General features: G+C 67.5%; 103 protein-coding genes, 5 tRNA genes and 1 pseudogene (1 of these 109 only partly in view). 58 read left to right on the top strand and 51 right to left on the bottom strand.

Annotated elements, in window-relative coordinates; genetic code table 11:
• On the top strand, positions 1-1,702 hold the 3' portion of the coding sequence (secA, locus tag QE385_RS04820) for a preprotein translocase subunit SecA (RefSeq protein WP_307099603.1). 1,043 nt of this gene lie to the left of the window's left edge; the window shows 1,702 of its 2,745 coding nt (coding positions 1,044-2,745); the start codon falls outside the window, past its left edge; its stop codon occupies positions 1,700-1,702.
• A 440-nt stretch (positions 1,703-2,142) separates the two neighbouring features.
• On the opposite strand, the gene QE385_RS04815 is transcribed toward secA, so the two are convergent.
• Complete coding sequence (locus QE385_RS04815; protein WP_307099601.1) at positions 2,143-2,724, bottom strand: hypothetical protein; 582 nt, start codon at positions 2,722-2,724, stop codon at positions 2,143-2,145.
• A gap of 125 nt (positions 2,725-2,849) precedes the next feature.
• The gene (locus QE385_RS04810; protein ID WP_307099599.1) at positions 2,850-3,269 is read right to left on the bottom strand and encodes a secondary thiamine-phosphate synthase enzyme YjbQ; all 420 of its coding nucleotides are present in this window, start codon (positions 3,267-3,269) and stop codon (positions 2,850-2,852) included.
• Positions 3,270-3,391: 122 nt separating this feature from the next.
• Here QE385_RS04810 and QE385_RS04805 point away from each other — a divergent pair, with 122 nt between their 5' ends.
• The 3 genes from QE385_RS04805 to QE385_RS04795 all read left to right on the top strand — a co-directional run bounded on the left by QE385_RS04805 (position 3,392) and on the right by QE385_RS04795 (position 5,391).
• Positions 3,392-3,751 (top strand): glycine zipper 2TM domain-containing protein, encoded by a 360-nt coding sequence (locus QE385_RS04805; protein WP_373424708.1) that lies wholly within the window; start codon positions 3,392-3,394, stop codon positions 3,749-3,751.
• A gap of 117 nt (positions 3,752-3,868) precedes the next feature.
• Positions 3,869-4,246 (top strand): hypothetical protein, encoded by a 378-nt coding sequence (locus QE385_RS04800; RefSeq protein WP_307099595.1) that lies wholly within the window; start codon positions 3,869-3,871, stop codon positions 4,244-4,246.
• Complete coding sequence (locus QE385_RS04795; protein ID WP_307099593.1) at positions 4,243-5,391, top strand: glutathionylspermidine synthase family protein; 1,149 nt, start codon at positions 4,243-4,245, stop codon at positions 5,389-5,391. Before QE385_RS04800 ends, QE385_RS04795 begins: the two co-directional genes overlap by 4 nt.
• Before the next feature lie 39 nt (positions 5,392-5,430).
• Here the strand turns inward: QE385_RS04795 and QE385_RS04790 are convergent.
• The 3 genes from QE385_RS04790 to moaA form a co-directional block, all read right to left on the bottom strand.
• Positions 5,431-5,505: transfer RNA gene (locus QE385_RS04790), tRNA-Asn, on the bottom strand.
• 140 nt (positions 5,506-5,645) lie between these two features.
• On the bottom strand, positions 5,646-6,425 hold the full coding sequence (locus QE385_RS04785; RefSeq protein ID WP_307099591.1) for an NAD kinase: 780 nt from the start codon (positions 6,423-6,425) through the stop codon (positions 5,646-5,648).
• Positions 6,422-7,453, bottom strand: a complete 1,032-nt coding sequence (gene moaA, locus QE385_RS04780) for a GTP 3',8-cyclase MoaA (protein WP_373424629.1) — start codon at positions 7,451-7,453, stop codon at positions 6,422-6,424. Before moaA ends, QE385_RS04785 begins: the two co-directional genes overlap by 4 nt.
• 77 nt (positions 7,454-7,530) lie before the next feature.
• On the opposite strand from moaA, the gene QE385_RS04775 reads away from it, so the two are divergent.
• The gene (locus QE385_RS04775) at positions 7,531-9,264 is read left to right on the top strand and encodes a bifunctional diguanylate cyclase/phosphodiesterase (RefSeq protein ID WP_307099590.1); all 1,734 of its coding nucleotides are present in this window, start codon (positions 7,531-7,533) and stop codon (positions 9,262-9,264) included.
• On the top strand, positions 9,252-9,683 hold the full coding sequence (locus QE385_RS04770; protein ID WP_307099588.1) for an SgcJ/EcaC family oxidoreductase: 432 nt from the start codon (positions 9,252-9,254) through the stop codon (positions 9,681-9,683). The genes QE385_RS04775 and QE385_RS04770 overlap by 13 nt, the downstream gene beginning before the upstream one ends.
• A 40-nt stretch (positions 9,684-9,723) precedes the next feature.
• On the opposite strand, the gene mfd is transcribed toward QE385_RS04770, so the two are convergent.
• Together mfd and QE385_RS04760 are read right to left on the bottom strand one after the other, a co-directional pair.
• Entirely contained in the window at positions 9,724-13,191 is a 3,468-nt protein-coding gene (mfd, locus tag QE385_RS04765; RefSeq protein ID WP_307099586.1) for a transcription-repair coupling factor, read from the bottom strand.
• A gap of 146 nt (positions 13,192-13,337) precedes the next feature.
• Positions 13,338-13,604: a succinate dehydrogenase assembly factor 2 gene (locus QE385_RS04760; RefSeq protein WP_058716446.1), complete on the bottom strand. Its 267-nt coding sequence runs from the start codon at positions 13,602-13,604 to the stop codon at positions 13,338-13,340.
• A gap of 75 nt (positions 13,605-13,679) precedes the next feature.
• Here QE385_RS04760 and recG point away from each other — a divergent pair, with 75 nt between their 5' ends.
• Together recG and QE385_RS04750 are read left to right on the top strand one after the other, a co-directional pair.
• Positions 13,680-15,734 carry an ATP-dependent DNA helicase RecG gene (gene recG / locus QE385_RS04755; RefSeq protein WP_307099583.1) on the top strand — a complete coding sequence of 685 codons (2,055 nt, stop codon included), beginning with the start codon at positions 13,680-13,682 and terminating at the stop codon, positions 15,732-15,734.
• A 30-nt stretch (positions 15,735-15,764) separates the two neighbouring features.
• Positions 15,765-16,205 carry a DMT family transporter gene (locus QE385_RS04750; RefSeq protein ID WP_307099582.1) on the top strand — a complete coding sequence of 147 codons (441 nt, stop codon included), beginning with the start codon at positions 15,765-15,767 and terminating at the stop codon, positions 16,203-16,205.
• A 267-nt stretch (positions 16,206-16,472) separates the two neighbouring features.
• Here QE385_RS04750 and tyrS read toward each other — a convergent pair whose 3' ends face one another.
• The 5 genes from tyrS to serS form a co-directional block, all read right to left on the bottom strand.
• Complete coding sequence (tyrS, locus tag QE385_RS04745) at positions 16,473-17,699, bottom strand: tyrosine--tRNA ligase (RefSeq protein WP_307099579.1); 1,227 nt, start codon at positions 17,697-17,699, stop codon at positions 16,473-16,475.
• 53 nt (positions 17,700-17,752) lie between these two features.
• Positions 17,753-18,154 carry a hypothetical protein gene (locus QE385_RS04740; RefSeq protein WP_307099577.1) on the bottom strand — a complete coding sequence of 134 codons (402 nt, stop codon included), beginning with the start codon at positions 18,152-18,154 and terminating at the stop codon, positions 17,753-17,755.
• Between the two features lie 112 nt (positions 18,155-18,266).
• Positions 18,267-19,508, bottom strand: a complete 1,242-nt coding sequence (locus QE385_RS04735) for a M23 family metallopeptidase (protein WP_307099575.1) — start codon at positions 19,506-19,508, stop codon at positions 18,267-18,269.
• 37 nt (positions 19,509-19,545) lie between these two features.
• Positions 19,546-20,310, bottom strand: coding sequence for a 5'/3'-nucleotidase SurE (gene surE / locus QE385_RS04730; RefSeq protein WP_307099573.1), 765 nt, complete (start codon positions 20,308-20,310; stop codon positions 19,546-19,548).
• Positions 20,310-21,587 (bottom strand): serine--tRNA ligase, encoded by a 1,278-nt coding sequence (gene serS, locus QE385_RS04725; RefSeq protein ID WP_307099571.1) that lies wholly within the window; start codon positions 21,585-21,587, stop codon positions 20,310-20,312. The genes surE and serS overlap by 1 nt, the downstream gene beginning before the upstream one ends.
• Positions 21,588-21,677: 90 nt before the next feature.
• Here serS and QE385_RS04720 point away from each other — a divergent pair, with 90 nt between their 5' ends.
• Entirely contained in the window at positions 21,678-22,193 is a 516-nt protein-coding gene (locus QE385_RS04720; protein ID WP_307099570.1) for a host attachment family protein, read from the top strand.
• A 26-nt stretch (positions 22,194-22,219) separates the two neighbouring features.
• On the opposite strand, the gene QE385_RS04715 is transcribed toward QE385_RS04720, so the two are convergent.
• Complete coding sequence (locus QE385_RS04715) at positions 22,220-23,161, bottom strand: PEP-CTERM sorting domain-containing protein (protein ID WP_307099568.1); 942 nt, start codon at positions 23,159-23,161, stop codon at positions 22,220-22,222.
• Between the two features lie 456 nt (positions 23,162-23,617).
• Here QE385_RS04715 and dksA point away from each other — a divergent pair, with 456 nt between their 5' ends.
• Positions 23,618-24,079 carry an RNA polymerase-binding protein DksA gene (gene dksA, locus QE385_RS04710; protein WP_307099566.1) on the top strand — a complete coding sequence of 154 codons (462 nt, stop codon included), beginning with the start codon at positions 23,618-23,620 and terminating at the stop codon, positions 24,077-24,079.
• Between the two features lie 197 nt (positions 24,080-24,276).
• On the top strand, positions 24,277-24,642 hold the full coding sequence (locus tag QE385_RS04705; RefSeq protein ID WP_307099564.1) for a PilZ domain-containing protein: 366 nt from the start codon (positions 24,277-24,279) through the stop codon (positions 24,640-24,642).
• Between the two features lie 136 nt (positions 24,643-24,778).
• Here QE385_RS04705 and QE385_RS04700 read toward each other — a convergent pair whose 3' ends face one another.
• Positions 24,779-24,934, bottom strand: a complete 156-nt coding sequence (locus QE385_RS04700) for a YdcH family protein (RefSeq protein ID WP_307099562.1) — start codon at positions 24,932-24,934, stop codon at positions 24,779-24,781.
• A gap of 207 nt (positions 24,935-25,141) precedes the next feature.
• Here QE385_RS04700 and QE385_RS04695 point away from each other — a divergent pair, with 207 nt between their 5' ends.
• Positions 25,142-25,339, top strand: a complete 198-nt coding sequence (locus QE385_RS04695) for a YdcH family protein (RefSeq protein ID WP_307099560.1) — start codon at positions 25,142-25,144, stop codon at positions 25,337-25,339.
• Between the two features lie 75 nt (positions 25,340-25,414).
• Complete coding sequence (locus QE385_RS04690; RefSeq protein ID WP_307099557.1) at positions 25,415-25,876, top strand: DUF1465 family protein; 462 nt, start codon at positions 25,415-25,417, stop codon at positions 25,874-25,876.
• A gap of 259 nt (positions 25,877-26,135) precedes the next feature.
• Here QE385_RS04690 and QE385_RS04685 read toward each other — a convergent pair whose 3' ends face one another.
• Positions 26,136-27,113: a nitronate monooxygenase family protein gene (locus tag QE385_RS04685; protein ID WP_307099555.1), complete on the bottom strand. Its 978-nt coding sequence runs from the start codon at positions 27,111-27,113 to the stop codon at positions 26,136-26,138.
• A gap of 141 nt (positions 27,114-27,254) precedes the next feature.
• Here QE385_RS04685 and QE385_RS04680 point away from each other — a divergent pair, with 141 nt between their 5' ends.
• From QE385_RS04680 to QE385_RS04670, 3 genes are all read left to right on the top strand, one after another.
• Complete coding sequence (locus tag QE385_RS04680) at positions 27,255-29,840, top strand: M1 family metallopeptidase (RefSeq protein WP_307099553.1); 2,586 nt, start codon at positions 27,255-27,257, stop codon at positions 29,838-29,840.
• 100 nt (positions 29,841-29,940) lie between these two features.
• Positions 29,941-31,578 carry a S10 family peptidase gene (locus tag QE385_RS04675; protein WP_307099551.1) on the top strand — a complete coding sequence of 546 codons (1,638 nt, stop codon included), beginning with the start codon at positions 29,941-29,943 and terminating at the stop codon, positions 31,576-31,578.
• Between the two features lie 103 nt (positions 31,579-31,681).
• Positions 31,682-32,719, top strand: coding sequence for a ParA family protein (locus QE385_RS04670; RefSeq protein ID WP_307099549.1), 1,038 nt, complete (start codon positions 31,682-31,684; stop codon positions 32,717-32,719).
• 90 nt (positions 32,720-32,809) lie between these two features.
• Here QE385_RS04670 and QE385_RS04665 read toward each other — a convergent pair.
• Positions 32,810-32,885 (bottom strand) — tRNA-Lys (locus tag QE385_RS04665).
• A gap of 161 nt (positions 32,886-33,046) precedes the next feature.
• Positions 33,047-34,486 (bottom strand): NAD-dependent succinate-semialdehyde dehydrogenase, encoded by a 1,440-nt coding sequence (locus QE385_RS04660; RefSeq protein WP_307099547.1) that lies wholly within the window; start codon positions 34,484-34,486, stop codon positions 33,047-33,049.
• A 205-nt stretch (positions 34,487-34,691) separates the two neighbouring features.
• Here QE385_RS04660 and QE385_RS04655 point away from each other — a divergent pair, with 205 nt between their 5' ends.
• The 6 genes from QE385_RS04655 (at position 34,692) to QE385_RS04630 (ending at position 40,175) form a co-directional block, all read left to right on the top strand.
• Positions 34,692-35,738, top strand: a complete 1,047-nt coding sequence (locus tag QE385_RS04655) for a sulfate ABC transporter substrate-binding protein (protein ID WP_307099545.1) — start codon at positions 34,692-34,694, stop codon at positions 35,736-35,738.
• 5 nt (positions 35,739-35,743) lie between these two features.
• Positions 35,744-36,574, top strand: coding sequence for a sulfate ABC transporter permease subunit CysT (cysT, locus tag QE385_RS04650; protein WP_307099543.1), 831 nt, complete (start codon positions 35,744-35,746; stop codon positions 36,572-36,574).
• Positions 36,571-37,416, top strand: coding sequence for a sulfate ABC transporter permease subunit CysW (cysW, locus tag QE385_RS04645; protein WP_307099541.1), 846 nt, complete (start codon positions 36,571-36,573; stop codon positions 37,414-37,416). The genes cysT and cysW overlap by 4 nt, the downstream gene beginning before the upstream one ends.
• A complete protein-coding gene (locus QE385_RS04640; protein WP_307099539.1) occupies positions 37,413-38,456 on the top strand; it encodes a sulfate/molybdate ABC transporter ATP-binding protein in 1,044 nt (347 codons plus the stop codon). Before cysW ends, QE385_RS04640 begins: the two co-directional genes overlap by 4 nt.
• Before the next feature lie 154 nt (positions 38,457-38,610).
• Positions 38,611-39,990: a phospholipase D-like domain-containing protein gene (locus QE385_RS04635; RefSeq protein ID WP_307104552.1), complete on the top strand. Its 1,380-nt coding sequence runs from the start codon at positions 38,611-38,613 to the stop codon at positions 39,988-39,990.
• On the top strand, positions 39,990-40,175 hold the full coding sequence (locus QE385_RS04630; protein WP_307104549.1) for a DUF4169 family protein: 186 nt from the start codon (positions 39,990-39,992) through the stop codon (positions 40,173-40,175). The genes QE385_RS04635 and QE385_RS04630 overlap by 1 nt, the downstream gene beginning before the upstream one ends.
• 49 nt (positions 40,176-40,224) lie before the next feature.
• On the opposite strand, the gene QE385_RS04625 is transcribed toward QE385_RS04630, so the two are convergent.
• From QE385_RS04625 to QE385_RS04590, 8 genes are all read right to left on the bottom strand, one after another.
• On the bottom strand, positions 40,225-40,896 hold the full coding sequence (locus QE385_RS04625; RefSeq protein WP_307099538.1) for a spermidine synthase: 672 nt from the start codon (positions 40,894-40,896) through the stop codon (positions 40,225-40,227).
• Complete coding sequence (locus QE385_RS04620) at positions 40,893-41,255, bottom strand: DUF6481 family protein (protein ID WP_307099536.1); 363 nt, start codon at positions 41,253-41,255, stop codon at positions 40,893-40,895. Before QE385_RS04620 ends, QE385_RS04625 begins: the two co-directional genes overlap by 4 nt.
• A gap of 77 nt (positions 41,256-41,332) precedes the next feature.
• A tRNA-Lys gene (locus QE385_RS04615) sits at positions 41,333-41,408 on the bottom strand.
• Between the two features lie 116 nt (positions 41,409-41,524).
• Positions 41,525-42,637 (bottom strand): rod shape-determining protein RodA, encoded by a 1,113-nt coding sequence (gene rodA / locus QE385_RS04610; protein ID WP_307099534.1) that lies wholly within the window; start codon positions 42,635-42,637, stop codon positions 41,525-41,527.
• On the bottom strand, positions 42,634-44,706 hold the full coding sequence (gene mrdA / locus QE385_RS04605) for a penicillin-binding protein 2 (protein ID WP_307099532.1): 2,073 nt from the start codon (positions 44,704-44,706) through the stop codon (positions 42,634-42,636). Before mrdA ends, rodA begins: the two co-directional genes overlap by 4 nt.
• Before the next feature lie 2 nt (positions 44,707-44,708).
• Positions 44,709-45,233 (bottom strand): rod shape-determining protein MreD, encoded by a 525-nt coding sequence (locus tag QE385_RS04600; protein ID WP_307099530.1) that lies wholly within the window; start codon positions 45,231-45,233, stop codon positions 44,709-44,711.
• Positions 45,230-46,099, bottom strand: coding sequence for a rod shape-determining protein MreC (mreC, locus tag QE385_RS04595; protein WP_307099528.1), 870 nt, complete (start codon positions 46,097-46,099; stop codon positions 45,230-45,232). Before mreC ends, QE385_RS04600 begins: the two co-directional genes overlap by 4 nt.
• 24 nt (positions 46,100-46,123) lie before the next feature.
• The gene (locus QE385_RS04590) at positions 46,124-47,164 is read right to left on the bottom strand and encodes a rod shape-determining protein (protein WP_261267979.1); all 1,041 of its coding nucleotides are present in this window, start codon (positions 47,162-47,164) and stop codon (positions 46,124-46,126) included.
• A gap of 133 nt (positions 47,165-47,297) precedes the next feature.
• Here QE385_RS04590 and mutL point away from each other — a divergent pair, with 133 nt between their 5' ends.
• Both mutL and QE385_RS04580 read left to right on the top strand, forming a co-directional pair.
• The gene (gene mutL, locus QE385_RS04585; RefSeq protein WP_307099525.1) at positions 47,298-49,085 is read left to right on the top strand and encodes a DNA mismatch repair endonuclease MutL; all 1,788 of its coding nucleotides are present in this window, start codon (positions 47,298-47,300) and stop codon (positions 49,083-49,085) included.
• 50 nt (positions 49,086-49,135) lie between these two features.
• A complete protein-coding gene (locus tag QE385_RS04580) occupies positions 49,136-49,561 on the top strand; it encodes a hypothetical protein (protein ID WP_307099523.1) in 426 nt (141 codons plus the stop codon).
• A gap of 334 nt (positions 49,562-49,895) precedes the next feature.
• On the opposite strand, the gene rplI is transcribed toward QE385_RS04580, so the two are convergent.
• Genes rplI through rpsF form a run of 3 tightly spaced genes read right to left on the bottom strand, consistent with a single transcriptional unit; the run spans position 49,896 to position 51,137 of the window.
• Positions 49,896-50,489: a 50S ribosomal protein L9 gene (rplI, locus tag QE385_RS04575; RefSeq protein WP_307099521.1), complete on the bottom strand. Its 594-nt coding sequence runs from the start codon at positions 50,487-50,489 to the stop codon at positions 49,896-49,898.
• Positions 50,490-50,502: 13 nt separating this feature from the next.
• The gene (gene rpsR, locus QE385_RS04570) at positions 50,503-50,727 is read right to left on the bottom strand and encodes a 30S ribosomal protein S18 (protein ID WP_007403456.1); all 225 of its coding nucleotides are present in this window, start codon (positions 50,725-50,727) and stop codon (positions 50,503-50,505) included.
• A complete protein-coding gene (rpsF, locus tag QE385_RS04565) occupies positions 50,727-51,137 on the bottom strand; it encodes a 30S ribosomal protein S6 (RefSeq protein ID WP_037567458.1) in 411 nt (136 codons plus the stop codon). Before rpsF ends, rpsR begins: the two co-directional genes overlap by 1 nt.
• Positions 51,138-51,394: 257 nt before the next feature.
• On the opposite strand from rpsF, the gene fabD reads away from it, so the two are divergent.
• The 6 genes from fabD (at position 51,395) to mltG (ending at position 56,532) form a co-directional block, all read left to right on the top strand.
• Positions 51,395-52,354 (top strand): ACP S-malonyltransferase, encoded by a 960-nt coding sequence (gene fabD / locus QE385_RS04560; protein WP_307099519.1) that lies wholly within the window; start codon positions 51,395-51,397, stop codon positions 52,352-52,354.
• Between the two features lie 32 nt (positions 52,355-52,386).
• Positions 52,387-52,815 (top strand): GxxExxY protein, encoded by a 429-nt coding sequence (locus QE385_RS04555; protein WP_307099517.1) that lies wholly within the window; start codon positions 52,387-52,389, stop codon positions 52,813-52,815.
• A gap of 2 nt (positions 52,816-52,817) precedes the next feature.
• A complete protein-coding gene (gene fabG, locus QE385_RS04550) occupies positions 52,818-53,558 on the top strand; it encodes a 3-oxoacyl-[acyl-carrier-protein] reductase (protein ID WP_307099515.1) in 741 nt (246 codons plus the stop codon).
• Between the two features lie 132 nt (positions 53,559-53,690).
• Complete coding sequence (locus tag QE385_RS04545) at positions 53,691-53,927, top strand: acyl carrier protein (protein ID WP_007403554.1); 237 nt, start codon at positions 53,691-53,693, stop codon at positions 53,925-53,927.
• A 121-nt stretch (positions 53,928-54,048) separates the two neighbouring features.
• A complete protein-coding gene (gene fabF, locus QE385_RS04540) occupies positions 54,049-55,305 on the top strand; it encodes a beta-ketoacyl-ACP synthase II (RefSeq protein WP_307099513.1) in 1,257 nt (418 codons plus the stop codon).
• 258 nt (positions 55,306-55,563) lie between these two features.
• Positions 55,564-56,532, top strand: a complete 969-nt coding sequence (mltG, locus tag QE385_RS04535; protein WP_307099511.1) for an endolytic transglycosylase MltG — start codon at positions 55,564-55,566, stop codon at positions 56,530-56,532.
• Between the two features lie 50 nt (positions 56,533-56,582).
• Here the strand turns inward: mltG and bla are convergent, their stop codons facing one another.
• Positions 56,583-57,455, bottom strand: coding sequence for a subclass B3 metallo-beta-lactamase (bla, locus tag QE385_RS04530; protein ID WP_307099509.1), 873 nt, complete (start codon positions 57,453-57,455; stop codon positions 56,583-56,585).
• A gap of 93 nt (positions 57,456-57,548) precedes the next feature.
• Here bla and QE385_RS04525 point away from each other — a divergent pair, with 93 nt between their 5' ends.
• The gene (locus QE385_RS04525) at positions 57,549-58,418 is read left to right on the top strand and encodes a LysR family transcriptional regulator (RefSeq protein ID WP_307099507.1); all 870 of its coding nucleotides are present in this window, start codon (positions 57,549-57,551) and stop codon (positions 58,416-58,418) included.
• 396 nt (positions 58,419-58,814) lie between these two features.
• On the opposite strand, the gene eda is transcribed toward QE385_RS04525, so the two are convergent.
• The 8 genes from eda to QE385_RS04485 form a co-directional block, all read right to left on the bottom strand.
• Positions 58,815-59,420 (bottom strand): bifunctional 4-hydroxy-2-oxoglutarate aldolase/2-dehydro-3-deoxy-phosphogluconate aldolase, encoded by a 606-nt coding sequence (gene eda / locus QE385_RS04520; RefSeq protein ID WP_307099505.1) that lies wholly within the window; start codon positions 59,418-59,420, stop codon positions 58,815-58,817.
• On the bottom strand, positions 59,417-60,382 hold the full coding sequence (gene glk, locus QE385_RS04515) for a glucokinase (protein ID WP_307099503.1): 966 nt from the start codon (positions 60,380-60,382) through the stop codon (positions 59,417-59,419). The genes eda and glk overlap by 4 nt, the downstream gene beginning before the upstream one ends.
• A 20-nt stretch (positions 60,383-60,402) precedes the next feature.
• On the bottom strand, positions 60,403-62,220 hold the full coding sequence (gene edd / locus QE385_RS04510) for a phosphogluconate dehydratase (RefSeq protein ID WP_307099500.1): 1,818 nt from the start codon (positions 62,218-62,220) through the stop codon (positions 60,403-60,405).
• A complete protein-coding gene (gene pgl, locus QE385_RS04505) occupies positions 62,217-62,927 on the bottom strand; it encodes a 6-phosphogluconolactonase (RefSeq protein ID WP_307099498.1) in 711 nt (236 codons plus the stop codon). Before pgl ends, edd begins: the two co-directional genes overlap by 4 nt.
• 103 nt (positions 62,928-63,030) lie before the next feature.
• Positions 63,031-64,494: a glucose-6-phosphate dehydrogenase gene (gene zwf, locus QE385_RS04500; protein WP_307099496.1), complete on the bottom strand. Its 1,464-nt coding sequence runs from the start codon at positions 64,492-64,494 to the stop codon at positions 63,031-63,033.
• Between the two features lie 9 nt (positions 64,495-64,503).
• Complete coding sequence (gene argC, locus QE385_RS04495; protein ID WP_307099494.1) at positions 64,504-65,430, bottom strand: N-acetyl-gamma-glutamyl-phosphate reductase; 927 nt, start codon at positions 65,428-65,430, stop codon at positions 64,504-64,506.
• Entirely contained in the window at positions 65,427-65,801 is a 375-nt protein-coding gene (locus QE385_RS04490; RefSeq protein ID WP_307099491.1) for an SH3 domain-containing protein, read from the bottom strand. The genes argC and QE385_RS04490 overlap by 4 nt, the downstream gene beginning before the upstream one ends.
• Positions 65,737-66,057, bottom strand: coding sequence for a MarR family transcriptional regulator (locus QE385_RS04485; RefSeq protein WP_058732142.1), 321 nt, complete (start codon positions 66,055-66,057; stop codon positions 65,737-65,739). Before QE385_RS04485 ends, QE385_RS04490 begins: the two co-directional genes overlap by 65 nt.
• A gap of 265 nt (positions 66,058-66,322) precedes the next feature.
• Here QE385_RS04485 and secG point away from each other — a divergent pair, with 265 nt between their 5' ends.
• The gene (gene secG, locus QE385_RS04480; RefSeq protein WP_307099489.1) at positions 66,323-66,688 is read left to right on the top strand and encodes a preprotein translocase subunit SecG; all 366 of its coding nucleotides are present in this window, start codon (positions 66,323-66,325) and stop codon (positions 66,686-66,688) included.
• 106 nt (positions 66,689-66,794) lie between these two features.
• On the top strand, positions 66,795-68,444 hold the full coding sequence (locus tag QE385_RS04475) for a CTP synthase (RefSeq protein WP_307099486.1): 1,650 nt from the start codon (positions 66,795-66,797) through the stop codon (positions 68,442-68,444).
• 283 nt (positions 68,445-68,727) lie between these two features.
• Here QE385_RS04475 and QE385_RS04470 read toward each other — a convergent pair.
• Positions 68,728-69,935, bottom strand: a protein-coding gene (locus QE385_RS04470) for an IS3-like element ISGbe2 family transposase (protein ID WP_307098189.1) whose coding sequence is annotated in 2 segments (ribosomal slippage) — positions 68,728-69,611 and positions 69,611-69,935 — 1,209 coding nt in all. Because the reading frame shifts where the segments join, the coding sequence is not laid out codon by codon here.
• A gap of 507 nt (positions 69,936-70,442) precedes the next feature.
• Positions 70,443-70,919 (bottom strand): Hsp20 family protein, encoded by a 477-nt coding sequence (locus QE385_RS04465; RefSeq protein WP_307099484.1) that lies wholly within the window; start codon positions 70,917-70,919, stop codon positions 70,443-70,445.
• A 241-nt stretch (positions 70,920-71,160) separates the two neighbouring features.
• Between QE385_RS04465 and QE385_RS04460 the strand changes: the two genes are divergently transcribed.
• From QE385_RS04460 to QE385_RS04440, 5 genes are all read left to right on the top strand, one after another.
• Positions 71,161-73,602: a TonB-dependent receptor gene (locus QE385_RS04460; protein ID WP_307099482.1), complete on the top strand. Its 2,442-nt coding sequence runs from the start codon at positions 71,161-71,163 to the stop codon at positions 73,600-73,602.
• 548 nt (positions 73,603-74,150) lie between these two features.
• Positions 74,151-75,401 carry a lipoprotein-releasing ABC transporter permease subunit gene (locus QE385_RS04455; RefSeq protein WP_307099480.1) on the top strand — a complete coding sequence of 417 codons (1,251 nt, stop codon included), beginning with the start codon at positions 74,151-74,153 and terminating at the stop codon, positions 75,399-75,401.
• 13 nt (positions 75,402-75,414) lie between these two features.
• Positions 75,415-76,113, top strand: a complete 699-nt coding sequence (locus QE385_RS04450) for an ABC transporter ATP-binding protein (RefSeq protein ID WP_307104547.1) — start codon at positions 75,415-75,417, stop codon at positions 76,111-76,113.
• A complete protein-coding gene (locus QE385_RS04445) occupies positions 76,110-76,703 on the top strand; it encodes a GNAT family N-acetyltransferase (protein WP_307099478.1) in 594 nt (197 codons plus the stop codon). Before QE385_RS04450 ends, QE385_RS04445 begins: the two co-directional genes overlap by 4 nt.
• A complete protein-coding gene (locus QE385_RS04440; protein ID WP_307099476.1) occupies positions 76,700-77,179 on the top strand; it encodes a glutathione peroxidase in 480 nt (159 codons plus the stop codon). Before QE385_RS04445 ends, QE385_RS04440 begins: the two co-directional genes overlap by 4 nt.
• Before the next feature lie 281 nt (positions 77,180-77,460).
• Here QE385_RS04440 and QE385_RS04435 read toward each other — a convergent pair whose 3' ends face one another.
• Complete coding sequence (locus QE385_RS04435; protein WP_307099473.1) at positions 77,461-78,027, bottom strand: HdeD family acid-resistance protein; 567 nt, start codon at positions 78,025-78,027, stop codon at positions 77,461-77,463.
• 101 nt (positions 78,028-78,128) lie between these two features.
• Here QE385_RS04435 and dnaE point away from each other — a divergent pair, with 101 nt between their 5' ends.
• The gene (dnaE, locus tag QE385_RS04430) at positions 78,129-81,620 is read left to right on the top strand and encodes a DNA polymerase III subunit alpha (protein ID WP_307099471.1); all 3,492 of its coding nucleotides are present in this window, start codon (positions 78,129-78,131) and stop codon (positions 81,618-81,620) included.
• Positions 81,621-81,897: 277 nt separating this feature from the next.
• On the opposite strand, the gene QE385_RS04425 is transcribed toward dnaE, so the two are convergent.
• Both QE385_RS04425 and QE385_RS04420 read right to left on the bottom strand, forming a co-directional pair.
• Entirely contained in the window at positions 81,898-82,032 is a 135-nt protein-coding gene (locus QE385_RS04425) for a hypothetical protein (protein WP_307099469.1), read from the bottom strand.
• A 48-nt stretch (positions 82,033-82,080) separates the two neighbouring features.
• Entirely contained in the window at positions 82,081-83,148 is a 1,068-nt protein-coding gene (locus QE385_RS04420; RefSeq protein WP_307099467.1) for a PA0069 family radical SAM protein, read from the bottom strand.
• A 68-nt stretch (positions 83,149-83,216) separates the two neighbouring features.
• Between QE385_RS04420 and QE385_RS04415 the strand changes: the two genes are divergently transcribed.
• Positions 83,217-83,549 carry a VOC family protein gene (locus tag QE385_RS04415; RefSeq protein ID WP_307099465.1) on the top strand — a complete coding sequence of 111 codons (333 nt, stop codon included), beginning with the start codon at positions 83,217-83,219 and terminating at the stop codon, positions 83,547-83,549.
• Between the two features lie 6 nt (positions 83,550-83,555).
• Here the strand turns inward: QE385_RS04415 and moaB are convergent, their stop codons facing one another.
• From moaB to QE385_RS04400, 3 genes and pseudogenes are all read right to left on the bottom strand, one after another.
• On the bottom strand, positions 83,556-84,083 hold the full coding sequence (moaB, locus tag QE385_RS04410) for a molybdenum cofactor biosynthesis protein B (protein WP_307099463.1): 528 nt from the start codon (positions 84,081-84,083) through the stop codon (positions 83,556-83,558).
• Positions 84,084-84,472: 389 nt separating this feature from the next.
• Positions 84,473-86,333, bottom strand: a pseudogene (locus tag QE385_RS04405) (lytic transglycosylase domain-containing protein).
• A complete protein-coding gene (locus QE385_RS04400; protein ID WP_307099461.1) occupies positions 86,330-87,103 on the bottom strand; it encodes a uracil-DNA glycosylase in 774 nt (257 codons plus the stop codon). The pseudogene QE385_RS04405 and the gene QE385_RS04400 overlap by 4 nt, the downstream one beginning before the upstream one ends.
• Positions 87,104-87,246: 143 nt before the next feature.
• On the opposite strand from QE385_RS04400, the gene QE385_RS04395 reads away from it, so the two are divergent.
• The 6 genes from QE385_RS04395 to QE385_RS04370 all read left to right on the top strand — a co-directional run bounded on the left by QE385_RS04395 (position 87,247) and on the right by QE385_RS04370 (position 94,151).
• Positions 87,247-88,902, top strand: a complete 1,656-nt coding sequence (locus QE385_RS04395; RefSeq protein ID WP_307099459.1) for an electron transfer flavoprotein-ubiquinone oxidoreductase — start codon at positions 87,247-87,249, stop codon at positions 88,900-88,902.
• 61 nt (positions 88,903-88,963) lie between these two features.
• Entirely contained in the window at positions 88,964-90,484 is a 1,521-nt protein-coding gene (locus tag QE385_RS04390) for a tetratricopeptide repeat protein (RefSeq protein WP_307099457.1), read from the top strand.
• A gap of 41 nt (positions 90,485-90,525) precedes the next feature.
• Positions 90,526-91,362 (top strand): 4-(cytidine 5'-diphospho)-2-C-methyl-D-erythritol kinase, encoded by an 837-nt coding sequence (locus QE385_RS04385; protein WP_307099455.1) that lies wholly within the window; start codon positions 90,526-90,528, stop codon positions 91,360-91,362.
• Positions 91,363-91,455: 93 nt separating this feature from the next.
• Complete coding sequence (gene recA / locus QE385_RS04380) at positions 91,456-92,529, top strand: recombinase RecA (protein ID WP_307099453.1); 1,074 nt, start codon at positions 91,456-91,458, stop codon at positions 92,527-92,529.
• A 62-nt stretch (positions 92,530-92,591) separates the two neighbouring features.
• On the top strand, positions 92,592-93,437 hold the full coding sequence (locus QE385_RS04375; protein ID WP_307099451.1) for a bifunctional 2-polyprenyl-6-hydroxyphenol methylase/3-demethylubiquinol 3-O-methyltransferase UbiG: 846 nt from the start codon (positions 92,592-92,594) through the stop codon (positions 93,435-93,437).
• An 87-nt stretch (positions 93,438-93,524) separates the two neighbouring features.
• Positions 93,525-94,151, top strand: a complete 627-nt coding sequence (locus QE385_RS04370; RefSeq protein ID WP_307099449.1) for a glutathione S-transferase family protein — start codon at positions 93,525-93,527, stop codon at positions 94,149-94,151.
• A 61-nt stretch (positions 94,152-94,212) separates the two neighbouring features.
• On the opposite strand, the gene QE385_RS04365 is transcribed toward QE385_RS04370, so the two are convergent.
• On the bottom strand, positions 94,213-95,544 hold the full coding sequence (locus QE385_RS04365) for a dicarboxylate/amino acid:cation symporter (protein ID WP_307099447.1): 1,332 nt from the start codon (positions 95,542-95,544) through the stop codon (positions 94,213-94,215).
• An 88-nt stretch (positions 95,545-95,632) separates the two neighbouring features.
• Here QE385_RS04365 and QE385_RS04360 point away from each other — a divergent pair, with 88 nt between their 5' ends.
• Genes QE385_RS04360 through QE385_RS04335 form a run of 6 tightly spaced genes read left to right on the top strand, consistent with a single transcriptional unit; the run spans position 95,633 to position 102,894 of the window.
• A complete protein-coding gene (locus QE385_RS04360) occupies positions 95,633-96,877 on the top strand; it encodes a Xaa-Pro peptidase family protein (RefSeq protein WP_307099445.1) in 1,245 nt (414 codons plus the stop codon).
• A complete protein-coding gene (locus QE385_RS04355; protein ID WP_307099443.1) occupies positions 96,874-97,551 on the top strand; it encodes a phytanoyl-CoA dioxygenase family protein in 678 nt (225 codons plus the stop codon). The genes QE385_RS04360 and QE385_RS04355 overlap by 4 nt, the downstream gene beginning before the upstream one ends.
• Entirely contained in the window at positions 97,551-97,847 is a 297-nt protein-coding gene (locus tag QE385_RS04350) for a hypothetical protein (RefSeq protein ID WP_307099441.1), read from the top strand. Before QE385_RS04355 ends, QE385_RS04350 begins: the two co-directional genes overlap by 1 nt.
• A 46-nt stretch (positions 97,848-97,893) precedes the next feature.
• Complete coding sequence (gene alaS / locus QE385_RS04345) at positions 97,894-100,542, top strand: alanine--tRNA ligase (RefSeq protein ID WP_307099439.1); 2,649 nt, start codon at positions 97,894-97,896, stop codon at positions 100,540-100,542.
• A gap of 49 nt (positions 100,543-100,591) precedes the next feature.
• A complete protein-coding gene (locus QE385_RS04340) occupies positions 100,592-101,449 on the top strand; it encodes a hypothetical protein (RefSeq protein WP_307099437.1) in 858 nt (285 codons plus the stop codon).
• Positions 101,446-102,894 carry an MATE family efflux transporter gene (locus QE385_RS04335; protein ID WP_307099435.1) on the top strand — a complete coding sequence of 483 codons (1,449 nt, stop codon included), beginning with the start codon at positions 101,446-101,448 and terminating at the stop codon, positions 102,892-102,894. Before QE385_RS04340 ends, QE385_RS04335 begins: the two co-directional genes overlap by 4 nt.
• 3 nt (positions 102,895-102,897) lie before the next feature.
• On the opposite strand, the gene QE385_RS04330 is transcribed toward QE385_RS04335, so the two are convergent.
• Entirely contained in the window at positions 102,898-103,752 is an 855-nt protein-coding gene (locus QE385_RS04330; RefSeq protein ID WP_307104544.1) for a diacylglycerol kinase family protein, read from the bottom strand.
• Between the two features lie 103 nt (positions 103,753-103,855).
• Between QE385_RS04330 and hemB the strand changes: the two genes are divergently transcribed.
• Positions 103,856-104,848, top strand: coding sequence for a porphobilinogen synthase (gene hemB / locus QE385_RS04325; protein ID WP_307099433.1), 993 nt, complete (start codon positions 103,856-103,858; stop codon positions 104,846-104,848).
• 32 nt (positions 104,849-104,880) lie between these two features.
• Positions 104,881-107,073, top strand: coding sequence for a hypothetical protein (locus QE385_RS04320; RefSeq protein WP_307099430.1), 2,193 nt, complete (start codon positions 104,881-104,883; stop codon positions 107,071-107,073).
• A gap of 7 nt (positions 107,074-107,080) precedes the next feature.
• Here QE385_RS04320 and QE385_RS04315 read toward each other — a convergent pair whose 3' ends face one another.
• On the bottom strand, positions 107,081-107,608 hold the full coding sequence (locus QE385_RS04315) for a hypothetical protein (protein WP_307099428.1): 528 nt from the start codon (positions 107,606-107,608) through the stop codon (positions 107,081-107,083).
• Between the two features lie 141 nt (positions 107,609-107,749).
• Here QE385_RS04315 and QE385_RS04310 point away from each other — a divergent pair.
• Together QE385_RS04310 and QE385_RS04305 are read left to right on the top strand one after the other, a co-directional pair.
• Positions 107,750-107,826 (top strand) — tRNA-Arg (locus QE385_RS04310).
• A 34-nt stretch (positions 107,827-107,860) separates the two neighbouring features.
• Positions 107,861-107,937, top strand: a tRNA-Arg gene (locus QE385_RS04305).
• Positions 107,938-108,032: 95 nt separating this feature from the next.
• Here the strand turns inward: QE385_RS04305 and QE385_RS04300 are convergent.
• From QE385_RS04300 to QE385_RS04290, 3 genes are all read right to left on the bottom strand, one after another.
• Positions 108,033-109,049 (bottom strand): LLM class flavin-dependent oxidoreductase, encoded by a 1,017-nt coding sequence (locus tag QE385_RS04300; RefSeq protein WP_307099425.1) that lies wholly within the window; start codon positions 109,047-109,049, stop codon positions 108,033-108,035.
• Between the two features lie 92 nt (positions 109,050-109,141).
• Positions 109,142-109,840, bottom strand: a complete 699-nt coding sequence (locus QE385_RS04295; protein ID WP_307099423.1) for an anti-sigma factor — start codon at positions 109,838-109,840, stop codon at positions 109,142-109,144.
• Complete coding sequence (locus tag QE385_RS04290) at positions 109,837-110,322, bottom strand: sigma-70 family RNA polymerase sigma factor (RefSeq protein ID WP_307099421.1); 486 nt, start codon at positions 110,320-110,322, stop codon at positions 109,837-109,839. Before QE385_RS04290 ends, QE385_RS04295 begins: the two co-directional genes overlap by 4 nt.
• Positions 110,323-110,427: 105 nt before the next feature.
• Between QE385_RS04290 and QE385_RS04285 the strand changes: the two genes are divergently transcribed.
• Both QE385_RS04285 and QE385_RS04280 read left to right on the top strand, forming a co-directional pair.
• On the top strand, positions 110,428-111,690 hold the full coding sequence (locus QE385_RS04285) for a S8 family serine peptidase (RefSeq protein ID WP_307104542.1): 1,263 nt from the start codon (positions 110,428-110,430) through the stop codon (positions 111,688-111,690).
• A 69-nt stretch (positions 111,691-111,759) separates the two neighbouring features.
• Positions 111,760-112,617: a hypothetical protein gene (locus QE385_RS04280; RefSeq protein ID WP_307099419.1), complete on the top strand. Its 858-nt coding sequence runs from the start codon at positions 111,760-111,762 to the stop codon at positions 112,615-112,617.
• Positions 112,618-112,639 lie beyond the last annotated feature (22 nt).

The following is a 112,639-nucleotide window of genomic DNA, read 5'->3' as shown; positions in this document are numbered from 1 at the left end:
GGGCGTCAATATCGAGCCCGAGAACCAGACCATGGCCTCGATCACCTTCCAGAATTATTTCCGCATGTACCCGAAGATTTCGGGCATGACCGGCACCGCCGCGACCGAAGCGGGCGAATTCTACGACATCTACAAGATCAACGTCGTCACCATCCCGACGAACCTGCCAATCGCGCGCGTGGACGAGGAGGACGAGTTCTACAAGAACACCCAGGACAAGTTCCTGGCGATCGCCAAGAAGATCCGCGACCACGCCGCCAAGGGCCAGCCGGTGCTGGTCGGCACCGTCTCGATCGAGAAGTCCGAACTGCTCAGCGAGTTTCTGGTGCAGGAGGGCGTGCCCCACAAGGTGCTGAACGCCCGCTATCACGAGATGGAGGCGCATATCGTCGCGCAGGCCGGTCGCCTGGGCGCGGTGACGATCGCGACCAATATGGCGGGTCGCGGCACCGACATCCAGCTGGGCGGCAACCTCGAATTCCGGATGCTCGACGAGCATCCCGATCTGGTCGAGGGCACGCCGGACTATGACGCCGCCGCGACCCGCATCCGCGCCGAGATCGCCGAGGAGAAGCAGAAGGTGCTGGAGGCGGGCGGCCTGTTCGTGCTCGGCACCGAGCGGCATGAGAGCCGCCGCATCGACAACCAGCTGCGCGGCCGTTCGGGTCGCCAGGGCGATCCGGGCCTGTCGCGCTTCTACCTCAGCCTGGACGACGATCTGCTCCGCATCTTCGGCCCCGACACGCTGTTCGCCAAGATGATGCGCAGCAATATCGAGGATGGCGAGGCGATCGGCAGCAAGTGGCTGTCCAAGGCGATCGAGACCGCGCAGAAGAAGGTCGAGGCGCGCAACTACGACATCCGCAAGCAGGTCGTCGAATATGACGACGTGATGAACGACCAGCGCAAGGTCATCTATGAGCAGCGCGCCGACATCATGGATGCCGAGACGGTGGGTGAGGTCGTCGCCGACATGCGCGCCGAGACGGTGAACGCGATCGTCGGCACCGCCTGCCCGCCCAACAGCTATCCCGAGCAGTGGGACGTCGCGGGCATGAAGCAGCAGCTCAAGGACCTGCTCAACATGGAGCCGCCGATCGACGCCTGGCTGGCCGAGGAAGCGATCGATCCCGAGATCGTGCTGGAGCGCGTGACCGCCGAGGCGGACGCGATGGTCGAGGCCAAGGCGAAGGAGCTGGAGCCCGAGACCTGGACGAGCGTCGAGAAGTCGATCCTGCTCCAGAATCTCGACCATCACTGGAAGGAGCATCTGGCGACGCTCGACGCGCTGCGCCAGGTCGTCCACCTGCGCGCCTATGCGCAGAAGACGCCGATCAACGAATATAAGCACGAGGCGTTTTCGCTGTTCCAGCGGATGCTCGACAATATCCGCGAGGATGTGACGCGCACCATCGCCTATGCCCAGTTCCAGATCCAGGCCCCGCCCGAACTCCCCGAGCTGCCCGACTTCATCACCTCGCACTTCGATCCGTTCACCGGCGAGGACAATAGCAACGACTGGGACGCCGCCGCGCGTGGCCTGATCCAGCCGCAAATGCCGCCGATGCAGATCCCGCAGCCCGAGGGCATGGACCTGGGCACCGACCCGGCCCAGTGGGAAGGCCGCGTGAACCGCAACGCGCCTTGCCCCTGCGGTTCGGGGCTGAAGTACAAGCATTGCCATGGCGCTGTGACGGTCTGATCCGTCCTCTCGTAGAATGAAAAGAGGGGCGGCGGGCTTCGGTCCGCCGCCTTTTTCATGCCTCGTCACCTCAGGGCCGATCGACATTCAGCGACGCCTGTCCTTCCCTCGCCCCTCGCAGAGGGGAGAGGGTTGCGCAGACTTGGTCTTTGCGAGAGCAAAGGCCTAGTCGGAGCTGGGTGAGGGGTGGGCGCTCGCGAAGCGAGCGCGCGAGCCTTTGTGCTCGCTCAACTGCGCTAGCCAGCTTCGCTAACCCTCTCCCCTGTCCAGGGGAGAGGGGAAGAAGAAGCAATACTGAATGTCGATCCGCCCCCGCGCAGGCCGGGGCCTGCTTCGATCGAAACCCGCATTCGCCGGGCTGGCGGGCGGGTGTCCCCGAGGCACAAAAAAGGGCGGCTGCCCGGCAGGCAGCCGCCCCATTCGGTCGCGATCGGCCAGTCTTACTTGGGCATCACCACCGTCGGCCCGATCGTGTTGACGATCGCACGCGCATCGAAGGCGCGCAGATTGTCGCGCGGGATCGGACCCTTGCGCATCACGACCTCGGCGGTCGCTTCGTAGCGGTCGATGGTGTTGATATCCATGTTGTTGCCGAAGAAGGGATCGCCCCAGAACGGGTCCCAGCTGCGCCAACCGAAGCCGCGGCCATAATAGCGCCACGACGGACCCCACCAGCCGCCGCCCCAGCCGCCAAAGCCCGGCCCGAACGCGCCGGGGGTCGAATAGGTGCGCGACCGCAGCTGCGTATCGCGGTCGGCCATCACGAAATAGTCATAGCCATTGGCCAGCGTCAGTTCCGCCGCGCGGAACAGCAGATAACGCTCGACCGTGTCGCGTGACGTCACCGTGTTGCCCGCGAAGCTGACGATGAAGCGGCCGGGCTCCAGCTGCTGATCGGAATAGCCGGTGCGGTAGAAGCCCGTTCCCGTCGCCGGGCGGTAGGTGGTTTCGGTCGCGCATCCCGCGACCATCAGGGTGCTGGCGCCGACCAGCGCGAGCGCGATCTTCCGACCGAATTGCATGGACACTTCTTCCTTTCCTTGCCGCACGACCGGGCCGGACGGCAACAGCCCTGTAGCTGGAATCGGTTTACCCTATCCCGGCAGAACGGTCGATGAACGGTTTGGCTCCCGCGATGAAATGTGCGTCACAGACCGGCCATATGGATGGCGATTTGCCGACGATGGCGCGCGCGGCGATGTTCGAACAGATAAATGCCCTGCCACGTCCCCAGCGCCAACCGCCCGCCGATCAGCGGCACCGACAGATGCACCCCGGTCAGGATGGCGCGCAGGTGCGCGGGCATGTCGTCGGGTCCTTCGTCGTCATGGGCATAGGCATGCCGGTCCTCGGGCGCGATGCGCGCGAAATAGGCGAGGATGTCGGTCCTGACCTCGGGCGCGGCATTCTCCTGGATGATGAGCGAGGCCGAGGTGTGGCGGCAGAACAGGGTCAGCAACCCTTCGTCCATGGCCTGCTCGCGAACCCAGGCGGTGACGCTCCGCGTGATGTCGGTCAGGCCCTGGCCATGGGTGTCGACGGTCAATATCGTGGTGGCTTGGCGCATCCATCCTCAATGCCCCAGCGTGCGGATCGATGCCAGCCTCTGCCCGGGACGGGCCGAATTGAACGGGTGACGTTGATGTGCGTTGTGCGGGCTCGAGGATAAGGAGACCTGCCGTGAAAGCCATGCTCGCCGCTCTGGCCGTCGTTACCGTTGCCGCCCCCATCGCCGCCACGCCCGCCGTCGCGCAGGAGCGCGATTATCGCTGGCATGGCGACCGCGACGACTGGGATGCGTCGCGCGACTATCGTCGCGGCAATTACCGCGAACGTCGCCTGACCCGTGACGACCAGATCTTCCGGGGTCGCGATGGCCGCACCTATTGCAAGCGCAATGACGGCACCACCGGGCTGGTCATCGGCGCGGTCGGCGGCGGCGTGCTGGGCAATGTCATCGGCGGCGGCACGCTGGGCACGCTGCTCGGCGCGGGCGGCGGCGCGCTGCTCGGGCGGTCGATCGATCGCGGCAAGGTCCGTTGCCGCTGATCGATGGGAGGGCGGCGGCCAAGACGGTCGCCGCCACCGCATTCGCGCCGATGCGCTTGCGGTAGCGCTAGCCAAGACCGGCCCTGCTGGCCCATGATGGCCGCTGGGAGGGAATTCATGGCTTTCGATCTGAGATATACGACGGCGCTCGCGGCGGTTCTGCTGGCCAGCGGGTGCAATCGGTCCAAGGCGGACGACAATTGGACCGCCGATAACGACACCGCCATCTGTACCGATGCGCAGGGTACGCGCCTTCCCGACGATCGATGCCGCCAGCACCGCGTGGGCGGCGGAGGCGGGGCCTTCTGGTATTTTCTGGGCCGCGGCCGCTCCATTCCCTATTATGGCGAGCGCGCGACGGGCGGCAGCTTCCGCGCCGCGCCCGGCGGCCGCTATGTGACGGCCCCGGCGGGCAGCGCGATGACCCGCGCGGCGGCGATCAGCCGGGGCGGGTTCGGATCCTCGGCCAGCCATTTCGGCAGCATCCACGCATGATCCGCCAGAGCCTGACGCCGCGCCCCGACTGGCAGGCCAAGGTCGAGGCGCTCGGCCTGATCTGGCACGAGGCCAGGGAGCGCCCCTACTGGGACGAGAGCGCCTGTTATCGCTTCACCCGCGCGCAGATCGACCGGATCGAGGCGGCGACGACCGAACTCTATCGGCTGTTCCTGGCGGCGGGCGAAGCGGTGGTCAGCGAGCCTGCGTTGCTCTCGCGCTTCGGCATTCCGCCGGTGTTCCACGATCCGATCCGCGAAGCCTGGGACGCCGAGCCGCCGGGGCTGAACTTCGGCCGGTTCGACCTGGGCTTCGACGGGCAGGACGCTCCCAAATTGTTCGAGTTCAACTGCGACACGCCGACCTCGCTGCTGGAGGCGGCGGTGGTGCAATGGGCGTGGAAGGAGGAATGCTTCCCCCGGCTGGACCAGTTCAACAGTCTGCACGAGGCGCTGGTCGCGCGCTGGGCGGAGATCGCCCCCGATCTGCCCGCCACGCTGCATGTCGCGCATGTCGCCGATCTGGCGGGCGAGGACGCGATCACGGCGGCCTATCTGCGCGATACCGCCGAGGCGGCGGGGATTACGACCGTGCCGATTCTGATGGAGCGGATCGGCTGGCACCATGACGACCATTGTTTCGTCGACGAAGGGGACATGCGGATCGAGGCGCTGTTCAAGCTCTATCCGTGGGAATGGCTGGTCCATGAGGACTTCGCGCCGCATCTGCTCGACAATCTGGCGCGCGGCGACACGCTATGGATCGAACCGATCTGGAAGATGATCTGGTCGAACAAGGCGATCCTGCCGATCCTGTGGGACCTGTTTCCGGGCCATCCCAACTTGCTGGCCGCCAGCTTCACGATCCCCGACGGCGATGCGGTGGCCAAGCCGCTCCTGTCGCGCGAAGGCGCCAATGTCTCGATCCGCCGCGCGGGCGACATCATCGCCGAGACGAAGGGCGAATATGGCGAGGAAGGCTATGTGTACCAGTCGCTCTATCGCCTGCCGGAGACGGCGCCGGGATGTTTTCCGGTCCTGGGGAGCTGGGTGGTCGACGGCGCGGCGGTCGGGATGGGCATCCGCGAGGACGGGCTGATCACATCGAACACGGCGCGGTTCGTTCCGCATGTGATCGACGGCTGATCCGTCATGCTGGCGCTGTCTGGGGGATGACAGCGCCGGTGGCTCCCTGAGTAGGATTCGAACCTACGGCCGCTCGATTAACAGTCGAGAGCTCTACCGCTGAGCTATCAGGGAATGTTCCGGCGCTGTGGAGGGGTCCTATAAAGGGCTCGAAAAAAGCCGCAACCCCTTTTTTGACGGTTTCGCGTAAGCCTTGCCGTCAAAGCTGTGGATAAAATGCGGGGCAGAGGATGAATTGCTCCCCCCGTCGCCGGTCAGGCGACGAATTGCTCCATCGTGATGCGGTCGTCCAATGCGTGTTCGGGATCGAACATCAGCGTCAACTCGCGCGAGCGGTCCATGCAGATATCGACCTGCGCCACGTCGCGGACCTCGCGCTGGTCGGCCACCGCCGAGACGGGGCGCTTGCCGGGATCGAGCACGCGGATCGAGATGCGCGCCTTGTCGGGCAGGATTGCCCCGCGCCAGCGCCGGGGACGGAAAGGGCTGATCGGGGTCAGCGCGATCAGCGCGGAGCCGAGCGGCAGGATCGGCCCTTGCGCCGAGAAATTATAGGCGGTCGACCCGGCCGGAGTGGCGGCCAGGATGCCGTCGCAGGCCAGTTCGGGCAGGACGATGCGGCCATTGACCATGACCTCCAGCTTGGCGGTCTGGCGCGTCTCGCGCAGCAGCGACACTTCGTTGATCGCGGGCAGCGTGTGGACGCGGCCGTCGATCCCGGTCGCGGTCATCTTGAGCGGGGTGACGCGGAACGGCTTGGCGCGGGCCAGCCGGTCCTCCAGCCCATAGCCGCGCCACTCGTTCATCAGGAAGCCGACCGTGCCCAGGTTCATGCCGAACACTGGCACCGGGCCACGCCGCCGCTCGAGCATCCGGTGCAGCGTCTGGAGCATGAAGCCGTCGCCGCCGAGTGCGATGACATAATCGGCTTCGTCGAAATCGACCCAGTCGGCGCTGTTCTGCAGATCGGCGACCGCGGCCTGGGCCGGGGCGGTGGGCGAGGCGACCAGCGCCCGCCGGACGGGAAGCGTCATCCGCCGGTCACGCTCATATGACGCGACACCGCCGGGGCCGATCCCGCCTCGATCCGGAAATCATGCCGCGCGGGCTTGGCCGCCAGACCCGCATCGATCGCCTCGTCCAGCGCGCGCAGCCCGCCCTCGCGCAGGGCCGCCTTCAAATCCACCTGATCCTCATGGCCCAGACACATATACAGCTTGCCCTCGGTCGTCAGCCTCACCCGGTTGCAACCGTCGCAAAAATTGGCGGTGAGCGGGGAGATGAGGCCCAGCCGCGTGCCGGTGCCCTCGACCTGCCAATATCGCGCGGGGCCGCCGGTCCGATGCCCGGCGCGCACGAGCGGGAATTGCGACGACAGCCGGTCGAATATCTCGGTCAGCGGCAGGAAGCGGTCGACCCGATCCTCGTCGATCGCGCCGAGCGGCATCGTCTCGATCAAGGACAGGTCGAGGCCCTCGGCCACGCACCAGGCGAGCATCGCCCCGATCTCGTCGTCGTTCAGCCCCTTGAGCGCGACCATGTTGATCTTGATCGACAGGCCGGTGTCGCGTGCGGACAGGATGCCATGGATCACCTGCGCCACGTCGCCGTGCCGGGTGATGTAGCGGAAGCGTTCGGGATCGCGGCTGTCCAGGCTGACATTGATTCGCCGCACGCCCGCATCGACCAGCGCCCCGGCATGATCCGCCAGCCGGGTGCCGTTGGTGGTCATGGTCAGTTCGTCCAGGCCCTGCCCGACATGGCTGCCCAGCCGCCGGACCAGATCGGCGACGTCGCGCCGCACCAGCGGCTCGCCCCCCGACAGACGGATCCGGGTCACGCCGCGCGCGATGAACCGCTCGGCGATGATCGCGATTTCGTCCAGGGTCAGCAGCTTGGCACGCGGCAGAAAGGTCATCTGCTCGGCCATGCAATAGCGGCAACGCAGGTCGCACCGGTCGGTGACCGAAATCCGCAGATAGCGGATGGTCCGGCCATGCTGGTCGACAAGGGACCCACGCGAGGACCCACCGGGTGAGGCGGAGGCGCAACCCATGGTCATATCGCTAGACCCATGACGGGACGTCGACAAGACGGATAGGCGTTGGTGATGCCGATGCCGGGGGATAGGATGCGTTCATGACGCAGGATGAATTCGGATTTAACGCCCACATGGGGGGAACGGCGGTCTTTGCGCTTTCGTTCCACCCCGGCGACCCGGCATCCGGCAAAGCCATGCCCACGCTGGACGAGGCGGTGATCCGCGCGGGCTGGGCGATCTGGTCGATGGCGCCGCGCGACGGCGATCCGCCCGGCGGCGACACGTTGATCGGGTCCTTCCTGACGAGCGAGGCGCGCATCGCGCTGATCGATGCGCGGTGGAACGGGGATGCCGGACTGCGCGCGGCGCAGGCGCTTGGCGTGGTGGTCGCGGCGACGGGGGCGGCGATGCTGGTCGCGGTTCCCGATGGCGACGGCATGACGCTGGACGCCTTTCTGGCTGCTGGTGCGACCCATATCCTGACGCCGGGGGCCGACGATGCGATGATCCGCGCCGCGCTGAAGATGGCGGATCGGCACGCGCGGCGCACGCTCGACGTGCGGCGGCGGCGAAGCCATGCCGATGGCGAGGTGGGGGAGATCCATCGCTGGATCGCCGACACCATCGGTCGCGGTCATCCTTGCGTCGCGATCGTCATATCGCTGTCGCGGCTGGACCTGGTCAATGCCGCGCATGGCCGTCCGGCGGGCAACATGCTGCTGCGCGGAGTGGAGGCGCGGATCCAGGCGGCGGCGGCCGAGGCCTTTGGCGATGGGGCGATCGTCGCGCGGTCGGGCGGTGCCGAGTTCGTCATGGCAGGCATCGCGCCACCGGGCGAGGGGCGCGCCATCGCCGAGACGCTGGAGGCGCTGCTCGCGCTGCCGTTCCAGGCGGGGGCGGTGCCGATCCGGCTGGGCGTGCGGCTGGGCCTGGCCGAGCATCGCCCCGGCGAGGACCCCGGCATGCTGCTGACCCGCGCGGGCGAGGCTTTGCGCAAGGCGCGGGCGAGCGATGGGGCGATGCTGCGCTTTGCCCATCCGGGCGATGCCGCGCCGCTCGACGTGCTGGGCGCCGATCTGCACCATGCCATCGAGCGGGGGGAGATCGACATCGTCTTCCAGCCGCAGGTCGCGATCGCCACCGGACGGATCACCGGCGTCGAGGCCCTGGCGCGCTGGCGGCATCCGACGCTGGGGCCGCTGGGGGCCGACCCCCTGTTCGCGGCGGCCGAGCGCGCCGATCTGGGGCTGGCGCTGTCCGACCATATCCAGCAGATCGCGTTGCAGCGCGCGGCATGCTGGCCCGCGACGCTGGCCAAGCTGCGCCTGTCGATCAACATCACCGCCGCCGATGTCGGCCGCTCGGGTTTTGCCCGACTGTTCCTCGACCGGGTGGCGGCAAGCGGCTTTCCGCTGGGCCGACTGACCGTGGAGATCACCGAGACGGGGCTGATCAGCGAGCTCGACCGAGCGGCGGTCGTGCTGGGCACGCTGCGCGCGGCGGGCGTCCGGGTGGCGATCGACGATTTCGGGACCGGCTATTCCAGCCTAGCCTATCTGACCAGCCTGCCGATCGACTATCTGAAGCTCGACCGCGCGCTGGTGGCCGAGGTCGACGGATCGCAGCGCGACCGGGTCGTGGTGCGCGGAGTCATCGGGATCGCGACGCAACTGGGCATGGGCATCATCGCCGAGGGGGTCGAGACGCATGAGCAGGCGCAGTTGCTCGGCCGGCTGGGCTGCGAGACCTATCAGGGTTTCCTGCGCGCCGCGCCGCTCGACGGGCCGGATCTGCTCGCGATGGTCGAGGAGGAGATGGAATGCGCGAAGTGATGATGATGGCGGCGGTCCCGCTGGCCCCGATGGCCGCCCATGCGGCGGCTCCCGCCGTCGATCCGGCGGAAGCGGCGATCCGCGCGACGATGCTGGCAAGCGCGGCGGGATGGAATGCGGGCGATCTGGACCGCTTCATGGCGATCTATGCCCCCGATGCGGTTTTCGTCGGCAGCAAGGGGCTGATCCGCGGAAAAGCCGCGATCGCCGACAATTACCGGAAGAGCTTCGCAGCCGGCGGCAACAGCCGGGGACAGCTGCGCTTCGCCTTTCTCGAATGCAGGCGGATCGGCGAGCGGCGCATCCTGTTCGCGCGCTGGATGCTGACGGGCGGCGCCAAGGACGAGAGCGGGATGACCACCCTGGTATTCGAGCACCGCGCCGATGGCTGGAAGATCGTCGCGGATCACAGCAGCTAGGCACATGCTGTCGCCCCAGCCTACGCTGGGGCGACGCTATTTACCCCGCGGCTTTCGCCAATCCCTTCGACAGTTGCAGCGCGCCGTGCAGCCGCGCCTTGGCATCGGGCCAGGCGCGGTTGAGGACCAGCTTGCCGTCGGGGCGCAGCTTGGCGAGGTCGCCCAGTCGCTCGACATAGGCGAACAGACCGTCGACATTGGGCGGACGGTTGTCGTGGAAGCTGATCAGCACTCCGCGCGGGCCGACGTCCATCTTGGCGATGCAGGCCGTCTTGGCGTTCAGCTTGATCTTGATGACCTGGATGAGATTGTCGGTCGCCTCGGGCAGCGGGCCGAAGCGGTCGATCATCTCGGCGGCGAATTCCTCGACTTCCCTGTGCTTTTCGAGGTCGTTGAGGCGGCGATACAGCCCCATGCGCAGGTCGAGATCGGGGACATAGTCCTCCGGGATCAGGATCGCCGCATCGACGGTGATCTGGGGCGAGAAGTCGCGCTTCTTCTCGAACGCGCCGCCTGCCTTGGCCTCGAGGATCGCCTCTTCGAGCATCGACTGATAAAGTTCGTAGCCGACCTCCTTGATATGCCCCGACTGTTCGTCGCCGAGCAGATTGCCCGCACCGCGAATGTCGAGGTCGTGGCTGGCCAACTGGAAGCCAGCGCCCAGCGAGTCCAGGTCGGACAGAACCTTCAGCCGCTTCTCGGCCGCCTCGGTCATCATCCGTTCGGGCGGCGTCACCATATAGGCATAGGCGCGCGTCTTCGAGCGGCCGACGCGCCCGCGCAGCTGGTAGAGCTGGGCGAGGCCGAAGCGGTCGGCGCGGTTGACGATCATCGTGTTGGCGGACGGGATGTCGATGCCGCTTTCGATGATGGTGGTCGAGACCAGCACTTCGAACTTGCGGTCGTAAAAGGCCGACATGCGCTCTTCGACCTCGGTCGGCGACATCTGGCCGTGCGCGACGACATAGCGGACCTCGGGCACCTCCTTGCGCAGATATTCCTCGATATCCGGCAGGTCGGCGACGCGGGGGGTGACGAGGAAGCTCTGCCCGCCGCGATAATGTTCGCGCAACAGGGCCTCGCGCAGCACCACCGGGTCCCAGGGCATGACATAGGTCCGCACCGCCAGGCGGTCGACCGGCGGCGTCTGGATCACCGACAGTTCGCGCAGGCCCGACATCGCCATTTGCAGCGTGCGCGGGATCGGCGTGGCGGTCAGCGTCAGCATATGCACATCGGCCTTCAGAGCCTTCAGCCGTTCCTTGTGCGTCACGCCGAACCGCTGTTCCTCGTCCACGATGACGAGGCCCAGCCGCTTGAACTCGACATTCTTCGCCAGCAGCGCATGGGTGCCGACGACGATGTCGATATCGCCCGAGGCCGCGCCGTCCTTGACCTTCTTCGCCTCGGTTGCGGTGACGAGGCGGGAGAGGCGGCCGATCTTGATGGGAAAGCCCTCGAACCGCGCCACGAAGTTGTTGTAATGCTGGCGCGCGAGCAGCGTGGTCGGACAGACGACCGCCACCTGCATCCCTGCCATCGCCGCGACAAAGGCGGCACGCAGCGCGACCTCGGTCTTGCCGAAGCCGACATCGCCGACGATCAGCCGGTCCATCGGCTTGCCCGCGGTCAGGTCGCCCAGCACATCGTCGATCGCCCGGTCCTGATCGTCGGTTTCCTCATAGGGGAAACGGTCGACGAACGCCGGATAGCCCGCGCTGTCGGGCTCGGCCACTTCGCCGGGGCGCAGCGCGCGTTCGGCGGCGGTGGCGATCAGTTCACCCGCGATCTCGCGGATGCGCTCCTTCATCTTCGACTTGCGCCGCTGCCAGGCCTCGCCGCCCAGCCGGTCGAGCGTCGCGCCGTCCTCGCCAGAGCCGTAGCGGGTCAGGACTTCGAGATTTTCGACCGGCACATACAGCTTGTCGCCGCCCGCATAGGAGAGCGCGACACAGTCATGCGGGCTCTTGCCGACGGGGATCGAGGTCAGCCCCTCATAGCGGCCGATGCCGTGATCCGAGTGCACCACCAGATCGCCGGGCGAGAGCGTCGCCAGCTCCGCCAGGAAAGCGTCGGCCGACTTGCGCCTTTTCTGCCGCCGGACCAGCCGGTCGCCCAGCATGTCCTGCTCGGTCAGAACCGCGATGCCCGGCGCGGTAAAGCCATGATCGAGCGGCAGGACGACCAGCGCCACGCCGAAGCTCTTCGCCGTATCGGCGATGCCCAGCGCTTCCTGCCAGGTCTCGGCGGCCTTGGCGCCCTTCAGGCCATGGTCCTTCAGCAGGCTGCCGAGCCGCTCGCGCGCGCCGATGGAGTAGCTGGCGAGGACGGGCTTGCGCCCTTCCTTGCGCAGCGCCTCGACATGATCGACCACCGCCTCATAGATATTGGCATGGGCCGCGCGTTCGGGCGCGAAGTCGCGCGCGCCGTCCACCTCGAAATCGAGGACGGTCGCGCTTTCGGGCTCGTGGAAGGGCGAGACGAGGTGTGCGGTCGCCGCCTCCAGCCCCGCCTCCCATTCCTTGGGCGCCAGATAGAGCGCCTTGGCGGGCAGGGGCCGGAAGCTGCCCGGCTGCGCGGCTTCGGCGCGTTTGCGGTTCTCGTAATAGTCTGCGATCGCGTCGAACCGGCCGCTCGCCGCCGCCGCGACGCCATTGTCGCGCACGACGACCGCGCCGTCGCCGAGATGGTCGAACAGCGTCGCCAGCTTCTCCTCGAACAGCGGCAGCCAATGCTCCATCCCCGCCATGCGCCGCCCCTCGGACACCGCCTGATAGAGCGGGTCGCCGGTCGCGGTCGCGCCGAAGGTTTCGCGATAGCGGGTGCGGAACCGCTTGATCGACTCCTCGTCCAGCAAGGCTTCCGACGCGGGGAGCAGGGTGAAGCCCTCGATCCGCCCCGTGGTCCGCTGGTCGGCGGGGTCGAAGGTGCGGACGCTCTCGATCTCGTCGCCGAAGAAGTCGAGCCGCAGCGCCTGTTCCTCGCCGCTGGGGAACAGGTCGACCAGCCCGCCGCGCACCGCGAACTCGCCCTGGTCGTGGACCGTCTCGGTCCGGACATAGCCGTTCGCCTGGAGCAGCGCGGACAGCCTTTCCAGGCCGATCCGCTCGCCGGGAGCCAGGCGCGCGACCAGCTGGCGGATGCGGAACGGCGTCAATACGCGCTGGGTCGCGGCATTGGCGGTGGTCAGCACCAGCTGCGGCGTCTTCGGCTTGGCCTGGAGCCGGTGCAGCCCCGCGATCCGCTCCGCCATGACGCGAAGGGTCGGCGAGGCGCGGTCATAGGGCAGACAGTCCCAGGCTGGGATCTGCAAGATTTCCAGCTCGGGCGCGAAATAGGGCGCGGTCGAGGCCAGCTCGCGCATCTGCGCTTCGTCGGCGCAGATGAAGACCGCGCGGGTCGTTGCGGCGCGCGACAGGTCGGCCAGCACCACCGGCAGGAACCCCGCTGGAACGCCCGACAGGGTCAGCGGGCTCTTGGCGGTCAGGATCGTCTTGATATCGGGCATGGGGTTCCGAAGCTGGGGAAAGCAAAGGGCCAAACGCGTGTCGCGGGAAATTTCCCCTTCATCCGTCATCCCGGCGAAGGCCGGGATCTCGTGCGGCAAGGGGACAACAGCCGCCAAAGGCCCCAGCCTGTGCTGGGGCGACGGTTTTACCGGGCGATGGGTACGAAATTCAGCGCGCGCATCCGTTGCATCACCGGGCCGTCCCACTGGGGCGGACAGGCTTGCGTGCCGATGGCCCAGGCCATGATGTCGACATCCTGTTCCTCCAGCAGCGCCTCGAACCAGTCGAGCTCTTCCGGGCTCAGCGTCTCATGATGCGCGTCGAAGAAGCCGCCGATCATCAGATCGGCTTCCTTGGTGCCGCGATGCCATGCGCGGAAGCGGAGGCGCTTGATACGGGTTTCGTGGTCCATGGGGCTCCGATCGGACGAGATTGTCCGCACGCTCTGGCGACATGCGGCGGGTAGGCTATACAGACCCATCTAGTCATGCGTCCCGATATCCTCAATCCGCTGTTCGCCGAGGTCACGTCGCTGAAAGGCGTCGGGCCTGGCCTCGCCAAGCCGCTCGAACGCCTGCGCATCGCGCGCGTGGTCGATGTCGCCTTTCATTTGCCGACCGGGCATATCGACCGCTTTCCCCGCGACGAACTGATGGTGTCGGACGCGGGGCGGGTGATCGCCATCCCGCTGACCGTGAAGGAGCACCGCGTTTCCTCCTCCCCGCGTGGGCCGACACGGGTGCGCGCCGAGGACGCGGCGGGGAACAGCGTCGCGCTGGTCTATTTCGGCGGCAATTCGGGCTGGGTGAAGAAACTGCTTCCCATCGGCGAGACCAAGGTCGTGTCGGGGCGTCTCGACCTGTACGGCCAGGATTTGCAGATCGTCCATCCCGACCTGGGCGACAGCGCCGAGGGGTTTCGCGAGCGCGAGGCCATCTATCCGCTGTCGGAGGGGATCACCTCGCGGCGACTGGGCGCGCTGGCGGCGCAGGCGGTGGAGCGTTCGCCCGAACTGCCCGAATGGATCGAGCCGGGGCTGAAGGCGCAGCGCGGCTGGCCCGACTGGAAGGAGGCGCTCGCCCGCATCCACGCGGACCCCGCCGATGCGAAGGCGCGCGAGCGGCTGGGCTATGACGAGGTCTTCGCCAACCAACTCGCCATGACGCTGGTGCGCGCAGACACCCGCAAGCGGCGCGGTCGGGCGCTGAACGGTGACGGGCGCTTAAGGGACATGCTCAGGCTGCCCTATACGCTGACCGGCGCGCAGAGCCGGACGGTGCGCGAGATTGAGGGCGATCTGGCGCAGGACGCGCCTATGCTGCGGCTGCTCCAGGGCGATGTGGGCGCGGGCAAGACTTTGGTCGCCGCGATGGCGATGCTGATCGCGGTCGAGGCCGGAGCACAGGCCGCCATGCTGGCCCCGACCGAAATCCTCGCGCGCCAGCATTATGAGACGCTCCGCAAGACGCTCGCCGGGCTGCCGGTCGAGATCGCGGTGCTCACGGGCCGCGACAAGGGCAAGGCGCGCGAGGCCACGCTGATGGCGCTGGCAGCGGGGGAGATCGACATCCTTGTCGGCACCCATGCCATCTTCCAGGAAACCGTGACCTACCGCGACCTCGCGCTGGTGGTGGTGGACGAGCAGCATCGCTTCGGCGTGGCGCAGCGGATGATGCTGTCCGCCAAGGGCAAGGCGCCGCCGCACCTGCTGGCGATGACCGCGACGCCGATCCCGCGCACGCTGACGCTGGCCAATTATGGCGAGATGGATGTCAGCCGCCTGGACGAGATGCCCCCCGGTCGCCAGCCGATCGAGACGCGGGTGGTGTCCGAGGACCGGCTGGACGAGGTGGTCAACGCGCTCGGCCGGCATCTGTCCGATGGCGGTCAGGCTTACTGGGTCTGCCCGCTGGTCGAGGAAAGCGAGAAGTCCGACCTCGCCGCCGCCGAGATGCGCGCCGAGAGTCTGCGCGCGCGGTTCGGCGAGCGGGTCGGCCTCGTCCATGGCAAGATGAAGCCCGCCGAGAAGGACGCCGTGATGGAGGCGTTCGCGGGCGGGCGGCTGGGCGTGCTGGTCGCGACGACGGTGATCGAGGTGGGGGTGGACGTGCCCAACGCCACGCTGATCGTGATCGAACATGCCGATCGCTTCGGCCTGGCCCAGCTGCACCAGCTGCGCGGGCGTGTCGGGCGGGGCGGGGGACTGTCGCGCTGTCTGCTGCTGCGCGGTTCGCATCTGTCGGAGACGTCGCGGGCGCGGCTGGCGTTGATGCGCGAGACCAATGACGGCTTCCGCATCGCCGAGGAGGATCTGCGGTTGCGCGGGGCGGGCGAACTGCTCGGCACGCGGCAATCGGGGGAGATGGCTTTTCGCCTCGCGACCCCTGAGAATATGGCCGACCTGATGCAATGCGCGCAGGACGATGCGCGGCTGCTGATCGACCGCGACGGTGGGCTGGAGGCGCCGCGGGGCCAGGCGGCGCGGACCGCGCTCTATCTGTTCGAGCGGGATGCGGGCGTGGCGCTGTTGCGCTCGGGCTGAACGAAGCGGCTTGGCTGGCGTTGAGCGCGGATGGCTGCTGTCTTTCCGCTTATTCTCGTCCTGATCGCCGGTATCGGCCTTGCCATCCAGCCGCCGACCAATGCCGAACTCGCCAAGGTGTCGGGGTCGGTCGTGCTGGCCGCGCTGACCTCGTTCCTGATCGGGACATTGGTGCTGGCGGTCGCCTGGGTGGCGATGGACCGGACCAGTCCGGCGGCGCTGAAGGGCGCGCCGGGCTGGGCGTGGCTGGGCGGCTTCTATGGCGCGGGGTTCGTGGCGGTGCTGGCCTATGCCGCGCCGAGGCTGGGGATTTCGGTGGCGTTGACGGCGGCGATCGCCAGCCAGCTGGTCGCCGCGCTGATCGTCGACCATTTCGGGCTGTTCGGGGTGCGGGTGGAGCCGGTGACCTTGGGGAAGGTCATCGGTGTCGCGCTGGTGATTGCGGGGGCGGTGGTGGTGCGGCGGGGGTAAGGGGTCTGGCCTATCGAACCGGCCGTACCCCGGCGGAGGCCGGAGTCCAGTTGCCGGGCGTTGGGGGTGAAGGGAGAGTGCCTCCCACGCATCGTTATCCCGCTTCTTCGGCGACGTAGAAACTGGGCCCCGGCCTTCGCCGGGGAACGGATTTGTTGAGGGGTTTACAAGCCAACCCCCGTTCAGCCTGAGCCCTTCGGCTGGCTGGCAAGCCAGCCGCTCAGGATAAACTTCGGCGCTTTGCGCCGAAGTCGAAGGCCAAGGGAATCACCCCGCCGTCAACAACCCATGGTTCTTCTTGCCCGACGACAGCTTCACCGGCTCTGCCCCGACCGCGATGACGGCATTCTCGTCCGCCACCTTCTCGCCATCGACGCGCGCGCCGCCGCCCGCGATCAGACGGCGTGCCTCGCCCTTGGACTTGGCGAAGCCCAGCCCGATCAGCGCATCAACGATGGTGATCGATCCGCCCGCGACCGCAAAGCTGGGCAGAGCGGCACCCGCCGCGCCTTCCTCGAAGGTCCGCCGCGCCGTCTCGGCCGCTTCATCCGCCGCCGCGCGGCCCCGGCACATGGCGGTGGCCTCGTTGGCGAGGATCTTCTTGGCCTCGTTGATCTCCGCGCCTTCCAGCTTTTCCAGGCGCGCGATCTCGTCCAGCGGCAGGTCGGTGAACAGCCGCAGGAAGCGGCCCACGTCACGGTCGTCGGTGTTGCGCCAGAATTGCCAGTAATCGAAATGCGGCAGCTGGTCCTCGTGCAGCCAGACCGCACCGGCCATGGTCTTGCCCATCTTGCCGCCGTCCGCCGTGGTGATCAGCGGGGTGGTCACGCCGAACACCTCGGTCCCGTCCATGCGGCGGGCGAGTTCAATGCCGTTGACGATATTGCCCCACTGGTCCGACCCGCCCATCTGAAGGCGGCAGCCATGACGCTGCGCCAGTTCGCGGAAGTCATAGGCCTGGAGGATCATGTAATTGAATTCTAGGAAGCTGAGCGACTGTTCGCGGTCGAGGCGCAGCTTCACGGAATCGAACGACAGCATCCGGTTGACCGAGAAATGCTGGCCCACTTCGCGCAGGAAGGGGATGTATTCCAGCCTGTCGAGCCAGTCGGCATTGTCGACCATCACCGCATCGGTGGGGCCGTCACCAAAGGTCAGGAAGCGTTCGAAGATGCGCTTGATCGAGGCGACATTGTCCTTGATCCCGTCCTCGCCGAGCAGCTTGCGCGCCTCGTCCTTGAAGCTGGGGTCGCCGATCTTGCCGGTGCCGCCGCCCATCAGTACGATCGGCTTGTGCCCGGTTTGCTGCATCCGGCGCAGCAGCATGATCTGCACCAGGCTGCCCACATGCAGCGACGGCGCGGTGGGGTCGAAACCGATATAGCCGGGCACCACCCCCGACGCCGCCAGCTTGTCCAGCGCGGCGGCATCGGTCATCTGGTGGACGTAACCCCGTTCATCCAGGGTGCGAAGCAGATCGGACGTGTATGCCATAGGGCTGGCTCGTTACACCGCCGATCCGCATTCGTCACCCTCCGACGAAGGGCTTAGCGACAGAGCGTCCGGCCATTCTGGCGGACATAGCGGCAGGGGCGATAACCGCGACCGTTATAATCGGTATAGTCGCCCTGCGAGCGCGGATCGACATAGCCGGGGGTGCGGCGGGCCCGGTCCATCTCACGCTGGACGCGCGCCTCGCGACGGCCGCGCCAGTCGTCGCCCCGCCAGCCGCGATCGTCGCGCCAGCCACGTCGTTCGCCGCGCCGGTCGTCCCGCCAGTCCCGCCGATCGTCGCGGCGCCACTCGGCCCGGTCGCGGTCGCGATCCCGGCGCGGCCCGTCATCGCGCCAGGATTGGGCCTGCGCGCTGGAAAGCGGCAGCGCGGTCGTGGTCGCGACACCCGCCACCGACAGGCCCATCATGGCCAGCATCTGGAACATCTTCTTCATACGCCAACTCCCGGGGGCAATGGCCCCATGTCGTTTTCAACCTATGACAGGTCGTGGCGTTCCGAATCCTGAACCGGCCGTTAGGCAGCGTTCAGGATTCGGATAACAGGGGTCAGCGTCCGGGCAATTGGCTCAGCGGGTCGACCGGGGTGCGCCCGCGCCGCAGCTCGAAATGCAGCTCGGGCCGTTCGGCAAAGCCGCTCTGCCCCGACAGCGCCAGCGTCTGCCCGCGCTTCACGCTCTGCCCGCGCTGGACGAGCAGCTTGGAGGCATGGCCGTAGACGCTGGTCCAGCCGCCGCCATGCTTGACGATGACCAGCCCGCCCAGCGCGGCGATGCCGTCACCGACATAGGCGACCACGCCGTCCGCCGTCGCCTTGATCGGCGTGCCGGCGGGCACCGCGATCTTGATCCCGTCATTGCGCTCGCCGCTGGGCCCCGCGCCGAAGCGTTTGACGACGCGGCCCTCGACCGGCCAGGCGAAGCCCGAGCTGAGCCGGGCGGGCGCCGCGACCACGGCGGTCGGCGGCAGGACGCGGCGCGGCGTCGGGCTGGGCCGGGCAGGGGCCTGGTTGCTTGCCAGCGCGGGCTCGCCGCCGGTCAGGATGTCGTCGACGTCCAGGGTGAAGGCGGCGGCACGCTCGGCCGCGCTGCTGAGCGGCGCGCTGACCGGATTGCCGGGGATCAGGATGCGCTGCCCGGCGCGCAGGACATAGGGCTCGGCAAAGGCATTGGCCTCGACGATCCGCGACCAGGGCACGCCGTAAGCGCGCGCGATCGCGATGCCGCTTTCGCCGGGGCGGACGAGGTGGAAGCGCCCGGCGGGGATGATCAGCTTCTGGCCGGTGCGGATCACATAGGGCGGGGGCAGGCCGTTGGCGCGCGCGATCGCCTCGGTCCCCGCGCCGGTCCGGTCGCCCACGACGCGCAGCGTGTCGCCCGGCTTGACGATATAGGTCGACCCCTCGATCACCTGTGCATCGGGCGTGACCGGATGGAGTTCCCAGCTGGGACGCGGGGCAGGCGGCGACGGCGCGTGCGCTTGCACCTGCACCGGGGTCGGCACGGGCCGGACCGGCGTTGATGCGACAGGTGGGCGAGGGGCCGGGCGGACCGGCACCGATCGCCGGATCGGCGGCCGCGTGCCGGTCGCATGGGGCGGCACGGTCGCGGTCGGGCGGACCGGAACAGGCTGGCGCGGCGGCAGCGGGCGAGCCTCGACGGAAGGGGGCGGTGCGGTGGGCTGGGCTGCTGGCTGGGCGACGGGTGGGGCGGGGCCGACGGGCGGCTCCATGTTCGGGATGCAGCCCGACAATAACAGGCCGATTCCGACCACGCCCCCCGATAGTCTCAAACTCCGATCCACGCCCCGTTTCCCCCCAGGCACTGTGTCAGCGATATGCCGCGTCGAGCATAGCAAGCGATGTTTGATGCGTCAGATCAAGATGAAGCGGCGTGACCGCGATATGATCGGCCGCGATCGCGTCCAGATCGGTATCGTCCCCCGGCTGGTGCGGCAGGCGGCCCAGCGCCAGCCAGTAATAGTCATAGCCGCGCGGATCGCTGCGCCGCTCCAGCCTGGCGCGGCCATAGTCGCGCAGGCCCTGGCGGGTGGCGCGGATGCCCTTCACCGCCTCGGGCGCGACCGGCGGGAAATTGACGTTGACCAGCGTGCGCGGCCCGAAATCACGGGTCAGCAGTGGCCGGAGCACCCGCTCGCCCCAGGCCTCGGCGGTGGCGAAGGACACCGCATCGCCCGTGCCCTGATGCGGATAGCGCTGGCTGAGCGCGATCGAGCGGATACCCGCCAGCGCGCCCTCCATCGCGGCGGCGACCGTCCCGGAATAGAGCACGTCCTCGCCCAGATTGGCGCCGCGATTGACCCCCGACAGGATCAGGTCGGGCTTATGATCCGCCATCACCTCGCCCAGCGCCATCAGCACCGAGTCGGTCGGCGTCCCCGTCACCGCGAAACGCCGCTCGCCGAACTGGCGCAGCCGCATCGGCCGGGTCAGGGTCAGCGAGCGGCTGGTCCCCGACTGGTCCTCGGCGGGCGCGACGATCCAGACATCGTCGGACAAGGTCGCCGCGATCCGCTCCAGCGCGGCGAGCCCCGGCGCGTGATAGCCGTCGTCGTTGGTCAGGAGGATGCGCATCAGCGCGGCTCCAGCACCGCCTGTCCGCCGAGATAGGGGCGCAGCGCTTCGGGCACCACGACCGAGCCGTCGGCCTGCTGGTAATTCTCGATCACCGCGACCAGCGTGCGGCCGACCGCCAGCCCCGAGCCGTTGAGCGTGTGGACGAAGCGCGTGCCCTTGCCCTCGGTCGGGCGATAGCGCGCCATCATCCGCCGCGCCTGGAAATCGGTGCAGGTCGAGCAGGACGAAATCTCGCGGTAACGTGCCTGTCCGGGCAGCCAGACCTCCAGGTCATAGGTGCGCGCCGCCGAGAAGCCCATATCCCCGGTGCACAGCAGCATCCGGCGATAGGGCAGGCCCAGCGCCTCCAGCACGCCCTCGGCCGCCGCCGTCATCCGCTCATGCTCGGCATCCGACTGGTCGGGGGTGGTGATCGACACCATCTCGACCTTGTCGAACTGGTGCTGGCGGATCAGCCCGCGCGTGTCGCGCCCCGCCGCCCCCGCTTCCGAACGGAAGCACGGGGTCAGCGCGGTGAAGCGCAGCGGCAGCTCCGCTTCGCTCAGGATCGCCTCGCGCACGATATTGGTCAGCGACACCTCGGCGGTGGGGATCAGCCAGCGGCCGTCGGTGGTGCGGAACAGGTCCTCGGCGAATTTGGGCAGCTGGCCGGTGCCGAACGCCGCCTCGTCGCGGACCAGCAGCGGCGGCTGGACCAGCTCGAAGCCGTGCTGCTCGGTCATCCGGTCGAGCATGAACTGGCCGAGCGCGCGCGACAGCCGCGCCATGGGACCGCGCAGCAGCGTGAAGCGTGCGCCCGACAGCGCCACGCCGGTCTCGAAATCCATGCCCAGCGCGGGCGCGATCGCGTCATGCTCGCGCGCCTCGAAGGTGAAGCTGGTGGGCTCGCCCTTCTGGTGGACCAGCGCATTGTCATTCTCGTCCGCGCCCTGCGGCACGTCGGCGGCGGGCAGGTTGGGGATCGCGGCGAGCGCGGTGTTCAGCTCCGCCTCGACGGCGCGCTCCTGCTCCTCCAGCTCGGGCAGCTTCGCCTTCAGCGCCGCTACCTCGTCCATCAGGGCTTGCGCGCGCGCCTCATCGCGCGCCGCCTTGGCCTGGCCGATCTGCTTGGACAGGTCGTTGCGGCGGGTCTGCGCGGCTTGCGCCTCGGCGATGATCGCGCGGCGGCGCTCGTCGATCGCGATCAGCGAGTCGGCCAGGGGGGCGGCGCCCCGCTTGGCGAGTGCGGCGTCAAAGGCGGCGGGGTCGGCCCCGATCAGGCGAATGTCGTGCATGGGGCGGAGGCTATGGCCCCGGCTCCGCCGTCACGCAACCCGTGGCGATGCGTCCGCGTTAACCTTGCTGCGCAATCAAGGAGAGACGCGATGCAGGTGCCGCATAACAGTTTCGTACTGGTCGTCGATGGTCGCAAGAGCCTGTTCTTCCGCAACGAGGGGGATGCCGAATATCCCAATCTGAAGGTCGAGCATGCCGTGGAGCATCCCAACCCCGCCGATCGCGACCAGAAGACCGACCGCGCGGGCTCGGCCTCCTCGACCCAGAGCGGCCCCGGCGCGCCCGCCATCGCGCAGGGCGGATCGAACCAGGCCGGTGGCGGGGGACAGGGCGCACAGTTCGCCGCCTCGCGCGGGTCGATGGGCGAAACCGACTATCACCAGCAGGAGGAGGATCGCTTCGCGGCGGAGACCGCCGACATGCTGAAGCGCCGCGCGCTGGCCAATGAGTTCGAATCGCTGATCGTGGTCGCGCCGCCCAAGACGCTGGGCGAGCTGCGCAAACATTATCACAAGGAGGTCAGCGACCGGCTGGTCGGCGAACTGGCCAAGGACCTGACCGGCCATCGGGTGCCGGAGATCGAGGCCGCGCTGCAAAAGGCGTAACCGACCGTCCCCGGCGGCGGCGCGGCTCAGCCCGCTTTGGCGGCCAGCCGTCGCCGGATGACCAGCGCCGCCGCCGCGCTGCCGAAGAGCAGGATCATCGGCGGCGCGGGCACCGGCGTATAGGGCGGCTTGCCGTTGCCCGACGATGACGCGCTGCTGGCCGACGAGGCGCTGGACGCGGACGATGCGCTCGAGGCCGAGGAAGCGGAGCTGGCCGACGAACCGTTCGAGGACCAGCCGTTGCTGCTCGACGCATAGCCCCCGGACGATGCCGACGAGGCAGAGGATGCCGAGGACGCGCTCGATGCGCTCGACGTCGACGAACTGACATTGCCCGACGAGGAACTGGTCGACGAGACATTGCCGCTCGACGACGTGCTGGACACGTTGCCCGACGACGAGGTGCTGGAGACATTTCCCGACGAGGACGTGCTGGACACGTTCCCGGACGACGATGTGCTGCTGACCCCGCCGGTGGAGGTGGACGAGGAGGACCCGCCCGAGCCACCCGAACCGCCCGAGGCCGAGGAGGTGGAGGTCGACCCGCCGCTGCTGGTCGACGAGATCACGATGTTGCCGCTCGATCCGCCGCCGCCAAAGCCCCCGCCAAAGCCGAAGCCGCCGCCAAAGCCGCCGCCCCAACCGCCGCCGCCGCCCCAGCCGCCGATCACCGCCGGGACATAGCCGCCGCCGGACGTGACCGCCGGACCGGCATCGGGCAGGGGGATGGGGATCGGCGGTGCCTGGGTCGTGACGGTCACGATGGTCGGCGGCGGCGTGGTGGTGGTGACGGTGCGGCGGGTGACGATGCGACGCGGCGGCGCCTTGGGCCGGCGATGGACGATCCGCTTCTTCACCTTGGTCTGCTTGACCAGCGGCGGCCGCTTGGGACTTTCGACCATGTGGACGGCACCGCCGCCGATCACGGCGCCACCGGCGGCACATGCCGTCAGCTTCGCCAAGGCCATTCGCACTGACATCCACAATTCCTCAAACGGCACAATATGGCGGCATCCGGTTCTCCCGACCGTCCGCACGGCTTTTGCACCTTATCCTGTCATCATAGTGACCAACAAAGGCTTAAGCTCCAAGCCTCTTATGCCCGGCCACGTTCAGTTATGGGATTCGCGGGCATGTCGTGCAGCAGGTCCTGGGCGCTCGGTTGGCTCGCACGCGGCCGTCCGATCGCCCAGTGGCATCGCGCCCGTATTTTCGATGATCGGGTCTGGAAAATCCTTTGCAATCGATGGTTTCGTGCATCTCGGGTTAAGTTTGCAACTTTATTATAGAAATTCGAACTTCGATGAAATGCCGGTCGCTTGCGGCAGACGGTGGCACCGACTATAGGCGCTCTCGACCATCAGGGGGCGGCCCCGGGGACGCGGTGCGGGGTGTCGCACCGACGGGCCCTTTGGGAGAGTGGTATGGCGACGGTGTTTAATCACGTGACGGACTCCACAGGCCCGGATGTGGCCAACGATCTCGACGAAAACTATCGTCCCAGCGCGGACGAGCCGTTCATGAGCCTGAAGCAACAGGCCTATTTCCGGCGCAAGCTGATCGATTGGAAGGAATCGATCCAGCGTGAGGCGCAGGGAACCCTGTCGCAGCTCCAGGTAGATTCGCTGCGGGAACCCGATCTGACCGATCGCGCATCGAGCGAAACCGACTGGTCGATCGAGCTTCGCACCCGCGATCGCCAGCGCAAGCTGATCTCCAAGATCGACGCCGCGCTGCGTCGGATCGACGAGGGTGAATATGGCTATTGCGAAGTGACCGGCGAGCCCATCAGCCTGGGTCGCCTGGAGGCGCGTCCCATCGCGACCATGACGGTCGAGGCGCAGGAACGGCATGAGCGCAATGAAAAGGTCTCGCGCGACGACTGAGGCGTGATCGCGGCTCCGGCTTCGCTTGGCGGGGCTGGGGCCGTTCGGGCGCGGTCGAGGCGGGCGCATCCGGCCGGTTTGTCGCATTAACGGCTTGGCAATCGGCATGCGGTTATCGCATGACGGCGCGAGAGACATACGGGCGCCACGGGCATCGACATGGACGCGATGGCCGTACGCCTGACAGCAGGGCTGACATGGCGGAAGACGAACTGGACGAAGGCCACCGCAACGGACGTCGCGATAGCCTGTTGCTGATGGCGGCGATGACGCTGGGCGACGATCCGGCGACGCGCGAAGTCCGGGTGCGCAACATCTCCGAGGGCGGCTTGATGGCCGAACTGCCGGTCGCGGTGGAGATCGGCACGCCGATCCAGTTCGACCTGCGCGGTATCGGCCTGGTCGCGGGGCGGGTCGCCTGGTGTACCCAGGGGCGGGTCGGGGTGGCCTTCGACCGGCCGATCGATCCGAAGCTGGTCCGCAAGCCGGTCGGCGGCGGCACCTCGACGCCGGAATATGCCAAGCCCAACATGGCCGGGCGGACTCGACCCTTTACCTATTGAACGTTAGGTGACGGGCGGTGGCGGGACGCCTCCGGGCGTCCGGCTCGACGATGATCGCCATGGCCTATCGTGACGGCGCGGTCGGTGCGCCGAAAGGGCCGCGGCGGGTCGGCATGACCCGCGCGGCCGGTCAGGGTTACAGGCCTTGTATCTCTTCCTTCAGCCTCAGCTTCTGTTTCTTGAGATCCGCCAGGATCATCGCGTCCGGCACGGGGCGTTGCGTCTCGGCACTGATTCGCCGGTCCAGCGTCGCGTGCTTGGTCTCCAGGGCCGTTTGATGCGCCGTATGCATAGGGCTTCAACCTCCTGATCCATTGCTTTGGGGCAGGAAGTAAAACACCAAAATGCGCGTCTGTCCCCCCTCAATTTCGTCAGAATCGACCAAGCGAGCCGATCCGTGCGACGATGCGAAGGCCTCTCGCGCGCATCGCCCGGCCTTGCTAGAGGTGGGGCGGATCGACGCGCAACCCTGCGTCGGTCGCGTCGAAAAGGGGGCAGGATGGACGTCACGCTGGCACGCGCGCGCATCGACATGTTGCGTGTCGAGCATCGCGATCTCGACGATGCGATTTCGGCCCTGTTGCAATCCGCCACCCCCGACCAGTTGCAGATCGCGCGCTTGAAGAAGCGCAAGCTGCGGCTGCGCGACGAGCTGGCCGAACTGGAGGATCGCCTGATCCCCGACATCATCGCCTGACCGCGTCGTAACGGGACAAGGGACCGGATTTCCGGGGCTTGTCCGGTCCTTGGCGGTCGTGCGAGCGATGGCGCCATGCTTTGTGCGGCGTTCCAATCCCAGTTTCAGTCACGGCTGATCGACAGCCTTTATGCCGAGGCGATGCTGCTGGCCGAATCGGCACGCGGCTATTTCGACGAGGCGGGGCGCGACGAACGCGGCACACTCGACCCGATCGCGCGCGTCGCCTTTTCCTGCGAGTCGCTCAAGGTCACGACGCGGCTGATGCACGTCATCGCCTGGGTCCTGACCCAGCGCGCGGTCGAGGCGGGGGAGATCAGCTGGTCGCAGGCGCGCGAGCCCGTCCGGCGGCTCGGCGCGTCGCCCGAGTCGGAGGAGGCGGTCGTAGCCAGCCTGCCGACCCGCGCGCGGATGCTGATCCATGCCAGCCTCGACCTCCACCGGCGGCTGGAGCGGCTCGACCAGATGGCGGACGAGGAGCCCCCCGCGACCAGCCCGGTCGGCGCCCTGCACGCCCGGCTGGACTGTGCCTTCTAGGCGGATCGCTATTCGGCCATGCCTTTTCTTCCCTCGCCCCTCGCAGAGGGGAGAGGGTTGCGCAGACTTGGTCTTTGCGAGAGCAAAGACTTAGTCGGAGCTGGGTGAGGGGTGGGCGCTCGCTTGGCGAGCGCGCGAGCCTTTGGGCTCGCTCAACCCCTCACCCAAGCTGCGCTAGCCAGCAGGCTGGCAAGCTCCGCTAACCCTCTCCCCTGTCCAGGGGAGAGGAGAAGAAGGGGGGCATGAATGTCGATGGCGGTCAGGCGGAGCCGCCTAGCAGCCGTTCTCGGGCGGCATCATATTCGCGGCGAAACTGCGCGATCCGATCGGCGGCGGGGACGATCGCATCAATCGCGCCGATCCCCTGGCCCGCGCCCCATATGTCGCGCCACGCCTTGGCGGCCTGTCCGCCGCCGAAATCCATATGCGCCGCATCGCCGTCCGGCAGATGGTCGGGGTCCAGCCCCGCCGCGACGATCGAGGCGCGTAGATAATTGCCGTGCACCCCGGTAAAAAGGCTCGAATAGACGATGTCGCGCGCATGGCCGTCGACCACCGCCTGCTTATAGGCCTGCGCCGCCCGCGCCTCGACCGTCGCGATGAAGGGCGAGCCGATATAGGCGAAGTCCGCGCCCATCGCCTGCGCCGCCAGCACCGCGTCGCCCGTGGCGATCGCCCCCGCCAGCGCCAGCGGGCCATCGAACCATTGCCGGATTTCCTGGACCAGCGCGAAGGGGGACAGGCGCCCCGCATGGCCGCCCGCGCCGGTCGCCACCGCGATCAGGCCGGTCGCGCCCTTTTCGATCGCCTTTCGCGCGAAGCGGTCGTCGATCACATCGTGCAGCGTGATCCCGCCCCAGGCCGATACGCCCGCATTCACATCCTCGCGCGCGCCCAGCGAGGTGATGACGATCGGCACCTTCCACTTGGCGCACACCGCCAGATCCTCCTCCAGCCGGTCGTTCGAGCGGTGGACGATCTGGTTCACCGCAAAGGGGGCCGCGGGGCGATCGGGATGGTCCCGGTCATGCGCGGCCAGCGCCTCAGTGATCTGGTGCAGCCATTCGTCGAGCTGGCTGGCGGGGCGTGCGTTCAATGCGGGGAAGGAGCCGACGATCCCCGCCTTGCACTGGGCGATCACCAGATCGGGATGGGATATGATGAACAGCGGCGACCCGATCACGGGCAAGGTCAGGCGACTCAGGGCGGCGGGCAGGGGGGAGCGAGGCTGGGTCATTGCTTGACGATAACGTAAGCGTAAAGGCTGTCCAGCCCTCCCGTATCCCGGCTCATGAGACTATGTGACATGAGCGTCATTTGCTTTGCGCGGGTGAGCGCGTAGAGATTTGCCGATCCCTATGGAAAGGCCTTGATTGTAATGAAGTCTGCCCTCTCGGCGCTGCTTGCCCTGACCGTTTCCACCCCGGCGCTGGCGGCGGGCCAGCTGCCGCAGACGGTGGCACCCGTGCTGTACGACATCTCGATCCGTCCCGATGCCAAGGCGATGCGCTTCTCGGGCGAGGAGACGGTCGATGTCGATGTCCGCCAGGCCACCGCGACCATCGTCCTCAACGCCGCCGAGCTGACCATCACCCGCGCCACCTTCGACGGCAAGCCGGTGCCCTTCGCGCTCGACAAGGATGCGCAGACGCTTACCCTGACGCTGCCGCAGGCGGCGAGCACGGGGCGGCACAAGGTCGGCTTCGCCTGGACCGGCACGATCAACCGCTCGGCCAATGGGCTGTTCGCGATCGACTATACCAATGCCGACGGCACGCCCGACCGGATGCTGGCGACCCAGTTCGAGGCCCCCGACGCGCGCCGCTTCGCGCCGATGTGGGACGAGCCCGCCTTCAAGGCCAAGTTCCGCCTGACCGCCACCGCGCCCAAGGGGCAGCGCGCGATCAGCAACATGCCCGCCTCCTCGATCACGCCGCAGGCCGATGGCAGCCAGCTTTATCGGTTCGACGAGACGCCGGTGATGTCGAGCTATCTGCTCTATTTCGGATCGGGCAATCTCGACCGCAAGACGGTGGATGCGAATGGCGTCCAGATCGGCGTCGTCAGCCGCAAGGGCGTGGTCGACCAGGGCGATTATTCGCTCGCTTCGGCGTCGAAGCTGCTCGCTTATTATAACGATTATTTCGGCACGCCCTATCCGCTGCCCAAGATGGACATGATCGCAGGGCCGGGGTCCAGCCAGTTCTTCGGCGCGATGGAGAATTGGGGCGCGATCTTCTATTTCGAGAATGAGCTGCTCTTCGACCCCAAGGTCATGACCGAGAGCAATCGCCAGCGCATCCACACCGTCGTCGCGCATGAAATGGCGCATCAGTGGTTCGGCGACCTCGTCACCCCGCGCTGGTGGGACGATCTGTGGCTGAACGAGGGCTTTGCCTCGTGGATGGAAGGCAAGGCGTCCAACGACCTGAACCCCAGCTGGAAGGCCGCCGCCGCCAGCATCGCGGGCGAGCGTGAGTCCGCAATGGGCATCGACGCGACCAGCGCCACCCATCCGATCATCCGCAAGGTCGAGACGGTCGACCAGATCGGCGAGGCGTTCGACAGCATCACCTATCTCAAGGGGCAGGCGGTGATCGGGATGCTCGAATCGACGCTGGGCGCGGACACGTTCCGCAAGGGCATCCGCGCCTATATGGCCAAGTACAAATATCAGAACACGGTGACCGAACAGCTGTGGGAGGAACTGTCCAAGGCGTCGGGCACCAATGTCGCGACCATCGCGCACGACTTCACCTTGCGGGGCGGCGTGCCGTTGGTCACGCTGTCGGGCGCGCGCTGCGAGGGCGGCAAGACGGTGGCGATGCTGGCGCAGGGACGGTTCGGCCTGGACGAAGCCTCCAAGGCGCCGCAGACCTGGCATGTGCCCATCCGCATCGCCACGATCGGCGGCGGTGAGACCAGCGCCATCGTCACCGGCGCGACGCCGACGCCGGTCAGCGTCGGCGGGTGCGGGACACTGGTCCTGAACCGGGGCAAGGGCTCCTATACCCGCGTGATGTACGACGATGCGGGCCATGCCGCGATCGTGCGCGACTATGCCAGGCTGGCGCTGGAGGATCGCCTGGGCACGCTGGGCGACGATTATGCGCTGGCGGCGGGCGGCTATCAGAGCCTGGGTCGCTGGTTCGACCTGATGGCGCAGGTGTCGCCCGAAGCCAGCCCGCTGGAATGGCAGACGGTGGCGGGCGAGCTGTCGCGCCTCGACGGGCTGTATGAGGGCACGCCGCTCGAAAAGCCGCTGCGCGCGAAGATCGCGGCGATCTTGTCGCCGGTGCTGGCGCGGATCGGGTTCGAGGCCAAGCCCGATGAGGGCGCGCTCGTCTCCAACCTGCGCGAGACGCTGATCGGGCGGCTGGGGACCAGTGGCGACGCGATGGTCGCGGCACGCGCGCGCGGCTATGTCGGGGCGCTCGCCAGAGATCCCAATGCGATCCCGGCGGCGATCCGCCAGCCGATCCTGGCGACCTATGCCACCCGCGCCACCCCGGCCGAGTGGGACCGGCTGTACGAACTTGCCAAGGCCGAGCGCAATCCGGTGGTCAAGAACCGCTATGTCTCGCTGCTGGGCTATGCCGAGGACGAGAGCGCGGCGCGCCGGGCGCTGAGCGTCCTGAAGAACGACACCTTCACCCCGCCGCAGCGCGCGGCGTTGCTCCGTTCGATCGCGGGGGCGCATCCCGACATGGCGTTCGACTGGGCGGCGGCGAACAAGTCGCTGGTCGACAGCTTCCTGGAGGAGAGCAACCGCGCGACCTTCATCGTCGGCCTGGGCGCCGGGTCGAACAATCCCGCCATGCCCGGCAAGATCGAGGCCTGGGCCGCCGCCAACCTGCCCGAAGGGTCGCGCGGCGGTGCCAAGCGCGCCATATCGTCCATCGCGGTGCGCAAGGCGGTCGCCGACCGTCTGAAGCCTGCGGTCGAGGCCTGGCTGGCACGCTGATCCGGACCCTCCCCAGGCTCGGCCTGGGGAGGGAGCCGTCTGGCAAGGGAGGGGCGGGACCCGCGTAACCCGCTTGCCTTGAACGACGAAACACGAAACGATGACTTATCCGTCATTCATTCGTGAGCGCTTCGTGATCCGCAACAGCCTTGCCCTTTTCCTCGCCGCCACCGCCCTGACCGCGCCGCTCGCCGCGCAGGAAGAGGGAGAGAAGAAATCCTCGCACGAAGCGGCGGCCAAGGCCGAGGTCGAGGCCGCCTGGGCCCGCGCGCCGCTCGAGGAAGCCGAGGTCCGCCACCGCGACAGCGTGACCCTGGGCGGCCGCGCCTATCCCTATGTCGCCTCGGCGGGCACGCTGACCGTCCGCGATATCGAGGGCAAGCCGACCGCCTCGATGTTCTACACCGCCTATACGCTGGAGGGTGTGAAGCCTGGCACCAAGCGGCCGATCACCTTCCTCTATAATGGCGGACCGGGCTCGCCCTCCTTCTGGCTGCGCATGGGATCGTTCGCGCCGATCCGCATCCGCACGACCAGCCCGGAATTCGTCCGGCCCGCGCCCTATGATGTCGGGCCCAATCCGGACTCGCTGCTCGACAAGACCGACCTCGTCTTCCTCGATGCGATCGGATCGGGCTATTCGCGGCCGCTGGGCGATATGAAGCCTGCGCAATTCTACGGCGTGGACGAGGATGTCGACGTCTTCGCCAAGGCGATCCAGCGTTACGTCACCAAATATGGCCGCTGGATGAGCCCCAAATTCCTGCTCGGCGAAAGCTATGGCACGCTGCGCTCGGGGGCGCTGGCCTATGAGCTTCAGGAGCGGGGGATGGCGCTGAACGGCGTGATCCTGCTCAGCTCGATCATGAATTACGGCTATCGCCAGCCGGGGCTGGATCAGGTCTACCTCAATTACCTGCCCAGCTACGCCGCGACCGCCTGGTATCACAACCGCCTGCCCGACCGCCCCGCCGATGTGGCGACCGTGGTGGCGCAGGCGCGCGCCTTTGCGGTGGGGCCGTACATGTCGGCGCTGGCCAAGGGGCAGAGCATCTCCCCCCAGGAGCGCGACCAGATCGCCGAGCAGATGAGCCGGTTGATCGGCCTGTCGCCCGACTTCATCAAGCGCGCGAACCTGCGCATCGACCTGCCGCGCTTCCAGAAGGAATTGCTGCGCGGTTCGGCACGGACGGTGGGGCGGTTCGACTCGCGCTACCTCGGCATCGACACCGATGCGGCGGGCGAACGGCCGGAGACGGACGCATCTTCGGATGCGATTTCAGGCGCTTATATCGCGTCCTTCCAAGATTATCTGCAATCCACGCTCGGCTACAAGACCGAGCTGCCCTATCGCCTGTCGGCGCGCGATGCGGCGGGCTGGACCTGGAACTGGAAGCACAAGGCGCCCGACGGGTCGCAGAACAACCCGAACACCGCGATCGACCTGGCCGCCGCGATGCGGGCGAACCCGTATCTGAAGGTGCTGTCGATGAACGGCTATTACGACATGGCGACGCCGTTCTTCGGCACCGAGAACGACCTGGGCCATATGATGCTGGAGCCCGCGCAGCAGGCGAATCTGCGCTTCACCTATTATCCGGCGGGGCACATGACCTACCTGAACCCCGATGCGCTGCGGAGCATGAAGGCCGATCTGGCCGGCTGGTATGACGAAGCGGTGAGTGACGCCAGATCGTCGACCCCGCCGGTGCCGCCTTCGGGGCAGGGGGCGCGGTGAACACAGCTCTGAAGAATCAGTCATAGACTGTCAAACATCTATTTTTATTTATGTTGACGTCATCTGATTCTACCTTCAGCCTTGGCTTTTAAGGGAGAGGTGCGTGTCTAAGTTTATCAGTATCTTCAATAATAAGGGTGGGGTTGGAAAAACCACATTAACCTGGAATCTGGCAGATGCTCTTGCAGAAAAAGGAAAAAGAGTTCTTTTAATCGACTTTGATCCTCAGTGTAATCTTTCCATAGCGATGCTTGGTGCCGAAAAATTCAAAGGTATGGTTGGTACTGCCGGGGGGTCTGGGCAGACTATAAGATCTTTTTTGCAAGGATATTTGCAAAACACGGGGCCTGGTCCAATATCTATTCATGCGGGGCCCCATACTAACCCCAATGTTAAACTGGTTGCCGGCGATTTTTGGTTAAACGTATATTCTGACTCGCTAAGCGTAGGTCAGGATTTGCTAACCGGCAATGGGATAGCAAAATTTACTGCGCTACGAGTTCTAGAGCAAAATCTTTCTAAAATCGGTGAGGATTTTGACTATGTTATGGTAGATCTTCCTCCTTCCTTCGGAGGTTTAGTTCGTTCTTCATTGTATTCTTCGGACTATCTAATAATACCGTGTACGTCAGATACGTTTAGTGAGTACTGTATTAGTTTGATTGGGCAGATGATGCCTCAATTCATAACTGATTGGGAGAACGGCATAGATAGATATAAGCAAAATAATTATGCATCCAAGGATTACGATGGCTATGGAAAGCCGAGGTACGCTGGTTGGATATTTAACGGCTTCGACACTAGGTCGCAAAGAATGTTACGTGCTGATCAGGCGCATTACGCCAATATTCAAAACGCAAATCAACAGCTTGCGAAAGATTTAACAGGAAGTATAAAAAATTACACGCCGGTCGTTGATGCTTTTGGCCCGGGATTTAACGTAGGAAAAGTGGAGGACATGAATGTCCTAATCCAGAATAGCCTTTGGATGAGCGTGCCGGCATCAAAGCTGAAAGGTTTTTCTCAGGTCAAAGGGCTTTCAAGTGATAGGTCGCAATGGTCAGCTGCGCAAATTGGTTTGATTGACAAAATTAAGGGTCAAATCGACCAGATGGCAGATAACATTATAGCCAACTTGTAATGCCGAGAGTGAGCTGAGTGGCGCATGTTTAAGAGATGCTCACGACAAATCACGCCTGATCTTTGTGTTGTGTGCTGGAAATCTTGAAAATGGTGGACGCACTTGGGCTCGAACCAAGGACCCGCTGATTAAGAGTCAGCTGCTCTACCAACTGAGCTATGCGTCCGATGCCGGTCTGCGGCATGGCGGGGAAGCGATGTCCCCGTCTGGTGGCGCGCTGTTAGCGGAGCTTTTTCGACCTGCCAAGAGGGTTTTTGACATTTTTCTTGCGACAGCGAAATGACGGCGGAACGGCCCGGCCCGCCGAAGCGCGCCGGGCCGGATGCGTCAGGCGATATGAACCGCCTTGGTGATCATGTGGTTGGCGATGCCCTCGGGACCGTCCTCGGAGCCATAGCCGCTTTCCTTGACCCCGCCGAAGGGCGCGTCGCCCCAGCTGAGCCGCACGGTGTTGATCGCGACCATGCCCGCCTCGATCTCGTCGCCCAGCTGGTTCTGGCGGCGGCCATTCTCGGTGAAGCAATAGGCGCCCAGGCCGAAGGGCAGGCGGTTCGCCTCGGCAATGGCGTCCTCGGTGGTGGCGAAGGGGCGGATCAGCGCGATCGGGCCGAACGGCTCCTCGTTCATCGCCTTGGCGTCCAGCGACACGTCGGCCAGCACGGTGGGCGCGAAGAAGAAGCCGTCACCGCCCTTCGCCTCGCCGCCGGTCAGCATCCGCGCGCCCGAGCGCACCGCATCCTCGATCATCGCGCCGATCGCCTCGGGACGGCGGGGATTGGCCATCGGGCCCATCTGGGTGTCGTTCGACAGGCCGTCACCGATCTTCAGCGCGGCGGCGCGCTCGGCAAAGCCCTTGGCGAAACGCTCGTAAATGCCCTCCTGCACATGGAAGCGGGTGGGCGCGACGCAGACCTGGCCCGCATTGCGGAACTTGTGCGTGACGAGCGTGTCGAGCGTCTTGTCGAGGTCGCAATCGTCGAAGACCAGCACCGGGCCATGCCCGCCCAGCTCCATGGTCGACTTCATCACCGTGTCGGCGGCCAGCTTCAGCAGATGCTTGCCGACCGGCACCGATCCGGTGAAGCTGAGCTTGCGGGTGACGGGCGAGGCGAGCAGGTGGCGCGACACCGCGTCGGGCACGCCGAAGACCAGCTGCGCGACGTCGCCGGGCAGACCCGCATCCTGGAAGCAGCGCATGATCGCGATCGCGCTGGCGGGGGTCTCCTCGCTGGGCTTCAGGATGACCGAGCAGCCCGCCGCGATGGCAGGCGAGATCTTGCGGACCGGGTTCATGACCGGGAAGTTCCATGCACAGAAGGCCGCGACCGGTCCGACCGGCTGGTGCAGCACGAACGAGCGGGTGCCGGTGGGGCGGGGCAGGACGCGGCCATAGATGCGCACCGCCTCGCCCGCATGGAATTCCAGCAATGCGGCGGTGGCGGCCACCTCGCCGCGTGCTTCGACGATCGGCTTGCCTTCCTCCAGCGTGGCGAGGCGGGCGAGATCCTCGGCACGCTCGCGGACCAGCGCGGCGGTGCGCAGCAGGACGGCGGCGCGCTCCTGCGGCGCGGTCTTGCGCCACGTCTCGAAACCGCGCGCGGCGGCTTCCAGCGCACGGTCCATGTCCGCCTTCGTCGCCAGCGGCAGGTCGCCCAGCGGCTGGCCGGTGGCGGGGTTCAGCACCGCCTGCGTCTCGCGCCCGTCCGCGCCCAGCCATTCGCCCGCGATATACAGGCCGGTCTTCACGTCGAAATCAGTCGCGGTCATGCGCGTCCTTTCCAGGGAATAAGGGGATGATGCGGGCGGGAGATCGGCCCTGTCCGCGCCCGATGCAAGGGCGAAGGAGGCCGGACCGGGCTTCTGTCGGGATCGAGGGAGCAAAAGCAGGGCTTTGTGCGTCCCAAGCTTTCCGGCATTTCCTATCGGGGGGATCGAGATAGGTTACGCACCGAAACGAAAGGGACGGGTCCAGATGCGAGCACCATTTTCGGCAAGCCTTGCCGCGTTGATGATCGGGACGGTCGGTCTGGCTGGCGGCCTGTCCGGCTGTTCGGGGGGCGGCAGCGGCGGCGGGAAGGGCTCGGTCGAGCTGCTGAACGTCAGCTATGACCCGACGCGCGAGCTGTACAAGGACGTCAACGCCGCCTTCGCCAAACAATGGCAGGCCAAGACCGGCCAGAGCGTCTCGTTCCGGATGAGCCATGGCGGATCGGGCAAGCAGTCGCGGTCGGTGATCGACGGGCTGTCGGCGGACGTGGTGACGCTGGCGCTGGCCTATGACATCGATGCGATCGCCGAGCGGGCCAAGCTGCTTCCGGCCGATTGGCAGGCCCGCCTGCCGGACAATAGCGCGCCCTACACCTCGACCATCGTGTTCCTGGTCCGCAAGGGCAATCCCAAGGGCATTCGCGACTGGGCCGATCTGGTGAAGCCGGGCGTGCAGGTCATCACCCCCAGCCCCAAGACCAGCGGCGGCGCGCGGTGGAATTTCCTGGCCGCCTGGGCCTATGGCAAGAAGGCGGGCGGTTCCGAGGCGGCGGCGCAGCGCTATGTCGCGGACCTCTACGCCCATGTGCCGGTGCTGGATTCGGGCGCGCGCGGCGCGACCACGACCTTTGTCGAACGCGGCCTGGGCGATGTGCTGATCGCGTGGGAGAATGAGGCGCTTCTGTCCGAAAAGGAACTGGGCGCGGGCAAGTTCGACATCGTCGTCCCCTCCATCTCGATCCTGGCCGAGCCGCCGGTCGCGGTGGTCGACGTCAATGCCAAGGCGCATGGCACCGAGAAGGTCGCGACCGAATATCTCAAATTCCTCTACACGCCCGAAGGGCAGGAGATCGTCGCGCGCAACTTCTACCGCCCGCGCGACCAGGCGGTGCTGGCGAAATATGCGGCGGTGTTTCCCAAGCTGGACATGGTGACGATCCGCGACTTCGGCGGCTGGGGCGCGGCGCAGAAGCGCTTCTTCGCCGATGGCGGCGTATTCGACACCATCTATGCCGGCGGCAGGAAGCGCTGATCCGGATGCGGGCTTCGACGCGCCGATCCGCCTTGCCGGGCTTCGGCCTGACCATGGGGATGACCCTGTTCTGGCTGGGGCTGGTGGTCCTGCTGCCGCTGTCCGCGCTGGTCATACGCGCGGCGGGCATGGGCTGGGACGGCTTTGCCGCGGTCGGTCTGTCGCCGCGCGCACTGGCCGCCTATCGGCTCAGCTTCGGCGCGGCGCTGGCGGCGGCGGCGGTCAATGCGGTGTTTGGACTGCTGATCGCCTGGATCCTCGTCCGCTATGAATTTCCCGGCAAGAAGCTGATCGATGCCGCGGTCGACCTGCCCTTCGCGCTGCCGACGGCGGTGGCGGGCATCGCGCTGGTTTCGCTCTATGCGGATAATGGCTGGATCGGGTCGCTGCTCGCACCGCTGGGGATCAAGGTGGCCTATACGCCGCTTGGCGTCACCATTGCCTTGGTTTTCATTGGCTTGCCGTTCATTGTTCGCTCGGTGCAGCCGGTGCTGGCCGATCTGGGGCGCGATGTCGAGGAGGCGGCCGCCACGCTCGGCGCGACGCGGGCGCAGACCTTTCGCCGGATCATCCTGCCCGCCATCGCGCCCGCGCTGCTGACGGGCTTCGCGCTCGCCTTTGCGCGCGGGGTCGGCGAATATGGCTCGATCATCTTCATCGCGGGCAACATGCCCTTCAAGTCGGAGATCGCGCCGCTGCTGATCATCACCCAGCTGGAGCAGTTCGACTATGACGGCGCGACGGCCATCGCGTGCGTGATGCTGGTACTGTCCTTCGCGATGCTGTTGTTCGTCAATCTGCTCCAGGCGTGGCGCGCCAAGCGGGGGACGCGATGAGCGGTTCCAACCCCACCACCATCGAAAGCCCGGTGGCGCGCTGGGCGCTGATCGGCACCGGTTTCGCCTTTCTGGCGCTGTTCCTGTTCCTGCCGCTCGTCATGGTGTTCGCGGGTGGTCTGGCCAAGGGATGGCAGGTCTTCGTCGCGGCCATCGCGGACCCCGACGCGCTCGCGGCGATCCGCCTGACGCTGCTGGTCGCCGCCATTGCGGTGCCGGTCAACGCGGTGTTCGGCGTGGCGGCCTCCTGGGCGATCGCCAAGTTCGATTTTCGTGGAAAAAGCCTGCTCATATCCCTGATCGACCTGCCTTTTTCGGTGTCGCCGGTGGTGTCGGGCCTGATCTTCGTGCTGCTGTTCGGGGCGCAAGGGTGGCTGGGGCCGTGGCTGACCGAGCATGGCGTCCGCATCATCTTCGCGGTGCCCGGCATCGTGCTGGCGACCGTGTTCGTCACCTTTCCCTTCGTCGCGCGCGAGCTGATCCCGCTGATGGCCGAACAGGGCCGCGACGACGAGGAGGCGGCGCGGTCGCTGGGGGCGAGCGGGTGGCAGACCTTCTGGCATGTCACGCTGCCCAATATCCGCTGGGGGCTGCTCTACGGCGTGCTCCTGTGCAATGCCCGCGCGATGGGCGAGTTCGGCGCGGTGTCGGTCGTGTCGGGGCATATCCGGGGGCTGACCAACACCATGCCGCTGCATGTCGAGATACTGTACAATGAATATGACTTTGTCGGCGCGTTCGCGGTGGCGTCCCTGCTCGCCTCGCTCGCGCTCGTGACCTTGGGAGTGAAGACCGTGCTGGAATGGCGTTTCGGCATCCACCGGGCGGGAGCCGCGCATTGAGCATCGTCGTCGAGAATATTTCCCGTCGCTTCGGCGGCTTCACCGCGCTCGACCGCGTGTCGCTGGAGACGCGGGCGGGCGAGTTCCTGGCGCTGCTCGGCCCGTCCGGATCGGGCAAGACGACGCTGCTGCGGACCATTGCGGGGCTGGACTTCGCCGATGAGGGCCATGTGCTGTTCGATGGACAGGACATGACGGACACGCCCGCGGCCGAGCGTCGGATCGGCTTCGTGTTCCAGAATTACGCGCTGTTCCGTCACATGACGGTCGCCCAGAACATCGCCTTCGGCCTGACCGTGCGGAAACGGCGCGACCGTCCGGCCAAGGCGGCGATCGCGGCCAAGGTCGCCGAACTGCTCGCCCTGATCCAGCTGCCCGATGTCGGCGACCGCTACCCCGCGCAGCTGTCGGGCGGGCAGCGGCAGCGCGTGGCCCTGGCCCGCGCACTGGCGATCGAGCCGCGCCTGCTATTGCTCGACGAGCCGTTCGGCGCGCTCGATGCCCAGGTTCGCAAGGATTTGCGCGGCTGGCTGCGGCGGATCCATGACGAGACGGGGCTGACCTCGATCTTCGTGACGCACGATCAGGAAGAGGCGCTCGAACTGGCCGACCGGATCGTCGTGATGCGCGGCGGGGTGATCGAACAGGTCGGCACCCCGCATGAGGTGCAGGCCGAACCGGCCACCGCCTTCGTGTCGTCCTTCATCGGCGAGACCAACTGCCTGCCCGTCACCCGGTCGAACGGTTCGGCGATGGTGGGGCAGGGGCAGACGGTGCTGCCCGACACCGGCCAGGGGCAGGGGGCGGGCGAGCTTCATATCCGGCCGCATGATGTCGAACTGGTCGAACCCGGCGCCCCCGATGCGCTGGCCGTCACGGTGGAGACGAGCCGCCCGATCGGCCGGTCGCGTCGGATCACCGCCACGATGGCGGGACTGGCCGAGCCGTTGACCTTCGACCTGCCCGTCGACGCCGGCGCCGGGCCGGGCGATGTGCTCAACCTGCGCCCGACCCGCTATCGGATATTCGCAAAGACCTGATCGCCGTTCCCACGGACCATTTCGCCATCGCAACCGTTTGGCCATTTGCCAGCCCGGCAGGGCATGGGCATGAGATGGTCGTGGACGCAGGCAGACGGGGAGATCGGGTTTGAAGGTCGGACAGGAGTGCTGGCGGATCGAGCAGGCCGAGCGCATGGCGGTCATCATCGATGCGGAGAAATATTTCCGGATGGCCCGCCGCGCGATGCTCGGCGCCCGCAAGCAGATCCTGCTGATCGGATGGGACTTCGACGCGCGCATCGTCCTCGATCACGACGAGGCCCCCAACGAGTCCGTCGGCGACTTCATCTATTCGCTGGTCGAGCGGAACCCGGAGCTGGAAATTTTCCTGCTCCGCTGGGACACCGGCGCGATCAAGTCGCTGTTCCGGGGGCGGACATTCTTCACGGTGATGAAATGGATGGCGCACAATCGCATCCATACCAAGCTGGACGGCCATCACCCGATCGCGGCCTCTCACCACCAGAAGATCGTCATCATCGACGACAAGCTCGCCTTTTGCGGCGGGATCGACATGACCAGCGACCGTTGGGACACGCGCGAGCATCGCGACGACGATCCCGGTCGCAAGCGGCCCGGCGGTCAGCCCTACAAGCCCTGGCACGATGCGATCAGCGCGGTGGAGGGGCCGGTGACGCATGCGCTGGGCGAGCTGTTTCGCGAACGCTGGCATGCGGCGGGCGGCAAGCGCATGGCCCCCGCCTCACCGGGCGAAAGCTGCTGGCCCGAGGGGCTGGAGCCCGACTTCCTCGACCAGCCCGTCGCCATCGCGCGCACCATGCCCGAGATGGACGACCAGGTGCCGGTGCACGAGAATGAGGCGCTGTTCCTGGCCCAGATCGCGCGGGCGGAGCGCTATGTCTATATCGAGAGCCAGTATTTCGCGTCGCGCCGCGTCGCCGAGGCGATCGCGCGGCGGCTGGACGAAGAGAATGGCCCCGAATTCGTCATCGTCAATCCGCTGACCGCGCAAGGCTGGCTGGAGCCGATCGCGATGGACACGGCGCGCGCGCGGCTGGTCGAGGCGCTCCGGCGGCGCGACCGGCACGGGCGTTTCCGCATCTATCATCCCTTCACGGCGGGGGGCGAGCCGATCTATTGCCATGCCAAGATCCTGATCGCCGATGACCGGGTGTTCCGGCTGGGTTCGTCCAATCTCAACAACCGCTCGATGCGGCTGGACACCGAATGCGACCTGGCGATCGCGGTCGAGCCCGACAGCGCGGCGGGACGGCGGATCGGGGCGATCCGCGACGACCTGCTCGCCGAGCATCTGGGCACCAGCCCCGCCGAGGTGCAGGTGGCGGTGCAACGGACCGGCGCGCTGATCGCGGCGGTCGAGGCGCTGCGCGGAGCCGAGGGGCGGACGCTGCGCGCCTATGAGGTGCCCGACCTGTCGAGCGTCGAGGAATGGCTGGCCGACAATGAGGTCCTCGATCCCGAAAGCCCCGACGAGATGTTCGAGGCGCTCAGCAGCCGCAAGGGGCTGTTCCGGCGGTGGCGGCGGCGCTGATGGGCGAGATCGTCAACTTCCGTCAGGCGCGAAAGGCCCGCGACCGGCGGCAGGCCGAACAACAGGCGATGGAAAACCGCGCGCGCTTCGGCCGGACTAAGGCCGAGAAACAGCGGGATGCGGCGGAGCAGGAGCGTCTTCGCCGCGAGCTGGACGGGGCGAAGCGGGAAGAGGATGGGGCGTAAGCCCCGCCGATGACGGTCGGCCCCGCCTTTGCCGGGGAGACGACCGCGTTCAACGCGGCGTGGCGAACCAGATGGTGTGGGTCGCGCCCTTGCCATTTTCCCGAGCGCGCACCTTCACCTCGTCGACGGTGAAGCCCGCGCGCGACAGCCGCCGGGTGAATACCGGATCGGGCGCGGCGGACCAGATGGCGAGGACCCCGCCGGGGCGGAGCGCGACGCGCGCTTCCTCCAGTCCGCGGAGCGAATAGAGCCCGTCATTGTCCGGCCGGGTCAGCCCGTCGGGTCCGTTGTCGACGTCGAGCAGGATCGCGTCATAAGCCCCGCGCCCCGCATAGATCGCATTGCCGACATCGCCCATCGCCAGGGTCACGCGGCGGTCGTCCAGGCATCCGGCGGTTAGTTCCGCCATCGGCCCGCGCGCCCATTCGATGATGCCGGGCACCAGCTCGGCCACCGTGATCCGCGCATCGCGGCCCAGCTTGGCCAGGACGGCGCGCAGGGTGAAGCCCATGCCATAGCCGCCGATCAGCAGATGCGGCGCCGCGCGCCCGCCCAGCCGGTCGCAGGTCATCGTGCCCAACGCCACCTCGGAGCCGCTCATCCGCGTGCTCATCAGCTCGTTGCGATCGAGCACGATCATAAAGTCCTTGCCCCGGCGGAACAGCCGCAGGGGCTCGCCGCCCGGCACTTCGGCAATGCCGAGCAGCTCGCGCGGGATCATTTGCCCTGGCGCGCCTTGCGAGCGGCGTAGCGGGCGTCGCGGGCGGCCTTCAGCTCGGCGGCGGTCGGGACCACCGGCGGGCGCGCGGCGGCAGCGGCGGCCTCCGCAGCAGCTTCGGCCTCGGCCTTCGCCTTGGCGCGGGCTTCCTCGCGCGCGGCCTTTTCCTGCTCGATCGCGGCCTTGTGCGCGGCGCGGCGCTCGGCCTCGGCGGCCTCCTTGGCTTCGCGTGCGGCGGCGCGGGCGGCGACCACCGCCGGGTCGGGCGCGGCCTTGTTGCGCAGCTTTTCGAGCGCGGCCGCCTTGGCATCGCGCGAGGCCGATGCGCGATCGGCGAAACCGGGAACCTTATATCCTGCCATCAATCATCTATCCCGTTGGGGGCCGGACGGCCCCATAGCACAACGGCCCCGCATCGCTGCAGAGCCGTTGGAGAAACTGGTGGACGCACTTGGGCTCGAACCAAGGACCCGCTGATTAAGAGTCAGCTGCTCTACCAACTGAGCTATGCGTCCGTTCGTCACGTCGACCTGGCCGTCCGGCGGCCCGCCTCGTGATCGGGAGGCGCGCCTTTAGCACCGTGGTCGGGCTTTGCAAATGCTTTTTGCGTGGGTGGCCGATTTTTTGTCGGTCACCAGCGGGCGGCGCGGCGATTTTCGCGGTCGATCGCCATCAAGATGCCCAGGCACAGCAACACCGTCATCTGCGACGATCCGCCATAGCTGACCAGCGGCAACGGGATGCCGACGACCGGGGCCAGCCCCATGACCATCATCAGATTGACCATGACATAGATGAAGATCGTCGTGGACAGCCCCGCCGCGGTCAGCCGGGCAAAGCGGTTGGGCGCTGCCTGCGCGACGTTCAGGCCCCAGCGGATGACGAGCAGGAAGGCCAGGATCAGGAAGCATCCGCCGACCAGCCCCCATTCCTCCGCCATGGTGGCGAAGACGAAGTCGGTATGCCCCTCGGGCAGATAGTCGAGATGGCTCTGGGTGCCGTTCAGGAACCCCTTGCCCCAGATACCGCCCGAGCCGATCGCGATCTTGGACTGGCTGATGTGATAGCCGGTGCCCAGCGGATCGCTTTCGGGGTCGAGGAAGATCAGCACGCGGTTGCGCTGATAGTCGTGCAGCAGGAAATTGACCGCGAGCGGCGCCATCACCGCCAGCCCGATCGCCCCGCCGATGAACAGCCGCAGCGGCACCCCGGCAAGGAACATGACGGTCGCCCCGCCCGCGCAGATCATCAGCGCGGTGCCCAGATCGGGCTGCTTCATCACCAGCGCGGCGGGCACGCCGATCATCGCCGCGACCGGCCATATGCCCGAGAAGCGCCTGGTCTCGGCGGGCGGCATCATCTCATAGAAGCGCGCGGCGCCCAGCACGATGAACAGCTTCATCAGCTCGGACGGCTGGAGCCGGATGAAGCCCACGTCCAGCCATCGCTGACTGCCCCCGCGCACCGCACCCAGCAGTTCGACCAGGACGAGCGCGACGACGAGGATCAGATAGCCCGGCATGGCGATGCGCCGCCACAGGTCGAGCGGCAGTCGCGACAGCACCAGCGACCCCGCGAGCAGCACGAAGAAGCGCACCCCCTGCGGCTTGGCCCAGGGGGTGAGCGAGCCGCCCGCGGCCGAATAGAGGACGACCAGCCCGAAACAGCCGATCGCCATGACCAGCAGGATCACCCGCCAGGGCAGTTGCGCGATCGGTTCGGGGATGATGCGCGGGCCGCTCATTCGTCGGGGGTCCCGGCATCGTCGGCGGGCTGCTCGCTGCTGCTGGCGGCCATCGCCTCGGCCTGCGCGTCGGAGACGTTGGTCGCGGCCTTGACCGCCGGGGCGGCGGTGGGGGCACCGGCATCGGTCTTGGTCGCGGCGGAGGCGGGCTTGGGGGCCTGTGCCGCGCGATAGGCGGCTTCCTCGGCCGCCATGCGCGTGGCGATGTCGCCGCCCCAGGTGGGCTCGTCCTGCGCCAGCGACGCCAATGCGCGGTCGCGGTCGAACAGATAGGTCATGATGTCGCGCCCGATCAGCGGCGCGTCGAGATTGCGCACGGTATGGCCGTTATGCTCCAGCACGACGGCGGCCGCGTAACGCGGATTGTCGGCGGGGGCGAAGCAGACGAGCAGCGCGTGGTCGCGCAGCTTGAAGGGCAGCTGGCCGTTCTTCAGCACGCCCATGCGCCGCTCCGCCATGGTGATCCGGCGGACCTGCGCGGTGCCGGTCTTGGCGGCCAGGCTGACGCCCGGCACCAGCATCCGCGCCGCGCCGCCGGTGCCGCCTTGGTTGACCACGCCGAACATTGCGTCGCGCACGACCGCGAGATGCTCGGAGGCGACGGGCAGGGCGGGGGCGTCGAGATGGACCTGATGCGCCAGCAGGCTGGGCTGCAAGGCGCGGCCCGAGGCGATCCGCGCCGCCATCACCGCCAGCTGAAGCGGGTTGGCGAGCACATAACCCTGTCCGATTGACGCGTTCAGGCCGTCCGCGATCGTCCACTTCTTCTTGTATTTCCGTAGCTTCCAGTCGGGGTCTGGCACGGTGCCGTAACGCTGCGCGCTGAGCGGCAGGTCGAATTTCTGGCCCAGCCCGACCATCCGCGCGATGGGCGCGATCCGGTCATAGCCCATGCGGCGGATCATCTCGTAGAAATAGATGTCGCAGCTCTGCTCGATCGCGCCCTTCAGGTTCAGCGCGCCGTGCCCGCCGCGCTTGTGGCAGTGGAAGACGCCGGTGCCGACCCGCATCGCGCCGGTGCACAGCACCCGGTCGTCGGCACCGACCCCGGCCTCCAGCAGCGCGAGGCCGTTCATCGGCTTGACCGTCGAGCCCGGTGGATAGAGCCCCTGCGTCACCTTGTTCATCAAGGGCACATGGTCGTTCTCCGACAGCATCGCCCATTCCAGATGGCTGATCCCGTCCGAAAAGCTGTTGGGGTCATAGGCGGGCATCGACACCATCGCCAGCGTCTCGCCGGTGCGGCAGTCGAGCACCACCGCGGAGCCCGAATTGGTGCCCAGGCGGCGGGCCGCAAATTCCTGGAGCCCCGCATCGATGGTCAGGCGGATGTTGCGGCCGGGCGTGTCGGGGCGGGTGGCGAGTTCGGCCACCACCTTGCCGCGCGCCGTCACCTCGACCCGCTTGGCGCCGGGCTTGCCGCGCAGCACCGGCTCCAGCATCTTTTCCAGCCCGTCCTTGCCCAGCTTGAAGCCGGGGGTGACGAGCAGCTGGTCGTGGGTCGCCTTGAACTGTTCGGCGGTGGGCGTGCCGACATAGCCGGTCAGGTGCGCCACCGCCGCGCCCGCCGGATAGAAGCGCGCAAAGCCGCGCGTCGGCTGGACGCCGGGCAGCTCGGGCAGGCGGACGCTGACGGCGGCGAACCGCTCCCAGTCGAGCCGCTCGGCGACCTGCACCGGCTGGAACCCGGCGGCATGTTCCAGGTCCAGGCGGATGCGGTTCATCGCCTCGTCGTCCAGCCGCAGGATCTGGCGGAGCAGCGCCAGCACGCGGTCCTTGTCCTCCAGCCGGTCGGGGATGATGTCGACGCGGAAATCGGTGCGATTGTTGGCGATGGGCAGGCCGTGCCGGTCGATCAGCCAGCCGCGACGCGGCGGGATCATCGTCGTGTTGACGCGGTTGCTCTCGGAGAGGAGGTTATATTTCTCGTTCTGCGCGATCGACAGCCAGGCCATACGTCCGGCGAGCAGCAGGCCGACCGCGCCCTGCGCGGCGCCCAGCACGAAGGCGCGCCGCGAGAAGCTGTAGGCCTGTGCCGCCTCGGTCATGATCCGCCCCTGGCGTTCCATGCCTATGCCCCTACCTCATTGCGGCCACGCTTGCGATCGATCCATGCGACCAGCCGGGTCGCCATGGGAAAGAGCAGGATGGTGATCGCGATCTGGATGACCAGCGCCGCATCGACCTGCGCGCCGACCGGCACCGCCAGGAAACGCCCCGCGATCAGGCAGAAGGCGATGGCGCCGCTGGCGATCAGCCAGTCCTGCCAGAAATCGCGGAACACCAGCCGATGCTCGAACAGGTCGATCGCCAGCGAGGTCAGCGACCAGAGCAGCATCGCCGAGCCCAGCGGCTGGCCCGACAGCAGATCGTCGAACAGCCCCAGCGGCGCGGCGGCCCAGAGCCGCAGCGCGAACCGCGCGACAAGCCGCCAGGCGAGCAGCATGACGAGGCCCATGGGCGGCTGCAACGGTACGATCGCCACCACCGGCACGATGGCGAGGAGCGAACCGGCCATCACGGTCAGCCAGGGCAGCGCGCGGGCGCGTGCGGGCGGCAGTCCGGGGTCGAAGGGGTTGCTGATGTCGAGGGTCACGGCCGGGGCGACGGCGCCGATACCGGCATCGGCATGAAGGCGCGCTGAACGATCGCGAAATCCAGCGTGTCGGGATGGATGAAGGGCCGCGCCACCGCCGTATCGCCGCCATCGGCGCGGATGCGGGCGACGGGAATATTGGGGGCATAGAGCCCGCCGGTGCCCGAGGTGACGAACAGCTCGCCCTTGGCCAGCCGGACATTGGTGTTGACCGAGCGTATGTCGAGCGTCCCGTCGCCGCGCCCGACCGCGATGGCGGGCAGGCCGTCGCGGGTGCGGCGGACCGGCACGATGCTTTCGGGATCGGTCAGGAGGAGGACGCGCGCGGCGGCGGGCCCCGCCTCGGTCACGCGCCCGATCAGCCCCTCGGGACCGCGCACTGCCATGCCGGGCGCAACGCCCTGCCACCGCCCCGCATTGAGCAGCGCGAAGCGGCGACCGCTGCTGCCGGTCGAGCTGACCAGCCGCGCGGTGACGACGGTGTCGGGCGTCCGGTCGCGCACCGCCAGCAAGGTGCGCAGGCGGCGATTGTCATAGGCGATGGTGCGCGCGGTCAGCAGCAACTGGCGCGACTGGGCGAGTTCGGCGCGCAGCCGTTCGTTTTCCGAATGGACGAAGAAATAACGCCCGATCGCCTGGGGGATGTCGTCGACCGCGTCGCCGACCGCGACGAAGGCGCCGGAGACGGGCGCGGTGACGCTGCCCAGCGTCATGCGCAAGCCAGCGAAGGCGGGTGGGTTGAACGTGGATGCGACAAGCAGCACCACGCCCACCACCGCACCCGCCACCGCGAGCACATAGGCCAGGAAAGCTCCATATTGCCGCCGTCGCGAAAACCCGGTGCGACGGTCGCGGGCGGGCGCCATGCGCCGGTCCCCTTATGCTGGAGGTTAGCCGTTCAGCAGGACGCCGCGGTACATCGGATCTTCCAGCGCGCGGCCGGTGCCCAGCGCCACGCAGGTCAGCGGATCCTCAGCCACCGTCACCGGCAGCCCGGTCTCGTCGCGCAGCACCTCGTCCAGCCCTTCGAGCAGCGCGCCGCCGCCGGTCAGGACGATGCCCTGGTCGACAATGTCGGCGGCCAGTTCGGGCGCGGTGTTTTCCAGCGCGACGCGGACGCCCTCGACGATGGTCGCGACCGGCTCGGACAGCGCCTCGGCAATCTGGCCCTGGTTGATCTGGATTTCCTTGGGCACCCCGTTGACGAGGTCGCGGCCCTTGATCTGGATCGTCACGCCGATGCCGTCCGCCGGGGGACGCGCGATGCCGACTTCCTGCTTGATCCGCTCGGCGGTGGCTTCGCCGATCAGCAGATTATGGTTGCGGCGCACGTAGGAGACGATCGACTCGTCCATCTTGTCGCCGCCGACGCGGACCGAGGTGGTGTAGGCCAGGCCGCGAAGCGACAGCACCGCGACTTCGGTCGTGCCGCCGCCGATATCGACGACCATCGATCCGATCGGCTCGGTGACGGGCATGTCGGCGCCGATCGCGGCGGCCATCGGCTCCTCGATCAGGAAGACCTGGCTGGCGCCCGCGTTCGAGGCGGCGTCGCGGATCGCGCGGCGTTCCACCTTGGTCGAACCCGACGGCACGCAGATCACGATCTCGGGCCAGCGCGCGAACTTGCGCGGGCCATGCACCTTCAGGATGAAGTGCTTGATCATCTGTTCGGCGACGTCGATGTCCGCGATCACGCCGTCGCGAAGCGGACGGATCGCCTCGATATTGCCCGGCGTCTTGCCCATCATCAGCTTGGCGTCGTCGCCGACCGCCTTCACCTTCTTGATGCCGTTGATCGTCTCGACCGCGACGACGGACGGCTCGTTCAGCACGATGCCGCGTCCGCGGACATAGACCACGGTGTTCGCGGTGCCGAGGTCGATCGCCATGTCTTGCGACATGAATTTCAGGAAGCGGGGGAGGGGCATCGAGGCTTTCGTTCCGTCTGTGGACCGGGTGGGCGTGACTCATATCCCGAACCGCCGCCAAGAGCCGTCACAGGCACCTGCACCGTCATTTGCGGGGTCGCGGGATGCCGTCGCTTGGGCTAGGGTTTGCCGCATGTCAATACGGCGTCTGCCTCCCCATCTCGTCAATCGTATCGCGGCCGGTGAAGTGGTGGAAAGGCCCGCCAGTGCGTTGAAGGAGTTGGTCGAAAATTCGATCGATGCCGGGGCGACGCGGATCGCGGTCGCGCTGGGTCAGGGCGGGGTCGGCCGGATCGAGGTGGCGGACGACGGATGCGGCATGTCGGCCGAGGACATGGCCCTCGCGCTGGAGCGGCATTGTACCTCCAAGCTGCCCGACGAGGCGATCGAATCGGTCCTAACCCTCGGATTTCGCGGCGAAGCCCTGCCGTCCATCGCCAGCGTCGCGCGTGTGACGATCGAGAGTCGTCCGGCGGGGCGCGACGGCTGGAGCCGGGTGGTCGACAATGGCGAGGTGCTGCGCGACGGCCCCGCCGCCGTGCCGCCCGGCACCCGCATCCTGGTCGAGGACCTGTTCGCGCGTGTCCCGGCGCGGCGCAAGTTCCTGCGTTCGCCCCGTTCGGAATATGCCGCCTGTCTCGACATGGTGCGCCGGCTGGCGATGGCGCGGCCCGACATCGCCTTCACCCTGGAGCATGACGGGCGGCGGGTGCTGACCGTGCCGGGCGGGGAGGAGCGGCCGGGGCGCGTCGCGGGGCTGACCGACCGGGCGCTGGCGGAGAATTCGGTCGCGATCGACTGGGTGCGCGACACGGTGTCGCTGGGCGGCGTGGCGGGGTTGCCGACCTTCAACCGGGGCATCGCCGACCACCAATATCTGTTCGTCAATGGCCGCCCGGTCCGCGATCGCCTGCTGATGGGCGCGATCAGAGGCGCTTATGCCGAGATGTTGCCACGCGATCGTCACGCGGTGGTCGCGCTGTTCCTCGACATGCCGCCGTCGGAGGTCGATGTGAACGTCCACCCGGCCAAGACCGAGGTCCGCTTTCGCGACCCGGCGCTGATCCGGGGGATGATCGTGTCGGGCCTGCGCCGCGCCCTCGACGAGGCCGGGCATCGCAGCGTCCAGCGCCCGCCCGACTCGGCGCTGGCGATGTGGCAGAGCGAGAGCGTCGCCGCTCCGCCCGGCGGCACGCCGCCGCTCGACAGCTGGGCCGCGTCCGCGCCCGAGACGCGCGTCATGGAGCGACAGTCGCTCTTCGCGCCGCGCCCCGGCTTTGCGGCGCCGCCACCGCTCGCCCGCGCCGAAGCCGCCTTCGCGGCCCCGCCCGAGGTGCGCCAATATCCGATGGGCGTTGCGCGCGGACAGGTCGCCAAGACCTATATCGTCGCCGAAGCCGAGGATGGCCTCGTCCTGGTCGACCAGCATGCCGCGCACGAACGGCTGGTGCTGGAGCGGATGCGCGCCGCGCTGACCGGCGGGCGGATCGCGTCGCAGGCAATGCTGATTCCGGAAGTGGTCGAGCTGGACGAACCCGCCTGCGACCGGCTGGAGGCGCGCGCCGAGGAGCTGGCGGAGTTCGGGCTCGATCTCGAACGGTTCGGCCCGACCGCGATGCTGGTCCGCGCCACGCCCGCTTTATTGGGGCAGAGCGATCCCAAGGGGCTGGTCGCCGATCTGGCGGACGAACTCGCGGCGTTCGACCAGGCGCTGTCCTTGCGCGAGCGGCTGGATCATGTCGCGGCGACCATGGCCTGCCACGGCTCGGTCCGCGCGGGCCGTATCCTGTCGGTCGCCGAGATGAACGCGCTCCTCCGCGAGATGGAGGTCACGCCGCATTCCGGCCAGTGCAATCACGGCCGCCCGACCTGGGTGAAGTTGCAGCATGGAGATATCGAGAAGCTGTTCGGGCGGAAGTGACGATGACAGATTGTCTGTGCGCCTCGTTGCCCGACATTGCGCATATCCCGATGGGCGATCATCAGGGGCGCGACGAGCGATTTCTGGCGACGTTTCAAGAGCTAACGTCGCCGGGCGATCCGCAATGGTGGCGCTATCTCGGCCAGTGTCGGGCCTGTACCCAATATTGGCTGGTGGCGCAGGAGGAGCGCATCTTTGACGAGCATTTGCTCGCGCGGATCAACGAGGCGCAGGCTGCCCGAATCCTGACCGCGAACGCATGGCCGGAGAGGTTCGCAACGTGCGAAGACGTACTCCGCATCGCGCGCTCGCTGGCGACACCCTGTTGCTTCCTGGAACCGATGGCAGACTCGCTTATCTGGACGATCGAGGATTTGCTCCGCGATCGACCGGACATTCGTGTCGAGGAGGTCGCCGAACTTCTGGGTCTGGCGGACGATCATGCCCGCCGCCTGATTGCTCGGATCAAGCGATAGCTTACCGCCCCTTGTTTGGCGGCGAGCAGATCCCATGGAGCGATGAACCGAAAAATTTTTCGGTCGTGCGTTCATCGTAACGAAACTTTTGCACTCGGCCGTTTATTTATCGTCCGTTGGACAGGATCGGGCATCATCATGAAACATATCATGCCACTCATTTGCGCGCTCATTCCGCTGGCTGCCGTCGTCAGCGCGTGCGTCACCTGTCCCTAAGCCGATCCCCCGTACGGCCGGTTCATTGTGGCTCGGCCGCCCACAGGACACAAAAAAGGGCCGCCCGGACATGCCGGACGGCCCTTCTTCTATTCGACCGAGGGCCGAAGCGTCGGGATTAACCCTGCGCTTCGTCCTGCTCCGGCTGAACCTCGGCGGTGGCGCCCGGCTCGGCGTTGGGATCGTAATCCTCGGTGAAGCCGGCTTCGTCACGCTCGAACATCGAGGCCATGACGTCGACGCCCTGCGCCTGCATCTCGGCTTCTTCCGGCGAGCGGGCGACGTTGACCTTGACGGTCACGGCCACTTCCGGGTGAAGCGCGACGCGCACGTCGTACAGGCCGATCGCCTTGATCGGACGGTCGAGCACGATCTGGCTCTTGTTGACCTTGTGGCCGTCGGCGACCAGCGCCTCGACCAGGTCACGCACCGCGACCGAGCCGTACAGCTGGCCGACATTCGACGCCTGACGGATCAGGGTGACGGTGGCGTTCTCGAAGGTCTTCGACTCGACCTCGGCCTCGGCGCGACGGTTCGCGTTCTCGGCTTCGATGCGGGCGCGGTTGGCCTCGAACACCTTCTTGTTGGCTTCGTTGGCGCGCAGCGCCTTCTTGCGCGGCAGCAGGAAGTTACGGGCAAAGCCGTCCTTCACCGTGACCACGTCGCCGATGGCGCCGAGCTTCTCGACGCGCTCAAGCAGAATAACGTCCATCTTCTAGGACTCCTTACTTCACGACGTAGGGCAGGAGGCCCAGGTGACGGGCGCGCTTGATGGCCTGGGCCAGTTCGCGCTGCTTCTTGGCCGACACGCTGGTGATGCGCGAAGGCACGATCTTGCCGCGCTCGGACACGAAGCCCTGGAGCAGACGGACGTCCTTATAGTCGATCCGGGGCGCGTCCTTCGCGGAGAAGGGGCAGCTCTTGCGGCGACGGAAAAACGGGCGGGCCATTATGCGGCTTCCTCTTCACGATCACGACGGGGGCGGTCAGCGCGGTCGGGGCGTTCGCCACGATCGGCACGACGCTCGCGGTCGCGCTCCTGCTTGCGCATCATCACCGACGGACCTTCTTCATGGCCGTCAACCTTGACGGTCATGTAGCGGATCACGTCTTCGTTGATCTGGGTCTGGCGCTCCAGCTCGGCGACGACACCCGCGGGGGCGTCGATTTCGAGCATGACGTAGTGCGCCTTGCGGTTCTTGGCGATCTTGTACGCCAGCGAACGCAGGCCCCAGGTCTCGGTCTTCACGACCTTGCCCTGATTGTCCTCGACGATCTTCGTGGCGGCTTCCGCCAGCGCGTCCACCTGCGCCTGTGCCAGATCCTGGCGCGCAAGGAACACGTGCTCGTAAAGAGCCATGCAGCTTACCTTATGTTGGCCGATCGCTGACGCCCACCCCATGTGGGACGCCCCTCCGGCTGTCTTCCATACTTCAATACCGTCACGCCAAAATGGCATGAGGGCGGGTGAAGCAGGTGCTTCCCGCCCAATGGTGCGCTGGCTCATAGCGATTTGGCGGCAAAAGGCAAGCGGCGAAGGGGCCGCAGACTTGCCAGCGGCGGGCGACCTTTCTACCGCGCGGGCCATCCTATTACCGTTTCATGGCAGATACGAACATGCGTGCATTCATCTTTCCGGGCCAGGGCAGCCAGGCCGTCGGCATGGGCAAGGCGCTGGCCGAGGCGAGCCCGGTCGCCCGCGAGGTGTTCCAGGAGGTCGACGAGGCGCTGGGCCAGCATCTCTATCGCCTGATGGTCGACGGCCCCGCCGACGAGCTGACCCTGACCGAGAATGCGCAACCCGCGATCATGGCGAACGCCATCGCGACCCTGCGCGTGCTGGAGAAGGAAGGCGGCGTCCGCCTGTCGGAAAAGGCCGATTTCGTCGCGGGCCACTCGCTGGGCGAATATACCGCATTGTGCGCGGCCGATGCGATCGACCTGGCGACGACGGCGCGCCTGCTGAAGCTGCGCGGCCGGGCGATGCAGGCGGCGGTGCCGGTGGGTGAGGGCGCGATGGCCGCGCTGCTGGGCGCGGACCTCGAAAAGGCGAAGGTGATTGCGGGCGCGGCGGTCGATGCGATGCTGGCCGAGGGTGGCGAGCCGCTGGTCTGCACGGTCGCCAACGACAATGACCCGAGCCAGGTGGTGATCTCGGGCCACCGTGCCGCGATCGAGAAGGCGGTGGCGCTGGCCAAGGACCTGGGCGCCAAGCGCGCCGTCCTGCTGCCGGTGTCGGCGCCGTTCCACTGCCCGCTGATGCAGCCCGCCGCCGACGCGATGGACGCCGCCCTCGCCGAAGCGACGATCCGCGCGCCGCTGGTCCCGGTCTATGCCAATGTCGAGGCGGCGCCGGTCGCCGATCCGGGCGCGATCCGTGCGCTGCTGGTGGCACAGGTGACGGGGATGGTCCGCTGGCGCGAATCGGTGCTGGCGATGGAAGCGGCGGGCGTGGCGCAGTTCGTGGAGTTCGGCGGCAAGGTCCTTGGCCCCATGGTCAAGCGCATCGCGCCGGATGCGGACGCGGTCAGCGTCGTGACTATGGACGATATCGAGGGGCTTCTGGCGAAGCTCTGATTTGGTTCACGCGAAGGCGCGAGGACGCGAAGATGAAAGACATTGAAACGATAGCGTTCGATGTGATCGATCTTTCCTTGCGCCTTCATCGTGAGCTGGGCCCTGGATTGCTGGAGAGCGTCTATGAGACGATCCTGGCTGCCAAGCTGAGCGACATGGGCTATCGCGCAGAGCGGCAGCGGGCTGTCGATTTCAGCTTTGATGGCCTGCAATTCGATGGGGCGTTTCGCATCGATCTCCTGATCGAAGGCAGCCTTCTTGTCGAAATTAAATCCGTCGAGCGGCTGAATGCCGCTCATGCAAAACAACTCCTCACCTATCTGCGCCTGACCAGGCAGCCCTTGGGGCTGCTTATCAACTTCGGCGGCGCCACCCTGAAGGAAGGGCTCCGCCGCATCGTCAACGACTATACGCCCATCGCGTCTTCGCGGCTTCGCGTGAACCAGAAAATCGGAGAATAAGCATGTTCGATCTGACAGGAATGACCGCCCTCGTGACCGGCGCATCGGGTGGCCTCGGCTCGGCGGTGGCGAAGGCGCTGGCGGCGCAGGGGGCCAAGCTGGCGCTGTCCGGCTCCAATATCGACAAGCTGGAGGCGTTTCGTGCAGAGCTGGGCGGCGATCATGTCGCGGTGCCGTGCAACCTGTCCGACCCCGCCGCGGTCGATGCGCTGATCCCGCAAGCCGTGGAAGCGCTGGGCGGCAAGCTCGACATCCTGGTCAACAATGCGGGCGTCACCCGCGACAATCTGACCATGCGGATGAAGGACGAGGAGTGGGATCAGGTGATCCGCGTCAACCTCGAAGCCGCGTTCCGCCTGATCCGCGCCTCGGCCAAGCCGATGATGAAGGCGCGTTTCGGCCGCATCATCTCGATCACCTCGGTCGTCGGGGCCACGGGCAATCCGGGGCAGGCCAATTATGCCGCGTCCAAGGCGGGCCTGGTCGGCATGTCGAAGGCGGTCGCGCAGGAACTGGCCAGCCGCAACATCACGGTGAACTGCGTCGCGCCCGGCTTCATGCGTTCGGCGATGACCGACGTGCTGCCCGAGGCGCAGAAGGCCGCGCTGCTGGGTCGGATTCCGGCGGGCGATCTGGGCAAGGGTGAGGATATCGGCGCGGCCGTCGTCTATCTGGCGTCCAGGGAAGCGGGCTACGTCACCGGCCAGACGCTGCACGTCAATGGCGGCATGGCGATGCTGTAAAACGGCATAATCGCCACGAATGATCTTATCCTGGCGCTGGTCCGTCGCTGGACGGGCTTGCCAGACATGGACGCGCGTTCTACGTGCGTTCAGGAATTACCAACCCCCGATTAGATACGAGAAGGGATTACCATGAGCGAGACCGCCGACCGCGTGAAGAAGATCGTCGTCGAGCATCTCGGCGTCGAAGCCGACAAGGTGACCGAGGACGCGAGCTTCATCGACGACCTCGGTGCCGACAGCCTCGACATCGTCGAGCTCGTCATGGCGTTCGAGGAAGAGTTCGGTGTCGAAATCCCGGACGATGCCGCCGAGAAGATCACGACCGTCAAGGACGCGATCACGTACATCGACGAGAACAAGGCCTGATACCGGGGCCTCGGCCCGCAGATGATGCGGGCCGAACGGGCCGCCAAGGCCAGGTTTCAAGCGGCTCCCCGACCCCGACTAGCGGGCGGGGAGCCGTTTTCGTTGTGGAATGGAGTGGAATATGCGGCGCGTCGTCGTAACCGGACTGGGTCTTGTCACGCCTCTGGGCGCGGACGTGGAAACCGCCTGGGCCAATCTGATCGCTGGCAAGTCCGGCGCCGGTCCGATCACGCGGTTCGATACCACCGGGCAGAAATGCACCATCGCGTGCGAGGTGAAGCCCAAGGATCATGAATATGGCTTCGACCCGGACAAGCGCGTCGACCACAAGGTCCAGCGCCAGGTCGATCCGTTCATCGTCTATGGCATCGACGCCGCCGGACAGGCGCTGGAAGATGCCGGCCTGACCGAGATGGACGAGGCCACGAAGCTGCGTGCGGGCGTGTCGATCGGCTCGGGCATCGGCGGCCTGCCGGGCATCGAGATCGAATCGGTCAACCTGCACGAGCGGGGCCCGGGCCGGGTCAGCCCGCACTTCGTCCATGGTCGCCTGATCAACCTGATCTCGGGTCAGGTCAGCATCAAATACGGCCTGATGGGCCCGAACCATGCGGTCGTCACCGCCTGCTCGACCGGCGCGCATTCGATCGGCGACGCGGCGCGGATGATCCGTGACGATGATGCCGACATCATGCTGGCGGGCGGTGCGGAAAGCACGATCAACCCGCTGGGCGTGGCCGGTTTCGCCCAGGCGCGCGCGCTCAACATGAGCATGAACGACCGCCCAACCGAAGCGAGCCGTCCCTATGACAAGGGCCGCGACGGCTTCGTGATGGGCGAGGGCGCGGGCGTCGTCGTGCTCGAGGAATATGAGCACGCCAAGGCGCGCGGCGCGAAGATCTATGCCGAGGTGGTCGGCTATGGCCTGTCGGGCGACGCCTATCACGTCACCGCCCCGCACCCCGAGGGCAAGGGCGCCGAGAATGCGATGCGCATGGCGCTGCGCAAGGCGGGCATGGAGCCGTCGGACATCGACTATATCAACGCGCATGGCACCTCGACCATGGCCGATACGATCGAACTCGCCGCCGCGAAGCGGGTGTTCGGCGACGACCTGTCGGGAGCGTCCATGTCGAGCACCAAGTCGGCGATCGGCCATCTGCTGGGCGGTGCCGGTGCGGTCGAGAGCATCTTCTGCATCCTGGCGCTGCGCGACCAGATCGTTCCGCCGACGCTGAACCTCGACAATCCGGACGAGGGGACCGAGGGCGTCGACCTGGTTCCGCACGTCGCCAAGAAGCGCGAAGTGAAGGCGGTGCTGAACAACTCGTTCGGCTTCGGCGGCACCAACGCCTCGCTGGTGATGAAGGCGATCTGAGCTTTCACCGCTCCTGACCTCCGTTCAGCCTGAGCGAAGTCGAAGGCCACGGGATGCTGGGTGCGTTCAGGGCGTGCACTTCGACTTCGCTCAGTGCGAACGGCGTGCAGTATTAGAATTCCAACCCCGGCCACTGTCGGGTCCGCTTGCAAAACGCCTTGGCTCGCGCCATCGGGCGGGCAGGCAAGCGGACCCGGATCGGTGCCGGGGTTGTTTCCTGTCCGGGCCTGTGCGCCCTTGTCGAAAACCGGGTGAGATATGCGCAAGGTCGGCTGTATCGGGTTGCTGCTGGGGCTGATCGGCATCGCCGTCTTCGGCTGGGTCGCGCATGACTGGGCGGGCAGCGGCCCGGCGGACAAGCCGCTGGCGGTGGTCGTTCCCGAGGGTGCGAGCCTGGCGCGTGCCGCCACCGCACTCCAGAAGGCGGGTGCGATCCGCTCGGCGGGGCGTTTCCGGCTCTATGCGCGTCTGTTCGGCCATGGCGGCGCGATCAAGGCTGGCGAATATGCCATTCCCGAACAGGCCAGCGCCTCGGACGTGCTGGCGCTGCTGCAGGAGGGCAAGGTTCGCCAGCGGCTGGTGCCGGTGCCGGAGGGCTATCCCTCGATCCTGGTCCATGACGCGCTGATGCGCGCCGACGGGCTGACCGGCGATGTGCCGGTGCCCGCGGAGGGATCGATCCTGCCCGACAGCTATGCCTATCAGAAGGGCGACACGCGCGCCTCGGTCGTCGCGCGGATGCAGAAGGCGATGAAGGACTATCTCGCCCGCGCCTGGGCCAACCGAAAGCCTGGCATTGCGGTCAAGTCGCCGCAGGAGGCGATCATCCTGGCCTCGATCGTCGAGAAGGAGACGGGCAAGCCCTCCGAACGCCGGACGGTGGCGGCGGTCTATGGCAATCGCCTGCGCATCGGGATGCCGCTTCAGGCCGATCCGACCGTCATCTATCCGATCACCAAGGGGCGTCCGCTCGGCCGCCGCATCCTGCGGTCCGAACTGCACGCGAAGAACGGCTACAACACCTATGCCAGCCCCGGCCTGCCGGTCGGGCCGATCGCCAATCCGGGCCGCGCCTCGATCGACGCGGTGCTCGATCCGGCGGACAGCAAGGCACTGTATTTCGTGGCGGACGGATCGGGCGGCCATGTATTTGCCGACACGCTGGCCGAGCATAATGCCAATGTGCAGAAATGGTACGCGATCCGCCGCCAGCGCGGGGAAATGTAAGCGGCCATAGACGGCGTTGAACCGACGCCAGCCCTTCTCCTGATGGGACTCTACGGCACGCCGCGCCGCTCCTCGGCGATGCGCCGGGCCAGCGCGCGCTGCGACGAAAGGGCATAGGCGCGGCAGGCGCCCGGGGTGGTGCGGAAGCGGTCGGTGGCGCCGTCCTGATCGGCATGCGCGGTGATCAGGATGTCGCAGGGCAGAGCACGCATCGCCGCTTGCCCTCGGGCGAAGGCGGCGACTACCGGCCTGTTGGCCGGGGCGGAGAAACGATAATCGTCGGTCGAGACGGGGTTCAGGCTCGCCGCGAAGACGATCGCGCGGCATGATCCGTTCGCACAACTCCGCCAGCTCCAGCTCAGGCTGCCCATCGTGTGACCCGGCGTTGCGCGTGCGGTGACGGTCGTGTTGCCGAGCGTCAGCGTTTCGCCGCCGCGGATGGTGCGCACCTGGGAAACCGCCGGGAAGCGGCTGTCATAGCCGCGCTGCGGATCGTCCGCCGCCAGCCGTCCGGTGCGCAGGCCCCGGGCCCCGCGCGGGCTGGCGATGACGGTCGCGCCGGTGTCGCGGGCCAGCGCGGCGATCCCGCCGGCATGGTCGAAATGCGGCTCGGTGCTGAGAATATATTTGATGTCGCGCGGGCGAAAGCCGAGCCGGGCGACATTGGCGAGGATCGCGGGCGCGGCCTGGGGCAGTGCGCCGTCGATCAGGATCAGTCCCCGCCCGGTATCGATCAGCGCGACGTTCAGGCCGCCAAAGCCGACCAGATAGCTGTTGCCGAAGACGCGGACCGGCGGGCGTGGTGCCAGCCAATCGGCGGTGCGGTCGGTCACGATCGGGCGGATCAGCGGATCGTCGGCATGCTGGGGTGCGGCGGTTGCGGATGCGGCGAGGATCAGCGCGGCGGCTATTCGGATCGGCATGTCCCATCTCCTTCGCCCCCTGATGCCGGTGATACGCGCCGGTGACAAAGCATCTTCCCTCGACAGAGCCATGAGCGCATTTCATGATGAAGCATGGATCGCGCCCAATTGCCGCTCAACGCCCTGCGCGCCTTCGAGGCGGCGGCACGGCATCTGAACTTCACCCGCGCGGCGATCGAGCTGTGCGTCAGCCAGGGCGCGGTCAGCCATCAGGTCGCAGGGCTGGAGAAAAGGCTGGGGGCGCGGCTGTTCCACCGCCTGCCGCGTGGGCTGGCGCTGACCGATGACGGGCAGGCGCTAGTGCCGGTGCTGGCGGAGACGTTCGACCGAATCGGTGCGACGCTGGATCGCTTCGCCGATGGGCGGTTCCAATATGTGCTGAATATCGGCGTGGTCGGGACCTTCGCCACCGGCTGGCTGCTGGCACGGCTGGACGATTTCGCGGCCACCCATCCGCACATCGACCTGCGCGTGTCGATCAACAACAATCGGGTCGATCTGGCGGGGGAGGGGCTGGATTATGCCATCCGTTTCGGAGACGGCGCGTGGCACGGCACCCATGCCGAGCGGCTGATGGCGGCGCCGCTGACCCCGCTTTGCGCGCCGCTGGTCGCCACGCGGCTGCGCGAGCCCGGCGATCTGGTGCGCGAGCGGCTGTTGCGATCCTATCGGGTCAGCGAATGGGAAAGCTGGTTCGCGGCGGCGGGTGCTCCGGCACCGGCATTGCGCGGACCGATGTTCGACAGCTCCGCCCTGATGGTGGCGGCGGCGATGGCCGGGCTGGGCGTCGCGCTCGCGCCCAAAGTGATGTTCGGCCACGAATTGACGACGGAGCGGCTGGTTCAGCCTTTCGCGATCGAGATCGACGCCGGATGCTATTGGCTGACCCGGTTGCTGTCACGGAAAGAGGGGCTGGCGATGAAGGCGTTTCGTCAGTGGCTGATGGAGGCGGTCCAGCACTGATCCTATCCGGTACGGGGAGGGGGGCCACCGCAAGGTGGTGGTGGAGGGGGCGCACCCAAGGACGCGCCTGGTGCGGCCCCCCTCGTCAGTCCATCGGACTGCTACCTCCCCAAGCCGGGGAGGATTCTACATTAGGGCCGATCGACATTCATCGATGCCTTTCCTTCCCTCGCCCCTCACAGAGGGGAGAGGGTTGCGCAGACTTGGCCTTTGCGAGAGCAAAGGCTTAGTCGGAGCTGGGTGAGGGGTGGGCGCTCGCTCCGCGAGCGCGCGAGCCTTTGGGCTCGCTCGACCCCTCACCCAAGCTGCGCTAGCCAGCAGGCTGGCAAGCTTCGCTAACCCTCTCCCCTGTCCAGGGGAGAGGGAAAAAAGAGGCAATACTGAATGTCGATCCGATCAGCCCCGCAGAGCCGACGCCGCGCGGGCCTTGGCCTCGACGTCCGCCATCGAACCGCCGGTCACCCAGCTGCCGCCGACGCACAGCACGCGGTCGAACGCGAGCCAGTCGGGCGCGCTCGCCTCGGTGATGCCGCCGGTCGGGCAGAAGCGGGCCTGGTAGAAGGGGGCGGCCAGCGCCTTCAGCGCCTTCAGCCCGCCGCTGGTCTCGGCGGGGAAGAACTTGAAGTGCGTCAGGCCCAGGTCCAGCCCGCGCATGATGTCGCCCGCATTGGCGACGCCCGGAAGATAGGGGATGCCGCTTTCCACGACCGCCGAACCGAGACGGTCGGTCAGGCCTGGCGAGACGATGAACTCGCCGCCCGCATCCGCCACGTCGCGCAGCTGCTGCTCGTTGACGACGGTGCCCGCGCCGACGATCGCGCCGGGGACCTTCTTCATCTCGGCCATCGCCTCGAGCGCGGCGGGGGTGCGCAGCGTCACTTCCAGCACCCGCAGGCCACCGGCGACCAGCGCTTCGGCAAGGGGCTTGGCGGTGGCGGCGTCGTCGATGACCAGCACGGGGATGACCGCGCTGGTGCGCATGATGGTGGCGATGTCGGTCATGAATGCTCCTGTGCGAAGGCCGCGGCCGCGCCGAACAGGCCGGGCTGGGGATGGGTGATGAGTTTGACGGGGATGCGCGCCATCAGCGACTGGAAACGCCCCTTGGCCATGAAGCGCTGGTCGAAGCCCGAGCGCAGCAGCTTGTCCTTGATCCGATAGCCCAGGCCGCCCGCGATCACGACGGTCTTGGCCCCCTGCGCCAACGCAAAGTCGCCTGCAACGGCACCCAGAGCGAGGCAGAACCGGTCGAGCGCGGCCAGTGCGATCGAGTCGGTGCCCTCGAGCGCCTCGGCCCAGATTTCGCGATCGTCGCGGCTGGGAACCGCGCGGCCTTCGAGCGAGGCCAGCGTTTCATAGATCGCGATGATGCCCGGCCCCGAACAGATGCGCTCACACGACACGCGGGTATAGGTGCGGCGCAGGCGCTTGAGGATCGCATCCTCGATCCCGTCGAGGGGGGCATAGTCCATATGCCCGCCCTCGGTTTCGATCACGTGATAACGCTGCGGCGTCATCAGCACCTGCGCGACGCCCAGGCCGGTGCCGGGACCGCAGACGGTGACGACGCCGTGCGCGGGCATCGGCTCCTCGGGGCCGCAGATATGGAGGAAATCCTCCTCCGGCACCTGTGCGACGGCATGGCCGATCGCGCCGAAGTCGTTGATGACGGTATAGATGTCCGCGCCCAGCCGCTCGGGGATCAGCGAAGGGCGGATGACCCAGGGATTGTTGGTCATCCGGATCACGTCGCTGGTGATCGGCGAAGCGATGGCCAGCGACGCCGCCTTGGGAAGCGGACGTCCGACATGCGCCGCGAAGGCCTGCCACGCGGTCTGAAGCGAGGCGTGCTCGGCGGTCTTCTGCGTGCAGGGCTCGCCCAGCTTCACGACGCGGCCATTCTCGACCTCGGCGAGTGCGAAGCGTGCGTGGGTGCCCCCGATATCGGCAGCGACGATTTCCATGATATCCTCCCCCTTATCTTTTACAGGCCGGCGCCGGCGAGAATGGGCGATGCGCCCTTCTCGGCCTCGTCGGCGGCCTGGCGGAACAATGCGAACAGCTCGCGGCCCATGCCCTGAACCGGGGCGGGGGTCACGGCCTGTTCGCGCGCGGCCCATTCGGCCGGATCGACCAGCGCGTCGAGCGTGCCCGCCACCGCGTCCAGCCGGACGATGTCGCCGTCGCGGATCAGCCCGATCGCGCCGCCGCCGATCGCCTCGGGGCTGAGATGGATCGCGCAGGGCACCTTGCCGCTGGCGCCCGACATGCGGCCATCGGTGACCAGCGCGACCTTGAAGCCCCGGTTCTGGAGCACGCCCAGCGGCGGGGTCAGCTTGTGCAACTCAGGCATGCCATTGGCCTTGGGGCCCTGGAAACGGACGACGACGACGACGTCGCGCTCCAGCTCGCCCGCCTTGAAAGCGGCCTGGACTTCGGACTGGTCGGAGAAGACGCGCGCGGGCGCCTCGATGATCCAGCGTTCGCGCTCGACCGCCGATACCTTGATGCAGGCGCGGCCGATATTGCCGGACAGGATGCGCATCCCGCCATCGGGCGAGAAGGGCGCGGCGGCCGGGCGCAGGATCGTCTCGTCGCCGCTGTCGCCGACCGGGGTCCAGGCCAGCTTGTCGTCGGCGATCACCGCCGTCTGGCCGTAATCGGACAGGTCCTTGCCCGCCACCGTCAGGATGTCGCGGTGGAGCAGCCCCTCCGACAGCAGTTCGCGGATGACATAGGGCATGCCGCCCGCCGCCTCGAACCCGTTCACATCGGCCGAACCGTTGGGATAGACCCGCGCGATCAGCGGCACGGCGGCCGACAGGCGGTCCATATCCTCCCAGTCGATGATGATCCCCGCCGCGCGCGCGATGGCGGGCAGGTGGATCAGATGGTTTGTCGAGCCGCCGGTCGCCAGCAGGCCGACCGCCGCGTTGACGATCGCCTTTTCATCGACGCACCGGCCCAGCGGGCGATAATCCTCGCCGCGCTGACCGATCTTCGCCAGCTGGTGGACGGCGGCGCGGCTGAGTTCCTGGCGCAGCTTGGTGCCCGGATTGACGAAGGCGGCGCCCGGCATGTGCAGGCCCATCACCTCCATCATCATCTGGTTGGTGTTGGCGGTGCCGTAGAAAGTGCAGGTGCCCTTGGAATGATAGGCCGCGATCTCGGCGTCGAGCAGCTCGTCGCGCCCCGCCTTGCCCTCGGCAAAGGCTTCGCGGACGGCGGCCTTCTGCTTGTTGGGCAGGCCGGTCGGCATCGGGCCGCCGGGAACCAGGATCATCGGCAGATGGCCGAAGCGCAGCGCGCCCATCAGCAGGCCCGGCACGATCTTGTCGCAGATGCCCAGTAGCGCGGCGCCCTCGAAGGTGCCGTGGCTCAGCGCGACCGCCGTCGACAGCGCGATGGTGTCGCGGCTGAACAGCGACAGCTCCATGCCCGCATAGCCTTGCGTCACGCCGTCGCACATGGCGGGCACGCCGCCCGCGACCTGCGCGGTCGCACCGACCTCGCGCGCCCAGACCTTCATCAGCTCCGGATAGCGGTAATAGACGGCGTGCGCGGACAGCATGTCGTTATAGGCCGACACGATGCCGATGTTCATGCCGCGATCCGCCTTCATGGCGTCGCGGTCCTCCTCGGTCCCGGCATAGGCATGGGCCAGGTTGGCGCAGCCCAGATTGGGGCGGCGCACCGCCGTTTCGGCCTCATGCGCGATCAGGTCGAGATAGGCCTGCCGACCGGGCTTCGAGCGTTCGATGACCCGGTCGGTGACGGCCGAGACGGCGGCGTTCAGACTCATTGCTCGCTCCAGTGGATGTCGATCGGCAGTTCGACGTCGGCCAGCACGCGGCCGATCGGATAGGGGGACGATGCCCCTTCCTTGATCGCGTCTTCCAGCACCTTTTTCTTGGCCGGTCCCGAAATGGCAATCATGATCGATCGGGCCGATACGATGCCCGCCCGGCTGAGCGTCACGCGCGCAACGGGCGCCTCGGGGGGCAGGGGCTCCGGCATCAGGCCCAGCGCGCGGCGCTCCTTCGGGCCATTGAGCGCCTCGTCATAATCGGGACCGGGGAAGATCGAGGCGGTGTGCCCGTCGGCGCCCATGCCCAGCAGGACGAGGTCGAGCGGCCAGTGGAGTTCCTGCATCAGCGCATCGGCCGAGCGGCCCGCAGCCTTATAGTCCTGGGTCGCCTGCGGCACGATCGGCATTACCCGCGCACCCTTGGGCAGGAAGATCTTGCCGATCATCGTCACGTTGGACAGCGGGTCGCCCAGCGGCACGATGCGTTCGTCGGCAGGGACGATCGTCACGCGCTTCCAGTCGAGCTTGGCCTGGGCCAGCTTCTCATAGACCGGGATCGGCGTCTTGCCGCCCGACAGCGCGATCACCGCCGCACCGCGCGCCTCGATGGCGCTTTCGATGATGAACTGGATATCGCCCGCCAGCGCGCCCGCCATCTCGGCGGTGTCCTCGTAATCCCACCATTCGATTTCGTCGGTCATGTCGTCTCTATCCTGATAGTCCGGGCGCGAGGTGCGGCCCGCCGGGTGGGGCGGGCCGGGATCGCGCCGATGTCGTCCGCCCGCTCGGTGGGGCGGGGGTGGGTCAGTCGTCCTGCCAGGTCACGCCGTCGCGCTCGGTCAGCGCGATCGCGGCGGACGGGCCCCAGCTGCCGCTGGGATAGGATTTGGGCTTGAGGTCGTTGGCGTCCCAGCCCGCGCGGATCGCGTCGATCCAGGTCCACTGCGCCTCCACCTCGTCGCGGCGGACGAACAGCGTCTGGTCGCCTTCGATCAGGTCGAGCAGCAGCCGCTCATAGGCGATGCGGCGGCGGGTCCCGGCGAACTCGGCGTCGAGCGACAGGTTCAGCGGCACTTCGCGCAGATGGATGCCGTCGCGGTCCAGCCCCGGCTCCTTGGCCATCACCAGCAGCTGGATATATTCCTCGGGCTGGAGGCGGATGACCAGCGTGTTGGGCTGGAGCAGGCCGCCGCGTCCCGCGAACATCGAATGGGGGACCGGCTTGAACTGGATCGCGATCTCCGAACGGCGCGCGGCCATGCGCTTGCCGGTGCGCAGGTAGAAGGGCACGCCCTGCCAGCGCCAATTGTCGACATGCGCCTTGATCGCGACGAAGGTCTCGGTGCGCGACGGCTTGCCCAGTTCGTCGGCATAGGAGCCGACGATCTTGCCGCCCACCGCGCCGTCCACATATTGGCCGGTGACGGTGTTGTGGGGCACTTCCTCGGGCTTCATCAGGCGCAGCGAGCGGAAGACCTTGGCCTTCTCGTCGCGGATCGCGGTGCCGTCATAGCGCGCGGGCGGCTCCATCGCGATCAGCGCGAGTAGTTGCAGGATATGGTTCTGCACCATATCGCGCAGCGCCCCGGCGCCTTCGTAATAGCCCGCGCGATCCTCCAGCCCGACCGTCTCGGCGATGGTGATCTGGACATTGTCGATGCCGTTGGCGTTCCAGATCGGCTCGAAGAAGAAATTGCCGAAGCGCAGCGCCAGGATGTTCTGGACGGTTTCCTTGCCCAGATAATGGTCGATGCGGAAGGTCCGCTCCTCGGGGAAGCCATAGGCGACCGCGTCGTTGATCTCCTTGGACGAGGCGAGGTCATAGCCCAGCGGCTTTTCCAGGCCGATCCGCACCGTCTCGCCCGCCAGGCCCACCGATTCGAGGCCCTTGATCGTCGATTCGAACAGGCTGGGCGCGGTCGACAGATAGATGGCCAGGCCGTTCGACACGTCGCCGACCTTCTCGGCGAGCGCGGGGAAGCCCTCCATCGAGGAGGCATCGAGCGACTGGTACTGCAATCGATTTAAGAAGCCCGCAATTTTTTCGGCGTCCTTGCGGTCATCGGGCAGGAACGTGTCGAGCGCGTGCGCGGCGAAGTCGCGGAAGCCCGCATCGTCATAATCGGACCGCGCCGTCCCGGTGATCGTCAACTCCTCGGGCAACAGCCCATCGGCGTGAAGATTATAGAGCGACGGCAGCAGCATACGCTGCGACAGGTCGCCGGTCGCGCCGAACAGCAGCAGCTTGCCAACGGGATTGCGCGTCATGACGTCTCCTTAGAGCACGAGGCCAGCGGTCGGATCGAGCCCGGCCATGATGTTCAGATTCTGGACTGCCGCCCCACCGGCACCCTTGCCCAGATTGTCGAGCGTGGCGATCAGTCGAGCAAGACCCGTGGCCGGATTGCCGCAGACACGCAAGGTCATCCGGTCGGTTCCGGCATTTTCCTCGATATTCACCGCCGCCACGTCCTGCGTGGAAAAGCGGACGATGCGGCTGTCGGCATAGGCAGCGGCCAGCGTGTCCGACACCGCCTGTAGCGAAGGGCGGCCGGGCAGGGCGTAGAGCGGCAACGGCACCTCGACGACCATGCCGCGATAGGTGTCGACCACGGCGGGAGCGAAGATCGGCGCATGGGCCAGGCCCGAATGACGTTGCATCTCGGGCGCATGCTTGTGCGCCAGCGACAGGCCATAGGGGCGGAACGCCCGGTGCTCGGCGGTCTCATATTCGGCGATCATCGCCTTGCCGCCGCCCGAATAGCCCGACGCGGCGTTGACCGACACCGGCCAGTCGGCGGGGATCAGGCCCGCACGGACCAGCGGTCGGACCAGCGCCAGGAAGCCGGTGGGATAGCAGCCGGGATTGGAGACGAAACGCGCCGCCGCGATCCGGTCGCCCTGCTCGGGCTCCAGCTCGGCCATGCCATAGACCCAGCCCTCCGCGGTGCGGTGCGCGGTAGAGGCATCGACGACGCGCGTGCGATCATTGTCGATCAGCGACACCGCCTCGCGCGCGGCATCGTCGGGCAGGCACAGGATGACAAAATCGGCATCGTTGATCGCCTCGCGCCGCGCATCCGCATCCTTGCGGCGGTCGTCGGGCAGGGTGACGATCGCCAGGTCGGGGCGCCCGGCCAGCCGATCGGCGATTTCCAGCCCGGTCGTGCCCGCGCCGCCGTCGATGAACACCGTCTTCGTCATTGCACCCGCTCCAGCAACGCCGCATCGCAATAGCCGACCAGGCCCATATGCGGCGCAATGCCCCAGGCCAGACCGCCCGCGACCTCCAGCACCTCGAACGCCTCGCCGGGGGCGAGTTCGGCCAGCACCTCGCTGTCGGTCTTGCGTCCCTCGCGCAAGGTCAGCGCGCTGCACGTCTTATAGGACAGGGGCGCGGCATAATGGGGCGCGAATACGTATTCGGCCAGCCGGACATCAGCCAGATCGGCGCGAACCGCATGGGTGCGAGGGTCGAGGCTGACCCGCCGCCCCTGCAGCGCAAAGCTCTTACGCGCTGGCTCGCTGGAGGGCAGGGGCGTCGCCAGCGCCGATGAAATGTCCGAATTCTTCAAGAAAGTCCGCCCCTTCAGGTGTCCTGGCGACAAAGATGTTACGCTTGTCGCTATCATCGCGTTGGCGGCGCAGATAGCCCAGCGTTCCCAGTCTATTCAAGGCGCGGGTGACGACGGGTTTCGAGACGTTCAAGGCGCGCGCCAAACCGCGCACCGTATGCGGGCCCGGACGCAGGTAAACGACGAGCAGCAGGGCCATCTGCCGGTTGGTCAGGTCGGGTTCACCCGAACGGACATAATCGACCAGCGCCGACATCCAGGCCAGCAGCGTCTGCGGTTCGTGTGGGTGGGACACGATGGCGATTCCAATGGCTGTGCCGGGCTTTGCCGGGCGTTGTTACGTGTTCATAACGCCCTTTCCCAATGGTGGTTTCCACTGATGTTCCGCATTTGCGAACATCTTGTCGCCCCCCGACCGGCGATTCGTCGCGGCTCGGTCCGGCGCGGCAAGGTTGATCGCAGGCGCGGCCTCGCCTATGTGCGCGCTTTCGCACACCCTCCATCGGGATCACACGCGCCTCATGTTCGCATTCCTGCTCGTCATCCACGCCATCATCGCCGCGACCCTCGTCACGGTGATTCTCATGCAGCGGTCGGAAGGCGGCGGTCTGGGCATGGGGGGCAGCCCGTCGGGGCTGATGTCGGCACGCGGCGCGGCCGACTTCCTCAGCCGTGCGACGGCGGTGCTGGCCACCGCCTTTATCGGCTTCTCGATCCTGCTCGCGGTCCTGGCCGCGACGCGCGGCGCGCCCGCCATCGACACCTCGCTGGCCCGCACGCCCGCGACCCAGGCGCCGATCACCCAGCCCGCGCCCGCTCCGGTCCCGACCGGGACCGCACCGGCGCAGGCTCCGGCGGACAATTCGGCGGTTCCGCTCGCCCGCTAAATTTCGTTTCCATCGCAGCATAGGCCAACGCGCCGCCGATAATTTCCGGCGGCGCGCATCTTTGCTGTTGTCGTATCCACCCCATCCAAGCTAGGCGATTCTTCCCATGGCGCGGTATATCTTCATCACCGGCGGCGTGGTTTCGTCGCTCGGCAAGGGCCTCATGGCGGCCTCTCTTGCGGCTCTTCTGCAGGCACGCGGTTACCGCGTGCGCATCCGCAAGTTCGATCCCTATCTCAACGTCGATCCGGGCACGATGAGCCCGTATCAGCATGGCGAGGTGTATGTGACCGACGACGGGGCGGAGACCGACCTCGACCTCGGCCATTATGAACGCTTCACCGGCGTGGCCTCGCGCCAGTCGGACAACGTCACCTCGGGCCGCATCTACAAGACGATCATCGAGCGCGAGCGGCGCGGCGACTATCTGGGCGCGACCGTCCAGGTGATCCCGCACGTCACCGACGCGATCAAGGCGTTCGCCAAGGCCGATACGGTCGACGAGAATGGCGAGGATCTCGACTTCGTCCTCTGCGAGATCGGCGGCACGGTCGGCGATATCGAATCGCTGCCCTTCATCGAGGCGATCCGCCAGCTCAAGAACGAGCTGGGCCGTGGCAAATCGATCAGCATCCACGTGACCCTGGTGCCCTATATCGCGGCGGCGGGCGAGCTGAAGACCAAGCCCACCCAGCATTCGGTGCGCGAGATCGCGGCGCTGGGCGTGGCCCCCGACGTGCTGGTCTGCCGCTGCGAGCATCCGCTGCCCGCCTCGGACCGTGCCAAGATCGGCCTGTTCTGCAACGTGCCGCCCTCGGCGGTCATTCCGGCGCTGGACGCCGCCAGCATCTATGCGGTGCCGCTGCAATATCACGCCGAGGGCCTCGATTCGGAGGTGCTGCGCGCATTCGGGATCGAGCCGGAGGGCGCGCCCGACCTGTCGCGCTGGACCGAGATCGTCGATCGCCTGACCAATCCCGAGGGCGAGGTCACGATCGGCGTGGTCGGCAAATATGTCGGCCTGCAGGATGCGTACAAGTCGCTCAACGAGGCGCTGGTGCATGGCGGCATCGCCAACAAGGTGAAGGTCCATATCCGCTGGATCGACGCCGAGCTGTTCGAGGGCGATGAGAGCGAGATCGCGCAGCAGCTCGAACCCTGCCACGCCATCCTGGTCCCCGGCGCGTTCGGCGAGCGCGGCGCGGCGGGCAAGATCGCGGCGGTCCGGTTCGCGCGCGAACGCCGCGTGCCTTATTTCGGCATCTGCTTCGGCATGCAGATGGCCTGTGTCGAGGGCGCGCGCGATCTGGCAGGGATCACGGACGCCTCCTCGACCGAGTTCGGCCCGACCTCGGAGCCGGTGGTCGGCCTCATCACCGAATGGATGGGCCGTGACGGCCTGGAGAAGCGCGAGGCCAGCGGCGACCTGGGCGGCACGATGCGGCTGGGCGCCTATCAGGCGAAGCTGGCAGGCAACAGCGTCGTCGCCTCCATCTATGGCAGCGAGGATATTTCCGAGCGGCATCGTCACCGTTACGAGGTCAACACCGCCTATAAGGAAGCGCTGGAAAAGGGCGGGCTGGTGTTCAGCGGCATGTCGCCGGACGGCACGCTCCCCGAGATCGTCGAGCGGCCCGATCATCCCTGGTTCGTCGGCGTGCAGTTCCACCCGGAATTGAAATCGAAACCCTTCGACCCGCATCCCCTGTTCGCCAGCTTCGTCGAAGCGGCGGTGAAGCAGAGCCGGTTGGTGTGATTTTGATGACCCCGCCTCCAGATGGAGGCGGGGTTTTTCTTTGGGGGTTATTTTGCTTCGTTCGGGTTGGGCGAGGTTGAACGCCGAGGGAGAAGCTGTCCACCTGGCGGACGGCTGGGCGTGGGCTTCGACTACGCTCAGCCTGAACGGGTCTGGGATTTGGGGAAGGCGTTCGAAGCGACAGTCCTTGCCACCCGCCCACCCTCCGTTCAGCCTGAGCGTAGTCGAAGGCCAAGGGAGGCGCTGTCCACTTGTGATCTGGCCCCCGTTTCACCGGACGGATTCAGGCGGTTGCAGAAACCAGTGCGCGATGTTCGCGCGGTGAACGCATTTTGAGCCCTGAATGGGGGTGGTTGTCGTTGTAGTCCTCGATCCATCCGGCAAGCGATGTCAACGCGGTGGGAGCATCAGGCAGCGGCGAGACGCGGACGTAATCGCGCTTGAGGGTATGAACGAAGGCCTCCGAGATGCCGTTGGACTGCGGGCTGCGAACGGGCGTGAAGCAGGGTTTGAGGCCCAGCTGCCGGGCAAAGGTGCGTGTTTCGCGGGCAGTATAGGCCGAGCCGTTATCGGACAGCATCTCGACCGGCACGGGCGCGCGCATACCGCCGAAGCGGGTTTCCACGGCTTCCAGCATGATGTCGCGCACGTCCGAGCCGCTGATGCCCGCATTGGCGATCGCGCGCCAGGCGATGATCTCGCGGTCATGGGCGTCGATGATGAAGGCGCCGCGCACGACCTCGCCGTTCCAGCAGGTGAACTCGAAGCCGTCCGAGCACCAGCGCAGGTTCGAGCGGATCGCCACCACGACGCCGTCATGGCCATAGTCGGCCCGCTCGGTGTAGCGCCGCGCCAGCAGCAGGCGGTCCGCTGCCATGATGCGGTAGACGCGCTTGTGGTTGACCGGCGCCAGTCCTTCGGCGCGTTGCTGTCGATTGAGGACCGCCGCGATGCGGCGGTAGCCGTAGGTGGGCCGCTGCGCGGCGATCTGGCGTATGCGGGGCAGCAGGTCCGCGTCGTCGGCCTTGGCGTACGGCCCGCGCGTCCGGGTGCGGCCGGTCAGGCGGTCGTACACCGTCGAGCGCCCGACCCCGAGCGTCTTGGCGACCAGGCTCACCGGATAGTCTCCGGCAACGGCGAGTGCATGAGCAAGCTCGCTTTTTTTGGGCGCGAGCGCTCCAGCGCCTCCTTCAGGATCTCGACCTCCAGCGTCTTGCGGCCGAGCTGGCGCTCCAGTTCGCGGATGCGGGTCTCCATCTCGCGGACCTGGCGATTGCTGGTCACGTCGTCGTCGCCGGCGACCGCGACGCTCCCGCCCTCCAGCATCAGCCGCCGCCAGCGGTACAGCAGGTTCGGCGCCACGCCGTTGCGGCGTGCCACCACCGATATGCTCTCGCGACCATCGAGCGTCTCCTCGACGATCCTCAGCTTCTCAGGCGTGCTCCAGTGACGGCGACGACCGCCGTCGGTGATGATTTCGGACACGGACATAAGCCTATGCTTAGGGGATAGCCCCAAGCCTCCTTCTTAGGCTTGAATCCGTCCGGTCGAAATGGGGGCCAGCTCAACTTGGCGGAGGGCAGGGCGTGGGCTTCGACTACGCTCAGCCCGAACGGGTGTGGGATTTGGGGGACGGTGTTCGAAGCGACAGTTCCTGCCGCCTGCCCACCCTCCGTTCAGCCTGAGCGTAGTCGAAGGCCAAGGGAGGCGCTGTCCACTTGGCGGATGGCGGGGCGTAGGCTTCGACTTCGCTCAGCCTGAACGGGTGTGGGGTTTGGGGAAAGGCGTCCAAAGCGACAGCCCCTGCGTCCGCCCACCCTCCGTTCAGCCTGAGCGTAGTCGAAGGCCAAGGGAAAACCTGTCCACCCGGCGGATGACGGCGCACAGACCTCGCCTCGCCCAGCCCGAACGGAGGCCGGAGAAAAACCGAAAGGCGCCCGGACCCGTCGGTCCGGACGCCCCGCGACGTCTTCAGGGAGGGAAAGACGTCGAGCCTTGTTACGCCGCCTTGGCCGCGTCGGCCTCTTCGGCGTGATGTTCGACCGCCGCCAGCGGCTGGCCCGTCTTGATCGCGATCGTCTTGGGCTTCATCGCCTCGGGCACCTCGCGGACGAGGTCGATGACGAGCAGGCCGTCGTTCAGGCGCGCATCCTCGACGAACACGAAGTCCGCCAACTCGAAGCGCCGCTCGAACGAGCGATTGGCGATGCCGACATGCAGGAAGTTGGGCGCGGTCGCCTTGTCATCCTTCTTGCCGGTGACGAGCAGCATGTTCTGCTGCGCGGTGATCTCGATCTCGTCGCGGGAGAAACCGGCCACCGCCAGGGTGATGCGGTAACGGTCCTCGGCCAGACGCTCGAGATTGAACGGGGGATAATTTTCCGCCGAAGCGCCGCGCGAATTGGCCTCCAGCAGATCGAACAGCCGGTCGAAGCCGATGGTCGAACGGCGATACGGGGTCAGGTCGATACGCATGTCAAAACCTCCATCAGAAGCGAATTGAAGAGGATCGACCCACCCGTCGCCCGGACGGGCAAGGCCGCTCCGTGCGGCCCGTCAGCGGCACCGCACGCGAACCGATATGGTTCGCGTTTTATGTCCTTCAAGAGCCCCATCGGATCGAGAAGCAAATCTTCCAGCGGCCCAAGCCGGTCCGTGCTTGAACGCCTAGTAAATCGATGTGTGAATAGGAGGTGAAATCAAAAGGGGAGCTTCCATGTCCTTGACCCTGGCACTCATGCTTGCTGCCCAGACGGTGGCGGCCACGTCCGATCCACAGACCGCCACGCCGCCCGAGCCTGCCGCCCGGTCGGGGCGCGAAGAAGGGCGGCTGGGCACCGCGCAACAGGGCGGGGGCGACGTCGTCGTCACCGCGCGCCGCCGCGCCGAGACGATCCAGTCGGTCCCCATCGCCATGTCGGTGATCGGCGGCACCGCGCTCGCGGAGACGGGCACCTATAATGTCAACCGGCTGACCCAGATTCAGCCGACGCTGCAATTCTATTCGACCAACCCGCGCAACTCGGCCGCCAATATCCGCGGGCTGGGCGCGCCGTTCGGGCTGACCAATGACGGGATCGAGCAGGGCGTCGGCATCTATGTCGATCAGGTCTATTACAGCCGCATCGCCTCGGCGACGTTCGACTTCACCGATACCGAGCGGATCGAGGTGCTGCGCGGGCCGCAGGGCACGCTCTATGGCAAGAACACCACGGCGGGCGCGATCAACATCATCACCCGCCCGCCCAGCTTCACGCCCGAGGCGCGGGTCGAACTGAGCGGCGGCAATTACGACTTTTTCCAGGGCAAGGCGTCGGTGTCCGGCCCGCTGGTCGACGACAAGGTGGCGGTGCGGCTGTCGACCTCGATCACCACGCGGCGCGGCACCGTCTGGAACACCCGTCAGCAGGAATGGCAGAACAGCCAGGACAATCTGTCGCTGCGCAGCCAGTTCCTGTGGCATGCCACGCCCACACTCGACCTGACCCTGTCGGGCGATTATGCGCGGCAGAACCCCAATTGCTGCGTCCAATATTATGCGCGGGTGGGCGCGACCCAGCGGCCGCTCAATCGCCAATATCCGGCGCTGGCCGCTGCGCAGGGCTATAGCGTGCCGTCTACCAACGCCTTCGACCGGTTGACCGATGTCGATACCGATCTGCGCGCCAAGCAGGAACTGGGCGGCCTGTCGCTGGTCGCCAACTGGGATGTGGGCGAAGCGACGCTGACCAGCGTGTCGGCGTGGCGCTTCTGGCACTGGGACCCATCCAACGATCGCGACTTCATCGGCCTGCCCATCACCACCGTCTCGGCCAATCCGTCGCAGCAGAGCCAGGTGACGCAGGAAATCCGCATCGCCTCCAACGGCAAGCGCACGCTCGATTATGTGCTGGGCGCCTTTTACTTCTGGCAGTCGATCGACACGCAGGGTTTGCAGGTGCAGGGCCCGGCGGCGAGTGCATTCCTGCTCAATCCGACCGGCTCCGCCGGGCGCAACCCCGCGACGCTGAACGGGCTGACCGCGCGCAACACGATCGGCTTCACCAACACTTCGGCCGCGCTGTTCGGCAAACTGACCTGGCATGTCGACGACCGCCTGTCGGTGTCGCCGGGCCTGCGGCTCAATTACGACCGCAAGGACGGCTCCTATGTCTCGGTCGTCACCAATGGCGCGGGATCGACCAGCCTGACCAGCGACCAGCGCGGGGTCCTTGCGCCGCAGAATTACACGCCGTCCTTCACCAACTGGAACCTGTCGGGCGATCTGACCATCGCCTATGAATTCAACCCCAATGTCCATTATTACGCGACCTATGCGCGCAGCTATAAGTCGGGGGGCATCAATCTGTCGGGCCTGCCGCTGGATGCGCAGAACAACCCGATCCTGGCCACCCAGACGGTGAAGCCGGAAAAGGTCAATCATTTCGAGTTGGGGCTGAAGACCCAGTTCGCCGACCGCCGTGCGACCGTGAACATCGCCGGTTTCTGGACCGAGATCGGCGATTATCAGGCGACGGTGAACAATCTTCAGGTCAACGTCCTGCGCGGCTATCTGGCGAATGCCGGACGCGTACGGACGCGGGGGATCGAGATCGACTCGGCCTTCCGCCCGACCGAACGGTTCAACATCTATGCCAACGGCGCCTTCACCGATGCGCGCTATACCCGCTTCACCAACGCGCCATGCCCGCCCGAGCTGTCGGGCGGCACCGCGCTGCCGGTGGTCAACGGCCAGATCGTCGGCACGCCGGCGGCGGCGGGGACGCCGGGCAATTCGCTGCCCTATTGCAACATTTCGGGCCAGTGGCTGCCGGGCGTATCGCGCTGGGCCTTTTCCTACGGCGCGGAATATGACCTGCCCGCGACCGTGGCGGGGACCGAGGGGCAATTCTATCTCGGCTATGACGGCAGCTATCGATCCAAATTCTCGTCCAACCCGTCGCGCTCGGCCTATACCGACATCAACGGATACAGCCTGTCCAATGTGCGGGCGGGGTTCAAGGCGCCGGGCAGCTGGAACGCGTTCGTCTGGGTCCGCAACCTGTTCGATCACAATTATTACGAGCTGTTGGCGACCCAGTCGGGTTCGACCGGGCTGATCGTCGGCCAGCCGGGCGATCCGCGCACATACGGGTTCACCATTTCCAAGTCGTTCTGACCCATTCCTCCCCATCGGTGGTGGGGAGGATCGAAGGGGACGAATCACAGGATTCGTCCACATTCGGTTCATCTTGATCTGGTATAGCGACAGTCCCGTGAACGGGCGCCGGGCCGGCATCTGGAAACGGAGTTTGGAAGCTCCCCGTTTCTCAGCCGGTTCCGGCGGCTTTTCGATGGAGCGATGCGCGACGAGGCCCCAATGACAAACGCCCGGACCGTTTCCGATCCGGGCGCCTGCGTGACGATCGCTCGTCAGCCCCCTTTTCCCGCTCCCGCATCAACCTCTTTGGGTGAGCGTTGGAGCAATCCCCGAACCACGGCCGTTGCTGCCTGTGTCTCAGTGAGATTGTGGTACGTTAGGATGGCGGGGCTTGTCATCCCTCTTGCGGCATCGATGCTACGATTGCGGGGCTTGTGTGGCCGTCGCGCAACAATGCGGCGAGTCGGCCGTTTGGCCGCCGGAACCGGGCGCGGCATTGCCACCGCCGGACGCCGCCCGTACAGCCGCTGGGCTTATCAGTTTCTCCACGGATCGATCGGACATCAATGATCCTGTCACGCTATGAACGGATGATCGCCCGGCGCTATCTGCTGCCGGGCAAGGGAGAGGCGTTCATCTTCCTCGTCGCCTCGATCAGCCTGGTCGCAGTCATGCTGGGCGTCGCCGCGCTCGTCATCGTCATGAGCGTGATGAACGGCTTTCGCGCCGAGCTGTTCGACAAGATCGTCGGGCTGAACGGCCATGCGGTGGTGCAGGGGGTGGGCGGGCGCCTGCCCGACTGGCGCGACATCGTGCGCGAGGCCAGGGCGACGCCGGGGGTGACCAGCGCGGTGCCGATGATCGAGCAGCCGCTGATGTCCAGCTATAACGGCCGGGTCGAGGCGGTGCTGGTGCGCGGCATGCGGGTGCAGGACATCCGGGGCAATTCGGCGATCCGCTCCAAGATCATCATGGGCAATCTGAACAGCATCACGCCGGGCAGCGGCCGGATCGCGATCGGCAGCCGACTGGCGGAGGCGCTGGGCGCGCAGGTCGGCTCGGAGATTTCGCTGATCAGTCCGCAAGGGCAGACCACCCCCTTCGGCACGGTGCCGCGCATCGTCAGCTATACGGTCGGCGCGATCTTCGAGATCGGGGTGTACGACTATGACAAGGCCTATGTCATCATGCCGATCGAGGATGCGCAGACGCTGCTCCTGATGGGCGACACGGTCGGCATGGTCGAAATCCAGACGGTGGACGCCGACCGGGTGGGGCAGATCCTCGCGCCGCTAGCCGACAAGCTGGGCGGGCGCGCGGTGATCGCCGACTGGCGGACGATGAACGCGCAGCTGTTCGAGGCGCTGGCGGTCGAGCGGGTGGCGATGTTCACCGTGCTGTCGATCATCATCCTGGTCGCGGTGTTCAACATCCTGTCCTCGCTGATCATGCTCGTCCGCGCCAAGACGCGCGACATCGCGATCCTGCGAACGATGGGCGCGACGCGCGGCGGGTTGATGCGCATCTTCATGACGGTGGGCACGACGATCGGTGCGCTGGGCACGATCGCGGGGCTGGCGCTGGGCGCGGTGTTCCTATTCTATCGCCAAGGCGTGGTGAACTTCGTCCAGTTCGTGACGGGGCAGAATCTGTGGGACCCCTCGATCCGCTATTTGACCGAGCTGCCGTCCAAGACCGACCCCGTGGAGATCATCGTGATCGCGTCGATGGCGCTGGTCTTCTCCTTCCTCGCCACGCTCTACCCCGCCTGGAAGGCGGCGAGCACGGACCCGGTGCAGGTGCTGCGTTATGAATGATCCGATCATCCGAATGGGCGATGCCGTCGCCCCCCGCACCGCCGAGCCGGTTCTGGAGACGCGCGGGCTCTCGCGCAGCTTCACCCAGGGCGGGCAGACGATCGAGGTGCTGCGCGGCGTCGACCTGGCCGTCGCGCCGGGTGAGATCGTGGCGCTTCTGGGCCCCTCGGGTTCGGGCAAGTCGACGCTGCTCCAGGCGGTCGGCTTGCTGGAGGGCGGTTTCTCCGGCTCGATCCGGATCGCGGGGGAGGAGGTGTCGAAGCTCGACTCGCATGGCCGGACCATCGCGCGGCGCGATTATCTGGGCTTCGTCTATCAGTTCCACCACCTGCTGCCCGATTTCAACGCGATCGAGAATGTCGTCCTGCCGCAACTGGTGCAGGGCAAGCTGCCCGCCGCCGCCGATATGCGGGCCAGGGGGCTGCTGACCGCACTCGGCCTCGGCCACCGGCTGACCCATCGGCCGAGCCAGCTGTCGGGCGGCGAGCAGCAGCGCGTGGCGGTCGCCCGCGCGCTCGCCAACCAGCCGCCGCTGGTGCTGGCCGACGAGCCGACCGGCAATCTGGACGAACACACCTCCGAGGTCGTGCTGGCCGAATTCCTGCGGCTGGTGCGCGGCGAGGGCTCGGCGGCGTTGGTCGCGACGCATAACGAGCGGCTGGCGCTCAAGATGGACCGGGTGGTGCGCCTCCACGAAGGCCGCCTGCAATGAGCGTCTGGAGCGAGACGCCGACGCTGACCGGCCGCCACGTTCGCTTGCGCCCCTTCGTCGAGGCCGATCTGCCCGCGCTGGTCGAGGCCGCGCGGGAGGGCGAGCTCTGGAACATCTTCTACGCCAATGTCTCGATGATGAAGACGCCCGAGCGCTGGCTGGCGGCGGCGCTCAAGGAGCGCGATGTCGGCCGTGCGCTGCTCTTCACGGTCGAGACGCCGGACGGCGCGGTGGTCGGCACGACCCGCTATATGCGGATGGCGCCGCAGCATCGGCGGCTGGAGATCGGCGGCACCTTCTACGCCACGCGCGTCCAGCGGACCGGCGTCAATACCGAGGCGAAGCGGATGCTGCTGGCCCATGCCTTTGAGGTGATGGAGTGTCAGGCGATCCAGATCCGCACCGATTCGCTCAACAAGCGCAGCCAGGCGGCGATCGAGCGGCTGGGCGCCAAGAAGGACGGCGTGCTGCGCGGGCATCAGGTCATGGCGGACGGACGCATCCGCGACAGCGTCGTCTATTCGATCATCGACCGCGAGTGGCCCGGCGTGCGCGCCAATCTGGACTATCTGCTGGGCAAGCATCGATGAGCGGGATTGGCGATTTCACCGTCCGGGCGGCGGACGGCACGCCGGTCGCCATGGCGGCCTATGCCGGGCGCGTGCTGCTGGTGGTCAACACCGCGTCGAAATGCGGCTTCACCCCGCAATATGAAGGGCTGGAGATGCTGCATCGTCGCTATGCGGCGCAGGGGCTGACGGTGTTGGGCTTTCCCTGCAACCAGTTCGGCGCGCAGGAGCCGGGCGACGCGGCGGAGATCGCGAATTTCTGTTTGCTGACCTATGACGTGACCTTCCCGGTGATGGCGAAGGTCGAGGTCAATGGCGAAGGCGCCGATCCGTTGTTCGGGTGGCTGAAGGGGCAAGCGCCGGGGTTGCTGGGGACCAAGGCGATCAAGTGGAACTTCACCAAGTTCCTGGTGGATCGGTCGGGCAAGGTGGTCGGCCGCTATGCCCCGACGACCAAGCCGGAGGATCTGGCGCGCGATATTGAGGGGCTCCTCTAGGTCTCACAGGTGGTCGGGTTTAAACCCGACCCACGTTCAGTCGGAGGCCAGTGAGCAAGTAGCGCTGCTTGGCGGATGTCCGGGCGTGCGCTTCGACTTCGCTCAGCGCGAACGGAGTTTACGACCTTACCCTACCGCCGTTCGGCCTGAGCGAAGTCGAAGGCCAAGGGATGGACGATGTTCCGGGCGACGCTCCCAGCTTACGCTTCAACTTCGCCCGGCGTGAACGGGAGGTGGCCCGAACCACCGTTCAGCCTGAGCGAAGTCGAAGGCCAAGGGCCTCAAAGCGAAAACGCACTCGCCCCCTTCTTGTGATCCAGTGCCGAGGCGATGGAGGTGATCCCGCCGAACAGGAAGCTGAGCCCCAGAATATAGCCCGGCAGCGTCATCGCGCTCCATGGCAGCGTCACCAGCACGAACAGCGCCAGGATGATGTTCAGCACGCCCAGCGCGATCATCCAGCCGCGCCGCCGCCGCATCCGCGCGCCCAGCCCGATTTCCAGCACGCCGCGCAAGCCCAGCCACGCCGCGATCAGCAGCGTGATCGAGATCGCCCCGGTCGCGGGCTCGAACGCCATGATCAGCCCGATGACCAGCGACACGATCCCGAAGCCGATCGCATAGCCGCGCCCTTCATGCCCCTTGCCGAAGATACCGGCACCGATCGACACCAGCCCCGAGGCGATGAGGAACGCGCCGATCACCAGCGTCGCGGCGAAGGTGGCGGGCACCGGGAACAGGAACGCCGCCAGACCCAGCAACGCCGACAGGATGCCGTAAGCCAGAATCCAGCCCCATCCGGCACCGGGCCGAAGCGAGGCGGCAAAAGAACGGTCCGTATCGGTCATCATCACGTCCTTGAGCGAGATCAAAATATTCTGTTGGCGTAACGACTCCCTTTGGCCGGGGTTCCGTGCTGGTCGAATCATGTCGCTTGGCGTAAGGGTGCGTGATGCATTCCGGATATGTGCCGCTTCGCATCTTTTCCTCCTTCACGATGCTCGACGGCGCGATCGATCCCAAGGCGATTGCGGCGCAGGCCAAGGCGAACGCCTTTCCTGCCGCCGGGCTGACCGACCGCAACGGCCTCTATGCCGCGATGGCCTTTTCGGACGCCGCCAAGAAGGCCGGGGTCCAGCCGGTGATCGGCACGATGCTTGGCCTGGCGCGGCCGGACATGCCCGACAATGTCGGCGCGGTGGTGGACTGGATCGCGCTCTATGCGCAGGACATGACCGGCTATGACAATCTGTGCGCGCTGGTATCGGCGGCGCATCTCGACCGGCCGATCGAGCTGGCGGCGCATGTCGGCTTCGACACGCTGGAGAAGTTCAGCACCGGCCTGATCGCGCTGACCGCCGCCGGGGAGGGCGGCATCGCGCGGCTGTTCGCCGAAGGCCAGCCGGACCGCGCCAAGGCCTATGCCGACCGGCTCCAGGCGATCTTTGGCGACCGGCTCTATATCGAACTGGCGCGGCGGGACGATCCCGTCGAGATCGCGGCCGAGCAGGATCTGATCGACCTGGCCTATGACCGCGACCTGCCGCTGGTCGCGACCAATCCCTGCTGTTTCGCCGATAGCGGCTTCCGCGACGCGCATGACGCCATGCTGTGCATCGCCAATTCGACCTATGTCGAAATGGACGACCGCCCCAAGAGCAGCCCCGAGGCCTGGCTGAAGCCCGCCGAGGTGATGAAGCAGTTGTTCGCCGACCTGCCCGAAGCGATCGACAACACGCTGGTCGTGGCGCAGCGCTGCGCGGTCATGGCCCCGTGGCGCAAGCCCATCCTGCCCAGCCTGGCGGGCGACCGCGAGGGCGAGGCGGCGATGCTCCGCCGCGACGCGACGGCGGGTCTGGAGGCGCGGCTCGACCGTATCGCCGAGCTGGAGGGCGAGGGCGAACCCGGCTGGCGCGAGGCCTATCACGAACGGTTGAAGTTCGAGGTCGACATCATCATCCAGATGGGCTTCCCCGGTTACTTCCTGATCGTCGCCGACTTCATCAAATGGGCCAAGGACCACGATATTCCCGTGGGGCCGGGCCGTGGTTCGGGCGCGGGCTCGGTGGTCGCCTGGGCGCTGACCATCACCGATCTCGATCCATTGAAGCTGGGCCTGCTGTTCGAGCGCTTCCTGAACCCGGAACGCGTGTCGATGCCCGACTTCGATATCGATTTCTGCGAAACCCGGCGTGGCGAGGTCATCCGCTACGTCCAAGAGAAATATGGCCGCGACCAGGTCGCACAGATCATCACCTTCGGTAAGCTGAAGGCGCGCGCGGTGCTGAAGGACACCGGCCGCGTGCTCCAGATGAGCTATGGCCAGGTCGACCGCCTCGCCAAGCTGGTCCCCAACCACCCGACCGACCCGTGGGACCTGAAGCGCGCGCTGAACGGCGTGCCCGAGTTGGCGAAGGAATATGCCAACGACAACCAGGTCCGCCGGTTGCTCGACCTCGCCACCAAGCTGGAGGGCCTGCCGCGCCACAGCTCGACCCATGCCGCCGGTGTGGTGATCGGCGACCGGCCGCTGGCGCAGCTGGTCCCGCTCTATCGCGATCCGCGCTCGGACATGCCGGTGACGCAGTTCGACATGAAGTTCGTCGAGGGCGCGGGGCTGGTCAAGTTCGACTTCCTCGGCCTCAAGACGCTGTCGGTGCTGCAAAAGGCGGTGCAGCTGCTCGCCAAGCGTGGGGTCGAGGTCGATCTCGGGGCCTTGGCCTGGGATGACGAGGCCACTTACGCTTTGCTCCAGAAGGGCGACACGGTCGGCGTGTTCCAGCTGGAATCGGAAGGCATGCGGCGCACCCTGTCGGCCGTGCGCCCGACCAATTTCGGCGACATCATCGCGCTCGTGTCGCTGTACCGACCGGGTCCGATGGACAATATCCCCAGCTTCGGTCGCCGCAAGCAGGGGACCGAGGAGATCGTCTACCCGCATCCCCTGCTCGAACAGATCTTGTCCGAGACCTATGGCATCTTCGTCTATCAGGAACAGGTGATGCAGGCCGCCCAGATCCTGGCGGGCTATTCGCTGGGCGGCGCGGATCTTCTCCGCCGCGCGATGGGCAAGAAGGTGAAGGCGGAGATGGACGCGCAGCGCGCCATCTTCGTCAAGGGCTGCCAGGAGGTGAACGGCATCCCGTCGCAAAAGGCCAACGAGCTGTTCGACTTGATCGACAAGTTCGCCGGCTACGGCTTCAACAAGAGCCACGCGGCGGCCTATGCGCTGCTCGCCTATCAGACCGCGTGGCTGAAGGCGCATCACCCGCACGAATTCTATGCCGCGTCGATGTGCTACGACATGGCGCTGACCGACAAGCTGGCGATCTTCGTCGACGATGCGCGGCGGATGGGCGTGACGATGCTGCCGCCCTGCATCAACGCCAGCCAGGCCGAGTTCGATGTCGAGCCGCATGAGGACGGCCTGGGCGTCCGCTATGCGCTGGGCGCGCTCAAGTCGGTGGGCGAGGGCGCGATGGAGAAGCTGGTCGTCGAGCGCAATGCGGGCGGCCCCTTCGCCTCGCTCGATGCGCTGGCCAAGCGGGTCGATCCGCGCCTGATGAACAAGCGCCAGCTGGAGACGCTGGCGTCCGCGGGGGCGTTTGACGGGATCGAGGTCAACCGTGCGGGCGTCCATGCGGTCGCCGAAACCGTCCTCGCCATCGCCGCGCGCACCCATGAGGGGCGGACCAGCGGGCAGGGCGGGCTGTTCGGCGAGACCGAGGTGGCGGGCGACGCGATCAAGCTGCCGACCGGCACCCGCTGGAGCCTGTCGCAGCGGATGGAGCAGGAGAAGGAGGCGTTCGGCTTCTATTTCTCGGCGCATCCGGTCGATCGCCATGCGCATATCGCCAAGATGCACGGCGCGCGGACCTATACCTCGCTGACCGACCTGATCATTCCCGACGACGGCGCGCGGATCGGCGCGACCATGGCGGTGCTGGTCGAGGATGCGCGCTGGCGGACCTCGGCGCGGGGCAAGCGCTATATGATGGCGCAGCTATCCGACGCGACGGGGCAGTTCCTGGCGACCTGTTTCGACGATTCGGTGGCGGGCGATCTGGAAAAGGCCGCCAAGGAGGGCGATTGCGCGCTCATCACCGTCGAGCTGGATCGCCGTCCGGGCGAAGAGGCCCCGCGGGTCAGCATCAAGCGGGTCCAGCCGTTCGACGGGCTCGCCAGCACCGCGAAGTTCGTGGTCGAGGTGACGGTGGCGGACAAGGCGGCGTTCAAGGCGCTGCATGCGATGCTCGACCCGCTGCGCAACGGCCGGGGCGAGGTCCGTGCGCGGATCTCGGGGCCGGACGGCGATACGCTGCTGATGCTGGGGCGCAACTTCCTGCTCGACGCCGAGCTGGCCAGCCATATCGAGGACCTGCCGGGCGTGACCGCGGTGGCGATGAAGTCGTCGGAAGCGCGGCTGGCGTTGGTAGGCTAGGGCGGATCGACATTTAGTATTGCGTCCTCTTCCCTCTCCCCTGGACAGGGGAGAGGGTTAGCGAAGCTTGCCAGCCTGCTGGCTAGCGCAGCTTGGGTGAGGGGTTGAGCGAGCCCAAAGGCTCGCGCGCTCGCTTCGCGAGCGCCTACCCCTCACCCAGCTCCGACTAAGCCTTTGCTTCCGCAAAGGCCAAGTCTGCGCAACCCTCTCCCCTCTGCGAGGGGCGAGGGAGGGAAAGGTATCGCTGAATATTGTTCGGGTGGTGAGGCAGTCAACCTCAGCCGCCGACCTCGCGGCGATCCTGCTCTTCTTCGCCCGCTTCGCCATGATTGCCATAGCCGCCACCGGAGCTGTCGGCCTCGTCCTCGTTCGGCACCTGTTCGGGCGGGGTCTGTTCGGGGTCGTGGATCATCGTCGCTCTCCTTCCCGGCCCCAACGCGCGGGCAAAGCGGGATGATCCTCAGAACAGCTCGCCCTGCGGGCCGCTCGGCGGACGGAACTGGCCGGTGTCGAGCGGCGGCCGGTCGCGATTGAGGCCGTGCAACCGACAGGCGCGGTGGAAGCGGACGCGCAGCAACTCCGCCCAGGGGCCTTGCCCGCGCATCCGGGTGAAGAAATCGGGATCATTGTCGCGTCCCCCGCGCAACGACTGGATGATCGCCATCACCTTGCCCGCGCGCTCGGGGAAATGCGTGTCCAGCCAGGCGCGGAACAGGGGCGCGACCTCGTGCGGCAGGCGGACGGGGATGAAGAAGGCATGGCGCGCCCCCGCCTCGGCGGCGCGGGCGATCAGATGCTCGATCTCGTGATCGGTGATCGCGGGGATGACCGGCGCGATCGAGACATAGGTGGGGATGCCCGCCGCCGCCAGCTTCGCCACCGCCGCCAGCCGCCGCTCGGGCGTCGGCGCGCGGGGCTCGACCGTGCGCGCGACCTTGGCGTCGAGCGAGGTGATCGACACGCACACCGTCGCCAGCCTTCGGGCCGCCATCGGGGCCAGAATGTCGATGTCGCGCACGACGCGGTCCGATTTGGTGGTGATCGCCAGCGGATGGTTCGTCTCCGCCAGCACGCCCAGAATGTCGCGCGTGATCCGCCATTCGCCCTCGATCGGCTGATAGGGGTCGGTGTTGGTGCCCAGCGCGATCGGCGCGACGCGGTAGCCGGGCCTGGCCAGTTCGGCGCGCAGCAATTCGGCAGCGTTCGGCTTGGCGAACAGCCGGCTTTCGAAATCCAGCCCCGGCGACAGGTCGTGATAGGCGTGGCTGGGCCGCGCGAAGCAATAGATGCAGCCATGCTCGCAGCCGCGATAGGGGTTGATCGAGCGGTCGAACGGCACGTCGGGCGAGCTGTTGCGGCTCAGGACCGTACGCGGCCGCTCGACGGTCACGCTGGTCCGCAAGGGGGGCGGGGCGCCATCGACCTGATCCTGCATGTCGAGCCAGTCGCCGTCCGCCATGACCTGCGGCAAGGCGAAACGGGCGCTGGTCGCGTTGACCGTCGCGCCGCGTTGAGTCTGCCTGGCCATATCGCGCTTGCCCATCGCCCGAAACTAGGGCAAGAAATGGAACATAGCAAGAACGAAGGAGTCGGGTCATGGCGCGTCTGGACTATCTCGAACTGCCGGTCGGGGACCGGGCGGCGGCGAAGCGTTTCTATGCCGAGGCGTTCGGCTGGCGCTTCACCGATTTCGGACCGGACTATGCCGCGACCATGAGCGGGGATACCGATGTCGGGCTGGACGCCTCACCCGAAAAGGTGAAGGCGCTGCTGCCCGTCATCCGGGTCGAGGCGCTGGAGGCGACGCTCTCGGCGGTCGAGGCGGCGGGCGGGATGATCGTGGTGCCGATCTTCGCCTTTCCGGGCGGGCGGCGCTTTCATTTTCGCGATGTCGACGGGCATGAGCTGGCCGTGATGCAGGCGGATTGACGCCGGTCAGCGTTCCAGCAGGCGGGGCATCAGCTCGACGAAGTTGCACGGGCGGTGGCGGCTGTCGAGCTGGTCGCGCAGGATGCCGTTCCACGCGTCCTTGACCGCCCCGGTCGATCCGGGCAGCGCGAAGATATAGGTGCCGCGCGCGACGCAGGCGCAGGCGCGCGACTGGATGGTCGAGGTGCCGATCGTCTGGAAGCTGAGCCAGCGGAACAGCTCGCCGAAGCCGGGGATCATCTTGGTCGCGACCTGCTCGACCGCCTCGGGGGTGACGTCGCGCCCCGTGACGCCGGTGCCGCCGGTGGTCAGGATACAGTCGATGCTGGCATCGTCGATCCAGCGGTTCAGCTGGGCGACGATCTGGTCGGTATCGTCACGCAGGATGCTGCGCGCGGCGAGTTCATGCCCCGCCTCGGTCAGCAGTCCCGCCAGCGTGTCGCCCGAGCGGTCCTCCGCCAGCGAGCGGGTGTCGGAGACGGTCAGCACGGCGATGCGGACGGGCAGGAAGGTTCGGGTCGTGTCGATGGGCATGGGGGGTGAACGTCTCTGCGGGGGTTTCGGGGGCGGCTTGGCGGGTGGAGGGGCGTGGCCTTCGACGTCGCTCAGGCGGAACGGAGGGGAGGGACCGGTGGGCGGAAGCGATATTCGGGTTGCGTCATGCCTGGCCTGTCAGGAAAGGGGCGGTGTGATCGACCACGCCAGCGGGGGCGGGGCGACAGTCAGTATTGCGTCTTCTTCCCTCTCCCCTCTGCGAGGGGCGAGGGAAGGAAAGGCATCGCTGAATGTCGAGCGGCCCTAAGACACACCTCCGTCGATCTTTACCGGGTAGAAATGGCGATGGACCTCGCACCTTCCGTTCAGCCTGAGCGAAGTCGAAGGCCAAGCGATACCCTCGGCCCCGACACTCCCGCTCAATTCGCCTAGGGCAGCGCGGTGCTCGACTGCGGGTTCACCGCCGCGTTCAGCGCGATGGTGGTCCGGCGGGGCAGGCTCGCCTGGGCGGTGTTGGGCCGTTGGAGCCGTACCGCACTGGCCCCCGGAAGGCCGGGGAAGCGCGGCCACATCCCCTGGGCCAGCGCGGCGCGGCTGGGCGACTTGGCCTTGCCGGTCTGGCCTTCGTACATCCAGTAATTGCGCAGCACCGTGGTCACGTAACCGCGCGTCTCCCAATAGGGGATGCTCTCGATATAGAGCAGCGGGTCGCCATTGTCGCGGACCAGGCTGTTCCATTCGCCGACCGGCTTGGGGCCGGCATTATAGGCCGCGATCACCTTGGGCAGCAGGCCGCCGGTCACGCCGGTCATGTCGCGCAACCGCTCCAGATGCCGCTGGCCGATATCCATGTTGGTCGACGGCTTGGTCAGCGCCCGAGCGGTCGATCGACACGCCGCGTTCGCGCGCGAAGTCGGTGGCGGCGGCGGGCATGATCTGCATCAGGCCATAGGCGCCCGCCGGACTGACCACCTTGTTGCGAAAGCCGCTTTCCTGAAGCGTGTGCGCATAGACCAGCGCCTTTTCGACCCGCCAGCCGCTGTCGGGCGTCCAGCTGGGCGTCGGATAGCGCGCCTCGGCGGTGGCGGTGACGCCCGCCGGGCAGTTGTGCGCCAGCCACACGGTCGTGGCGGGAAGGTCGAGCGACTCGGCCAGGCGGACGAGGTTGCGGAACTCCTGCGGCTGGCCGATCCGCGCCTGCTGGCGGATGACCTGGTCGGCCAGATCGGTCTCGCCGATCTCGACCAGCGCGGCGGCGACGAGGATGTTGGGGCGGCGGTCGAGCGCGACCCAGTCGGTCGCGACCAGCTGTCCGCGCGGCTCGCGGTCGCCGCGCATCCCCAGCGCCTGGCGCGCGAGCTGGCCATAGAAGCTCTCGCGGAACTGCGAGGCGGAGCGCAGTCGCCCCTCGACCTTGTCGGGACGGCCGCACACCATGTCGGCGCGCGCGGCCCAATAGAGCGCGGCGGCACGCAGGTCGACATCGGTGGCGCGCGCCGCCGTACCCTCGAACGCGGTCTCGGCGGCCTGGCAGTCATTCTGCCGCCACGCCGATAGCGCGGTGGTCCAGCGACCCTGCACCGCCCATTCGCCGGTCCCGTCGGCCGCCTTGGCCGCCATGGTCCGGGCATTGGCGTCGTCGCCCATCAGGAAATAGATCCAGGCGACACGCTGCTGCCACTCGGTCAGCGCCTCGGGCGACAGGCCCTGGGTCGCCTCCAGCAGGGCTTGGGCCGAGGGGCCGTCATCGGCCTTGATGAAGGGCTGCATCCGCACCGCCAGTTCGGCGGCGATCTGGTCGCTCCGCACGCTCTTGGCGCGGACGCGGCGGGGGGCGCCGTCCTGCCAGATCAGGCTGTGCGCCTCGGGCAGCGGGGGAAGGTCCTTCGCGCCGCGCGACCGGGCGAGCCTGGCGAGCTGTTCGGCCTGGGGCAGTTCGGGCGCTTCGTTGAGGAGCGCGACCAGCCGCTCGGCATCGACCCTGGGCGATCCCTTGGCGGTATAGAGTTCGGCGCGGGCGATGGCGTGGAGGGGGCCCGGCTTCAGCGAGTCGAGCTCCAGCTGCGCATCGGTCCAGCGGCTCTCGCGGATCGCGGTGAAGATGCGCGCATAGCCTGCCTTTTGATCGGCATCGAGCAGCGCGGGGATGGCGGGCGGGGCCTTTGGCGAGGCGGTGGCGCGGGCATCCGCCGCGGGTTCTCCCGGCGCGGCGGCGAAGGCGGTGCCGGTTCCGGCCGCCAGCAAAGCCCCGATGGTCGCCGTCCGTGCGATCGCCTGGCCCAGCTTCATGCGCGCATGTCCCCCATGATCCTTTGCAAATCCTTCCAGCTCTCCGCCTTTGCCATCGGCTTTTCGATCAGAAAGCGCGGATGGAAACTGGCGACCGCCTGGCTTTTGCCGCTTTTATGGTCAACGGCATGCGAATGTCCGCGCGCGCTGGTGAGTTCGGTCCCGAGCACGGCACGGCTCGCCGCATTGCCCAGCAGGAGCAGCGAACGCGGCCGGACCAGCCCGATATGATGCAGCGAAATCTCGGCCAGCCGCGCCTCCAGTCCCGCCGGGGTCCGGCCCGCCAGCGGCCGCCGCGCGCAGACCGAGGCGAGATGGACGGTCTCGCGCGACTGGCCGATGGCGGCGAGCATCCGGTCGAACAACCGACCGGCCGCACCTGACAATATCTGTCCCGCTTCGCCGTCGTCGCGGTCGGGACAATCGACCAGCACCATCAGCGGCGCCTCGGCCGGGCCGGTGGCGGTCAGCGAGATGCCGTCCCACGCCGCCTCCGGCGCGGCGTCGGACAGGCGCCAGGCCAGGAAGGCGTCCAGCGTATCGGGCAGCAGCGCGGCCGGGGCGGCGGCGGGCAGGGCGGGGACCAGACCCGGTGCGGGCAGCGGGGCGGGCGCGGGGAAGCCGATCGGCCGCACGGGTTCGGCGGCCATCCAGTCGCGGGGTTCGTCCTCGACCAGCAGGTCGACGCCCGCGTCATGCCACCAGTCGAGCACGCTGGCCGCCTGTGCGCTGTCGAACGGTGCGCTGTCGAACGTCGGAAAAGCCCCCATATGGGATTAGCCCATGCTGCAAGGTTGACGTGCGCGTCAATCTGTCGGATCGGCTGTCAGGACAAGATGTTTCCCGTCCGCGCCCGGACGAGCCCGATCCACGGGACGCTACGGCAGCGGTACGGACCAGATGCGAGGATGCCATGAGCGAACGCGAATCGATGCCCTATGACGTGGTGATCGTCGGCGCCGGGCCAGCGGGCCTGTCGGCCGCGATCCGCCTGAAGCAGCTGGCGACGCAAGGCGGCGCCGAGCTGTCGGTCTGCGTGCTGGAAAAAGGCTCGGAGGTCGGCGCGCACATCCTGTCGGGCGCGGTGATCGACCCGATCGCGCTCGACGAGTTGCTGCCCGACTGGCGCGACGATGGTTGTCCGCTCGCCGAGGTGCCGGTGACCGAGAACCATCACTGGATCCTGACCGCGGGCAAGCATCGCAACGTGCCGCACGCGCTGGTCCCGCCCTTCATGCACAACAAGGGCACCTATACGGGCAGCCTCGGCAATCTGTGCCGCTGGCTGGCGGGCAAGGCCGAGGAACTGGGCGTCGAGATCTTCCCCGGTTTCGCCGCCGCCGAAATCCTGTTCCATGAGGATGGCCGGGTGAAGGGCGTGGCGACCGGCGACATGGGCGTGGCGCGCGACGGCACCCACAAGCCCGATTACCAGCCGGGCCTGGAGCTCCACGCCAAATACACCTTCTTCGCCGAGGGCGTACGCGGGCATCTGTCCAAGGAGATCATCCGCCAGTTCGACCTAGCGCGCGACAGCGATCCGCAAATCTATGGTCTGGGCATCAAGGAATTGTGGGACATCGATCCCGCCAAGCATGTGCCGGGCCGCGTCATCCATACCCAGGGCTGGCCGCTGGGCGATGACGCCAATGGCGGCGGCTTCATCTACCACCAGGCGGGGGGACAGGTCGCGATCGGCTTCGTGACGTGGCTGAACTATTCCAACCCGTACATCTCCCCGTTCCAGGAGATGCAGAAGTGGAAGACCCATCCGGTCATCGCCGAGCTGCTGAAGGGCGGCAAGCGCGTCTCTTACGGCGCGCGCGCGATCAATGACGGCGGGCTTCAGGCGATCCCCAAGCTGACCTTCCCCGGCGGCGTGCTGGTCGGTTGTTCGGCGGGTTTCCTCAACGTGCCGCGGATCAAGGGCACGCACGGCGCGATGAAGTCGGCGATGCTGGCCGCCGAGGCGGCGTTCGCGGCGGTCCAGGCGGGGCGCGAGGGCGACGAGCTGACCGACTATCCCGAGGCATTCCGCGCCTCCTGGCTCTACAAGGAGCTGGCGGGCGTCCGCAACGTCGTGCCGCTGGTCAAGAAATATGGCGATTTCGTCGGCAGCGGGCTTGCCAACGTCACCATGTGGTCGGAGCATTTCGGGCTGAAAATGCCCTTCACCATGAAGCACAAGCCCGATCACGAGACGCTGTGGCGCAAGGATCAGGTGAAGAAGCCCGACTATCCCAAGCCCGATGGCGTGCTGACCTTCGATCGCCTCTCCTCGGTGTTCCTGTCGAACACCAACCATGAGGAGGATCAGCCGGTCCATCTGACGCTCAAGGATGCGAGCGTGCCGATCGCGCACAACCTGCCGCTGTTCGACGAGCCCGCGCAACGCTACTGCCCGGCGGGTGTTTATGAGGTGGTGGGCGTGGACGAGGGCGATCCGAAATTCGTGATCAACGCCCAGAACTGCGTCCACTGCAAGACGTGCGACATCAAGGACCCGACCCAGAATATCAACTGGGTCGTACCCGAAGGCGGCGGAGGACCCAATTATCCCAATATGTAAGCGTCGGCTGATCTCCCTCCTATCGGCGACGGTCCTGGCCTCCGCCGCCTGGACGGCGCCCGTGGCGGCGGCGGTTCGTGCCACGCCCGAGCCGCTCTCCGCCTATCTCGCCGCCCGCGTCGCGGCGGCCGAGGGGCGTGCGGCCGAGGCGGCGGGCGATTATGCGACCGCGCTGGCGGGGTGGCCCGACGATCCGGCGGTGGCGGTGCGCGCCTATCGCGAGGCGATGATCAGCGGCGACGAGGCGCTGGCGCTGCGCGCCGCGCGCGTCATGCAGGCCGAGAAGGTCGCGCCGATCGACGTGACGCTGCTCGACCTGGCGATCGCGGCGCGCAAGGGCGATCGCGCGGGTTCTGACGCCGCGATCGCAGGGATCGCCGGTGGGCCGCTCAAGATTCTGTCGCCGGTGCTCAAGGCCTGGGCGGCCTGGGATCGCCGACAGCCCGTCGAACCCGCGCTCGACAGCGCGGGCAAGGAGCCGGTCGCGCGGCGGCTGGCCGAGGAGCATCGGCTGCTGCTGGCGCTGGCGGCGAGGAAGATGGATGATTCCTCGGTCCGGCTGCTGCTGGAGGCGATGCGCCCGCCCGCCGATACCCGGATCGCCGCCGCCGCGCTGATGGCGGGCCATGGCGACGAGGCCGATGCGCGCCGCCTGATGACCGATCCGCTGGTCGATGCCGGTCGCAAGGCGCTGGGCGTCAAGCCGGACCTGGGCTTCGGCGTGTCGCAACTGTTCGTCCGCGTCGGTGCCGAGCTGGCGAGCGACGGCCCGCGCCCGCTGGTCATCGCGCTCGCGCGCACCGCGCTGATCGCCGATCCGGGCAATGATCGGGCACGGCTGTTGCTGGCCGAGGCATTGTCGAAGGACGAGGCATGGGACGCCGCCATCGCCGCGCTGGCGGGGGTGGACCCGCGCCGCGCCTTTGCCCACCGTGCGGCGGTGGTGCGGGTCGGGCTGCTCGGGGCGGCCGGGCGGATGGGCGAGGCGCTGATGCTGGCGCGCGGGCTGGCGACCGCGAAGAATGCGACGGTCGACGACTGGCAGGTCTATGCCGACCAGCTGATCGCCGCCCAGCAACCCGCCGAGGCGGTGCCCTGGTACGAACGGGTGACCCGCGCCGATCCGCCGCTGCCCTGGGCGGCCTGGCTGCAATATGGCGGCGCGCTGGATCAGGCGGGGCGGCGCGAGGAGGCCGATGCAGCGCTCGCCCGTGCGGTGGCGCTGGCGCCGGACGAGCCGCTGGCGCTCAATTATCTGGGCTATGCGCGGGTCGAGCGGGGGCAGGATGTCGCGGGCTCGCTGGCCATGCTGGAGCGGGCGAGCAAGCTGGCGCCCGACAATGGCTCGATCACCGATTCGCTGGGCTGGGCCTATTTCCGGGCGGGGCAGCCCGGCCGCGCGCTGCCGCTGATCGAGCGTGCCGCCATGGCCGAGCCCGCCAATGCAGAGATCAACGATCATCTGGGCGACATCTATTGGTCGCTGGGGCGGCATTATGAGGCGCGCTATGCCTGGCGCGCGGCGGCGCTGACCGCCGACGAGAGCGAACGGGCGCGGATCACGCCCAAGCTGTCGCGCTGATCGCTCTTGCTGGCGGGCGCGGGGCGTCGCATGGGGCGGGGATGACCGCCATCGTCGAGACCGCGCCCGCCAAGATCAATCTGGCCCTTCACGTCCGGGCGCGCCGGGCGGACGGCTATCACGAGCTGGAGACGCTGTTCGCCTTTTGCCGCGACGGTGACGTCGTGACGGTCGCACCCGCCGCCGCGACCGGCCTGACGCTGACCGGGCCGTTCGCCGACCGTCTGGCGGGCGAGGCGCAGCAGGACAATTTGGTCATGCGCGCCGCGCAGGGCTTCGGCGCGCGGTTCGGGGTGGCGCAGCATCACGCGATCACGCTCGACAAGCATCTGCCGGTCGCCTCGGGCATCGGTGGCGGGTCGGCGGATGCGGCGGCGACGCTGCGCGCGCTGGCGCGGCTGCATGGCGTGGCGCCCGACCATCCCGAATTGTTCGCGCTGGCGGGCGAGCTGGGCGCGGACGTGCCCGCCTGTCTGCTCGGCCGGACCGCATGGGGCCGGGGCAAGGGGGATGCGCTGCAACCGCTACCGCCGCTGGGCGATGTGCCGGTGCTGCTGGTCAATCCGGGCGTCGGCGTGTCGACGGCGGCGGTGTTCGGCCGCTGGGACGGCATGGATCGCGGCGGACTGGGAGAGGGCGAGGTGATGGCGGTCGCGGCGGCGGGGCGGAACGATCTGGAACCCCCGGCGCGCGCGCTGGCCCCAGCGATCGACGCGGTGCTGGCCTTTCTGGGTCAGGCGCCCGGCGTCGGGCTGTCGCGCATGTCGGGATCGGGGGCGACCTGTTTCGCGATCTTCGACACCGTCGCGGACCGGGATGCGGCGGCGACCCAGGCGCGCGACCAGGGCTGGTGGGCGCTGCCGACTTTTTTGACCTGATATTTGTTCCCATCTTGTTCCTGTGGAACAAAGTGCATACATTGCAGATGCGTTGAATGGACCACGCGCTTGGTCTAGCGAAGGAAGCATCTGATGGCCGCCAATCTGAAAGTGATCGAAACAGGCATGGCAACCGCAAACGCAGACCGTCAAAAGGCGCTCGACGCCGCGCTCGCTCAGATCGACCGGGCGTTCGGCAAGGGCTCGGCGATGAAGCTGGGGCAGAAGGAGACGATGCAGGTCGAGGCGATCTCGACCGGCTCGCTGGGGCTCGACATCGCGCTGGGCGTGGGCGGCTTGCCGCGCGGTCGCGTGATCGAGGTCTATGGCCCCGAATCTTCGGGCAAGACTACGCTGGCGCTGCACGTCATCGCCGAGGCGCAGAAGATGGGCGGCACCGCCGCCTTCGTCGACGCCGAACACGCGCTCGACCCGGTCTATGCCAAGAAGCTGGGCGTCAATATCGACGAACTGATCGTGTCGCAGCCGGATACCGGCGAGCAGGCGCTGGAGATCACCGACACGCTGGTCCGCTCGAACGCGATCGACGTGCTGGTGGTCGACTCGGTCGCCGCGCTCGTCCCGCGCGCCGAGATCGAGGGCGAGATGGGCGACAGCCATGTCGGCCTTCAGGCCCGCCTGATGTCGCAGTCGCTGCGCAAGCTGACCGGATCGATCAGCCGTTCGCGCTGCATGGTGATCTTCATCAACCAGCTGCGCATGAAGATCGGCGTGATGTACGGCAACCCGGAGACGACGACGGGCGGCAATGCACTGAAATTCTATGCCTCGGTCCGGCTCGACATCCGTCGCACCGGCCAGATCAAGGACCGTGAGGACATCACCGGCAACGCGACCCGCGTGAAGGTGGTGAAGAACAAAGTCGCCCCGCCGTTCAAGCAGGTCGAATTCGACATCATGTATGGCGAAGGCATCTCGAAGATCGGCGAGATCCTCGATCTGGGCGTCAAGGCCGGGCTGGTCGAGAAGTCGGGCAGCTGGTTCTCCTACGACTCGGTCCGTATCGGGCAGGGGCGTGAGAACGCCAAGAATTACCTGCGCGAGAATCCCGACATGGCCGACCGCCTGGAACGCGCGATCCGCCAGCGGACCGAGCAGGTGGCCGAGGACATGATGACCGGCCCCGACGCGGACGACGATCTGTAAGAGGGACCAGCGGCCCGCCGGAGACGGCGGGCCGTTTTGCTTTGGGGGACGATAGGGGGGCGATGACCAGCGGACTGGATTGGAGCGGCCGGGTCGGCGATGTCTGGGCCGAGCAATGGCGTCGCACCGAACGCAGCTTCACCCATCTGACGGCGCATCTCGACGCCGCCATCGCCGCCGTCGCGCCCCGGCGGGGGCGGGCGCTGGACATAGGCTGCGGCGTCGGGTCGACCGGCCTGGCGCTCCGGGCGGCGCGTCCCGAGCTGGAGGTCGTCGGGGTCGACCTGTCGCCGGAAATGCTGGCCCTGGCAGGGACGCGGGCGGCGGACGTGGAGGGCCGGGGCGGGGCGCTCCGTTTCGTCTGCGGCGACGCGGTGTCGGTCGCCGCGTCGGAGGGGCCGTTCGACCTTTTCGTCTCGCGTCACGGCGTGATGTTCTTTCCCGATCCCGTCGCGGCGTTCACGAGCTTGCGGGCGGCCGCGTCGCCGGGGGCGGCGCTGGTCTTTTCCTGCTTCGACGAGCGGGCGCGCAACGGATTTGCGACGCTGGCGGACGAGGCGGTCGGCCATTCGCCCGCGCCTGTCGCCGGTTACGAACCGGGGCCCTTCGCCTTTGCCGATTCGCATCGGGTGGGGGCATGGCTGGAACAGGCCGGATGGGCGCTGGAGGCCGCCGCGCGGGTCGATTTCGAATATGTCGTCGGGCAGGGCGCGACGCCGGTCGAGGATGCGGTCGATTTCCTGTCCCGCATCGGCCCGGCGGCGCGCGCGATGGCGGCCGCCGCCCCGGACGAGCGGGCGCGGATCGCGGCGGCGTTGCGCGAGGGGCTGTCCCATCACCGGACCGGCGATCAGGTGGCCCTGCCGGCCTCCGCCTGGATCTGGCGGGTAAGGGCGGGAGCGGCCTGAGCCATCGGTCCATGGCCGCATTCCGGCAGCCTTTGGGCCTTGGGGTCGGTCTGGCGCGTTACCCCGCCCGCATCATGGGGAACAGGCATGACGATCATCGTCCATCATCTCGAAAATTCGCGGTCGCAACGCATCCTGTGGATGCTGGAGGAACTCGACCTGCCCTATGCGGTGAAACGCTATCGGCGCGACCGCAAGACGATGCTCGCCCCGCGCGAACTGCGTGCGGTGCATCCGCTCGGCAAATCGCCGGTGATCGAGGATGACGGCATGGTGATCGCCGAGACGGGGGCGATCATCGAATATCTGGTCGGCAAGGCCGATGGCCGCCTGGGCCCGCCCGCGCACCGCGACGCGGTGCAACGCTGGCGCTTCTGGCTGCATTATGCCGAGGGCTCGCTGATGCCGCCCCTGTTCGTCCTGCTCGTTCTCAGCCGCATTCCCGTGCTGGGCAAGGCGGCGATCAAGCGGTTCATGCCGATGATCGACCGGCATCTCGACTATGTCGAAAGCGAGCTGACCCATTCGCCCTGGTTCGCGGGCGACCAGTTCACCGCAGCGGACATCATCATGAGCTTCCCGCTCGAGGCGGCGCGGTCGCGGGCGGGGCTGGACGAAAGCCGCCCCGCGACGATCGCCTGGCTGGAACGCATCCACGCCCGCCCCGCCTATCAGGTCGCGCTCGCCAAGGGTGGCCCCTATGCCTATGCCTGAGAGGGACGATCCCGCTCGGCCATAGGGGGCAGGGCCGCCCCCGGATGGCGGGCGAGGGGGATCAATGCCCCCCGATCTGCCGGAAGCTGTCGGGGGCGGGCTGGGCCGGATGTCCCGACGGCGCGTGGAGCGACTCGACATCGACCGGCTCGGGCGCGTCGAGCGGCCCCTCCCACTTCGCGATGACCGCGCTGGCCACCGCATTGCCGATCACATTGGTCGCCGACCGGCCCATGTCGAGGAAATGGTCGACCGCCAGGATCAGCAACAGCCCCGCCTCGGGAATGTGGAACATCGGCATCGTCGCCGCGATCACCACCAGCGAGGCGCGCGGCACGCCCGCAATCCCCTTCGACGTGACCATCAGGACCAGCAGCATGGTGATCTGCTGCCCGATCGAAAGGTCGATGCCGTAAGCCTGGGCGATGAACAACGACGCGAACGTCATGTACATCATCGACCCGTCGAGGTTGAACGAATAGCCCAGCGGCAGCACGAAGCTGGCGATGCGCGGCGGCACGCCGAACCGGTCCAGCCCCTCCAGGATGCGCGGATAGGCGGCCTCGGACGAGGCGGTCGAAAAGGCCAGGATCAACGGCGCGCGGATATGCGACAGAAGCTCGCGGATGCGCCCACCGATGAACAGCGTCGCGACGGCGATCAGCACCACCCAGAGCAGCAGCAGCCCGAGATAGAAGCTGCCCATGAACACCGCGAGATTGCCGATGACCCCCGGCCCCCGCTCGGTCAGCGTGCCCGCGACCGCGCCGAACACGGCCAGCGGCGCCAGGCGCATGACATAATCGGTCACCTGCAACATGACCGCGACCAGCGCATCGACCGCGCGGACCAGCGGCGCGGCGCGTTCGCCGACCGCGGTGATCGCCACGCCCAGGAACAGCGATCCGATGACGATCTGCAACACCTCGTTGGTCGCCATCGCCTCGACCAGCGAGGCGGGGACCAGATGGGTGACGAATTTTTGGAGGTCGAACCCGGTCTTCACCACCCCGCTATCGGCGGTGACGGCGGGCAGCGGCAGGTTCAGGCCGACGCCCGGATGCAGCAGGTTGACCAGGATCATGCCCAGGCTGAGCGAGACCAGGCTGGCCGAGATGAACCAGGCGAGCGAGCGAAAACCGATCCGCCCCAATGCCTTGGTATCACCCATCTGCGCGATGCCGGAAACCAGGGTGGCGAAGACGAGTGGTGCAATGATCATCTTGATCAGCCGCAGGAACAGGCCGGTGACGATCGCGAAATAGCCGGCGATCGTCTTCAACTCGGCGGCCGCCGCGGCGCTGCCGTCGTCGAGCGACAGGTTGAGCGCCAGTCCGACGACGAGCCCGAGAACCAGCCCGATGAAGATGTACAAGGTCAGCCGCTTGGCCATGCATACCCCAATATAGATTACGCGCGCGAGCCAAGGGCATTGCGGCGCTCAGGTCAAGAATTCTATCGTCGCGGTCATGCAGACCCCGATGTCCCGCCGCGCCGTGCTCGCCGCCGCCGCCCTGCCGCTCCTCGTCCGCCCCGGCCTCTTGCGCGCGGCCGAACCCGATCTGGCGGGGCTGTCCGACATGACCGGTGGCGCGGTGCCGATCGGCGCGCAGGAGCGGGCCCGGCGGCTGTCCCGCGCGCAGGCGCTGATGAAGGCGAACGGCATCGGCGCGATCCTGATCGAGCCGGGATCGTCCATGGTCTATTTCACCGGCGTCCAATGGTGGCGCAGCGAGCGGCTGACCGCCGCGATCCTGCCGGTCGAGGGCGAGCCGTGCATCGTCACCCCGTTCTTCGAGGAACCCTCGGTCCGCGAGACGCTGGCGGTGCCCGCCGAGATACGGGTGTGGCAGGAGGACCAGAACCCGCTCGCCATCGTTGCGGGCTTCCTGCACGACCGCAAGCTGGATGGCCGTCCGGTGGGGATCGAGGAAACGGCGCGCTTCTTCGCCTTTGACGGGCTGCGACGGGTGTTGCCGGGGGCGCGGCTCGTCTCGGCCAATCCGGTCGTGCGCGGGTGCCGGATGATCAAGGCTCCCGCCGAGATCGCGCTGATGCAACTCGCGACCGATGTGACGATGGCGGCCTATCGCTGGCTCCACCCGCGCGTCGAGGCGGGGATGACCGGCGCGGAGATCGGCGCGCTGATGAGCGCCGCGACGCGCAAGCTGGGCGGCAGTCCGGAGTTCAGCATGGCGTTGATCGGCGAAGCCTCCGCCTATCCGCATGGCAGCCGCCAGGTGCACGGGGTGGCGCAGGGGCAGGTCGTGCTGATGGACTGCGGTTGCACGGTGCAGGGCTATCAGTCCGATGTCTCGCGAAGCTGGGTCCATGGCGCGGCGACCGCCGAGCAGCGCAAGGTCTGGGACCTGGTCGCCAGGGGGCAGCAGGTGGCGCGGGCGGCGGCGCGGATCGGCGCCCCGGCGGGCAGCATCGACGATGCGGTGCGGCGGTTCTACGAGGGGCAGGGCTTCGGCCCCGGCTATCGCCTGCCCGGCCTGTCGCACCGGACGGGGCACGGCATCGGCATGGACGGGCACGAGCCGGTCAATCTGGTGCATGGCGAGGCGACGCCGCTGGCGCCCGGCATGTGCTTTTCCAACGAACCCGGCCTGTATCTGCCCGGCAAGTTCGGCATCCGGATCGAGGATTGCTTCCACATGACGGAAAGCGGGCCGGTCTGGTTCTCGACGCCGCCCACCTCGCTCGATGCACCGATCGGATGATCGCCGAACTGGACGCGCGCGGCTATGCCCTTTGGCCGTCGCGACTGGATCGGGGCGAGCTTGCCGAACTGGCCCGGCTTTTCGGTGACTGGCCCGAGGGGCGCCCGGGACAGCGGATCGATCCCGCGCGGATCGCGCGTCTCGGGGGTGCTCGGCGGCTCTGTGCCGCCATGGTGCCGGTGATCGGCCAGGGCGTGCGGCCGGTTCGCGCGATCCTGTTCGACAAGCAGGACGGCGGGAACTGGGCGCTGGGCTGGCATCAGGATCGCACGATCGAAGTGGTGGAGCGGCGAGAGGTTCCGGGCTTCGGGCCGTGGACGGTCAAGCAGGGTCGGGTCCATGTCGCGCCGCCGATGTCGCTGTTGGAGCGGATGGTGACGGTGCGCTTTCATCTCGATCCGGTCGATGCGGACAATGCGCCGCTGCTGGTCGCGCCGGGGTCCCACCGGCTGGGCCTGATCGCGGAGGATGCCATATCCGGCGTGGTCGACCGATTGGGTGACGATGCCTGTCTGGCCGGGGCAGGCTCGGTGTGGCTGTACCGTACGCCGATCCTTCACGCGTCCGCGCGGTCGGCACCGGGGCGGCATCGACGGGTGCTGCAGATCGATCTGTCGGCGGAGAGCTTGCCCGGCGGCCTGTCCTGGAGCACGGATGGCGAAGGGAGGGCATGATGAACGCCGATGTGATCGTCGCATTGCTGGTCGGGTTCGCCAACGGCCTTCTGGGCACCGCCATTTTCTGCGCCTTTGCCCATTGGCTGCTCGGCCGAGTGTTCGCTGTGGCCGATCCGCGATGGCCCGCCTTTCTGTTCGTCCTGGGCCTGACGCTGGGGCGGTTCGAGGATGCGGCGGACATGGCGGGGCATCCGGCGGGGCGGCTGGTCGGGGATATGCTGGGTTTCGCTCTGATCTGGTATCTGTGGTGGCGTCGTCCGGCGGTCCGGGCCGATGCGATGGAACGCCCCTGACGCGCGGGCGCTTGAGCGCGCGCGAAACCTCGCCTAAGTCGCGTGCATGACCTCGACCAACGACATCCGCCGCGGCTTTCTCGACTATTTCGGAAGCGAAGGGCACCAGATCGTGCCTTCCGCACCGCTCGTGCCGCAGAACGACCCGACGCTGATGTTCGTGAATGCGGGCATGGTGCCGTTCAAGAACGTGTTCACCGGCCTGGAATCGCGCCCCTATTCGACCGCGACCAGCTCGCAGAAATGCGTGCGCGCCGGGGGCAAGCATAACGATCTGGACAATGTCGGCTATACCGCGCGGCATCACACCTTCTTTGAAATGCTGGGCAATTTCTCGTTCGGCGACTATTTCAAGGAACAGGCGATCACCCATGCCTGGACCCTGCTGACCAAGGTCTGGGGCATTCCGGCCGAAAAGCTGACCGCCACCGTCTATCACACCGATGACGAGGCGTTCGACCTGTGGAAGAAGATTGCGGGGCTCCCCGATCACAAGATCATCCGCATCCCGACCAAGGACAATTTCTGGGCGATGGGCGAGAATGGGCCGTGCGGTCCGTGCTCCGAAATCTTCTACGATCACGGTGGCCATATCTATGGCGGCCCTCCCGGCAGCCCGGAAGAGGATGGCGACCGATTCGTCGAGATCTGGAACCTGGTCTTCATGCAGTTCGAGCAGGAAGCCAATGAGATCGTCGGCGAGCTGCCCAAGAAGTCGATCGACACCGGCATGGGGCTGGAGCGGATCGCCGCCGTGCTTCAGGGCGTGCACGACAATTACGACACCGACACGTTCAAGGCGCTGATCGCCGCGTCGTGCGAACTGACCCATACCAAGGCCGAGGACGGTCAGAAGGCGTCGCACCGCGTGATCGCCGACCATCTGCGCTCGGCCGGTTTCCTGGTCGCCGACGGCGTGCTGCCCGCCAATGAGGGGCGTGGTTACGTGCTCCGCCGGATCATGCGCCGCGCGATGCGGCACGCGCATCTGCTGGGCGCCAAGGAGCCTTTGATGCACCGGCTGGTCCCGGCGCTGGTGTCGGAGATGGGCGCGGCCTATCCCGAGCTGGTCCGCGCGCAGCCGCTGATCGAGGCGACGCTCCGTCAGGAGGAGACCCGCTTCCGTCAGACGCTGGATAAGGGCCTCAAGCTGCTCGATGAAGCGACCGCGGGCATGGCGCCCGGCGCGACGCTGGCGGGTGAGACGGCGTTCAAGCTCTATGACACCTATGGCTTCCCCTATGACCTGACCGAGGACGCGCTGCGTGCGCAGAATCTGTCGGTCGACCGCGCGGGCTTCGACGCCGCCATGGCCGAGCAGAAGCGCGCCGCGCGCGCCGCCTGGAAGGGCTCGGGCGCGAAGGCGTCGGACGATGTGTGGTTCGACATCGCCGAAGAGACGGGCTCGACCGAGTTCCTCGGCTACGCCTCCGACACCGGCGAGGGCGAAGTGCTGGCGCTGGTCAAGGACGGCGCGCGGGTCGACAGCGCTGGCGCTGGCGAGAGCGTCGCGATCATCGTCAACCAGACGCCTTTCTATGGCGAGAGCGGCGGCCAGGTCGGCGATACCGGCACCATCTCCAGCGATGCCGGGCTGAAGGCGGTGGTTACCGACACCTCGAAACAGCTCGGCCGCGTCTTCGTCCACAATGCCGAAATCCAGGAAGGCGGGATCAAGGTCGGCGACAGCGTGAAGCTGGCGATCGACACCACCCGCCGCGCCGCGATCCGCGCCAACCACTCGGCGACGCATTTGCTGCACGAGGCGCTGCGCCAGCGGCTGGGCACCCATGTCGCGCAGAAGGGCTCGATGGTCGCGCCCGAGCGCCTGCGCTTCGATTTCTCGCAGCCGGTCGGCATGACCGCCGACGACATTGCCGAGGTCGAGGCACGCGTGAACGAACAGGTGCGCGGCAACGGCCCCGTCGTCACCCGGCTGATGACGCCCGACGAGGCGATCGAAATGGGCGCGATGGCCCTGTTCGGCGAGAAGTACGGCGAGGAGGTGCGCGTCGTGTCGATGGGCGAGGATGCCGACGGCACCTACAGCCTCGAACTCTGCGGCGGCACGCATGTCGGTGCGCTGGGCGAGATCGGCGTGTTCAAGATCGTGTCCGAAGGCGCGGTGTCGAGCGGCGTGCGCCGGGTCGAGGCGCTGACCGGCGAGGGCGCGCGCGCCTATCTCGGCCACCGCGATGATATGCTGAAGGCCGCCGCCGCGACGCTGAAGACCACGCCCGACGAGGTGCCCGCTCGCATTGCCGCGCTGGTCGAGGATCGCCGTCGCCTGGAGCGCGAACTCGCCGAGGCCAAGAAGGCGCTGGCGATGGGCGGCGGGGCCGGAGGGGCTGCCGCCGGACCCGAGCAGATCGGTGATGTCGCGTTCATCGGCCAGGTGCTCGACGGCTTCGAGGCGAAGGGGCTGCGCGGCGCGGTGGACGATGCCAAGCAGCGGCTGGGCGGATCGGGCGTCGCGGTGATGGTCGCGATCAATGACGGCCGCGCCTCGGTGGCAGTCGGCGTGACCGACGACCTGACGAGCAAGCACAATGCGGTCGAGCTGCTGCGCAAGGCGGTGGCGGCGCTGGGCGGGCAGGGCGGCGGCGGCCGTCCCGACATGGCGCAGGGCGGCGGACCGGACGGCACCAAGGGCGCCGAGGCGGTTCAGGCGGTACGGGACGCGCTGGCCGGTTGAAACTAGCCAAAGGGGGGGCAGGTCGATGCGAGGAACGGTTCTTACGTCGTTGGCATGGCTTGCTTCCCTGGGCGGGGCGTCGATCGCCCTGCCGCTGGAGGCGCAGACTGGCGCATCGCCCGCCGATCCGGTCGTGGTGACCGCCCGGCCGCTGCCGCCCCGGCGAGAGACGTTGCGCTGGTTCGGCGCGATTTCGGGCTATCCCGATGGCGACGCGCCGCTGTCGCGGCTGACCGAACCCCTGTGCATCGCCAGCTCCGGCCTGGCGGCCAAGGCCGCGCTGCCGGTCGCCGACCGCATGCTGGGCCATGCCGAGCGGCTGGGCATTCGGCTGGGTGGCGACAAATGCCGCCCCAATGTCCTGATCCTGTTCGTCGACAATGGCGCGCAGCAGGTGGCATGGCTGATCGATCACCGGCCCGGCATCTTCGGTGACCTGCCCTTCGCCGATGTCCGGGCGATGGCGAAGGACAAGGGCCCGGTCCATGCCTGGCACATGACCGCGATCACCAGCCGCGACGGCGATCAGCTGATCCCGGGCGCCAACAATATTCCGACCCTCAACATCCCCAGCGCCAGCCGGATCACCCTGCCCACCAAATCGCATATCGCGGCGGCGGTGGTGATGATCGACCGGGACGCGGTGAACGGCAAGACGATCCACCAGATCGCCGATTATGCCACGATGCGCGCGCTGGCGGTGGTCCGGCCGCGCAGGACCGAGGGGATCTCGACGATCCTGACCCTGTTCGACGAGCAGGCGGCGCCGGAAGGGCTGACCCCGTTCGACTGGGGCTATCTGCGCGGGCTATATGCGGGCCAGGGCAATCAGAGGCCCGGCTTTCAATATGCGGCGATGGCGCGGTTCGTGGACGAGGAAATCAACGCCGGAGGCAAGACACCGTGACCGCGCCCAACGGACGCCGGGACCTGACCGCCGGGCCGATCGGCCACACCCTGTTGCTGTTCGCGCTGCCGACGCTGGGATCGAGCATCCTGCAATCGCTCAACGGGTCGATCAATGCGATCTGGATCGGCCAGTTTCTGGGCGAGCGCGCGCTGGCCGCGACCACCAACGCCAATATCATCATGTTCCTGCTGGTCGCGGCGACCTTCGGCTTCGGCATGGCGGCGACCATCCTGATCGGCCAGAATATGGGCCGCCGCGATATCGATGCGGTGCGCCGGGTGCTGGGATCGGCGCTGGGGCTGTTCGCGGTCATCTCGACCCTGACGGTCGGGATCGGCTGGTGGGCGGCGCCCGCCATATTGCGCGCGCTGGCGACCCCGGCGGAGGTCTATCCGCTCGCGCTCGCCTATCTGCGGGTGATCTTCGTCGCGATGCCGCCGGGGTTCATCAGCGTGCTGCTGACCATGGCGCTGCGCGGGGTGGGGGATTCGATCACCCCGCTCAAGTTCATGGCGCTGGGCTCGGTGCTCGACGTCGTGCTGAACCCGGTCTTCATCCTGGGGCTGGGGCCCGCCCCGGCGCTGGGGATCGAGGGGTCGGCGGTCGCGACGCTGATCGCCAATAGCGGCTCGCTGCTGGCGCTGGTCGCCTATCTCTATGCCAAGGACCTGGTCATCCGGCTGCGCGGGGCGGAGTGGCGCTATCTGATCCCCACGCCCGCATTGCTGAAGACGATCCTGGTCAAGGGCTTTCCGATGGGGCTCCAGATGCTGGTCGTCTCCACCTCGGCGCTGGCGATGATGGGGCTGGTCAATCGGCACGGCACCGCGACCACGGCGGCCTATGGCGCGGCGAACCAGCTCTGGACCTATATCCAGATGCCCGCCATGGCGGTGGGCGCGGCGGTCAGCGCGATGGCGGCGCAGAATATCGGCGCGGGGCAATGGGACCGGGTGGGCCGGATCACCCAGGCGGGCCTGCGCATGAACCTGCTGCTGACCGGGGCGCTGGTGGTGTTGGTCACCCTGCTCGACCGGCACGTCCTGTGGCTGTTCCTGGGCAGCGAGCCCGGCGCGATCGCCATCGCCGCGCGGATCAACCTGATCGGCGGGTGGAGCTTCATCCTGTTCGGCGTCTCGATGGTGCTGGCCGCGACCGTGCGCGCCAACGGGGCGGTCGTTGGGCCGCTGGTCATCCTGGCCATTTCGATGTTCCCGGTCCGCTTCGGCCTGGCCAATGCCTTTGCGCCGATGCTGGGCGCGGATTCGATCTGGTGGAGCTTCCCGGCGGGTTCGCTCGCCTCGATGGTGATGACGATCGCCTATTACCGGCATGGCGGCTGGCGCAAGGGCAGGCTGGCCCAGGCGACCACCCCGCAGGAATGCGAGGAACAGGCGCTGGCGGAGGGGCAGCCGACCAACAGGGCGATGCCGGTCGGCTGACGATCAGGCGGGGGCCATCACCTCGATGATCCCCGGCGCGATCCTGGCGGTGACGGGCGTGTGCGCCAGCACCTCGCCATCGATCGAGATGGGTAGCGGCGGGATGGTGTTGATCCGGATCGCGCGGCCCCGGAACTCGCGCACCTTCTCCTTGCGATAGTCGCTGCGCAGGATGCTGGCCGCCCAGTTGACGATCAGGCGCCGCTTCACATGGCCGCACACCGCCTGGACGACGATCTCGCCCGAATCGACCGACGCCGATTCCACCAGCTCGGTGCCGCCATGATAGGGCCCGTTGGAGATGCGGACCTCGACCACGCGCAGCCTTTCGCGCGTTCCGTTCTGCTCGACGATCAGGGTGAAGGGGCGGAAGCGCAGGAACTGATAGGCCGCCCAGCCCAGATAGCCCAGCCGCCCCGCCACCTTCTTGAGCTTGTGCGGCACCGTCTCGGCGATCTTGGGGCTCATTCCCATCGCGGCGCAATTGGCGTAATAGTCGTTGTCGATCATGCCCAGGTCGATCCGGCGGGGCCGGCCGGTCCGGATCACCTCCACCGCCCCCTCAATATCGAGCGGGATGTCCAGCGAGCGCGCGAAGCTGTTCGCGGTGCCCAGCGGCAGCACGCCCAGCATCACGTCATGCCCGACCATCAGGTCGACCAGCCCGCTGATCGTGCCGTCGCCGCCGCCCAGGATCAGCAGGTCGGGCTTGGCCGCCAGCAGCTCGCGGACGGTCGGCTCCAGATCCTCCGGATCCTCGACCGCGCGCGCATCGACCGGATAGGGCAGGCCCGACATGGCCTTGCAGGCCCGCTCGAACAGCGCCTGTCCGCGCCGCGACTTGGCGTTCACCACCATCGCCGCCGATCGTATCTCTCTCAAGACGGATTTCCTTTCGCCCCCGGAACGCTTGCATGCAACGCTTGGCAAGCGCGGTCCGATCCCCCAAATGCGGACAATCATGACGGCATCATACCCTGCGCTTCGCCTTCGCCGCACCCGAGCTTCCCAGTGGAGCCGGCGGCTTCACGCCGAAACGGTGCTGACCCCGGCCGATCTGATCTGGCCGCTGTTCGTGACCGAGGGGCAGGGGGTGGAGGAACCGATCGCCAGCCTGCCCGGCGTGTCGCGCTGGTCGCTGGACGGCATCGTGGCGCGCGCGCGCGAGGCGGCGGACCTGGGCATTCCCTGTCTGGCGCTGTTTCCCAACACCCCCTCGCACCTGCGCACCGATGACGGGCGCGAGGCGTTGAACCCCGACAATCTGATGTGCCGGGCGATCGCGGCGATCAAGGATGCGGTGCCGGACATCGGCGTACTGACCGACGTCGCGCTCGATCCCTATACGACGCATGGCCATGACGGGCTGGTCGATGCGGCGGGCTATGTCGTCAACGATCGCACCGCCGACGCGCTGGTGCAGCAGGCACTGACCCAGGCGCGCGCGGGCTCGGACGTGATCGCGCCGTCGGACATGATGGACGGTCGCATCGGGCTGATCCGCGCGGCGCTGGAGGCGGAGGGCTTCGTCAACGTCCAGATCATGGCCTATGCCGCCAAATATGCCAGCGCCTTTTACGGTCCGTTCCGCGACGCGGTGAACACGCGCGGGCTGCTGAAGGGCGACAAGCGCACCTATCAGATGGACTCCGCCAATGCCGAGGAGGCGCTGCGCGAGGTCGCGCTCGATCTGGCCGAGGGCGCGGACAGCGTGATGGTCAAGCCGGGCCTGCCCTATCTGGACATCATCCGCCGCGTGAAGGACGAATTCCGCGTGCCGACCTTCGCCTATCAGGTGTCGGGCGAATATGCGATGATCGAGACGGCGGTGGCGGCGGGCGCGGCGGACCGCGATGCGATGGTGCTGGAGACGCTGATGGCGTTCAAGCGCGCCGGATGTTCGGGCGTGCTGACCTATCATGCCGCCCATGCCGCCCGGCTGCTGAACGGCTGAGCCGGATCATCGCCATTTCCCGGTCCGGCCGCTTGCCCGCGCTACTGGTGCGCGCGCTGTTCGTGGCGACGATCCTGACGGGATCGTTCCTGCTGTTCCTGGTCCAGCCGATGGTCGCGCGCATGGCGCTGCCCCGGCTGGGCGGCGCGCCCGCCGTCTGGAACTCGGCGATGCTGGTCTATCAGGCGCTGCTACTCGGCGGCTATGCCTATACCCATGCGCTGGGCCGATGGCGGCCACGGGTGCAGGCGGCGGTGCATGTCGGGGTGCTGGCGGCGGCGGCCTTGTGGCTGCCGATCGGGCTGATCGCGGTCGACCTGCCCGCCAATGCCGAGCCGACCCTGTGGGTGCCCTGGCTGCTGGGTCTGTCGATCGGGCCGCTCTTCTTCGCCGTATCCGCGCAGGCGCCGCTGATCCAGCGCTGGTTTGCGCTCGCCGCGCCGGGGCGTGACCCTTATGTGCTCTACGCGGCCTCCAATCTGGGGAGCTTTGCAGGGCTGATCGCCTATCCGCTGCTGGTCGAGCCCGCCATGGCGCTGCGGGGGCAGAGCCTGATGTGGAGCATCGGCTATGGGCTGCTCGCCTGCCTGGTGCTGGCCTGTGCGGCACGACTGCCCGCGACCGGGCAGAAGGCCGAGGGCATCCCCGCGCCGACGCTCGCACCCGGATGGCGGCGGCGCGCGCTGTGGACCGCGCTGGCGGCGGTGCCCTCGGGGCTGGTGCTGGCGACCTCGACCTATATCACCACCGACATCGTCGCGATGCCGCTGCTATGGGTGTTGCCGCTCGGGCTCTATCTGCTGAGCTTCATCATCGCCTTTGCCGCGCGGCGCGCAGGCGCGGACATGCTGACCCGGATCGCGCCGGTCACGCTGCTGCTGTTCGGCGGGGTCATCATGGGCGGCTATCCGCAGCGGCCCTATTTCAACGTCGTCGTCGCGCTGATGCTGTTGTTCATGGTGTCGGTCGCGCTGCACACCGCGCTGTACCGCGCGCGGCCGGCGGTCGACAGGCTGACGGGCTTCTATCTGTGGATGGCGGTCGGCGGGGCGCTGGGCGGCGTGTTCACGGGGCTGGTGGCGCCGGTCCTGTTCGACTGGACCTATGAATATCCGCTGCTGATCCTGGCGGCGGGGATGCTGATCCCGCAGCAGTTCATGACCGCCTCCCTGCGCGACCTGTGGCGGCGGCATCGCCGGACCATGCTGGTCGCGCTGGCGATTGTGGTGGGCGTGCTGCTCGACTTGCGGCTGGTCGGCTCTCCGGCCTGGTTCGGCGAGGAGCGGCAGGGCTTGGCGTTCCTGGTCATCGCGGCGCTGGGCTTCCTGACGATCGGCGCGCGGACGGGGTTCGTCCTGCTGCTGGCGGGGGCGCTGGTGCTGTTCGGCGGCTATCGCGCGCTGTCCCTGTCGATGGAGCGCGACGCGCGGATGCGCAGCTATTTCGGCGTCTATACGGTTCGCGACGGGCCGGGTTATCGCGAGCTGGACCACGGTGCGACCGTGCATGGCATCCAGCTGCGCGGCTCGGCGGAGCGGGAGCGGACGCCGACCACCTATTACGCCCCCTATTCCGGGGTGGGCCGCGCGATGCGGGCGGCGCCTTTGCTCTATGGTCCGGGTGCGCGGATCGGGGTCGTCGGATTGGGGACGGGGACGCTGGCCTGCTATGCCCGGCCGGGGCAGCATTGGCGCTTCTACGAGATCGATCCGGTCATCGTCCGCATCGCGCGCGATACCGGGCAGTTCACCTATCTGCGGCGGTGCCAGCCCGATCCGGTGATCCGCATCGGCGATGCGCGCATCCGGCTGGCGGCGGAGGCCCCGGACAGCCTCGACCTGCTGGCGCTCGACGCCTTTTCGTCCGACGCGGTGCCCGCGCATCTGCTGACGCGCGAGGCCTTTGCGACCTATGCGCGGGTGCTGTCGCGCCGGGGGCTGCTGCTGATCCATATCTCCAACCGCTTCGTCGATCTGGAGCCGCTGGTCGCGGCGGCGGCGCGCGACGGCGGATGGGCGGTGCGCAAGCTGCCCTATGCGCCCACCGACTTGGACCGAGAGGCGGAGGCGACCGGATCGGTCTGGCTGGCGCTGTCGCGCGATTCGGACCTGCTGGCCCGGCTGGCGGCACAGGGCGGCGACTGGCGCCGGGTCGCCGCGCCCAGGGGGCTCGCCGCCTGGACCGACGATTATTCGACGGTCCTGCCCTTCGTCCGCAACTTCTGAGCGACGTTCAGCCCGCGGGCAGGCTGGCCGACAGGGCCTTGATCTGTTCACCCTGCCGCGTGTTCGCCTCGACCGCGCGCGTCCTGAGCGCGGTGAGCGCGGGATAGTCCGCCTCCAGCGCCGCCGCGCGCGCGATCGCGCGGTCGTCAATCTCGGTCAGCAGGCCCGAGGTGCGCGCCCGGATTTCATCGAGTGCGGCAAGGTCGGTCTGCGCGGTCAGCCAGGCATCGCTGCCTACCGTCTGCCCGCGCGCCTTGGCGGCACTGGCCCGCGCCTGGTCATAGGCCTTGGCGAATTCGTCCTGGATGCCGCCCAGCCGCCCGGCCAGCTGTGCGATCTGCGCATCGAGCGCGGGGTCGGGCCTGGCCTCGGGCGTTTCCACCTCGGGCTCGGCAAAGCCGCGCTTCTCGACCGGCCGCACCGCCAGCGAGGGATAGGCGCCGGTGTCGCGCGAACATCCCCCCAGCAAACCGGCGGACATCAGGCCGAGTGCGAGGAGGGGGCGGGCGGTCTTGCGAAAGCGGAACTGGGTCATCGTCGCCCATCCTAGCCGGGGAAGCGTCCGGTGGAAAATGCCCGGCACGGCAAAGCGGACCCGATTGCAAGAAAATGTGGATAAGTGTTTTTTGTATATTGCCACGATCCGAAACCGCTTCTATCAGCCCACCTCCACAGCGCGCCCGTAGCTCAGCTGGATAGAGCATCAGACTACGAATCTGAGGGTCGGACGTTCGAATCGTTCCGGGCGCGCCAGTGGATCAAATAACAGGTCTTCACGGCCTTATGCGCGCCCGTAGCTCAGCTGGATAGAGCATCAGACTACGAATCTGAGGGTCGGACGTTCGAATCGTTCCGGGCGCGCCATTTCTTCCCACATCGTCGTTACCGACACCCGCAGGGGGCCTGTCGCCACGCTCCAGCGCCGACGCAGCCATGGGCCGCGCCGACGCCGATGCGGCTCAGCGCCAGCCGAGCGCGGGCGCGATGTGGCGCAGGATGTTCTCGATCACATGCGCGTTATACGCCACGCCCAGCTGGTTGGGCACGGTCAGCAGCAGCGTGTCCGCCTCGGCAATGGCTTCGTCGGCGCGGAGCTGTTCGATCAGCCGTTCGGGCTCGTCGGCATAGGATCGGCCGAAGACGGCGCGCATATTGTCGATGATGCCGACCTGGTCCTGGCTGTCGTCGCGCCCGAAATAGGCGCGGTCCTGGTCGGTGGTCAGCGCGAAAATCGAACGCGAGACCGACACGCGCGCGGGACGGGCATGACCCGCCGCCGCCCAGGCCTCGCGATAGGCGCGGATCTGCCTGGCCTGCTGGACATGGAAGGGCTCGCCGCTCTCATCGGCCTTCAGGGTCGAGCTTTGCAGGTTCATGCCGCGCTGCGCCGCCCAGATCGCGGTCGCGTTGGAGGCCGAGCCCCACCAGATCCGGTCGCGCAGGCCCGGCGAATGCGGCTCCAGCCGCAACAGGCCCGGCGGGTTGGGGAACATCGGGCGCGGATTGGGCTTTGCGAAACCCTGACCCTTCAGCAGGTGCAGGAAGACCTCGGCATGGCGACGGCCGAGATCGGCATCGCTCTCGCCCTGGGCGGGGCCATAGCCGAAATGCCGCCAGCCCTCGATCACCTGTTCGGGCGAACCCCGGCTGATGCCCAGTTGCAACCGGCCATTGCTGATCAGGTCCGCCGCGCCCGCATCCTCGACCATGTAGAAGGGATTTTCGTAGCGCATGTCGATGACGCCGGTGCCGATCTCGATCCGCGAGGTCCGCGCGCCGACGGCCGCGAGGAGCGGGAAGGGCGAGGACAGCTGCTGCGCGAAATGGTGCACGCGGAAATAGGCGCCGTCCGCACCCAGTTCCTCGGCGGCGACCGCCAGGTCGATCGACTGGAGCAGCACGTCCTGCGCCGAGCGGGTGGCCGACTGGGGCGAGGGCGACCAATGGCCGAACGACAGGAATCCGATCTTCTTCATGCCCCCAAGATAGCGCGGGCATGGCCGCCTTGCACGGGGGGCTGGGGCACCGATCGGGAAACGCTGGGTTTTCCCGATCGGCGTAACCGGGTCTATCGGGTGCGCCAGCCCCGGTCGAGCGCCGCCCGCTCGCCATCGCGATCGAGCGGCATGTCGGCCATCATGTCCTGCGCCGCCGCCATCAGCACGGCATCGGAGGAGCCCGCCTGCGCATAGCCGCCGCCGCGCTCGGGCGTGCTGCCCGGCATGGTCCGCTCCAGCGCCCAGCCGCGATCGGTGCGGCAGGCGATGCCGTCGGCGGCGGCGGACTGGAAGACACGGCAATAGCCATTGTCCCGGTTGCGGAAGCTGACCGCGATCCGCACCGCACCCGCCGTCCCGCTGGGCTGCCGGTCGAGCGCCTTCGCCAGCGATCCGGCGGCATAGAGTCCGTCGGCATTCGCGGCGACCGGCCCCTGGTCCACCCGCTGCCCCAGCACGACGCCGATGACGAGACAGGCCGCCATCGCCGCGACCGAGCGCCACGGGCCCCCGGCCCAGCGCGACGGCGCGGGCGCGCGGGTCGGCATGGCGACGACATTGGACCGCAGCAGCGCGGCCAGCCGGTCGGGCACGGGCTCGTCGGCGACCGGGGCATAGGCACCCGACAGCGTCGCGCGGAGCCGCCGGTGCCGCGCCACCTCCTCGCCCAGCGCGGGATCGGCGGCGATGGCGGTCTCGACGCGCTTGGCGGTCAGCGGATCGAGCGCGTCGTCGGCATAGGCCATCAGCATTTCGGGTTCGATCGTCATGCCGCTTCTCCCAGCCGCGCCATCAGCGCCTGTCGCCCGCGCACCAGCCGCGAGGTCAGGGTGCCCATCGGAATATCGAGTATCTCCGCCGCCTCCTTATAGGCCAGCCCTTCGACCAGGACGAGCGCCACCGCCTCGCGCTGTTCGTCGGGCAGGGCGCGCATCGCCGCCTCCACCTCGGTCAGCGCGACATGCGCCTCCGCCGCGCCCGGCGCGCCGACGCCCATTCCGGCATCCTCCGCGATGAAGGTCTCGGACGCGCGGCGGCGGGTGCGGGCGGTGTCGATCCAGGCGTTGCGCATGATGCGGTACATCCAACTGTCCAATCGCGTTCCCGGCTGCCAGGACGAGCGGGCGAGCAACGCCTTCTCGATCGTGACCTGTGCCAGATCGTCGGCATCGGCCGCGTCATGGGTGAGCGATCGCGCGAACCGCCGCAGACGCGGCAGCAGGGCCAACAACTCCTGTTCGAACGCAGCCAAGCCTGATTCCTTGTTTGTCAGGATGAAACGGGTGAGGATTGTCGTTTAATCCATGTCAGTGGCGATTTTGGCAATGGGGCCGGTTTCGGCGATGGGAGCGTGACGATGCGGCCGGTGATGATGGGTCTGGTGCTGGTGGCGGGCATGACGGCATGGGGGGCGGCCTCGGCACAGTTGCTGCCGGGCCTGCCCTCGCTGCCCGCCATGCCGGGGATCGGCGGCGGCCTGCCCGACATTCCCGGCCCCGATACGATCCTGTCCGAAGTCGGCCGCGTGTCGCGCGCGACGGTGGCACGGCTGGACGCAGCGCGGCGGACGGCCTTCGCGCAGCTGGTTCGCGACCACCCCGATGCGATCGTGCTCGATCCGCAGGGCTTTCCGGCGCGTGCGGGCGAGGTGGTGGTCGATTCGCCCAGCGAGGCGCTGCTGAACGCGGCGGCGCGGTCGGGATATGGCGTGATCGCGCGCGAGGATGTGCTGGGCGTCGGCTTCGTGCGGTTGCGGCTGCCGCCGGGGCGGACGCTGAAGGCCGCGCTGGACGAGCTCCGCGCGCTGGGGGGAGAGGTCAGCGCGGACCAGCTCCACATGCCCAGCGGTGCCGGCCGCGCCCTCGCGATGATGCCGCTGGCGCAGCGCGGCGGGCAGGGGACGCTGGTCGGCGTGATCGATGGCGGGGTGGAAGACGCGGCGGTGACGCAGGGTTTTGCGGCCGGAGCGCCGCGCGCCGATGATCATGGCACGGCGGTCGCCTCGCTGATCGCGGGCGGGCATGGCATCACCGGGTCGCTGCCGGGGGCGCGGATCGCCTCGGCCGATGTCTATGGCACCGACCCGGCGGGCGGCAACGCCACCGCCATTGCCCGCGCGCTGGGCTGGATGGTGCAACAGGGGGTGTCGGTCGCGACGATCAGCCTGGTCGGCCCCGCCAATCCGCTGCTGGCGCGGGTGGTCGCGGCGGCACGGGCGCGCGGGCTGGTGATCGTCGCGGCGGTCGGAAACAACGGCCCCGCCGCGCCCCCGGCCTATCCGGCCTCCTATCCGGGGGTCATCGCGGTCACCGCCGTCGATGGCCGCAACCGGCGACTGATCGAGGCGGGGCAGGCGAGCCATGTCGACTATGCCGCGCCGGGGGCCGATATGCTGGCGGCGGGCGTGGGCGGACGGCGGTTCAAGGTGCGCGGAACCTCTTTCGCCGCCCCGCTGGTCGCCGGGCGGATCGCGGCACTCTATCCGCGCCTTGATCCCGGCGCCATCGCGGCGGCGCTGGCGCGCGTCGACGCCTCGGCGGAGGATCTGGGGCCGCGCGGACAAGATAAATTCTTTGGCCGTGGAATGGTTTGCGGGGATTGCCGCACATTTTCGCGATAAATTCGACAGCCGCCGGGATTAAACCCCGATGGCGCGCCGTTGTCTCCGCAGAAGAAAAGGAGAATGACGATGAAGACGCTTCTGTCCAGCACCGCGATGCTTGCCGTGGCTCTGATCGCGGCCCCCGTGTCGGCACAGCTGCTTGGTGGCAGCGGAGGACTTGGCGGCGGCCTGGGCGGTGCGCTGGGCGGGGCGACCGGCACCCTAAGCGGGGCTGCGGGCGGTACGCTGAACGGCACGCTGGATCAGGGCCGGATCGCCACCGAGGGCGCGACCCGCACGCGCGGTTCGGTCCGCGCCGATCGCGCCGTCGACACCCGTCGCGGCCGCGTGTCGGCCTCGGGCAATGCCTCGGGCGGATCGACGCTCGATAACGCCACGCGGATCGGCGGCGCTTCGGGGGGCGGCAATGGCTCGGCCTCGGGCTCGGTCGGCGGCGGGGTCGATGCGCAGCTGGTCGGCACCGACGCGGTTCGCGACGCCGCCGGGCGCGGGGTGAATGCAGTGGGTCGGGTCGCCGACGGCGCGCGCAGCACGGCGGGCGCGCTGGGACAGCGGGTGCGCGGCACGGCCGCCGGCCTGACCGAGCGTGCCTCCAACCTCGGCACTATCGGCGGCAGCGCGGCCGGATCGGGTTCGGCCTCGGGCGGCAATGGCCTGTTGTCGGGCAATCTCGCCCTGGCGGGTAGCGGCGCAGCACGCAGCGGCGGCTTCCCGGTCAATCCCGGCATGGCGGTGACCGATGCCAAGGGGCGTGCGATCGGCGCCGTCCAGTCGGTCCGCACCAATGCGCAGGGCGCGGTCGACCGGGTTCTGGTGAAGGTCGGCAACCGGGTGGCCGATCTGCCCGCCGCCAATTTCTCGGGATCGGGACAGGTTCTGGTCTCGGCCATGGGCAAGGGCGCGGTGAAGAACGCCGCCGAATAAGCGCCCGCCCTGCGCTAGCGAT

This window comes from Sphingomonas sp. SORGH_AS_0950 (assembly GCF_030818415.1).
Lineage (GTDB): Bacteria > Pseudomonadota > Alphaproteobacteria > Sphingomonadales > Sphingomonadaceae > Sphingomonas.
This window is presented reverse-complemented; position numbering and strand designations above follow the sequence as displayed.

What these genes read in the sequence shown, in the direction of transcription:
- QE385_RS04815 (WP_307099601.1), bottom strand. Translation starts at nt 2,724, where the DNA reads ATGCAATTCGGTCGGAAGATCGCGCTCGCGCTGGTCGGCGCCAGCACC.
- QE385_RS04810 (WP_307099599.1), bottom strand. Translation starts at nt 3,269, where the DNA reads ATGCGCCAAGCCACCACGATATTGACCGTCGACACCCATGGCCAGGGC.
- QE385_RS04805 (WP_373424708.1), top strand. Translation starts at nt 3,392, where the DNA reads ATGCTCGCCGCTCTGGCCGTCGTTACCGTTGCCGCCCCCATCGCCGCC.
- QE385_RS04800 (WP_307099595.1), top strand. Translation starts at nt 3,869, where the DNA reads ATGGCTTTCGATCTGAGATATACGACGGCGCTCGCGGCGGTTCTGCTG.
- QE385_RS04795 (WP_307099593.1), top strand. Translation starts at nt 4,243, where the DNA reads ATGATCCGCCAGAGCCTGACGCCGCGCCCCGACTGGCAGGCCAAGGTC.
- QE385_RS04785 (WP_307099591.1), bottom strand. Translation starts at nt 6,425, where the DNA reads ATGACGCTTCCCGTCCGGCGGGCGCTGGTCGCCTCGCCCACCGCCCCG.
- moaA (WP_373424629.1), bottom strand. Translation starts at nt 7,453, where the DNA reads ATGACCATGGGTTGCGCCTCCGCCTCACCCGGTGGGTCCTCGCGTGGG.
- QE385_RS04775 (WP_307099590.1), top strand. Translation starts at nt 7,531, where the DNA reads ATGACGCAGGATGAATTCGGATTTAACGCCCACATGGGGGGAACGGCG.
- QE385_RS04770 (WP_307099588.1), top strand. Translation starts at nt 9,252, where the DNA reads ATGCGCGAAGTGATGATGATGGCGGCGGTCCCGCTGGCCCCGATGGCC.
- mfd (WP_307099586.1), bottom strand. Translation starts at nt 13,191, where the DNA reads ATGCCCGATATCAAGACGATCCTGACCGCCAAGAGCCCGCTGACCCTG.
- QE385_RS04760 (WP_058716446.1), bottom strand. Translation starts at nt 13,604, where the DNA reads ATGGACCACGAAACCCGTATCAAGCGCCTCCGCTTCCGCGCATGGCAT.
- recG (WP_307099583.1), top strand. Translation starts at nt 13,680, where the DNA reads ATGCGTCCCGATATCCTCAATCCGCTGTTCGCCGAGGTCACGTCGCTG.
- QE385_RS04750 (WP_307099582.1), top strand. Translation starts at nt 15,765, where the DNA reads ATGGCTGCTGTCTTTCCGCTTATTCTCGTCCTGATCGCCGGTATCGGC.
- tyrS (WP_307099579.1), bottom strand. Translation starts at nt 17,699, where the DNA reads ATGGCATACACGTCCGATCTGCTTCGCACCCTGGATGAACGGGGTTAC.
- QE385_RS04740 (WP_307099577.1), bottom strand. Translation starts at nt 18,154, where the DNA reads ATGAAGAAGATGTTCCAGATGCTGGCCATGATGGGCCTGTCGGTGGCG.
- surE (WP_307099573.1), bottom strand. Translation starts at nt 20,310, where the DNA reads ATGCGCATCCTCCTGACCAACGACGACGGCTATCACGCGCCGGGGCTC.
- serS (WP_307099571.1), bottom strand. Translation starts at nt 21,587, where the DNA reads ATGCACGACATTCGCCTGATCGGGGCCGACCCCGCCGCCTTTGACGCC.
- QE385_RS04720 (WP_307099570.1), top strand. Translation starts at nt 21,678, where the DNA reads ATGCAGGTGCCGCATAACAGTTTCGTACTGGTCGTCGATGGTCGCAAG.
- QE385_RS04715 (WP_307099568.1), bottom strand. Translation starts at nt 23,161, where the DNA reads ATGGCCTTGGCGAAGCTGACGGCATGTGCCGCCGGTGGCGCCGTGATC.
- dksA (WP_307099566.1), top strand. Translation starts at nt 23,618, where the DNA reads ATGGCGACGGTGTTTAATCACGTGACGGACTCCACAGGCCCGGATGTG.
- QE385_RS04705 (WP_307099564.1), top strand. Translation starts at nt 24,277, where the DNA reads ATGGCGGAAGACGAACTGGACGAAGGCCACCGCAACGGACGTCGCGAT.
- QE385_RS04700 (WP_307099562.1), bottom strand. Translation starts at nt 24,934, where the DNA reads ATGCATACGGCGCATCAAACGGCCCTGGAGACCAAGCACGCGACGCTG.
- QE385_RS04695 (WP_307099560.1), top strand. Translation starts at nt 25,142, where the DNA reads ATGGACGTCACGCTGGCACGCGCGCGCATCGACATGTTGCGTGTCGAG.
- QE385_RS04690 (WP_307099557.1), top strand. Translation starts at nt 25,415, where the DNA reads ATGCTTTGTGCGGCGTTCCAATCCCAGTTTCAGTCACGGCTGATCGAC.
- QE385_RS04685 (WP_307099555.1), bottom strand. Translation starts at nt 27,113, where the DNA reads ATGACCCAGCCTCGCTCCCCCCTGCCCGCCGCCCTGAGTCGCCTGACC.
- QE385_RS04680 (WP_307099553.1), top strand. Translation starts at nt 27,255, where the DNA reads ATGAAGTCTGCCCTCTCGGCGCTGCTTGCCCTGACCGTTTCCACCCCG.
- QE385_RS04675 (WP_307099551.1), top strand. Translation starts at nt 29,941, where the DNA reads ATGACTTATCCGTCATTCATTCGTGAGCGCTTCGTGATCCGCAACAGC.
- QE385_RS04660 (WP_307099547.1), bottom strand. Translation starts at nt 34,486, where the DNA reads ATGACCGCGACTGATTTCGACGTGAAGACCGGCCTGTATATCGCGGGC.
- QE385_RS04655 (WP_307099545.1), top strand. Translation starts at nt 34,692, where the DNA reads ATGCGAGCACCATTTTCGGCAAGCCTTGCCGCGTTGATGATCGGGACG.
- cysT (WP_307099543.1), top strand. Translation starts at nt 35,744, where the DNA reads ATGCGGGCTTCGACGCGCCGATCCGCCTTGCCGGGCTTCGGCCTGACC.
- cysW (WP_307099541.1), top strand. Translation starts at nt 36,571, where the DNA reads ATGAGCGGTTCCAACCCCACCACCATCGAAAGCCCGGTGGCGCGCTGG.
- QE385_RS04635 (WP_307104552.1), top strand. Translation starts at nt 38,611, where the DNA reads ATGGCGGTCATCATCGATGCGGAGAAATATTTCCGGATGGCCCGCCGC.
- QE385_RS04630 (WP_307104549.1), top strand. Translation starts at nt 39,990, where the DNA reads ATGGGCGAGATCGTCAACTTCCGTCAGGCGCGAAAGGCCCGCGACCGG.
- QE385_RS04625 (WP_307099538.1), bottom strand. Translation starts at nt 40,896, where the DNA reads ATGATCCCGCGCGAGCTGCTCGGCATTGCCGAAGTGCCGGGCGGCGAG.
- QE385_RS04620 (WP_307099536.1), bottom strand. Translation starts at nt 41,255, where the DNA reads ATGGCAGGATATAAGGTTCCCGGTTTCGCCGATCGCGCATCGGCCTCG.
- rodA (WP_307099534.1), bottom strand. Translation starts at nt 42,637, where the DNA reads ATGAGCGGCCCGCGCATCATCCCCGAACCGATCGCGCAACTGCCCTGG.
- mrdA (WP_307099532.1), bottom strand. Translation starts at nt 44,706, where the DNA reads ATGGAACGCCAGGGGCGGATCATGACCGAGGCGGCACAGGCCTACAGC.
- mreC (WP_307099528.1), bottom strand. Translation starts at nt 46,099, where the DNA reads ATGGCGCCCGCCCGCGACCGTCGCACCGGGTTTTCGCGACGGCGGCAA.
- QE385_RS04590 (WP_261267979.1), bottom strand. Translation starts at nt 47,164, where the DNA reads ATGCCCCTCCCCCGCTTCCTGAAATTCATGTCGCAAGACATGGCGATC.
- mutL (WP_307099525.1), top strand. Translation starts at nt 47,298, where the DNA reads ATGTCAATACGGCGTCTGCCTCCCCATCTCGTCAATCGTATCGCGGCC.
- QE385_RS04580 (WP_307099523.1), top strand. Translation starts at nt 49,136, where the DNA reads ATGGGCGATCATCAGGGGCGCGACGAGCGATTTCTGGCGACGTTTCAA.
- rplI (WP_307099521.1), bottom strand. Translation starts at nt 50,489, where the DNA reads ATGGACGTTATTCTGCTTGAGCGCGTCGAGAAGCTCGGCGCCATCGGC.
- rpsR (WP_007403456.1), bottom strand. Translation starts at nt 50,727, where the DNA reads ATGGCCCGCCCGTTTTTCCGTCGCCGCAAGAGCTGCCCCTTCTCCGCG.
- rpsF (WP_037567458.1), bottom strand. Translation starts at nt 51,137, where the DNA reads ATGGCTCTTTACGAGCACGTGTTCCTTGCGCGCCAGGATCTGGCACAG.
- fabD (WP_307099519.1), top strand. Translation starts at nt 51,395, where the DNA reads ATGCGTGCATTCATCTTTCCGGGCCAGGGCAGCCAGGCCGTCGGCATG.
- QE385_RS04555 (WP_307099517.1), top strand. Translation starts at nt 52,387, where the DNA reads ATGAAAGACATTGAAACGATAGCGTTCGATGTGATCGATCTTTCCTTG.
- fabG (WP_307099515.1), top strand. Translation starts at nt 52,818, where the DNA reads ATGTTCGATCTGACAGGAATGACCGCCCTCGTGACCGGCGCATCGGGT.
- QE385_RS04545 (WP_007403554.1), top strand. Translation starts at nt 53,691, where the DNA reads ATGAGCGAGACCGCCGACCGCGTGAAGAAGATCGTCGTCGAGCATCTC.
- fabF (WP_307099513.1), top strand. Translation starts at nt 54,049, where the DNA reads ATGCGGCGCGTCGTCGTAACCGGACTGGGTCTTGTCACGCCTCTGGGC.
- mltG (WP_307099511.1), top strand. Translation starts at nt 55,564, where the DNA reads ATGCGCAAGGTCGGCTGTATCGGGTTGCTGCTGGGGCTGATCGGCATC.
- bla (WP_307099509.1), bottom strand. Translation starts at nt 57,455, where the DNA reads ATGCCGATCCGAATAGCCGCCGCGCTGATCCTCGCCGCATCCGCAACC.
- QE385_RS04525 (WP_307099507.1), top strand. Translation starts at nt 57,549, where the DNA reads ATGGATCGCGCCCAATTGCCGCTCAACGCCCTGCGCGCCTTCGAGGCG.
- eda (WP_307099505.1), bottom strand. Translation starts at nt 59,420, where the DNA reads ATGACCGACATCGCCACCATCATGCGCACCAGCGCGGTCATCCCCGTG.
- glk (WP_307099503.1), bottom strand. Translation starts at nt 60,382, where the DNA reads ATGGAAATCGTCGCTGCCGATATCGGGGGCACCCACGCACGCTTCGCA.
- edd (WP_307099500.1), bottom strand. Translation starts at nt 62,220, where the DNA reads ATGAGTCTGAACGCCGCCGTCTCGGCCGTCACCGACCGGGTCATCGAA.
- pgl (WP_307099498.1), bottom strand. Translation starts at nt 62,927, where the DNA reads ATGACCGACGAAATCGAATGGTGGGATTACGAGGACACCGCCGAGATG.
- zwf (WP_307099496.1), bottom strand. Translation starts at nt 64,494, where the DNA reads ATGACGCGCAATCCCGTTGGCAAGCTGCTGCTGTTCGGCGCGACCGGC.
- argC (WP_307099494.1), bottom strand. Translation starts at nt 65,430, where the DNA reads ATGACGAAGACGGTGTTCATCGACGGCGGCGCGGGCACGACCGGGCTG.
- QE385_RS04485 (WP_058732142.1), bottom strand. Translation starts at nt 66,057, where the DNA reads ATGTCGGCGCTGGTCGATTATGTCCGTTCGGGTGAACCCGACCTGACC.
- secG (WP_307099489.1), top strand. Translation starts at nt 66,323, where the DNA reads ATGTTCGCATTCCTGCTCGTCATCCACGCCATCATCGCCGCGACCCTC.
- QE385_RS04475 (WP_307099486.1), top strand. Translation starts at nt 66,795, where the DNA reads ATGGCGCGGTATATCTTCATCACCGGCGGCGTGGTTTCGTCGCTCGGC.
- QE385_RS04465 (WP_307099484.1), bottom strand. Translation starts at nt 70,919, where the DNA reads ATGCGTATCGACCTGACCCCGTATCGCCGTTCGACCATCGGCTTCGAC.
- QE385_RS04460 (WP_307099482.1), top strand. Translation starts at nt 71,161, where the DNA reads ATGTCCTTGACCCTGGCACTCATGCTTGCTGCCCAGACGGTGGCGGCC.
- QE385_RS04455 (WP_307099480.1), top strand. Translation starts at nt 74,151, where the DNA reads ATGATCCTGTCACGCTATGAACGGATGATCGCCCGGCGCTATCTGCTG.
- QE385_RS04450 (WP_307104547.1), top strand. Translation starts at nt 75,415, where the DNA reads ATGGGCGATGCCGTCGCCCCCCGCACCGCCGAGCCGGTTCTGGAGACG.
- QE385_RS04445 (WP_307099478.1), top strand. Translation starts at nt 76,110, where the DNA reads ATGAGCGTCTGGAGCGAGACGCCGACGCTGACCGGCCGCCACGTTCGC.
- QE385_RS04440 (WP_307099476.1), top strand. Translation starts at nt 76,700, where the DNA reads ATGAGCGGGATTGGCGATTTCACCGTCCGGGCGGCGGACGGCACGCCG.
- QE385_RS04435 (WP_307099473.1), bottom strand. Translation starts at nt 78,027, where the DNA reads ATGACCGATACGGACCGTTCTTTTGCCGCCTCGCTTCGGCCCGGTGCC.
- QE385_RS04425 (WP_307099469.1), bottom strand. Translation starts at nt 82,032, where the DNA reads ATGATCCACGACCCCGAACAGACCCCGCCCGAACAGGTGCCGAACGAG.
- QE385_RS04420 (WP_307099467.1), bottom strand. Translation starts at nt 83,148, where the DNA reads ATGGCCAGGCAGACTCAACGCGGCGCGACGGTCAACGCGACCAGCGCC.
- QE385_RS04415 (WP_307099465.1), top strand. Translation starts at nt 83,217, where the DNA reads ATGGCGCGTCTGGACTATCTCGAACTGCCGGTCGGGGACCGGGCGGCG.
- moaB (WP_307099463.1), bottom strand. Translation starts at nt 84,083, where the DNA reads ATGCCCATCGACACGACCCGAACCTTCCTGCCCGTCCGCATCGCCGTG.
- QE385_RS04400 (WP_307099461.1), bottom strand. Translation starts at nt 87,103, where the DNA reads ATGGGGGCTTTTCCGACGTTCGACAGCGCACCGTTCGACAGCGCACAG.
- QE385_RS04395 (WP_307099459.1), top strand. Translation starts at nt 87,247, where the DNA reads ATGAGCGAACGCGAATCGATGCCCTATGACGTGGTGATCGTCGGCGCC.
- QE385_RS04385 (WP_307099455.1), top strand. Translation starts at nt 90,526, where the DNA reads ATGACCGCCATCGTCGAGACCGCGCCCGCCAAGATCAATCTGGCCCTT.
- recA (WP_307099453.1), top strand. Translation starts at nt 91,456, where the DNA reads ATGGCCGCCAATCTGAAAGTGATCGAAACAGGCATGGCAACCGCAAAC.
- QE385_RS04375 (WP_307099451.1), top strand. Translation starts at nt 92,592, where the DNA reads ATGACCAGCGGACTGGATTGGAGCGGCCGGGTCGGCGATGTCTGGGCC.
- QE385_RS04370 (WP_307099449.1), top strand. Translation starts at nt 93,525, where the DNA reads ATGACGATCATCGTCCATCATCTCGAAAATTCGCGGTCGCAACGCATC.
- QE385_RS04365 (WP_307099447.1), bottom strand. Translation starts at nt 95,544, where the DNA reads ATGGCCAAGCGGCTGACCTTGTACATCTTCATCGGGCTGGTTCTCGGG.
- QE385_RS04360 (WP_307099445.1), top strand. Translation starts at nt 95,633, where the DNA reads ATGTCCCGCCGCGCCGTGCTCGCCGCCGCCGCCCTGCCGCTCCTCGTC.
- QE385_RS04355 (WP_307099443.1), top strand. Translation starts at nt 96,874, where the DNA reads ATGATCGCCGAACTGGACGCGCGCGGCTATGCCCTTTGGCCGTCGCGA.
- QE385_RS04350 (WP_307099441.1), top strand. Translation starts at nt 97,551, where the DNA reads ATGAACGCCGATGTGATCGTCGCATTGCTGGTCGGGTTCGCCAACGGC.
- alaS (WP_307099439.1), top strand. Translation starts at nt 97,894, where the DNA reads ATGACCTCGACCAACGACATCCGCCGCGGCTTTCTCGACTATTTCGGA.
- QE385_RS04330 (WP_307104544.1), bottom strand. Translation starts at nt 103,752, where the DNA reads ATGGTGGTGAACGCCAAGTCGCGGCGCGGACAGGCGCTGTTCGAGCGG.
- hemB (WP_307099433.1), top strand. Translation starts at nt 103,856, where the DNA reads ATGACGGCATCATACCCTGCGCTTCGCCTTCGCCGCACCCGAGCTTCC.
- QE385_RS04315 (WP_307099428.1), bottom strand. Translation starts at nt 107,608, where the DNA reads ATGACCCAGTTCCGCTTTCGCAAGACCGCCCGCCCCCTCCTCGCACTC.
- QE385_RS04300 (WP_307099425.1), bottom strand. Translation starts at nt 109,049, where the DNA reads ATGAAGAAGATCGGATTCCTGTCGTTCGGCCATTGGTCGCCCTCGCCC.
- QE385_RS04295 (WP_307099423.1), bottom strand. Translation starts at nt 109,840, where the DNA reads ATGACGATCGAACCCGAAATGCTGATGGCCTATGCCGACGACGCGCTC.
- QE385_RS04285 (WP_307104542.1), top strand. Translation starts at nt 110,428, where the DNA reads ATGCGGCCGGTGATGATGGGTCTGGTGCTGGTGGCGGGCATGACGGCA.
- QE385_RS04280 (WP_307099419.1), top strand. Translation starts at nt 111,760, where the DNA reads ATGAAGACGCTTCTGTCCAGCACCGCGATGCTTGCCGTGGCTCTGATC.